Raw genomic sequence first — 113872 nt, forward strand, 5'->3', positions numbered from 1 at the left:
CGGCGGAGGCCGTGCTGTCGAGGGCCGCGGGCGGCTCCTCCAGCGTGGTCTCCTCCGCGACCGTCACCGTCGGCCGCGGCCCGGAGCTCCGCCGCAACGCGGCAAGCCCACACCCGGCGCCGGATGCGCCACAGCAGCCGGCAGCCGACCGGGCCTCGGTTTCACAGGCGGCGTTCGGTTCGGTGGTCACCGGCGGGCCTTCTCCAGCAGGTCGCGGAGGACGGTCAGACCCTGGCAGACCTCGGTGAAGCTGGTGCTCAGCGGCGCCGGGCCGATGCGCAGCCCGTCCGGGCGGCGGTAGTCCGGGATGACGCCGCTGTCCCAGAGCGGCTCCAGGAACTCCTGGAAACCGTCCCGCCGCAGCGTCACGTGGCCGCCCCGCCGGGCCGCCTCGCGGGGACCGGCGACCTCGACCCCGTACGGCGCCAGCCACTCGTCCGCGATATCCAGCACCAGGTCGGTGAGCAGCAGCGACTTGGCGCGGACCGCCTCGATGCCGGCGTCGGCGAGCATGTCCAGGTTGGCGTGCAGGGGAACCATCGCCAGGATCGGCGGGGTGCCGCTGAGCAGCGCCCGGATCCCGGCCGCCGGCTCGTAGCCGGGTCCCATCTCGAACGCCGCCCGGTGCCCCATCCAGCCCTGGATCGGCTGCCGCAGCTCGCCCTGCAGCTCGTGCCGCAGGTAGGCGAAGGCGGGCGCGCCCGGCCCGCCGTTGAGGTACTTGTAGGTGCACCCGACGGCGAGGTCGACACCCCACTCGTCCAGGGCGATCGGCACCGAGCCGGCCGAATGGCACAGATCCCACAGGGTCAGCGCCCCGGCGGCGTGCGCGACCCGGTTGATCCCGGCGACGTCGGCCAGCCAGCCGGAGCGGTACGCGACGTGGCTGAACAGCACCAGCGCGGTGTCGTCGCCGACCACCCCGGCGACCTGCTCGGCGGTGATGCCGGCGGCCGGGTCGGTCTCGATCCACTCCAGGCGCAGGCCGCGTTCGGCGGCGACGCCCTCCAGGACGTACCGGTCGGTGGGGAAGTTGTCGGTGTCCAGCACGACGGTGCGGCGGCCGGGCCGGGCGTCGACCGCGGCCCGGGCCAGCTTGTACAGCAGCACCGTGGTCGAGTCGCCGATCACCGTCTGGCCGGCGGACGCGCCGAGCGCCACCGCGCCGAGCCGGTCACCGAGGGTGAGCGGCCAGTCCAGCCAGCTCTCGTCCCAGCCGCGGATCAGCCGGCCGCCCCACTGCTTGCGGATGAACTCGCCGACCAGCTCGGCGGTGGCTTCGAGGGGCCGGCCGAGCGAGTTGCCGTCGAGGTAGGAGAGCAGTTCGCCGGCGGGCGGGGTGATGAACCGCGACCGGTGCCCGGCGAGCGGATCAGCCGCGTCCAGGGCGGCGGCGCGGTCGAGCGGGCCGACGGTCAACGGGGCACTCCGATCTCGGTACGGACGGCGTACAGCTCGGGGAAGAATGTCAGATCGAGAGCGGCCTTCAGGAAGCCCACCCCGCTGGATCCGCCGGTGCCCCGTTTGAAGCCGATCGTCCGTTCCACCGTCTTGAGGTGCCGGAACCGCCACAGCTGGAAGTTCTCCTCCAGGTCGACGAGCTCCTCACAGGCCTCGTAGACGTCCCAGTTCTGATCGGCGTTCTCGTAGATGTGCTGGAAGACCGGGACCAGCTCGGGGTGGTACTCGTACGCCTCGGTGACGTCGCGTCGCAGGATCTCGTCCGGCACCTGGTGGCCGCGCCGGGCCAGGAAGTGCAGGAACTCGTCGTACACGCTGGGTGTGGCGAGCGCGTCGGCGAGCATCTCCCGCGCTTCCGGCTGGTCGTCGAAGATCTTCAGCATCTCGCGGTGCTTGTTGCCGAGCCGGAACTCGATCGCCCGGTACTGGTACGACTGGAAACCCGACGAGGTGCCGAGGAACGAGCGGAACTCCGCGTACTCCGACGGGGTGAGGGTCGCCAGCACCGACCACTGCTCGGTCAGGGTGCGCTGGATGTGCTTGACCCGGGCCAGCCCCTTGAGCGCGGGCCGCAGCTCGTCCTTGGCCAGGTGCTGCTGGACCGCACGCAACTCGTGCACGATCAGTTTCAGCCACAGCTCGGACGTCTGATGCTGCACGATGAACAACAGCTCGTCGTGGTGCTCCGGCACGCTGACCGGATGCTGAGCTCCGAGGATCTGCTCCAGGTGCAGGTACTCACCGTACGAGAGATTGACCTTGAAGTCCCTGACGATGCCGTCCTCGAGCGGCCGCTGTGCCGACATGACGATCCACCTCCTGCCTCAAGGAGATCACAGCGGCCCCCAGTAGACCCATCGGCCGTCGTGCCGGACGAACCGGCTCCGCTCCGCCATCACACCGGGCTGACCGCCATCGATGTAGTGTGCCCGGAACTCGACGGTCCCCTCCGCGTCGAAGACGCCACCGCCGCCGTGGTCCAGCACCTCCAGGCGCGTCCAGCGCAGCCCGGGGTCGGGCGCCACGGCCCGCGGCCGCGTCTCCGGATGCCAGGTCCGGAGCACATACTCCCTGTTGTCCAGCGCGTAGGCGCTGAAACGCGAACGCATCAGGGATTCCGGATCGGCTGCGGCCGCGCCCTGGTGCAGGCTTCCACAACATTGCTGGTACGGGCCACGACCGCACGGGCACACCGCAGCGGCGGGCCGGGGCCGGGGAGATCTACGAGCCATGCCCGCCAGTCTCCCGCACCACCTCCGGCCGCCCACGAGTCGCCCGCGATCCCCCGCAGCCCGCGAGCCGCCCGCGGTCCGCGGCCGTCGCCGATCAGCCGGCCTGTTGCTCGACCACGATTCCGCTGATCACTTTCTGACAGCGGTCGAGTTCCTCGATCAGTCCCTGCATCTCTTCGATGGCGGAGACCGCGTTCTGGGTGTCCGCCCGGATCCCACCGACCTGGGTCCCGATCTCGCTGGTCGCCGTGGCCGTCTCGTTGGCCAGGTCCTTGACCTCGCTGGCCACCACCGCGAAGCCCCGGCCCGCCTCACCGGCCCGGGCCGCCTCGATCGTCGCGTTCAGCGCGAGCAGGTTGGTCTGCTTGGCGATGGTCGCGATCAGCTGCACGACTTTGCCGATCTCGGTGCTGCTCGCCTCGAGCCGCTGGATCACCTGCACGGCCGTCTCGGCCGCCCGCACCGCCGCGTCGGTGGCCGCGGCCATGTCGTTGCTGACGTTCGCCAGCCGGTGCACGGAGTCGCGCTGCCGGTCCTGCGCCGACCAGTCCTGCTGGCCCCCACCGGCCGACCAGTCCTGCTGGCCCCCGGCCGACCAGCCGTCGCTCTGATCCCAGTCGGACATGGTGATAGCGGCCCCTCTCTGCCCGTCGCCACACAACATCCCATCTCTCCCACCGGCCGCGCGGCGTTTTCCCCGATCCGGTCACCCCCACCCGGCCGGCTCTCACCGCTGTCTCACCGCGCCCGAGACAGCCCTCAGAACCAGCCCGGCCTGACCCCGACCAACCAACCGGCTGGCCCTCACCGCTGTCTCGGCGCGGTCGAGACGACAGTCAGAACCATCGGCGTAAGCCCGGCCACCCGGCTGGCCGGCAATGCTGTCTCAGCCGCGCTGAGACAGCAGTGAGAACCGACTGGATGGCCGCAAGATGCTGCAAGTGAGAGCAAGAAACGATTCGTTTTTTGCATGGGACTGACGTAGTATTGCGAAGTGACGAAACGACTAGCCGAGGTGGCGAAGAAGGCCGGCGTCAGCGAGGCGACGGTCAGCCGGGTGCTCAACGGGCGCACCGGCGTCTCCCAGGCCACCCGCACGTCGGTGCTGACCGCGCTGGACGTGCTGGGTTACGAGCGGCCCACCAAGTTGCGCGGCGAGCGGGCCCGGCTCGTCGGCCTGGTCCTGCCCGAGCTGCAGAACCCGATCTTTCCCGCTCTCGCCGAGGTGGTGACCGGCTCGCTGGCTCAGCGCGGGTTCACCCCGGCGCTGTGCGCCCGCACGATCGGTGGCGTCCCCGAGTCGGATTATGTGGAGATGCTGCTGGACCACCAGGTGTCCGGGGTGATCTTCGCGGGCGGGTCCTATGCGCTGGCCGACGCCTCGCACGAGCACTATCTGCGGCTGGTCGAGCGCGGCCTGCCGGTGGTGCTGGTCAACGCGGGTGTCGACGAGCTGGGGTTTCCGCGGGTGTCCACCGACGACGCGGTCGCCGTCGAGCAGGCGTACGGGCATCTCCGCTCCCTCGGTCACGAGCGGATCGGCATGGTGCTCGGCCCGGCGGGGCACATCCCGTCCCGCCGCAAGCTGAACGCGATGCTCTCGGTGGCCGGCTCGGCGACGGAGGCGGAGGCTCTGGTGGAGCGGTCCAGCTTCTCCATGGAGGGCGCCCGGGTGGCGGCGACCAAGCTGGTCGAGCGCGGCGTGACCGGCATCGTCTGCGCCAGCGACGTCCTCGCGCTGGGCGCGATCCGGGCGGCTCGGCGGCTGGGCCGGGCGGTGCCGGGTGACGTGTCGGTGGTCGGGTTCGACGATTCGGCGTTCATGACCTGCACGGATCCGCCGTTGACGACGGTGCGGCAGCCGATCGAGACGATGGGCCAGGCGGCGGTGGACCTGCTGGTGAGCCAGATCGACGAGGGCCGCGAGTTCTCCGACGAGCTGCTCTTCGAGCCGGAGCTGGTGGTCCGCGGGTCCACGGGGCCGGCACGGAAGGACTGATCCACGGTACGGCCCACAGGCCGCCGACCACGTGGTCGGCGGCCTTTCTCGTACCCGCAATCGGTCCTGCCGTGCACTGGTCGCGTTTTTGCAATGGAAAATCGAAACCTTGCGGACACATGCTCGCCTCGTTACAGTGACGCCACTCACTACGAGCGAGAAACACCCGTGGTGACCACAACGCGAATCAGCGATGGCCATGGATAGAACACCCGTTCCCGAAGGGATGGACAGATGTCCGTACCGCAGTACCGGAAGGTCGCGGCGCTGGCGCTCGTGGCCGGCCTGGGACTCAGCCTGACGGCATGCTCCACCAAGAGCGACGACGGCGGGACCGACGCCGCCGGCAAGGTCACCATCACGGTCGACTGCCAGCCGGTCGCCGCGCAGAAGGAGCTTCTGGACAACTGGAACGCGGATGTCGCCGAGTTCCAGAAGCAGAACCCCGACATCGTGATCAAGAGCATCAGCGTCGGCCAGCAGTGCAACAACCCGCCGGACTTCACCGCCCGGCTGGCCGGGGGCACCACCACCGACGTGTTCTACGGCTACATGACCGACCTCCAGCAGGTGCTGGACTCCGGTCAGGCGATGGACATCACCTCGTACGTCAGCAAGGACACCGTCGCCACCTGGGACAGCGTCGATCCGGCGCTGAAGGAGGTCTTCACCGACGGCGGCAAGCTCTACGGCGTACCGGTGAAGAACTACTCGATGGGCCTGGTCTACAACAAGACGCTCTTCCGGAAGGCCGGCCTGGACGTCGACAACCCGCCGAAGACGTGGCCCGAGGTCCGGGCGGCGGCCAAGAAGATCAGCGCCACCGACAAGAGCGTGGCCGGGTACGCGGAGTACAGCGCCGGCAACACCGGCGGCTGGCACTTCACCTCGCTGCTCTACTCACAGGGCGGCCGGGTGCTGTCCGAGGACGGCAAGAAGGCCGCGTTCAACACCGCCGAGGGCAAGCAGGTCCTGCAGAACCTCAAGGACATGCGGTACGGCGACGACAGCATGGGCAGCCGCCAGCTGCTGCAGTGGGGCGACCTGCTGACCAACGCCGCCGCCGGCAAGGTCGGCATGTTCATCGGCGCGCCGGACACCACCCAGGCGATCGTCAGCCAGTTCAAGGGCAGGTTCGAGGACTGGGCGGTCGCTCCGCTGCCGGGTCAGACCGACCTGGCCAAGACCACGCTCGGCGGCGGCGAGGGCTACTTCTTCAAGAAGGACCTTACCAAGGAGCAGGTGGAGGCCGGTCTGAAGTGGATCGCCTACCAGAAGCTCACGCCGGGCAAGGGCCAGTTCGACTACGTCCGGGCCAAGCCGCAGAACTACCCGGTCGGCCTGCCCCAGCCGCTGCTGTTCGCCCCGGGCAGCGAGGCGCAGAAGCAGGAGGTCGAGCTGCGCAAGGCCAATGCGAACGTGCCGATCGAGAACTTCCAGCTGTTCGAGGACAAGCAGTTGCCGATCGTCGGCGAGCCGCGCGACGCCCAGGCGATCTACGCGATCCTCGACTCGGCGATGTCCGGGGTGCTGACCGACCCGAACGCGAACATCGACACGCTCCTCAAGACCGCCGAGGAGAAGGTCGATCAGCTGCTGGCGGCCGGTAGCTGAGCATGGCCCTCCTCACCGCCCCCGCCCCGGCGCCGGTCGCCGAGGCGGGGGTCCTCAAGAAGCGCCGCAAGCTGCACGACGACCTGACCGGGCACGGGTTCCTGATCGGGGCGGTGATCTGTTTCGCCGTCTTCATGTGGTACCCGATGATCCGCGGGCTGGTGATGAGCTTCCAGCGCACCCGCCGTGGTGTCACCACCTGGGTGGGCTGGGACAACTACGTCCGGATCATCGACGACCCGAGCTTCTGGATCGCCTGGCGGAACACCTTCACCTTCACCGGGCTGGCCCTGGTCCTCGGGTTCGCGCTGCCGTTCGTCGTGGCGATCGTGCTCAACGAGTTCCGGCACGCGAAGGGTTACCTGCGGATCCTGGTCTACCTGCCGGTCATGCTGCCGCCCGCGTCGGCGCTCTACCTGTTCAAGTTCTACGCTTACGACCCGAGTGAGGCGGGCCTGTTCAACGCGCTGCTGACGGCGGTGGGCCTGCCGACGTCGGAGTGGATGCAGTCGCCGGCGATGACGATGCCGGCCATGGTGATCGCCTCGACCTGGATGAACATGGGCGGCGCGGTGCTGATCTACCTGGCCGCGCTGCAGAACATCCCGGGCGAGCTGTACGAGGCCGCCGAACTGGACGGCGCCGGCATCCTCAAGCGGATCTGGCACGTCACCGTCCCGCAGACCCGGCTGATCCTGGCCCTGCTCGCGATGATGCAGATCGTCGCGACCATGCAGTTGTTCATCGAGCCGCTGATCCTGGCCAACGGGGCCGGCACGCAGGACTCGGCCACCTCGGTCGCGTACCTCATCTACCAGCACGGCTTCTTCCAGAACGACCTGAACGGCGCCGCCGCCCTCGGCGTGATCATGCTGGTCGTGCTGGCCGCCTTCTCCGCGATCTATCTGCGGCTGAGCACCCGGGGGGACTCATGAGCCGGACCCTCGTCTCGTCCACCCAGCTCCGGCGGGGCCGCGTCCTCTACTGGGGCCTGCTGACCCTGGTCGTGGTGGTGTTCACCCTGGTCTTCCTCGGGCCGCTGTACTGGATGGTGACCGGGGCGCTGAAGTCCGGCCAGGAGATCGCGCAGACCCCGCCGACGCTGTTCCCGAAGGATCCGCAGTTCGGCAACTACGCCGACGCGTGGAACCAGCTGGACCTGGCGAAGCTGCTGTTCAACACGGTGTACTACGCGGCCGGCGCGGTGCTGTTCCAGCTGGTGCTGGACACCTCCGCGGCGTACGCGCTGTCGAAGCTGCGCCCGGCCTTCGGCAACGCGATCCTCGGCGCGATGCTGGCGACCCTGCTGATCCCGGCGATGGTGCTGATCGTCCCGCAGTACCAGACGGTGATCGACCTGCCGGTGCTGAACCTCAGCCTGATCGACTCGCCGTTCGCGATCTGGCTGCCGATGGTCGCCAACGCCTTCAACATCTTCCTGCTCAAGCGGTTCTTCGACTCGATCCCGGACGAGATCATGGCGGCCGCGTTCGTGGACGGGGCGTCACCGCTGCGGACCCTCTGGTCGATCATCCTGCCGATGTCGCGGCCGATCCTCGGCGTGGTGTCGATCTTCGCGGTGACCGCGGTGTGGAAGGACTTCCTCTGGCCGCTGCTGGTCATGCCGCATCCGGAGACCCGCACGATCAGCGTCGGCATCTACGCGTTCGCGGCGGGCACGCCGCAGAACGTGGTGGTCGCGGCCTCGGTGATCGCCGCACTCCCGACCGTGATCATCTTCCTGATCTTCCAGCGCAACATCATGTCCGGCCTGACCACAGGCAGCCTCAAGGGATGAAAGAGGTACCAGTGTCCACTCCTTGGTGGCGCGACGCGGTGATCTACCAGGTGTACCCGCGGAGCTTCGCGGACGGCGACGGGGACGGGGTCGGTGACCTCGCCGGGGTCCGCGCGCGCCTCGGCCATCTGCGCGATCTCGGTGTCGACGCGATCTGGATGAGCCCGTGGTACCCGTCGCCGATGGCCGACGCCGGTTACGACGTGTCCGACTTCCGCGACATCGACCCGGCCTTCGGCACCCTGGCCGAGGCGGAGGCGCTGATCGCCGAGGCGCACGAGGCGGGCATCCGGATCATCATCGACATCGTCCCCAACCACGTCTCCAGCGAGCACCCGTGGTTCCGAGCGGCATTGAAGGGTGGCAAGGAGCGGGACTACTTCTGGTTCCGTAAAAGCCAAAATATGCCTACAAAATGGATCGGGGAGTTCGGCGGTACGGCGTGGAGCCGGACCCCGGACGGCGAGGACTGGTACCTGCACCTGTTCACCCCGCAGCAGCCGGACCTGAACTGGGAGCACCCGGACGTGCGCGCGGAGTTCGAGAGCATCCTGCGGTTCTGGTTCGACCGGGGCGCCGACGGCATCCGGATCGACTCGGCGGCCCTGCTGTTCAAGGACCCGGCGCTGCCCGAGGTCACCGACGGCGCGCCGCACCCGTTCCACGACCTGGACGCGGTGCACGACGTGTACCGGTCGTGGCGGCGGATCGCCGACGAGTACGACGACCGGGCGCTGATCGGCGAGGTGTGGATGCCGGACGTCGAACGGTTCACCAACTATCTGCGCGCGGACGAACTGCACGCGGCGTTCAACTTCGACTTCCTCGGCTGCGCGTGGGACCCGTACCTCATGCGGTCCTGCATCGATCGCACCCTGGACGCGCACGCCCGCGTCGGCGCCCCGCCCACCTGGGTCCTGTCCAACCACGACGTGACCCGGCACGTCACCCGGTACGGCCGCACCGACACCACGTTCAGCTTCGAGAACAACCTCGACGGCGTCCCGGTGGATCTCGAGCTGGGCACCCGGCGGGCCCGGGCGGCCGCGCTGCTGACCCTGTCGCTGCCCGGCGCGGCCTACCTCTACCAGGGCGAGGAGCTGGGCCTCTGGGAGAACGAGAACATCCCGGAGGACCAGATCCAGGATCCGATGTACGCCCGTCGCGGCCACACCCGGGACGGATGCCGGGTGCCGCTGCCGTGGTCCGGCGACGCGCCGCCGTACGGCTTCACCGAGGGCCGGCCGTGGCTGCCGCAACCGGCCGAGTGGAAGGACCGGACCGTCCAGGCGCAGACCGGCGACCCCGGCTCGATGCTGGAGCTGTACCGCTCGGCGATCCGGCTGCGCACCTTCCGCGACCAGGGTTTCGCCTGGCTGCCCGGTGACGACCGGGTGCTCGCCTACACCCGCGGGCCGGAGTTCGCCTGCTACCTCAACCTCGCCGGCCGGCCCGTCAGGCTGCCGGACGGTTCCACCCCGATCCTGGCCAGCGGCCCTCTCGACGACGGATGTCTTCCCCCCGACACCGCCGTGTGGCTGCGAGCCAGGTGACTCGTCCAGGCGACGCGGCCTGGGTGCACCATCCCGTCCCGTAAGAAGAGAGGCGCTCCCATGTCTCGACTACGGGTGCTCGCGGTCACCGCGGGCATCATCGCCGCACTCCTCCACGCACCGGCCGCCGCCACCGCGGCCGGTCCCAACCTCGCTGCCGGGAAGTCCTTCACCGCCGGCGGCCACTCCCAGGTCTACACCGCCGGCAACGCCGGTGACGGCAACGCGAACAGCTATTGGGAGAGCGCGAACGGCGCCTTTCCGCAGTGGATCCAGGTCGACCTCGGCGCCACCACCGAGATCGACCGGGCGGTCCTGAAGCTGCCGCCGGCCGCCGCCTGGGCCACCCGCACCCAGACGGTGACAGTCCAGGGCAGCACGAACGGCACCTCGTTCACCACCCTGAAATCCTCCGCCGGTTACACCTTCGACCCGGCCTCGGCGAACACCGTCACCGTCGGCCTCACCGCTGTCAGCGTCCGCTTCGTCCGGCTGACGTTCACGGCGAACACCGGCTGGCCCGCCGCGCAGCTCTCCGAACTGGAGATCTACGGGCCGGGCGGCGAAGAACCGCCGCCGCCGACCGGGACGAACCTCGCGGCGAAGAAGCCGGCCGAGGCGTCCTCCACGGTGCACACCTTCGCGGCGGTCAACGCCAACGACGAGGACACCGCCACCTACTGGGAGGGCGGCGGGCTGCCGGCCGACCTGACCGTCAAGCTTGGCGCGAACGCGGCCCTGACCTCGGTGGTCGTCAAACTCAACCCGGCAGGCGCGTGGGGCGCCCGGACACAGACCTTCGCGGTCCTCGGCCGGGCACAGGACGGCTCCGGGTTCACCACGGTCGCGGCCGCCAAGGCGTACGCCTTCGATCCCGCCTCCGGCAACACCGTGACCATTCCGGTCTCGGCGACCCTCGCCGACCTGCGCCTCTCCTTCAGCGGCAACACCGGGGCGCCGAGCGGGCAGGTCGCGGAGGTGCAGGCGTTCGGCTCTCTCGCGCCCAACCCGGATCTGACCATCACCGGCACCGGCTTCTCCCCCGCAGCCCCGGTCGAGACGGACGCGATCACCGCGTCGGCCACGGTCCGCAACGCGGGCACGGCGCCGTCCGCCGCCACCAACGTCAACTTCTACCTGGGTACGGCCAGAGCAGGGACCGTGGCCGTCCCGTCGCTGGCGGCCGGTCAGTCACAGACGGTGTCGGCGAGCATCGGGGTAAAGGACTCCGGCAGCTACCAGTTGTCGGCGAGGGTCGACGAGGCCGGCACAGTCGTCGAGACCAACGAGGCGAACAACGCGTGGACCCACCCGTCCGCGCTCGTCGTCACCCCGGTGAGCAGCGCCGACCTGATCGCCTCCACTGTCACGTGGACGCCGGCCACCCCGGCGCCCGGCGCCGCGGTGTCGTTCGCCGTCACGCTGCGCAATCAGGGCTCGGCCGCCACGTCGTCCGGCGCGCACGGCGTGACGGTGACGATCCTCAGCGGCTCATCGGTGGTCCGCACCCTGACCGGGTCGTACACCGGCACCCTGGCCGCCGGCGCCTCGACAGTCCTCAACCTCGGTTCGTGGACCGCGGCGAACGGCCGCTACACGGTCCGGACGGTGGTCGCGCCGGACTCCGCGGAGCTGCCGGTCAAGCAGGCCAACAACACCAGCGAGAAGCCGTTCTTCGTGGGCCGCGGCGCGAACATGCCGTTCGACTTCTACGAGGCCGAGGACGGCCAGACCGGCGGCGGCGCGGCAGTCGTTGGGCCCAACCGCAAGGTCGGTGACCTGGCCGGGGAGGCGTCCGGCCGCAAGGCGGTCACCCTGAACCAGACCGGCGCGTACGTCCAGTGGACCAGCCGGGCGGCGACGAACACGGTGGTCGCGCGGTTCTCCATCCCGGACGGCACGACCAGCTCGGTGAACGTCTACGTCAACGGCACCCTCAACCGGAGCCTGCCGCTGACCTCGAAATACGCCTGGCTGTACGGCAACGAGGCGGCCCCGCAGAACTCCGGGACCAACCCGCGGCACATCTACGACGAAGCGAACATCATGCTGACCGGATCGTTCCCGGCGGGCAGCACGATCAAGCTCCAGAAGGACGCCGCCAACGCCGGGCCGATCGCGATCGACTTCATCAACCTGGAGCAGGTCACGGCCATCGCCAACCCGGACCCGGCCCGCTACGTGGTGCCGACCGGTTTCGATCAGCAGTCGGTGCAGAACGCCCTGGACACCGCCCGGCAGGACACCACCAAGGTCGGCGTCTACCTTCCGGCGGGCGACTACCAGACCTCCAACAAGTTCCAGGTGTACGGTCGGGCGCTCAAGGTCGTCGGCGCCGGACCGTGGTTCACCCGCTTCCACACGCCGTCCACCCAGACCGAGACGGACGCCGGCTTCCGGGCCGACGCCACCGCCAACGGATCGACGTTCGCGGACTTCGCGTTCTTCGGCAACTACACGATCCGCATCGACGGGCCCGGCAAGGTCTTCGACTTCGCCAACGTCAGCGGCATCACCATCGACAACATCTGGGCCGAGCACGTGGTCTGCCTGTACTGGGGCGCGAACACCGACAACATGGTGATCAGGAACGCGCGGATCCGGAACACCTTCGCCGACGGCGTGAACATGACCAACGGCTCGACCGGCAACCTGGTCGACAACAACGAGGCCCGGGCCACCGGCGACGACAGCTTCGCGCTGTTCTCGGCGATCGACGCGGGCGGCGCCGACGAGATCAACAACGTCTATTCCAACCTCACGTCGATCCTGACGTGGCGGGCCGCCGGCATCGCCGTCTACGGCGGGTACGCGAACACGTTCAAGAACATCTACATCGCCGACACCCTCGTGTACTCGGGCATCACGATCAGCTCACTGGACTTCGGGTACCCGATGAACGGGTTCGGGGCCGACCCGCCGACCGTCTTCGACAACATCTCGATCGTCCGGGCCGGCGGCCACTTCTGGGGCGACCAGGTGTTCCCGGCGATCTGGGTGTTCTCCGCGTCGAAGGTGTTCCAGGGCATCCGGGTCTCGAACGTGGACATCGTCGACCCGACGTACTCCGGGATCATGTTCCAGACCAACTACGTGGGCGGGCAGCCGCAGAACCCGATCAAGGACACGGTCTTCACCAACGTGTCGATCACCGGGGCGCAGCGCAGCGGTGACCAGTACGACGCCAAGTCCGGTTACGCGGTCTGGGCCAACCCGATGCCGGAGGCCGGCCAGGGTCCCGCGGTCGGCTCGGTGACCTTCAACAACCTGCAGCTCAGCGACAACTACCGGGACATCGAGAACCCGACCGGCACCTTCACCATCACCCGCAACTAGAGACCCACGGGGAGGAGCGTCGCCCGCGCAGCCGGCGCGGGCGACGTTCTTTAACATTCATCGGTGCATATCGAGTTCACCCACACCCGCACTCCTGAATACTTCCGGCGCCAGTTCGCCCGGGGCGCCGACATGATCGTCGGGCCGGTCCGGATGGTCGGCGTCATCGTCGCCTTCGCCGCGCTGTTCATCGCGCTCGCCGGGGAGTTCGCCCCGAAGGCCCTGTTCACCGGCGGCGCGCTGCTGGCGCTGGCGGCCGCGCTGTTCGGGTTCGCCTTCTGGCGATGGAAGCGTGCGGTGACCGTGCCGGAGAGCTGGCTCAACCCGCGGACCTGGGTGCTCACCACCACGAGCTTCACCTCGTCCACCGAGAACTCGTCCGCCGAGGTCGACTGGAGCGCGTTCGGGTCCGTGCAGGTGACCGAACAGGCCTACCTGCTCGTCACCAGACAGGCGAAGATCTACGACATCCCCCGCGAGCCGCTGACCGCCGAACAGGACGCCGAGCTCCGGGCGTTCCTGCACGACCTGGCGCCGGCCGCGGGATGAACATCCAGTTCAGTCGCGAGGAGCCGCTGCGCATGCCCGGCCACGAGGGCTCCCGGCGCCTGATGTGGTGGTGGAACGGCGCGATCGCGATCCCCCTGCTGATCGTCGGCGCCGGCGGGACCTTCCTCGCCTGGCGTTCCCACTCGCCCGGCGACGTCAAGGCGGCGGCCGTGCTCTTCCTCACCGTCGGCACGATCGCCCTCACCCGTGCGCTGTACGTGTACCGGCGGGTCCGGCGCCTCGTCGAACCGCAGCCGGAGCACTGGCTCGTCACCGACGAGACGATCGAGGTCCGCACCATGGAAGGACGCCGTACCTGGAAGTGGGCCGGGATCCGGTCGGCCACGGTGCGCCCGGACCGATATGTTCTCGCCGGCCCGCAGACGCTGGAACTGCCCCGCCCCGACGACGCCGCGGATCGTGCCGAACTGGACGAATTCCTCAGCCGGTTGACCCGTGCGGGGGATCAGCACGGTCGATCGAGTTGATCCGGCGGGATAGCCTCGCACTATGCAGCCCGATCCGCGCTGGCAGCGCCCACCCGTACCACCCGTCACGGGCTGGTGGTTCCTCGTGCCGCTGTTCACCTGCGGCTTCGCCACCCCGCTGATGGTGCTGATCGGCGGGTCGCGCCTGCGCTCCCGGTTCCACCAGATCTGCGCGGCCGGCTATCTCGCCCTGATCTTCGTGCTCTGCGGGCTCGCCAGCGTCCGCGACGACGGCGCCGAGACCGGTTTCCTCAGCGGGCTGTACGCGTTCAGCTACCTCACCCTGTGGATCGGCGGCACGGCGCACACCGCGGTCCTGCAGACCCAGGTCCGCAACGCCTTCTTCCGGTACGCCACCCAGCAGTACCCACCGGGCGCCGGCCCCGCGCCGCACCACCCCGGGCTGACCTACTACCCGCAGACCCCGCCGGCCTGGCACCAGTCGCTGCGGGTCGATCCGGCGCTGGCCGCGGCGCAGTGGCGGGCCGCCCGTCGCGAGGAGGCCCGCCAGCTGCAGTCCAGTCAGCCGGCTCTGGCGTCCGAACTGATGATCGGACGCCCCGACCTGCCCGGCCGTCAGTACGACGACGGTGGGCTGATCGACGTCAATCACGTGCCGGCCGACCTGATGATGCGTCACCTGTCGATCGAGCGGCCGCTCGCGGAGCAGATCGTCGCGGCCCGCGAGCTGCACAACGGTTTCACCGCCCCGGAGGAGCTGGTCGTCTTCTGCGACGGCCTCACCCCCAACAAGCTGGAGCTCTTCCGCGACCGCCTGATCTTCATCCCTCGTTAGCACTGCTACGGCGGTTGCCCGCCTCCGGTCCGCGGTGGTTCTCTCCCATCATGCTCCGGTACGGGCCACGCGACGTCCCGTGCCTCGCGGCGGCCACGGCGGGCCTTCCCGCACGACCGTCCCCGGCTGCGGGTCATGCACGCCCGTCCCGGTCACCCCGGTCCGCCGCCGGGCATCCGCCGTAGCGGTATCAGGCCGCCGGCTGGGCGGCGACCGGGCGGGGGTCGTGGAGTGGGTCGAGCTCGTACATGCGGGCCTCGGCCAGGTCGAAGTACATGCCGGCGAGGCGCAGACGGCCGGCGGACTCGGCGGCGCGGACCGTCGGGTAGGTCCGCAGGTTGGTGAGCTGCTGGAGGACGTTGTCGGCGCAGCAGCGTTCCTCGTCGGTGACGTCGCTGAACCGTACCGTGGAGAGATCCAGCCAGGCGCCGAGCGACGAGCCCGGACCGGCCGCGCCGTTCATCAGGGCCCGCACCGCGCCGCAGCCGGAGTGACCGCAGACGGTGATGGTGGTGACGCCGAGGATGTCCACGGCGTATTCGACGGCCGCGCCGACCGACGTGTCGCCGGAGCCGTGCGCCGGGACGATGTTGCCGATGTTGCGGACGCAGAACAGGTCGCCGGGACCGCTCGCGGTGATCAGGTTGGGCACCACGCGCGAGTCGGCGCAGGTGATGAAGAGCTGCTGCGGGCGCTGGCCGTCGCGGGCCAGGTCGGCCAGTTGGGGCCGGACCAGCGGGGCCACGTTGCGCTCGAACTCGGCGATGCCGACCGCCATGGCGTCCCTGCGCTGCTGGTCCATGTCCTGCCAGCGGGACCAGGAGCCGACCAGCCGCGGGGTGCGTTTGCCGCCGCCGAGCCGGCCCGAGGTGGCCTGGTGGAACCAGGAGTCGTGCACCTCCCGGATGGTCACCGAGCCGCCGGCCCGTTCGTACCCGGATCGCCAGTCCTTGATCGTCTCGAAGGCCCCGTGGTCCAGGTAGTCCAGGTGCAGCTCCAGGTCGACGGCCTGGCCGGGCGGCAGGGCGTGCAGCTCGCGGCTGAGCCGGGCCGACTCGACGAACGACAGGGTGCCGTTGATGGTGACCAGCCAGGAGCCGGGGGCGCGCTCGACCCGGCGGATGTCCGAGCGGGTGAGCCGCCAGAGGATCAGCGTGGCCGCGGTGATCATGCCGAGGGCGACGCCGGTGAGCAGGTCGGTGCAGACGACGCCGAGCGCGGTGATCAGATAGGTGGGCAGTTCCCGGTGCCGGGCGTAGGTGCGGATCTGGGCCAGGCTGACCAGCCGCAGCCCGACGACGATCAGCACGGCGGCCAGCACCGCCATCGGGATGGTCTCCAGCAGGTCGGCGAAGAGCAGCACGAACGCCGCGATCCACAGACCGTGCATGATCGCTGACGCCCGGGTACGCGCCCCGGCCGCCACGTTCGTCGAGCTGCGCACGATGACCCCGGTGACCGGCAGGCCGCCGAGCAGCCCGCAGGTGGTGTTGGCGACGCCCTGGGCGACCAGTTCCCGGTTGAGGTCGGCGCGGGGGCCGTCGTGCATCCGGTCCACGGCGACGGCGGAGAGAAGCGACTCCACGCTGGCGACGATGGCGATGGTCAGCACCGCCACGGTGATCTCGCGCAGCGGGGCGTCCGGCCAGGCCGGCCGGATCAGGCCGGCCAGCGGTTCGTCGGGCAGGCGGACCCGTTCCACGTCGGCGCCCATGGCGGTGGCCAGCGCGGTCATCGAGACGACGGCGACCAGGGCGGCCGGCAGCAGGGAGATCTTGACCAGGCGCGGCCAGATGATCAGGATCCCGACGGTCAGCGCCCCGAGCAGGGCGGCCGCGCCGTGGTGGGCGGCGATCTGACCGGGCAGGTCGATGAGGTTGTGCCAGGCCGAGCTCTGCGGGGCGCCGCCGAGCATCACGTGCACCTGGCTGAGCGCGATCACCAGGCCGATGCCGGCGAGCATGCCGTGCACGACGGCGGGTGACAGGGCGAGGGCGGCACGGCCCAGCCGGGACGCGCCGAGGACGATCTGGACCAGGCCGGCGACCGCGACGACGGCGGCCGTGCCGGCGAAGCCGAATTCGGCGACGGTCCCGGCGACGATCACGGTGAGCCCCGCCGCAGGCCCACTGACCTGCAGCGGGGCGCCGCCTAACGCGCCCGCGACGATGCCGCCGACGACTGCGGCGACCAATCCAGCGAGTAGGGGAGCCCCCGAGGCCGCGGCGATACCCAGCGACAACGGGATGGCGATCAGGAACACGACGATGGACGCCGGCAAGTCCCGGCGCAACAACTGCGTCAAGTCGGACATTTCGGCAATGTACCCAATGATGGTTAACGGGTCATTACGTAAACGCCCCTTACCGTCAAGACACAGCAAACTGCCGCCTGGCTGTCAGCCAGGCGGCAGGAGATGCAGGTCCGGCTGGTCGTCACGGCCGTCTCCGCGCGGAGACGGCCGTGACGACCAGCCGGGGTCGAACCTCAGCCCTTCCAGACCTCCTGGTTGGCCTCGTAGATCTCGCGCAGGATGGCCGGCACGTCGTAGGTGAGCTTCCAGTCCGGGTAGTGCTCCTCGAACCGGCCGGTGCCGCTGATCCACCACTGGTGGTCGCCCATCCGGTTCTGGTCGACGTACTCGGTGCGCGCCTCGAGACCGGTGATCTCCTCAGCGATCTTGAAGGCCTCGATGTGCGAGCAGTTGGAGAACCGGCCGCCACCCATGTTGTAGATCTCGGCCACCCGCGGCGCCTTGTGGAACGCCTCGAACGCGGTGATCAGGTCGTGCGAGTGGATGGCGTCGCGGACCATCTTGCCCTGGTAACCGAAGATCTTGTACGTCCGCTGCTCCATCACGCAGCGCATCACGTACGCCAGGAAGCCGTGCAGCTCAGCCGCCGAGTGACCCGGACCGGTCAGCGTGCCGCCCCGGAACACCGCGGTCGGCATGTCGAAGTACCGGCCGTACTCCTGGACCATGATGTCGGCCGCGACCTTCGAGGCGCCGAAGACCGAGTGCATGCTGTTGTCGATCGACATCGTCTCGTCGATGCCGCCGTACCACCGGTGGTCCTCGGGCAGCTCCCAGCGCGTCTCCAGCTCGACCAGCGGCAGCGAGTTCGGGGTGTCGCCGTACACCTTGTTGGTCGAGGTGAAGATGAACGGGGCGTCCTTGGCGTAGCGCCGGGCCGCCTCCAGCATGTTGATCGTGCCGACCGCGTTGACGTCGAAGTCGGTGAACGGCTCGCGGGCGGCCCAGTCGTGGCTCGGCTGCGCGGCGGCGTGGATGACCAGGCCGATGTTCGCGCCGAGGCCGCTGAAGAGCCTGTCGAGGCCGTCCCGGTCCCGGATGTCGATGCTGTGGTGGGTGTACCGGTCACCGACCTCCTTGGTCAGCCGCTGGAGGTTCCACTGGGTGGAGCCGTCGGCGCCGAAGAAGTAGCCGCGCATGTCGTTGTCGACCCCGACCACGTCCATGCCGAGAGCGGCGAAGTGCCGGACGGCCTCGGATCCGATGAGACCGGCGGACCCGGTGATTACCACGACGCTGCTCATTGCTGACCTCCGGAGGTGTCTGGCGTCACCGGGCGAGACTACCGGTGAGCTGGAACAGTCTGGCCGCCGGTCGCCGGGTGTCGTGATCGTCATGTTCGACGGTGGCACGAAATGGGCACGTCACTGATTCGCCACATCCGATGGGAAGGCTCCTGCGGATACAAGGCCATTGCCGACAGATTGCGAAGGCGGTCGCGATGACGGAGTCCCTGCAGGTTTCCAGCCCCCACACGTCCGGGCGGGCCGCATCGACGCTCGGCGTGGAGGAAGAGCTCCACGTCGTCGATCTCGGGACGCGGGAGCTCGTACCCCGGGCCCCGGAGATCCTGGACCGGCTGGACACCACCCACTTCTCCGCCGAGCTGCACCGCTCGGTCGTGGAGACCAACACCCCGGTGGCGGCCACCCTGGACGAGCTGCGCACCGGCATCACCGCCCGGCGCCGGGAGGCGATCGGCGTCGCCGAGGCGCTCGGGCTGGGCCTGGTCGCCGCGGGCACCGTTCCGCTCGTCGACCTGGACGCGCTGCCGGTGACGCCGACCTCGCGGTACCGGCGGATGCTGCACGAGTACCAGATGCTCGTCCGGGAGCAGCTGATCTGCGGCACCCAGGTGCACGTGGGGGTGCCCGACCCGGACGAGGCGGTGTCGGTCGCGCAGCGGGTCACGCCGGTGCTGCCGGTGCTGCTCGCCCTCTCCACCAGCTCGCCCTACTGGATGGGTGAGGACTCCGGGTACGCCAGCATCCGCTCGCTGGTCTGGTCGCGCTGGCCGACCGCCGGCGACAGCGGTCCGCTGCACTCGGCCGCCGAACACGAGGCGCTGGTCAGCGACCTGATCGCGTCCGGGACGATCAGCGACCCGAAGATGGTCTACTTCGACGTCCGGCCGTCCGCGCACGTGCCCACGGTGGAGCTGCGGGTCACCGACGCCAGCCCGGACGTGGAGACGGTGGTGCTGCTCGCCGGGGTCTTCCGGGCCCTGGTGCAGCGTGCCCAGGCCGAGCACCGGGCCGGGATCGCGCTGCCCGTGTCCCGGCCGCCCCTGCACCGGGCCGCGATGTGGCGGGCCGCCCGCTCCGGTCTGGAGGGTGATCTGCTGGACCTGCCCCGCTCGCCGGTCCCGGTGCCGGCCGCCGTCGCGGTCGAGCGGCTGGTCGCCGACCTGCGCCCGGAGCTGGAGGAGACCGGCGACTGGGACCAGGTGTTCGACCTGACCCTGCGGGCGCTGAGCCGGGGCAGTTCGGCGGCGCGGCAGCGGCGGGCGCTGGCCCGGCGCGGCCGTCTCTCCGACGTGGTGGACCTGCTGATCGCCGACACCCGCGGCGGGGTCACCGAGGCGGGCCCGGCCGGGACTCCGGCGCCGGCGCTTATCGAGGCGTACGCCGCCGACGGTGACGAGGCCTTCCCCAGCGGCCGGGTCGCCCCGGCGTACGCGGGGATCCTGCCGGTGCTCACCTCGCTGGGCGCGACCGGCCTGCGGCAGCGCGAGGACGCCCGCGACGACGAGCAGCGCGCCCGTGGCATCACGTTCAGCGTGGCCGGTGAGGCCGCCACCCGGCTGTTCCCGTTCGACCTGGTCCCCCGGATCGTCCCGGCCGCCGACTGGAAGCACCTGGAGCAGGGGCTCGTCCAGCGGGTCAAGGCGCTCGACGCCTTCCTCGGCGACGTCTACGGCGAACGGCAGGTGGTGGCCGACGGGATCGTGCCGGAGTGGGTCATCAACGGCTCTCCGGAGCTGCGGGCCAGCGGCGCGCTGATCAGCCGCCCGGCGGTCCGGACCCAGGTGGCCGGCGTCGACCTGGTCCGGGACGGCACCGGGAAGTGGTGTGTGCTGGAGGACAACCTGCGGGTGCCGTCCGGGATCGCGTACGCCATGCAGAACCGCCGCCTGACCTGGAGCGTCCTGCCCGAGGTGCCGCGCCCCGCCGCGCTGATCTCGGTGGAGAAGACGCCGCAGCTGCTCAAGCAGGCGCTGCTGGAGGCGGCCGGCCCGGCCGCCGGGGACGATCCGGCGCTGGTGGTGCTCAGCCAGGGCCCGGACGACTCGGCCTGGTTCGAGCACCGGATGCTGGCCGAGGCGATGGAGGTCCCGGTCGTCCGCAGCACCGAACTGTTCGTCGACGAGGGGCGGGTGTGGCGCCTGCGGGACGGCCACCGGCACCGGGTCGACGTGATCTATCTGCGGATGGGTGAGGACAGCCTGGTCCACTCGCCCGGCGCGGACGGCATGCCGCTGGGCCCGAGCCTGGTCTCGGCGCTGCACGCGGACACCGTGGTGCTGGCCAACGCGCTCGGCAACGGCGTCGCCGACGACAAGGCGGTGTACGCCTACGTCCCCCAGCTGATCGAGTACTACCTCGGCGAGAAACCGCTGCTCGCCGACGTCCCCACCTACCTGTGCGGGATCCCGGAGCAGCGGGCCGCGGTGCTGGGGCGCCTGGACGAGCTGGTCTGCAAGCCGGTCGACGGGTACGGCGGCGACCGGATCGTGATCGGCCCGCACGCGACCGCCGAGGACCTGGACGCGCTGCGCCGGCAGATCAAGGCGGCCCCGCACCGGTGGGTCGCGCAGGAGGTGGTGCAGCTCTCCACCCATCCGGTCTTCGACGGCCACCGGCTCGCGCCGCGGCACGTCGACCTGCGGGCGTTCGTCTTCACCGGCAAGGAGTCGGTGGTCGCGCCGGCCGCGCTGACCCGGGTCGCCCCGGCGGGCAGCATGATCGTCAATTCCTCCCGGGGCGGCGGCTCGAAGGACACCTGGTTGCTCGGATAGAAGGAGGATTTTATGTGCGGGATCGCCGGAGAGATCGTTCACGGCGACCGGCGGGCGGACCCCGAGGCGATCAGGCGGATGCTGCCGTGTCTCGAGTCCCGGGGCCCGGACGGCGAGGGGCTCTGGGACGGCGGGCGGATCACTTTCGGCCATCGCCGTCTGCGGATCATCGACCTGTCGGAGGCCGGCGCCCAGCCGATGACGGACGAGCGGCTGGGCCTGACCGTGGTCTTCAACGGCTGCATCTACAACTATCGGGAGCTGCGCGACGAGCTGAGCAAGGACGGCTACGAGTTCTTCTCGACCTCGGACACCGAGGTGATCCTCAAGGCGTACCACCGGTGGGGCGCCGACTGTGTCACCCGGTTCCTCGGGATGTTCGCCTTCGCGATCGCCGAGCACGCCAGCGGGACCGTCACGCTGGCCCGGGACCGGCTCGGGATCAAGCCGCTCTACCTGGCCGAGTCGCCGGGCCGGCTGCGGTTCGCCTCGACGCTGCCCGCCCTGCTCGCGGCGGGCGGGGTGGACACCACCATCGACAAGGTGGCGCTGCACCACTACATGACGTTCCACTCGGTGGTCCCGGCGCCCCGGACCATCCTGGCCGGGGTGCGCAAACTGCCACCCGCGACGGTACGGGTGATCAGAGCCGACGGGACGTCCACCGAGCGGGTGTACTGGGAGGCGTCGTTCACCCGCCCGGTGCTGGCCTCGGAGCAGGATTGGATCGAGGCCGTCCGGGACAAGCTCCGGCAGGCCGTGGAGCGGCGGATGGTCGCCGACGTGCCGGTCGGTGTGCTGCTCTCCGGCGGGCTGGACTCCAGTTTCATCGTGGCGCTGCTGGCCGAGCAGGGTCAGCGCGGGCTCACCACGTTCAGCATCGGGTTCGACTCGGGCGGCGGGGAGAGCGGGGACGAATTCGAGTACTCCGACCTCGTCGCCAAACAGTTCGGCACCGAGCACCATCAGATCAGGATCGGTCAGGAGCGGTTCCTGCCGGCGGTCGGGCGGACCGTCGCGGCGATGAGCGAGCCGATGGTGAGCCACGACTGCATCGCGTTCAATCTGCTCAGTGAAGATGTTGCGAAGCATGTCAAGGTGGTGCAATCTGGGCAGGGGGCGGACGAGATCTTCGCCGGTTACAGCTGGTATCCGCCCCTCGACGGGGTGCCCCGGGAGCAGGCCGTCGAGGCGTACGCGAAGGAGTTCTTCGACCGCCCGCACCGCGACCTGACCCGGCAGCTCAACCCGGAATGGCTGGCCGACCGGGACGTCAGCCGCGAGTTCGTGGAGGCCGGCTTCGGCCGGCCCGGCGCCACCACCGCGGTCGATGCCGCCCTGCGCCTCGACTCGCAGGTGATGCTCGTGGACGACCCGGTCAAACGGGTGGACAACATGACTATGGCGTGGGGGCTGGAGGCACGCGTACCGTTCCTGGATCACGAACTGGTGGAACTCGCGGCGGCCTGCCCGCCCGAGCTGAAACTGGCCCGTGACGGCAAGGGAGTGCTCAAGGACGCAGCCCGCGGGCTGGTCCCGGACGAGGTCATCGACCGGCCGAAAGGCTACTTCCCGGTGCCCGGCATCCGGCACCTGGAAGGACCGGTGCTGGACCTGGTCCGCGACGCGCTGCACGCGCCGGCCGCCCGGGACCGGGCGCTGTTCCGGCCGGAGTACGTCGAGGCGCTGCTCGCCGACCCGAACACCCCGCGCACCACGCTCGGGGCGAACCAGTTGTGGCAGCTCGCGCTGCTGGAGTTGTGGTTGCAGAACAGGGGGATCTAGCTCGATGGAAGGTCAGCTCCACCGGATCGACGTGACCGTGCTGCCGTCGGGCTGGACCCGGATCGAGTCGGTGATGGCCGGCAACTGGTCGCCGGCCCTGTCACCGGACGGGCGGCACATGGCGTACGTCTCCGACCGGAGCGGCTCGCCCGCGGTCTGGGTGCAGCCGGTCGGCAGTGAGCTGGCCTTCCAGGTCGACACCGGGCCCGAACCGGTGTCCGCGGTGCGATGGTCGTCCGGGGGCGGGTGGCTGGCCTGCCAGATCTCCCCCGGCGGCGCGCCCCGCCAGGAGGTGTGGCTGATCCGCCCGGACGGCACCGACCTGCACCAGGTCGCCGGGTTCGGCGCCGGCACCGCGGACAACATGCGCTGGCTGCCGGGCCGCCCGGTGCTGGCCCTCACCGAGAACCTGACCACCGCCGTGCTGATCGACGTGGTCGAGGGCAGGCGGACGGTGATCGCGGAGGGCGACCTCCTCACCCTGCTCGACGTGGATCCGGCGGGGCGCTTCGCGCTGCTGCGGTACGGGCCCCGCGGCGCCCGGGACATCGTGCTGCGCGACCTGTCCACCGGTGCGGAGAAGCCGGTGACCCGCGGCGAACGGGCCGTCTTCAGCCCGGGCGGCGGCTGCGTCTACGCCCTCAGCCTGGACGGCGAGTTCCCCGCCCTGCTGCGCATCGCCGGCGACGCCGTCGAAGTCCTCGCCGGTTTCCCCACCACGTCCCACTCCGACGTCCCGCCGTCGTCCCCCGCCCCGACTTCATCCCCGGCCGCGCCTTCCTCCGCCGTCCTGGCGGAAGCGACCGCGCCGGCCGGGCTGCCCGGCGAGGTGGAGGACTTCACGATCACCGCGGACGGGCGTACGGCCGCGGTGTTGTGGAACGTCAGAGGAGGCGAGTCCGAGGTCGCGCTGATCGGCCTGGACCACGACGCCGATCGCGCCCCGGCGCCGATCCCGGCCCTGCCCGGTCCGGTGGTCAGTGGGCTGACCTGGAGTTTCGACGGATCGGCACTGGGCTTCACCGCCGAAGGGCCGGGGCAGCCGCACGGTGTCTGGGTGTGGACGCGGGAGCCCGACGAGGTCCGGGCCGTCTCCGCCGAGCCGGCCGCGCCCGACGCGATCCGGCCCGTGCTCCTGAGCCTCCCGGCACATGACGGGCTGACGCTGACCGGATGGCTGTTCCGCCCGCGCACGCCCGGCCCCCATCCCACAGTGGTGTGGCTGCACGGCGGGCCGGAGGCGCAGGAACGGCCCGGGCACGGCCCGCTCTTCCAGACCCTCACCGACCGGGGCATCGCCGTCTTCGCCGCCAACGTGCGCGGCTCGTCCGGGTTCGGGCGGTCGTTCGTGAACGCGGACAACGGCGCGCTGCGGTACGGGGCGATCGAGGACGTCCGGACCTGCGTGGAGCACCTGCGCGGCAGTGGGATCGCCGGCCGGATCGGGGTGATGGGCCGGTCCTACGGCGGTTACCTCACCCTGGCGGCGCTGACCCGGTTCCCGGAGCTGTTCGACGTCGGCATCGACATCTGCGGCATGTCCGACTTCATGACCTTCTACCAGCACACCGAGCCGTGGATCGCCGCCGCCGCCGTCAGCAAGTACGGCCATCCGGTCCACGACGCCGACCTGCTGCACGACCTGTCGCCGATCAACCGGATCGGCGACCTGCGGGCCCCGCTGATGATCGTGCACGGCGCCAACGACAGCAACGTGCCGGTCATCGAGGCGGACCAGGTCGCTGCCGCCCTGACCGAACGTGGTCACCCGCACCGCTACCTGCTCTTCCCCGGTGAGGGGCACGAGCTGCTGCACCGCTCGTCGCGCGAGACGTTCCTGACCGAGGTCCTCGACTGGCTCCACACCCACCTGTGTGTCGAGCCCGGCCCGAACGCCGACCCCGAATCCACACGCTGAGGTGACCGCACGCCGAGGTGACCGCGGCATTCCAGGCCGCACCCTCGAAGCCGCCGGGCTCGGACCTCGCACTCCGGGCCGCGCGCTCGAAGCCGCACGCCCGGCCACGTGCTCGGGCCGCACGCTCGAAGCCGCACGCTGCGAGTCGCCCGCTCCGGGCGGCCCGCTCGGGCGGCAGTGAGCAGACGCACGTTGCCGCAGGCCCCGGTAAGGGAGAAGTCTGGAAGGGCACGTTACCGACGAGCGGAAGGCGTCTCATGGGCCTGCGTCCCTGGGCGGTGTGGGCCGCGGGACTGGCCGCCTACATCGTCGCCGTGCTGCATCGGACCTCCCTCGGGGTGGCCGGGCTCGACGCGCAGGAGCGGTTCGGGGTCGGCGCGAGCGCCCTCGCCGTCTTCGCGGTGCTGCAGCTGGTGGTGTACGCCGGCCTGCAGATCCCGGTCGGCCTCCTTCTTGACCGCTTCGGATCACTGCGACTGGTGGTCGTCGGCGCGCTGGTCATGGCGGCCGGGCAGACCGTGATGGCGTTCGCCGACGGGCTGAGCGGGGCCATCCTCGCCCGGGTGCTGGTCGGCGCGGGCGACGCGATGACGTTCATCAGCGTGCTCCGCCTGGTGCCGCACTGGTTCCCGTCTCGCCAGGTGCCGGTGCTGACCCAGCTCACCGGGATCTTCGGGCAGACCGGGCAGGTGCTGTCGGCGATCCCGCTCGCCGCGCTGCTGGCCGGCCCCGGGTGGAACCCGGCGTTCCTCAGCACCGCCGCCGCGGGGGTGTTCGTCGCGCTCGTCGCGCTCGCCACCTTGCGGGACACACCAGACCGCCGGATCAACAGCGGCACCACGATGAGCTGGCAGCAGCTCGGCACCGATCTGGGCAGCTCGTGGCGGCATCCGGGCACCCGGCTCGGCCTGTGGGCGCACTACACCACCGCGTTCACCGGGGCGGTGTTCGCACTGATGTGGGGGGTGCCGTTCCTGATCGCCGGGGAGGGCCTGAGCCGCGGCACGGCTGGTGCACTGCTGACCGTCTTCGTGGTGACCGGCATGGCGGCCGGGCCGATCCTGGGCCTGCTCACCCAGCGGCACCCGCGCCGCCGTTCCTGGCTGGTGCTCGGCATCGTCGCGATCATCATGGTCGCCTGGCTGATCGTGCTGGCCTGGCCGGGCCGGGCGCCGCTGCCGGTGCTGGTACTGCTGGTGGTGGCCCTGGGCCTGGGCGGCCCGGGCTCGATGATCGGTTTCGACTTCGCCCGCAGCTTCAACCCGCCGAGCCGCCTGGGCACCGCGACCGGTCTGGTGAACGTGGGCGGTTTCGTGGCCGCGCTGGTCACGATCGAGCTGATCGGCCTGATCCTGGACGCCCGGACCGGCGGCGGTAACGACTATCACATCGACGATTTCAAGGCGGCGATGTCGGTGCAGTTCCTGGTGGCAGCGGTGGGTGTGGCGGGCATTCTGCGCACCCGGCGCCTCGCCCGCCGCCGGGTCGAAGCCGAGGCGTCGGGTTTGGAGTCGGGCGTGGAGGTAAAGGCTTCCTGATTCACGCAGTCCAGCGCAGGGATGCAGGAGGACATGACTGTTCAGGCGGAGGGCCGTTTCTGGTCCGGCATCGACATTCCGAAGACCGTCGCCGGCACACTCGCCGCCGTCTCGGCGGCCGTGCTCGGCTCCTTCCTCGGGGTCGCCGGGACTCTGATCGGGGCCGCCCTGGCCAGCGCGATCAGCTCGATCGGCACCGAGATCTACCATCGTTCCATCGACCACGGCCGCAAGAAGCTCCAGTCCACGTTCACGGTCGCCCCGGCCGCGGCGGGCACCCCCGAGGTGCCGGCCGCCGAGGAGCCACCGTCCGGCGAGGCCCCGAGACGCATTCACTGGAAGCGGGTGGCACTGGTCGCCGGGGCGTTCTTCGCCCTCGGCATGGGCATTCTGACCACCGCCGAGATGTTCGCCGGCCGTTCCGCCGCCGACGTGACCAGCGGCCGGGACAGCGGCAGCCCCACCATCACGTTCCCGGTCGGCAGCGACGACCGCGACGACCGCAACCAGGACGAGCAGGAACGACAGCCCGCTCCGGCCACGTCCGCGGAGGCACCGGCCACCACGACGACGGAGCAGCCGGCCCCCACCGATCCGGCGACCACCGCTCCCACCGAGCCCGCCCCGGCCGATTCCGCCCCCACCGGCGCCACTCCCACGACCGGCGATCAGCCGGACACCGGAGGCGCTCAGCCGGAACCCACCGCTCCTGACGCGGGCACCGGCACCGGACAGGCGGGGAACGACGCGGGAACCGGCCCGGGACAGGCAGCGAACGACGCGGGCGGCGGCCCGGGACAGACAGGGGAAACAGGGGAATAGGACGGGTCCGCGTCCATCGCTTCGTTCGGCGCGCCGCATCCGCGGACCGCGCCGAACGAAGCGGTCCGCGGGTGGGGTCCGGTCACCGCTCGGCTGGTTGTCAGTGCTGTCTCAACGCAGCTGAGACAGCACTGACAACCAGCCGGACCGAACCGGAACCCCGAACCTAGGCGGAGGCGGGCTCGGAGAAGGGCAGCCGGACCAGGAAACGGGTGTCGCCGGGCTGGGACTCCACCTGGATGTCGCCGCCGTGGCTGTTGACCACGATCCGGTACGAGATGTCCAGGCCGAGCCCGGTCCCCTCGCCCACCGCCTTGGTGGTGAAGAACGGCTCGAAGATCCGCTTGCGGACCTCGGGTGTGATCCCCGGGCCGCTGTCGCCGATCGACACGATCAGGCGGTCGTCCACGGCGTAGGTGCGGACCGTCAGCGTCCCGGAACCCGCCATCGCCTGGACCGCGTTGTCGATCAGGTTGGTCCACACCTGGTTCAGTTGCGCCGGGTGGGCCGGGATCTCGGGCAGGTCCCGGTCGTAGTCCTTGACCACCCGTACCCCCTCGCCGATCTTGTGGGCGAGCATCACCAGGGTGCTGTCCAGACCCACGTGCACGTCGATCCACTGATGTGCGGACCGGTCCACGTGCGAGTACTGCTTGGCGGCGTGCACGAGTTTCGACACCCGGCCGGTGGCCTCCTCGATGTCGCTCATCAGCTGCTCGGTCTCCAGCGCGTACCCGATCCAGTGGATCGCCTGGTCCAGCAGCTCCGGCGAGTCGAGCCGGGACTCCAGGTCGGTGAGGCAGCCGGTGTCGATGCCGCCCTGGGCGAAGACCGGCGCGAGGTCCCAGGCCGCGGTGATCTCGCGGTCCTCCATCCAGTCGCCGAGCTGATCCTCCAGGTCGGCCGTCTGCAAAGCGGTCATGGCGGGGGCTTTGGCGGCCCGTTCGATCACCTCCTCCTGCAGTTCGAGGAGGGCGGTGAGCCGGTCCGGGGCGACCTTGCCGGCGGCGAGCTTGCCGAGTTTCATCCGCATCGCGCCGACCCGCTGGCGCAGCGCCCCGGTGGCCCGGGAGGCGGCCGCGGCCGGGTTGTTCAGCTCGTGCATCAGGCCGGCGGAGAGAGCGCCGAGAGCGGCGAGCCGCTGCCGTTCCCCGATCGCCGCCTGCGAGCTCTGTATCCCGAGGGCGAGACCTTCGAGCAGGTGGATCGCCATCGGGAACCAGTCACGCATCAGCCCGCCGAAGTCGTCGGCGGAGAGCACGAAGAACTCGCTGTCCGACAGCGCCCGCATCGACGCCTGGTAGGTGCGGGGGATCCCGTCGTCGCGCAGGTAGGCCTGGGTCGCGCCCATGTAGACGCCGCGCTGCTCGGTCCGGACCGTGGTCACCTCGTCCTGCCCGACCCGGCGGGTCAGCGTGATCGTGCCGGTGAGCAGCACGAAGAACGAGGTGGCCGGGTCGCCTTCGCGCAGGACCAGGCCACCGCCGGGCACCCGCATGGTGCAGCCGTGCTCGGCCAGCCACGCGAGCTGGTCGTCGGTGAGTTTCTCGAACAGGAACAGGGTGCGCAGCTCGGCAGGGGTGAGCCGGCCCGGTTCGCAGGGTTCGAGACGGATCTCGTCAGCGTCGGACATGGTTATCGGGCCTCCAGGTAGCGGTGGACCAGCGCGACGGCCATCGCACCCTCGCCGACGGCCGAGGCCACCCGTTTCACCGAGCTGGCCCGGACGTCACCGGCCGCGAAGATGCCGGGGACACTGCTCTCCAGATAGAACGGATCCCGGTCCCGATCCCATCCCCGGGGCCGTTCCCCGTTGACGAGCAGGTCGGTACCCGTACGGATGAAGCCCTTGTCGTCTCGCAGCAGGGTGTCGCCGACCCAGTCGGTCCGTGGTTCGGCGCCGATGAAGACGAACAGGTAGCCGCATTCGACGGTGGTCTTGTTCCCGGCCTTGTTGTCGCAGATGGTGATCGCCTGGAGGTGGCCGTCGCCCTGCGCCCCGATCACCTCGCACCGGGTCCGCACCTCGATGTTGGGCACCTGGGCGAGCTGCTGGATCAGGTAGTACGACATGGACGCCTCGAGCGAGTCGCCGCGGACCAGCAACGTGACCGTCCGGGCGTACCGGGAGAAGAACAGCGCCGCCTGCCCGGCCGAGTTCGCGCCGCCGACGATGTAGACGTCGGTGCCGGCGCAGGCCGGTCCCTCGGTCGACGCGGAGCCGTAGAAGACGCCGGAGCCGGTGAAGTCGGCGACCCCCTCCGCCAGCAGCGGGCGGTAGGAGACGCCGGTGGCCAGCACGATCGCATGCGCGGAGACCTCGCCGCCGTCGGCGAACGTGAGGGTGCGCGCCGACCCGTCGGCCCGCAGCCCGACCACCTCCCGGGTGCTGATCGTCTCGGCCGCGAACTTGTCGGCCTGCCGCCGTGCCCGGTCGGTGAGCTGCGCGCCGGAGATGCCGTCCGGGAAGCCGAGGTAGTTCTCGATCCGGGAGCTCTGCCCGGCCTGCCCACCGACCGCCTGCCGCTCGATCAGCAGCGTCTTGAGCCCTTCCGACCCGCCGTAGACGGCGGCGCCCAGCCCGGCCGGACCACCACCCACGATGATCAGGTCGTAGAAGTCGCGTCCCGGGTTGGTGGCGAGCCCGGCCGCCTCGGCGACCTGCTGCACGGTGGGCCGGGACAGCGCTTTGCCGTCGGCGGTGACCACCAGCGGCACCGCCTCGGGGCCGGCCTCGGCGGCCTCCAGCAGGCGGCGGCCCTCCGGCTCGTCGGCGCCGAAGTACCGGTACGGCACCAGGTTGCGGGCCAGGAAGTCACGGATCCGGAAGGACGGCTCGCTCCACCGGTGCCCGACCACCCGGATGTCCGGCAGCTCCTTGTCGCCGGTGGCCTGCCACGCGTCGAGCAGCGCGTCCAGCACCGGGTACAGCTTCTCCTCCGGCGGGTCCCACGGCTTGAGCAGGTAGTGGTCGACGTCGACCACGTTGATCGCCTGGATCGCGGCGTCGGTGTCGGCGTACGCGGTGAGCAGGGCCCGCCGCGCGTGCGGGAACAGGTCCATCGCCTGCTCCAGGAACTCGATGCCGTTCATGTGCGGCATCCGGTAGTCGGCGAGCATGACGGCGACCCGGCCGCCGCGCAGTTTCAGCTCGCGCAGCACCTCCAGGGCCTCGTCGCCGGAGGAGGCGCGCACCACCCGGTACCGGTCGGCGTAGCGGCGGCGTAGGTCACGCGCGATGGCGCGGGAGACGGACGGATCGTCGTCGACCGTGAGGATCGCGGCTTGGCCCATGTTCTGGTTCGTCCTCAGCTCTCGGGATGGCGTACGAGATGACGTTTGATGTACGGACAAGTCGCGACGACGGCGATACCCCGTGACCGGGCGTCGGCGAGGGCGGCGGCAGCGAGGCGCCCGGCCAACCCTCTCCCCGAGAACGCCTGGTCGACGTAGGTGTCCAGCAGGTCGATCTTCGCGTTGTCACGGGCGTAGGTGAGCGATCCGACGGCTTCCCCGCCGAGCAGCACCTCGTACCGCTGCTGCTCGAAGTTGTCGACGACCACGGCGTCGGCCGGGTCGTATGCCACCGCCTGAGCACTGCCCTCCACCCGCAACTTGCGCCGGGCCCGCTCATAGAAGGAAGTGCGGCCGAATCTGATCACCTGTGCCGCCGACGGGACCGGCCTGATCTCCAGCGCGTCACCAGGCGACGCGTGGCCCTCGATGATGCCGTCCACCTCGATCGCCAGGCGGCCGCTGGACGGCAGCACGTCCAGAGCCACCTCCTCGCTCGGGTCCAGCACCAGCGAGCGGTTGAACGACGAGTGGGCGGCGGCCGCGCTCACGATCAGAGCCTGCACGTTCGGCGAGACGATCGGGCCGCCGGCGGAGAAGCTGTACGCCGTCGAGCCGGTCGGCGTCGAGACGATCACCGCGTCGGCCGCGTAGTTGACGAAACCCCGGCCCTCGACCCGGATCCCGACCGCGGCCAGGCCGTGACCCGGAACCCGTACCAGAGCGATGTCGTTGAAAGCGGACACCTCGCGCCCGTCGGGCAGCACCGTCCGCACCGCCGTCCGCGACTCCACCGTGTAGCGATGATCGTCGATCGCGGACAGCGCCTCCCCGAGGCCGGCCAGGTCCACCTCGGCGAGGAACCCGAGCCGGCCCACGTTGACCCCGAGCACCGGGGTCTCCCGCCCCTCGGCCAGCCGCATCGTGCGCAGCATGGTCCCGTCGCCGCCGAGGCTGACCAGCAGCCCGGCCCGCTCGACCAGCTCCTCGGCGCCGACCGCCTCGGCCGTGCACCCGCCGATCCGGCTGACCTCCTCCGGAAGACCGAGAACGGTCACGCCGCGCTCGGACGCCCAACCGGTGATCGCCTCGATCGCGGCGCCGCAGTCCCGCCGCGGATGCAACACCAGCCCGACGACCTTGACCATGCCCATGCCCGCCAGCCTTCCATGCCGAAGCGGTGATCGGCGACCGGCAGGCACGTGGCGCCGCGCACGTCAGCCCGCGACGACCCGATTCGTGAACGCGGACAGGTTCGTCGACGCCCGCTCGATCCGCTCGTCCAGGCTGAGCGTCTCCTCCCGGCGGACCAGGCGCATCCTCGGATGCCGTTTCCCCCGCAGATAGAGCGAACAGGCCAGATCCGCGCACAGGTACTCACCGACGCTGTTGCCGTTACGCCCCGCCGCACCCGCCAGCGGAGCCACGAACAGCGCCACCCCCGACGACGCGTGATCGGTCAGGCAGACCCGGCACATGCTCGACCGCATCGCGCTCGCCCGCCGCGCCTCCGGCCGCCGCAGCACCACCCCGGTCAGCCCGTCCCCGGCCGGCACGACCAGCAGCGCCCGCAACGGCGCCCCCGGATCCGTCCACCCGAGAAAATCCAGGTCATCCCAGGGCACCGCGCCGTCGGAGAACCCCGGCGGCATCTTGATCCGGCTCGCCTCGCCCTTGCTGCAGTTGACGAAGGACCCGCGGATCTCCTTCTCATCGAGCGCTCGCATTCCGGCGAACCTACGCCCGCGGACCTCGCCGGTCATCCGCTTTTCCCCACACCCCTCCCAAGACCGCTTCTCCGGTACGCCGTGCGCCGCCCCGCCCCCCGTGACCCGTCCCGTGACCCCCGCGCGAGGTGAGCGCCACTGACGGACCGAAACGCGCCGCACGGGCGAAGCGGCCCCACCGCTCGCATGGCGACCCGCGCCACGGCTCGCCACGTTTCCGGGGCTGTCCACCGGGCGACGGCGGGCGCTGGCGGAAGCTGCGAACGTGGTGCCGTGACCGTCCCCATCAGCCCGGCCGGCGGTGAGTTCCCACGGGTCAGTGGCGGGTGGCCAGGGCGAGGAAGCGGGTGGGGGTGTCCTCGTAGCTGGTCAGGCGCCAGCCGGAGGAGGCCGCCAGCGGTCCCAGGCGCTCCTCGCTCAAGGGCTCGCCGGGGCGCAGGGTGCGGCCGTGGCGAGCGGCGAGCTGGGCGCGCCCGGTCGGCTGGAAGATCGCGAGGGTGCCGCCGGGGCGGGTGACACGGGCCAGTTCGGCGAGGCCGGCCTCCGGGTCGGGCAGGTGGTGGACCAGGCCCGCAGCGAAGATCACGTCGGCGGAGGCGTCGGCGACGGGGAGGCGTCGGGCGTCGGCCAGCAGCAGGGTGGCGCAGTCGTCGCGGCCGGCCCGGTGGGCGGCGGCGAGCATGCCGGGCGTGAAGTCCAGGCCGACGACCCGGCCGGTGGGGCCGGCGGCGGCGGCCAGGGCCGGCAGAGCGCGGCCGGTGCCGCAGCCCACGTCGAGGACGAGATGGCCGGGACGGACGCCGGCGAGCCGGACCGCCTCGGTGTAACGCGGCATGTCGTCACCGAACTTGGCGTCCCAGTCGGCGGCGCGGGCGGCGAAGAAGGCCCGGCTCTCCGAGAGGTACCAGCGGTCGACGTCGGCCAGGTCGGGATGCAGGCGACGGATCACCGGCCAGTCCGGGTCGCGATGGTCGATCACCACCTGGGCGCGGCGCTCGCCGTCCCCCTCGGCGAACCGGTGACGCGGGCCGCCGCGCAGGAAGACCAGGACACGGTCGGTGGCCGGTTCGAGGACGTTGAGCGCCGAGTCGAACATGCCGCCGCCGGGGCCGGTGAGGCCGAGGACCGCGTCGACCCGCCAGGCCCGGGCCGTGGCGGGGAAGGCGGCCGCGAGGTGGGAGGCGAACGTGGCCGCCGCTCCGGGGTCGCCGCCGTCGACGATCACGGTGAGCGGGGCACGCGGCGCCAGGACCTCGGCGAGTAGGGCGGTCACTTCGGTGATGCGTTCCGGCACGCCCTCAGCATGCCGGGGCAGCTGTGACGTACGCAACGCCAGTACGCCTGATATTCCTCCACTTTTGTCCCGATCATTCCCTGCCATTGTGCTGTCTCGAGCCTGCTCACCCACTCCACCTCGGCCCCGGGAGGCCCATTCCGACGCAACGGCGGACACCGGCCGGGACGGTTCTCCGGGCCGCCGCAGCAGCAGCGTGGCACAACAGGCGACAGAGGCGAGGCGGTTCTGCGCCGGCGTGGCCGCCAGGCGGAACAGGCGGGAAGGGCGGGACGGTTCTCCGCCGTCGTGGCCACGTGGGGAGGCGGGTGGGAACCGGGGTGCGGGACGGGTGGTCCAAGGCCGCATGAGGAGATTGATGACTCTGGTCACGGTGGGAGTCCTGGCGGTGGGCGGATGCGCCGGGACGGACAGGTCGGCCGGGAACGAGGTGGACGTGGCGCCGGGAGCCGGGGCGAGCCGGGGTGGTGGCACGGCAGAGGCGGACGGTGGCACGGCAGAGGCGGGCGGTGGCACGGCGGAGGCGGGCGGTGCGCCGGTGCGGGTGCGGGTGTTCGCGGACGAGTCGCTGCGTGCGGCGCTGACCGAGGTGGAGAAGGGGTACGAGGCGTTCAATCCGAACGTCGAGGTCGTCCTCACGTACGGCCGCGGGGGCGAGACGGCCCGGCGGATCGCGGACGGCGAGAAGGCGGACCTCCTGATCTCCGACGAACCGTCGGGGACGGCGGCCGTGAGCGGGAAGCCGGAGCGGATCGGGCGGCTCAGTGTGCTCGATCTGGATCCGGCCGGAGGCCCGGCCGACGAGTTCGCCACCTTCCTGCGCGAGGGAGAAGGGAAGCGAATCCTGATCGATTCCGGTCTGCTGCGCCCCTAGCCGGTGCGGCCGGCCCGTGCCGACCAGGATCGGCCGGTGGCCAGGTTGGTGGCGCCGCCGGCCCCGACGGCCGCGTGGACGGCTCTGGCCAGCGGTGCGCCCCACCGGGAACGCGGGCCGCCGTACGGCGCCGGTACGCCGGTGAGCGGGCAGAGGACGCAGACCGCGTCGGTGGCGGTGCCGGTGGCGGCCAGGCCGAGATCGCGCAGAGCCTGCACCTTCGCCTCGGTGGCGGTGGCGACCGCGTTGATCAGCGCGCCGGCACCGAGCCGCTGCGGCACCCAGATCACGATGTTGACCGTCCCCGGCCGGTGATCGAAGCCGGACTCGGCGGAGGCGGCCTGGATCGGGGCGCCGAGGCCGACCGTGGCGTAGACCTGGATGCCGTCGTCGTGTTCGGTGACCATGTCGGCCACGTCGACTCCGGTGAGCAGGCCGATTCCCGGCCCGGTCAGGCCCAGGCCGGCGGCGAGGGCGGCGAGGTGGGCGTCCGGGTCGGGGCGGGCGTAGGACATCGCGACCGACGCGTTGATCAGCCATTCGCGCGGCCCCGTGCCGCCGCCGTGCACCGCGCTGGAGGCGGCCAGCACGGGCGCGGGGAACCGCCAGAGCAGCAGCGGGACGTCGAGGCCGTCCTTCCGCCGATGAGTCAGTGACGGTTCCGCGAACATTGTCCGGATTCTAGTTCCATTCGTGGGCCAGGATCGCCCAGATCTCGGTGTCGTTGCGCTTGCCGTTCCACGGGTACGCCTCCCGCAGCAGCCCCTCCCGCTTCATCCCGAGGCGGCGGGCGACGTTGGAGCTGTCGACGTTGTCCGGGTTGCAGTGCCATTCGGCCCGGTGCAGGCCACGCGTCCGGAACGCCCAGTCGATCAGCACCCGCACGGCGCGGGTGACCAGCCCACGGCCGGTCGCGGCCGGCTCCAGCCAGACGCCGATCTCACAGTTGCCGACCTCGGCGTCGAACGCCACGAACATGGTTCCGCCGACGAGGGTGCCGTCCAGCCAGATGCCGTACAGCCGCTGGGCGTCCCGGGCGGTGCCGTCGGCGTAACGCTGCAGGGTGGCGGTCGCGCTGGCCAGGTCGTGGCTGCGGCTGGCCCACGGGATCCACGGGTCGACGGTCTCCCGGGCCCGGTCCATGTGTGCCAGGAACTCCTTGGCCTGCCACGGTTCGAGCGGGCGCAACTGGGCACTCTCGGTGAGGTCGATCGAGAACATCGGGGAAGCGTAACCGGCGCGCGAGCCCAGACGTGAGGCGCGAGGTGGTGGCGGCGGGGCGAGCGCAGGCCGGACGAATGCGGGGACCGGAGCCGAGCGGCGTCGCCTCGATCGGGTACCACAGAGTCACCACGTCCGCCCCTCTCAAAACGGGACAAGAGGGCCATGCTCCTACTTCTGTAAGGCATCCCACAGGGCCGATGACAGCATTGTGGATGATCGATAGCGTCCTCTGGGCAGACACGAGATGTGAGGGGACATCCACAGTGCGTCTTTCCCGAATGATCACCGGTGCCGTCCTGGCCGGCATCGCGGCCGTGACGGCCGTCGGCACGCCGGCTTCGGCGGCCCCGGCCACCGGCAGCCTCGCCGGCAAGGTCGTCGACACCACCGGAGCCGCCCTCGACGGCGCCCCGGTCCACATCTACACGGAGGGCGGCTTCTGGGATCCGGTGGCCTCGGTCACCACCGATGCCACCGGCCGGTTCCTGGCGCCGGGACTGGCGGCCGGCAGTTACGAGATTCAGATCGGCCTGGCCGGCGGCTGGAGCGTCTGGGCACCGGGCGACACCGAGGTTCGCGAGGAGTCCACCAAGTATCAGGTCGTCTCCCGCCGGACCACCCGCGTCGCCAGCACCGTCCCCGCACCCGGAAAGATCACCGGCAAGGTGACCACGCCGGCCGGTGAGCCGGCGGCCGGCGTCTACATCGGCATCCAGGCCATCGACACTGGGGCCGGCGTGGAAGCCTTCACCGCCGCTGACGGCTCCTACACCGCCCGCGTCGATCCGAGCCATTCGTACGTCGTCTACTTCAGCAACGGCGAGGTGAGCCAGTACTCGCCGGGTGCCCCCGACCTCTCCAGCGCCGCCCGCTACCAGGTGGCGCCCGGGCAGACCCTCCAGGTGGACGAGCAGTTGTTGCCGGCCCCGGTTCCGGTCGGCTGACCTGCTTCCACCGCCCCGGACGGCCCGTGCCGTCCGGGGCATCCCGGCCGCTGGATCACGGCAGCGTTCGCCGACCCGGCGCCTCTGACATGTAGGCACAGGACGGCGATCCCCACCACTCCCAGCCGGTGAGGGGGGTGCGAGCATCCGTGCACACGACGGCGGAGGACGAGCCTAGAGGCCAAAGGCCGTACCTGATGCCGGGTGGAGGCAGCACCATAGAGACATGAACGACGACGAGGTCAAGCGCGCACTGGTCCAGGCGGCGGACGCGGCCCGGTTCGCACCGTCGATCCACAACACCCAGCCGTGGCGCTGGGTCGTCCGCGGGGACCGGCTGGAACTGCACGGGGTGGCCGAGCGCCAGCTGCGCGAGCAGGACCCGGACGGCCGGATGCTGCTGCTGAGCTGCGGGACGGCGCTGCATCACGCCCGGGTGGCGCTGGACGCCGAGGGCTGGCGGCACGAGGTGGAGCGGCCGGCGGGTGAGCCGCTGGCGGTCGTCCGTGCGGCCGAGCGGGTTCCGGCCCGGCCGGAGGCGACCCGGCACTTCCAGATGCTGCAGGTCCGGCGGACCGACCGGCGGACGGTGACCGACGAGCGGGTTCCCGAGGACACGCTGCGCCATCTGGTGAAGGTGACCGAGGAGGCCGGGGCACGGCTGCACGTGCTCGGCCGGGACCAGGTGCTCGAGCTGGCGGTGGCGGTGGGTCAGGCGCAGCACGCCGAGGCCGGCGACGAGCGGATCACGGCGGAGACCGCGACCTGGGTCGGTGGCGACCGGGCCGAAGGCACCGGGATCCCGGCGTCCGCGCTGCCCGAGGAGGTGCCGCTGACCACCGTCGCCGAGCGGGACTTCCCGTCGCGGGGAACGCTCGCGGCCGGCGAGGGGCACGACGAGGCGGCGACGTACGCGGTGCTCTACGGCGAGGGTGACGAGGCCGCGGACTGGCTGCGCGGCGGCGAGGCGCTGAGCGCGCTGTGGCTGGCCGCGACCGAGCAGGCGGTGAACCTGCTGCCGCTGAGCGGCCCGGTGGAGATCCCGTTCACCCGGCAGGCGCTGCGCCGGATGCTCGGCGGCGTCGGCTTCCCGTTCCTGCCGGTGCGCCTGGGCACGCTCGACCCGGCCCAGTCGGCGCCGCCGAAGACGCCCCGCCTCCCGGCGGGGCAGGTCATCGACGTGCTCTAGCCAGGTCAGTGCGGGTCGCCTTCCGGGCCGAAGGCGGCCAGGAAACGGTCCCGGAAGGTGTCCATCCGCCAGACCGGGGCGGCCGGGTCCGGCTTGAGGCCGTCGGTCCAGCCCCAGGACGCGACCCGGTCGAGGATCTTCGGGTCCTTGGCGACGATCGTGATCGGCACGTCGCGGCTGGCGTTCGTGCCGACGATCACCGACGACGCCTGGTGGTCGCCGAGGAAGACCATCACGGTGTCGTCGTTGCCGTACCTCTCCAGGTGGCCGAGCAGGCTGTCGAGGGAGTAGGCGACGGACTTGGCGTACTCCTGCCGGACCCGGGCGTCGTCCTTCCACACCTCCTTGGTGGACGGGACGGACGCGGCCATCGGGCCGTAGACGCTGCCGTCGCCGAGGGTGTCCCAGTCGAGCATGGTCGGGGTCGGCGCCCACGGGGCGTGGCTGGAGACCAGGGTGATCTCGGAGAGCAGCGGGCCGCGGTTCGCCTTGCCGTACTCCCGCTTCTGGAACTCGGACATCACGTACTGGTCGGGCATCGGGGACCAGCCGAACTTGGGGCCCCGGTAGGCGAGGGCGTGTGAGTCGTAGATCTGGTCGTACCCGTAGAAGTCGCCTTCCGGCCAGGCGAAGACCACCCCGGGCTCGACCCCGACCGTACGATGCCCGGCTTTCTTGAAGGCCTTGGTGAGGGTGAGCCGATCGGTGGCGACCAGGCTGCGGTAACGCTGCTCGTTGTCGATCCAGAGCCCGGACATGAAGGTGGAGTGCGCCAGCCAGCTCCCGCTGGTGATGGTGGGTGAGGTCAGGTAGCCGCTGCGGGCCGCGTAACCCTGCGCCGCCAGCCGGGTCCGGTGGGTGGCGAGGCTGTCCAGGATCGCGCCGTTGAACTCCGGGTTCTCGATCGAGGTGCGCCCGTAGCTCTCGATGAACGAGATGGTCACGTCCTTGTCGCGCAGCGCGGTCAGCAACTGGGTGCCGGGCTGCTCCCGGTAGGCGTCGACCTGGACCTCGGCGGCGAACCGTTTCCGGTCGGCCAGGTCGTTGGGGATGGCGAGGGCGGTCTGCGCGGCCAGGTCGGCGGCGGCGTGCGAGGCGACCGGCAGCCCGGCGATCAGTTGTACGCCCAGCGCGGCGAGCGCCGTCCAGGCCGCGCCGGCCGCGCCGAGGCCACGCCAGGACCGGACCCGGTTCGCCCGCAGGACGGCGGAGAGCCGGACCACCGCACCGGTCATCCCGGCCACCAGCGCGACGGTGAGGAGCCCGGCGACGGCGGTCAGCCCGATGGTCGCGGGTCTCCCGATCGAGTCGGTCAGGAAGTTGAACCCGTCGTCGATCAGGATCCAGTCGAGAACCGGGTTGAACGGCCGGGCCAGCACGGCGAAGAACCCGATGTCGATCATCTTGATCACGGTGAGCAGGCCGAGCAGCACGCCCAGTCCGACGACGAGCGGTCGCCGGAACCGGCCGAGGCGCCCCCGTTCCGGTAGCAGGAGCAGGATCGCCCCGGCGATCAGCGCCTCGACCGGAACTCGCAGGAGCGCGGTGAAGACGGAGTTGCCGGGCGGCAGCCGGGTGATCTGGTCCGGGACGGTCAGGGCCAGAAAGACGATCAGCGCGGCGAATCCCGTGGTCACGTGCCTGAGGACCCGGCGGTACGACTTCGTTTGGCTCACATTCCCTTCATACGCCACTTCGCCGGATCCGGTTCGAGCGCCATAACCCGTTTGTATGAGTGAGCACTCGCTCATTACAGTGGCGGCCATGGAATCCCGACGCAGACGCGTCCCCGCGATGGCACCGGAGGAGCGCCGGGCCGCCCTCATCGACGCGACCATCCCGCTGCTGCACGAACACGGGCTGGAGGTCAGCACCCGGCAGATCGCCAGCGCCGCCGGGGTCGCCGAGGGCACGATCTTCGGCGTCTTCGAGAGCAAGAGCCAGCTCGTCACCTGCTCGATCGTCAAGGCGCTCGACCCGCAGCCGACCCTGGACGGGCTGGCCGCGATCGACCGCACGCTCCCCCTGCGGATCCGGGTCACCCTGGCCGCCGAGCTGGCGTACGCCCGGTTCGCCGAAAACGCCCACCTGCTCACCGCCGCGCGCCGGCTGATCCTGCTCGGTGAGAAGGATCCCGAGACCAGAGCCCGGATGGCGGCCGGCCGGGAGGCCCTGGAGTCGGCGGTGGCCGACGTGTTCGCCCCCGACGAGGCCCGGTTGCGGGTTCCGCCGTGGCGTGCGGCCCGGCTGCTCCTGGCCTTCTGCGGCGCCAACACCTTCGGGCCCTACGCGGACGACACGTTCGATGCCGCCGACCTGGCGACACTGCTGCTCGACGGCATTCTCAACGGCCTGCCGGAGATCGACGTCGTGGCCGTCGCGCTCGACGAACTGACAAACAACGAACGGGGGGATCAGTCACCATGCTGATCAAACTGCTTCGCGTCCATCTGCGGCCGTACCGGACAGAGATCTCCCTCGTGGTGCTCTTCCAGTTCCTGCAGACGATCGCGACGCTCTATCTGCCGGCGCTCAACGCCGACATCATCGACAAGGGCGTGGTCCCCGGCGACACCGGCTATGTGCTGCGGGTCGGCGCCGGGATGCTCGGCATCACCGTGCTCCAGATCGCCGCGCAGGGCGTGGCGGTGTACTTCGGCGCCCGCACGGCGATGGCCGTCGGCCGCGACCTGCGATCCTCGATCTTCGACCGGGTGCAGACGTTCTCCGCGCGCGAGGTGGGCCAGTTCGGCGCCCCGTCGCTGATCACCCGGACCACCAACGACGTCCAGCAGATCCAGATGCTGGTGCTGCTCACCTTCACGCTGATGGTGTCGGCACCGATCATGTGCGTCGGCGGCATCGTGCTGGCGCTGCGCGAGGACGTGCCGCTCTCCGGCCTGCTGCTGGCGATCATCCCGATCCTGGTCACCGTGATCGGCCTGATCATCATGCGGATGCGGCCGCTGTTCCGGACCATGCAGGTGCGGATCGACCGGGTCAACCAGGTGATGCGCGAGCAGATCACCGGCATCCGGGTGATCCGGGCGTTCGTCCGCGACGACCACGAGCGGGAGCGGTACGGCGTCGCCAACGACGAGCTGACCGACGTGTCGCTGCGGGTCGGCCGGATCATGGCGCTGATGTTCCCGACCGTGCTGCTGATCGTGAACATCTCCAGTGTCGCCGTGCTCTGGTTCGGCGGTCACCGGATCGACTCCGGCGGCATGCAGATCGGCGCGCTCACCGCGTTCGTCAGCTATCTGATGCAGATCCTCTTCTCGATCATGATGGCGACTTTCATGTTCATGATGGTCCCGCGCGCCGAGGTCTGTGCCGAGCGGATCGAGGAGATCCTGGGCACCTCGTCCAGCGTGACGCCGCCGAAGGCGCCGGTCACGACGCTGCCGCTGCGCGGCGAGCTGGAGCTGCAGGACGTCGGGTTCCACTATCCGGGGGCCGAGGCCGGCGTGCTTTCGGGGGTACGGCTGACCGCCCGCCCCGGGGAGGTCACCGCGATCATCGGCAGCACCGGCAGCGGCAAGACCACCCTGCTCAACCTGGTCCCCCGGCTGTTCGACGCCACCGAGGGCCGGGTGCTGGTCGACGGCGTGGACGTCCGGGAGATCGACCTGGACCTGCTGTCGAAGGTGATCGGCCTGGTTCCGCAGAAGCCGTACCTGTTCACCGGCACGATCGCCTCCAACCTGCGGTACGGCAACCCCGACGCCACCGACGAGCAGCTCTGGGAGGCCCTGGAGATCGCCCAGGCCCGCGAGTTCGTCGAGTCGATGGAGGACCGGCTGGACGCGCCGATCGCCCAGGGCGGCACTAACGTCTCCGGCGGCCAGCGGCAGCGGCTCGCGATCGCCCGCACCCTGGTGCACCGGCCCGAGATCTACCTGTTCGACGACTCGTTCTCGGCGCTCGACTACGCCACCGACGCGGCGCTGCGGGCGGCGCTGACCGAGCACATCGCGGACGCCACCGTGGTGATCGTGGCGCAGCGGGTCAGCACCATCCGGGACGCCGACCGGATCATCGTGCTCGACGACGGCCGGGTCGTCGGGACCGGCGCCCACGACGAGCTGATGGAGACCAGCTCCACGTACCGCGAGATCGTCCTGTCCCAGCTCACCGTGGAAGAGGCGGCTACCCGATGACTGCACCTGCTTCTCAGCGACGCGGGCCGGTTCCCGGTGGACCGCCCGCTGCCCGGATGATGATGGCGGGTGGGCCGCCGGAGAAACTCGAGGACTTCAAGGGGTCCACGAAACGGCTGCTCGGGCTGCTCAAGCCACAGCGGGTCTTCGTGGCCGGGGCGCTGGGGTTCGGCGCCGTCAGCGTCTTCCTGTCGGTGTACGGCCCCTACCTGCTCGGCAAGGCCACCGACGTGATCTTCGCCGGGGTGATCAGCCGGCTGCCGGACGCCGGCGCGGGCGACAAGTTCGCCGGTGTGGACGTGGTGCCCGGCCAGGGCATCGACTTCGACAGGCTGATGCGGATCCTCGGCTGGGTCGCGCTGATCTACGTGTTCGCCTGGATCTTCGGCGTCCTGCAGGGCCGGCTCACCACCCGGGCCGTCCAGGCCGCCGTCTTCGACCTGCGGCAGCAGGTGGAGGACAAACTGGGCCGGCTGCCCCTGTCGTACTTCGACAAGCAGGCCCGCGGTGAGGTGCTGAGCCGGGCCACCAACGACACCGACAACATCGCGCAGACCCTGCAGCAGACGTTCGCCCAGCTGGTCACGTCGCTGTTGATGATCGTGGGCGTACTCGGGATGATGTTCTGGATCTCGCCGTTGCTGGCGCTGATCGCGCTCGTCTCGGTGCCGGTGTCGATCTGGCTCACCACCGTGATCGGCAAGCGGTCGCAGGGCCAGTTCGTCGCCCAGTGGAAGACCACCGGGCAGCTCAACGGCCACATCGAGGAGATGTTCACCGGGCACACCCTGGTCAAGGTCTTCGGGCGGCAGAACGAGGCGGCCGCGGTCTTCCAGGAGCACAACGACAAACTGTTCGCCTCCAGCTTCCGCGCCCAGTTCATCTCCGGGCTGATCCAGCCGGCCATGATGTTCATCAGCAACCTGAACTACGTGCTGGTGGCGGTCGTCGGTGGCCTGCGGGTGGCGTCCGGGACGCTGTCGCTCGGTGAGGTGCAGGCGTTCATCCAGTACTCGCGCCAGTTCAGCCAGCCGCTCACCCAGGTCGCCAGCATGGCCAACCTGGTCCAGTCCGGGGTGGCCTCGGCCGAGCGGGTGTTCGCCCTGCTCGACGCCGACGAACAGTCCCCCGAACCGGTTCCCGCCGAGCTCGGCGACGTGCGCGGCCGGATCGCGTTCGAGAACGTGTCGTTCCGCTACCTGCCGGACAAGCCGCTGATCGAGAACCTCTCGCTGGCCGTCGAACCCGGTCAGACCGTGGCGATCGTCGGCCCCACCGGCGCCGGCAAGACCACGCTGGTCAACCTGCTGATGCGGTTCTACGAGGTGACCGGCGGGCGGATCACCCTGGACGGGGTCGACATCGCCACCATGCCGCGGGAACAACTCCGCGAACAGATCGGGATGGTCCTCCAGGACACCTGGCTGTTCGGTGGCAGCATCGCCGACAACATCGGGTACGGCGCGCCCACCGCGACCCCCTCATCGGAGTCGATCCGGGCGGCCGCCGAGGCGGCCCACGTCGACGGGTTCGTGCGGATGCTGCCCGAGGGATACGACACGAAGATCGACGAGGAGGGGTCGAACGTCAGCACCGGCCAGAAACAGCTGGTCACGATCGCGCGGGCGTTCCTCGCCGAACCCAGCATCCTGATCCTGGACGAGGCGACCAGCTCGGTCGACACGCGTACCGAGGTGCTGATCCAGCAGGCGATGGCGACCCTGCGGAGCGGGCGCACCAGTTTCGTGATCGCCCACCGGCTGTCCACGATCCGCGACGCCGACGTCATCCTGGTGATGGAGAACGGCACGATCGTCGAACAGGGCACCCACGACTCCCTGCTCGCGGCCGGTGGGGCGTACGCCCGCCTCTACTCCGCCCAGTTCGCCCAGGCCGTCGTCGAGGTCGACTGACCGGGTCTCCGACGCGGAACGGGGGCGGCCTTCCGGCCGCCCCCGTCTCGCGTTCTTACCCGCTTACTTGATCGTCACGGACTTGCCCGCGGTGGTGGCCGCGTTGATGCCGGACGTGCCGGAGACCGTGGCCCGGACGGTGACCTTGGTCTTCGACTTGATGCTGACGGTCTTGGTGAAGTTCGTCGCCGTCGTCGTGCCGGTGGTCAGGTTCACGTACTTGCCACCGGAGAGACGCTGGATGGTGACCTTCTGGCCGGCGGCCTTCGGGTTACCGGTGACCACGATCTTCAGCTTGCCCTTCGACGGCGAGCTGATCGACAACACCGGGTTCTGGGTCAGCTTGACCGTACGGACCGCGGAGTACAGCTCGTTGGCTCGCACCGCGAACGCGTGGCCGGTCGTGATCGACCGCGTCACCCGGAAGTTGCCGCTGGCGTCCGACTTCACCGAGGTGAGGGACTTCAGGCTGCCCAGGGTGCTCGCCGGCAGCGGCGCGCCCCACAGCTCGACCGTGGTGTTCGGCGAGGTCTTACCGGTGATCGTGGCAGTGCCCGCGCCCCGGCTCGGACCGCTCACCGCGATGGTCGGCGTGGCCGGCTTCGGGTCACCCGGGTCGGTCGGCGTGGTCGGCGTACCACCGGCGTTCGCCTTGATGGTGACGGTGGCGTCACCGTTGATCACCGAAGCGCCCAGCGGACCGGGAGCTCCGAGCCGCAGCGAGAAGTACTCGTCGCCTTCAGCGTGCCCGTCGTTGATCAGCGGAACCTTGATGGTCCACTTCTTGACGTTCGCGGGAACCTCGGTGTTGCCCTTCGTGTACTTGAAGTCCTCGCCCGCCTTGGCGGTGCCGTCCGACGTCCAGAACGGGATCGTGACCGGCTGCGAGCTGGAGTCGGCTTCACCGGTGAAGTCCAGGTTGACCGGAACCTCGGCGACGCCGGCCTTCTCGTCCACCACGATGTCCGCGATGGAGACCGCCGGCGGCAGGTCCAGCGGGTCGTCGGCGACCTTCACGGTCGTGGACGACGTGGCGAAACCGGTGAGGATCGACGAGATCTCGTTGGCGGTGATCGAGATGGACTCGTTCGGCTCGTCGATGGTGTCGTTCAGGATCTCGATGAGCTGCGCCGGGTAACCGTTACCGCCGGCACTCGCCGCGAACTTGCCACCACTCGCGGTGAGCAGACCCGACTCGCCCCGGCGTACCTCGATGTCGAGGGCTGCCAGGGTGTCCGGCACCTTGAAGTCCACGCCCGGGGTCGCCGGCTCTGACGCGCCGCCACCCACGGTGAGGCCGAGGTGGTAGGTGTACTCGGAGACGCCGACGACGGTGCCGGTCACCGGGAGCGTGCCACCCTCGGTGACGGTGCCCAACTGGTAGGTGAGCTTCGGCTGGGCGTCGTCGTTGCCGACCGTCACCCGTGAGACCTTCACGGTGGTGTCCGGCGAGTCCTCCACATTGTTGGCCGAAGCCGTGGCCGTGGTCATGGCGAACGTGACGTTGAAGGTCTGGTCCTTCTCGAAGACCTCGTCGCCGTTGATCGGGACGTCGAGGTACCCGACCGTCTCGCCCGCCTTGACCGTCACGACCTTGTTGATCGGCTGGGTGTAGTCGTTGTCACCCGCACCGACGCCCGTGTCGTCGACCGCGCTCGCATCCGCGAACGTGGCGTCGAAGGCGACGTCGGCGGCTGCCGGACCGGTGAGCCGGACCGGAATCCGGGCCAGGGTCGTGCCGGTGTTGCCCTCCTGGACCTTCGCGTCCTCGGTGGTCCAGAACGGCGCCGCGTCGTCGTCCGTGATGGTGAACTCCTGGTCGCCCAGAGAAGCCGCATCCACCACACCACTCGGGCTGGTCACCCGCAGAACGAACTTCTCGGTCGGCTCGGCCTGACGGTCCCCGATGACGGTGACCGGGATGGTCACCTCCTTCGTGGCGTCCTTCGGCACCGTGACGGTTCCGGCCTTGCCCTCGTAGTCGCTGCCGGCCTTGGCCGTGCCGTCGACGAAGGTGTAGTTCAGCACCGCGTCAGCCGGCGAGTTCGTGTCGAACTTGACGTAGATCTTCTTCTCGACCGGACCGGTGCTGCCCTCGGCCCAGGTGTGAGCCGTATTGTCGGCGGGGCCGGTGGCGGTGCCGTAGTAGACCGTCTTGCCCGATCCGGCGTCGGTGATGGTCCCGTTCGCGTAGTCCTTGCCGAGCGATGCGGTCGGGCTGCTCGGAAGGCTGATCGTGGCCCGGACGCCTTCGGGGCCTTCGAAGTCCGGCCCGTCGTCGTACGTCGTCGTCAGCACCATCAGGTTGCTCGACGGGGCGTACGACGGAATGGTCGTAGGCGCACCTGCCGTCCAGAGGATGTCCTCCTTCGTGTCGCTGGAGGACAGGACCTTCGCCGCGGTCGTCCCGGCGATCGCCTCGCCGGCGACGGCGACCTCGACACCGACACCCTTCTCCGAAGGATTGGTGAGCGTCAGCGGGAAGGAGAGGTAGGTGCCCTCGACCGCCGGCTCGGCGTTGGCGATGCTGACTTCCGGCAGCTTGTCGTCGTCCCGGATGCCGATCTTGACCTTGTCCTGGCCGCTGATCACGTTGCCGCCGAGGGCGGCGCTGGTCACACCACCGGCGAGGGTGATGCGGGCGGTGTCCTCGTTGACGCTGAAGTTCTGGACGTCCGTCTCGTCGGCGTTGTCGTCCCAGAGCGTCACCGTCGTCGTTCCGGTGGTGCTGTTCGCCGGGATGGTGATGACGGCGTCGGCAGGCAGGGCCGTGTAGTCCCGGTTCGCCTCGCCTTCCGGCGTCGCCATGTCGGTCTTGAAGTCGGTGCTGCCGGTGACAGCGGCCGTCTTGACCGGCACGATGACGTCACGGGTCTGCGGGAAGGTCTGCTTGGCGGTGATCGTCACCGTCTTCTGGACGCCGCCGGTCGCCGTCTCGTCGACAGTCGTCGCGCCGGACAACGTGATGAGGTTGTTCGAGTCGGTCGCGAGGATCGTGCCGGTGCCGCTCTTCGTCAATCCGCCGGCGTCGGTCGCCGTCAGCGCGAGGGCCTCGGTCGCATCGGCGTCCTTCCTGGTGGTGACCGTCAGCGTCGCCTTGTACGACCCGCCCGCCGCCACAGCCGGGAACGAGATCTCGCGGGCGCTGACGCTGATGTAGTCGTTCGAAGCGGTCAGGTCCGCGCCACCGGTCGCGTCCGCGTCCCCACTGGCCGCGGTCAGGCCGGTGCTGAAGCTGAAGATGCCCGACGTGGAGCCGGTGTAGGTCAGGGTGAAGCTCAGCCTGCCGCCACCCCAGTTGGTGGCGTTCGAGATCGTCAGATCGTCGATGTTGCCGGTCGGTGTGGCGTGCGCGGGGGAACCCACCATGACCGCCGGGACCAGGCCGATGACTGAGGCGGCGACGGTGGCCAGGGTCGTCCGGATTCGTGTCCGTCCCCAGAGCGTGAACGGCACCCGCTCTCGCGGCGCCGCTTGGATTGGTCGATGACGCATTCTCTTCCTGTCTCCTTCGGCGGCTGGGCTGCCTCCAGCGGGGAGGCCCCTGGCTTTGCGTCCCCGTCTCGCGACGGGTTTGCCTGTTCGGGTACCGCACCTAGGGCGGTTCGGGGTGCCGGTTCGACCGGCCCTCAGCAGCGCAGACACCGGGTGCGAAGTTCCGCTTCAGGTGGCGCTAACTGCAATCTAACCGGCGTATCGGACCGTTCGCGGCGGAACGCGTTTTTCGGTAGAAAGACCTTCACATAGCCGGGTATCGGCCCGGTCGGGTGGCTCTGACCGGCCGCGATCAGCACCCTGACCAGCGGCGTACTGTACTCGCGGGTCGTACCCCCAGGGTTGGGGAACGGGGAAAGGGCGGCCCGATCGGACCGCCCTTCGCACCGCCACGCCCCTTATTTCACTTTCACCGTCCGGGACGCCGAGGTTCCGGCGAGAATGCCGAGCGACGGCGTAGCGGTGATCACCGCCCGGAAGACCGCGGTGCCGCCGGAGGTGAGGCCGCGGACGGTGGTGGCGAACCGGCCCCTCGGGCCGAGCCGACCGTCGTCGACCTCCCGCCACTCGCCGCGGATCCGCCGCTGCACCCGCACCGTCTGGCCGCCCTCGTCCGGATCCCCGGCCACGGTGAGCGTGACCTGGCCGCGCGCGTTCGAGACCGCGGTCAGGGACGGTTCCTGCCTGATCCGCACCACGCGCACCGGCGAGCTCAGACCGGCGGCACGGGTCTGGAACCGCACTCCGATGCCGATGGTGGGCTGGAACGTGTAGGCACCGTCGTCGTCGGCGACAGTCGTGCCGATCACCTTGAACGTGCCACCGGCGACCCCACCGGCGCTGAGCAGCTCCACCTTGGCGCCGGCCGCCGCGACACCGCTGAGCACCACCCGCCCGGAGCCGGCCTGGGTGGCAGGGGCGGTCAGGGTGGGCGCCGTCGCCTTGTCGTCGTCGGTGATGGTGACCGTGCCGGGCCCGCCGGTCACCGGCACCCCCGCGGGAGCGGCGGCGCCGAGGCGGACGGTGAAGCTCTGGGCCTTCTCGTCGCGGGTGTCGTCGATCAGCGGCACCCGGACGGTGGCGGAACCCGCGAGCGGGTCGATCGTGACGGCGCCACCCGACTTGCGATAGTCGCGGCCCGCCTCGGCCGTACCGTCCACGGTCTGCCACGGCACCGTGACGACCCGCTCGGTGGAGGCGGCGCCACCCCGGAAGTCCAGGGTGACCGGCAGCTCCGCCGCGTCGTCGTCCTCGCTGACCGCGGCATCGCCGATCGACACGGTGGGTGGCCGGTCGGCCGGGTCGTCGGTGATCCGGAATCGGATGACGCCGCCGGCGACGGTGAGTTCGGCGATCTCGTCGTCCTCGTCGATGCTGTCGTCGGCGAACCGGATGGTGCCGAGGGTGGTCGTGCTGCCGCTCGGCGTGCCGGCCGGAATGACGAGACCGTCGCCGAGGTCGTAGTCGGCGGGTTCGGCGCCGTCGTCGGCCAAGACACGTACGGCGGGCCCGCGTTCGACGACGAGCCGGCGCCTCTCCCCGCGCTTGACCCGGACGACGGGCCGGGTACGCGCCGTGGTGGCCGTCGCCTCGCCGTCACCGATCACGTAGTCCCGCTGCGGGGTGCCGGTGACCGTGCCTCTCACCTCGAGACTGCCGCCTTCGGCGACGGTGGCCGTGGTCTGCGCGAACGTGACGGTGGGTTCCGGATCGTCGTCGGTGATGGTCACCGCGGCCTGCTGCGAGGAGCCGCCCGCGGAGGACACCGTCACCACGGCGGTCTCGTCACCCTCGTACACCTCGTCCTGCCGGATCGGCACGGTGATCAGCGCGCTCGACCGGCCCTCGGGTATCCGTACCGTGGTCGCGGGTTCGCCGTAATCCCTGGACGGGGTGGCGGTCCCGGACCCGATCGCGACGTCGAGGTCGATGTCGACGGGCGCGGGCTCGCTCAGGCTGACCTCGACGGCGGCGGAGCCGGACGCCTCCCCTGCCGTGACCGCGCCGGTCACCGCGAACGCCGGCACGGCCTTGTCGTCGTCGGTGATGACGATCCGGCCCTCGGCTTGATTGATCCCCACGCCGTCCGGGCTGGGCCCGAACACGCGCACCGTGACGCTTCCCTCAGGTTCGGCGCGCTTGTCGTCGACGATCGGCACCCGGATCACACTGTTCGTCTGGCCGGGCCCGAACTCGACGATGCCCGTCCTCGGCTCCGCCACGTCCTCGCTGCCGCCGAGCACCTCGTAGCCGGCCGAGACCCGTTGTTCGGTGCTCGTCGTATCGCCGCCGAGGAACTCCAGGGTGACGGGCACCTCGGCGAAACCCTGGTTCTCGGCGGCCGTCACCGAACCCACCGAGACGGCGGGTGGCGAGTCCAGCGGATCGTCGCGGATCTCGTAGCGGGCTTCGGCAGGCGGGGCGGCAGGGTGCTCCAGGACGGCCTCGATGCTCTCGCTCGCCTCGTCGACGGTGTCGCCGGCCAGCTTGATCGAGTGCAGGGTGACGGGGCCGGTGCCGCCGCCGGGCACGGTGACCTTCACGTCGCCGCCGGTGAAGTCGGTCGCTTCGGCGGGGTCGGCGCCGCTCGTGTCACCGCTGAGGCGCAGCAGGTAGCCGATCGGGTCCTCGGCGATCCCGGCCGGGGTGGCGATCACGTCGACGGTGCCGCCCTCGGTGCCGGACGCACCGGTGTTCAGGGTGAGCGCCGGCGGGGCGTCGTCGTTCTCGAGCCTCAGCTCGGCTCCCGCCGGGTCACCGATGACGTTCGGGTCGCCGTCGCGCGGGGAGACCATGATCATCGCGGTCTCGGTGTCCTCCCAGACCGCATCGCCGTTGATGGTCACGTCGAACGTCTTGGTCTTCTCGCCCTCCTCGAAAGTCACCGACGAGGGCACGCTGTAGTCGGCGCCGGCAATCCCGCCCTCGGTCTGAACCGCGGTCTGATCCGCACCGGTGACGTCCAGAACGATCGGGCCGGGTGCGGGGTGGCTCAACTCCACGGTGAAGGGCGCCGTCTCGGTGGTGTTCCCTTCGTCCTCCACGTCGGGGTTGATGCCGTCGGGGAACTCCCGGGCGACCGAGGCGATGCTCGGGGCGCCGTCGTCGTCGACGATCCGGAACCGGTGGTCGCCGAGTCCGGTGGCCTCCACCCCGGTCAGGCCGGACAGCCGGATCGTGAAGGACTCACCGGCGCCCTCGTCCGAGGTGTCACCGTGAATCGGCACCATGAACTGCTGATAGGTGCCCGGGGGGAAGACGAGCGTGCCCGACACCGTGTCGAGGTCCACGTCGTCGGTGGTGTCGTGGAGTACCTGATAGTTCAGGCGTACCTCCTCGTCGACGTCGACGTTGAGGAGCACGGCGAAGTACTGCTCGGTGACGCCGCTGTCACCCTCGGCGATCACTCCCTGCGTTCCCACGGCGATGGTCGCGTCGAGGACCGAGCCGGTGGCGGCGGGCGTCTCCGACCGGACCGCACCGCCGGCATCGGTGACTCTCAGGTCGAGGGTCTCGGGCTCGGTCTCCTGTTCGGTGTCCCGGATGGTCGGGACCTCGACGTGCTTCACCGTCTCGCCGGGGCCGAAGACGACGTCCTCGGTCACCGCGGTGTAGTCGCCGTCGGCGGTCGTGGCCGTACCGTCGGCTGTGGCGACACGCACCGTGATGGGCTTGTCGCTGGCACCACTCAGCGTGACCGGGAACCGGAGCGTCTTACCTTCGGCGACCACCTTCGCGGCAGGTGTCCGCACCGAGACCTTCGGCGCGACCGGCGGGGCATCGCGGATCGTGACGGTCGTTTCGGCCGTGGACGTCTCCGGCCCTTCCCCGGAGTAGGTGACCTTGAATGACTCGGGGGTCTCGATCGCGGCGTCGGGCGTGGTGGGGATGGTGATCCGCCCTGAGGCCTCCCCGGCCCGGATCATCAGGTACCCGGAGGTGTCGCCGTAGTCGGCAGTGCTCGCCGAGCCGGCCTTGACGGTGTACTCGGAATAGATGTGCCTCTCGGTCGACGTCGCCGTGTTCCCGGGGATCGCCTTGAAGTCCAGATCAACCGGAATCGACGTCACCTCGCCTTCGGTGACCGAGACCTCGGCAGGGATCATCAGCTTCGGCAGCCGTTCACTCTCGGAGTCGCTGGACCCGACATAGGCGGTTCCGGTGCCCGCGATACCGCCGTCGATGACGACCTTGAGTGTCTCGTCCGCCTCGTCGATGCCGTCCACCACGAAGCCCAGCTGCGGCATGGTGATGTTCGTGTCGCCCGGCTTGATGGTGCCGCTGAGGGCCCTCTCCCCGAACCTGCCGAGGATGATGTCCTGAGGGCCGGCCGCGTCGTTGTCGGCGGCCTCGATCCCCTGCACGGTCGCGGTCCAGGGAATCGGGTCGTCGGCGACGCCGGTCACGGTGAAGACGGGTCCCAGTGGCGCGCCCTCGGACGTATCGGCTCCGCCGTACATGTCGATGGTCGGCGGAGTGTCGTCGTCGGCGATGGCGAAGGTGTGTTCACGGTCGCCCTGGATCGTGTCGCTCAGGCCGGTGAGCGTCATCGTGAACGTCTCGTCCGCGCCCTCGTAGACCTCGTCGCCACGGATCTCCACCGGGACCTGCACCAGCGTCTGGCCGGCCTCGATCGTGACCGGTGTGGTGGGCACCGCGTCGAAGTCCTCGCCGTCGGTGGCGGTGCCGGCGGCGAAGGCGTAACCGAAGGTCAGGTCGGTTTCCAGCGGGGCGCTCAGCGTGATGTCGAAGGTCTGGGCGCCGGTGCCCGTACCACCGTCTCCCTCCTGGATCGTCCCGCCCAGCGGGGTCACCGTGAGGACCGGGTCGCCGGACCGGGCGGCCGCCGGCGACATCGGCACGGCAACGGGCATCGCGAGGGCCATCGCCATCGACACCACCGCGTGCAGACGGCCCGGAGCCCACAGCCGGAACGGGACCTGCTCGCCGTCACGCATGGGCATCACTTCACCTTGACCGTGCGGGCCGCCGAGGCGCCGGCGAGGATGCCGAGCGACGGCGTCGCGGTGATCACCGCCCGGAAGACCGCGGTGCCGCCGGAGGTGAGGCCGCGGACGGTGGTGGCGAACCGGCCCCTCGGGCCGAGCCGGCCGTCGTCGACCTCCCGCCATTCGCCGCGGATCCGCCGCTGCACCCGGACGGTCTGGCCGCCCTCGTCGGGATCGCCGACGACGGTGACGGTCGCCTGGCCCCGCGCGCCGGACACGACGGTCACGACGGGTTCCTGGCGGATCTGCACGGCGCGGACCGGGGAGCTGAGGCCGGCGGCACGGGTCTGGAACCGTACTCCGATGCCGATGTTGGGTTCGAAGGAGTAGGCGCCGTCGTCGTCGGCGACGGTGGAGCCGATCACCTTGAACGTGCCACCGGAGGCGCCGCCGGCACTGAGCAGTTCGACCTTCGCCCCAGCAGCCGCCACGCCCTGGAGGATGGGCCGTCCCGCGCCGACGATGATGGCCGGGGCGGTCAGGGTCGGCGCCTTGGGTTTGTCGTCGTCGGTGATGGTGACGGTGCCCGGCCCACCCGTGACGGTCACGCCCGCCGGTGCGGGGGTGCCGAGCCGGACGGTGAACGCCTGATCCTTCTCGTCGCGGGCGTCGTCGAGCAGCGGCACCCGGATGGTGGCGGATCCGGCGAGCGGGTCGATGGTGACGGTTCCGCCGGCCCCGCGGTAGTCCTCGCCGGCGTCGGCCGTGCCGTCGACGGTCTGCCAGGGCACCGTGACGGTCCGTTCGGTGGAGGTGGCGTCGCCCCGGAAGCCCAGGGTCACCGGCACCTCGGCCGCCGTGTCGTCCTCGCCGGCGGACACGTCGCCGACCGAGACCGTCGGCGGCTGGTCCGCCGGGTCGTCGGTGATCGTGAAGGTGAGGACGCTGCCGCCGAAGGAGATCGTGGCCGTCTCGTCGTCCTCGTCGATGCCGTCGCCCCGGAACCGGATCGTGCCGAGGGAGAGCCGGCTGCCGCTGGGGGTGCCGGCCGGGATGACGAAACCGTCGCCGAGGTCGTAGTCGGCCGGTTCGGCGTCCTCCCCGGCCAGCGTCCGGACGATCGGCTTGCGCTCGACGACGAGCTTGCGCTTCTCCCCCTTCTTGATCTTGACGACGGCCTGGGTACGCACGCCGGGAGCCGCCGCGGCGGCGGTGGTCGACCCGCCGATCTCGACGTCCCGCTGCGCCGTCCCGTGCACCGTGCCGACCACCTCGAAACTGCCGCCCTCGGCGACCGTGGCGGCGGTCTCGGCGAGCGTGATCGACGGTTTCGGGTCGTCGTCGGTGATGGTGAGGGTGCTCCGCTGGGACGATCCGGCGGCGTCGAGTCCCCCGGCGGCGAGGGCGGCGGTGAGCACGGCGGTCTCGTCGCCCTCGTACACCTCGTCCGGCCGGATCGGGACGGTGATCTGCGCGCTGACCGCGCCCGCCGGGATCCGTACGGTGGCAGGCGGGTTCTCGAAGTCGGTCTCGCCCGCGGCGGCCCCGGCCGGGGTGGCGGTGCCGGGTTCCACGGCGACGTCGAGGTCCATGTCGCCGGGCGCCGGTTCGCTGAGCCGGATCTCGAAGGTGGCGGAGCCGCCCGCCTCACCGGCGGTGACGTCGCCGCTGACGGTGAACTCCGGCCGCGGCGCGTTCGCGTCGTCGTCGTCGATGACGACCCCGGCCAGGCCGCCGCTGAGCCCGGCTCCCTCCGGCGCGGCCGAGAGCAGCCGCACGTAGAACGTCTCCGGGTTCTCGGCGCGGCGGTCGTTCACGATCGGCACCCGGATCACGCCGTTGCGCTGCCCGGCCGGGACGATCAGGGTGTTCCCGTCGTACGGCGGCTCGAAGTCGGTGGTGTCGGCGGTCTCCCCGAAGGTGTCGAAGGTGACCGAGACCGGCTGTTCGGTGCTGGTCGCGCCGTTGCCACCGAGGAAGTCGAGGGTGACCGGCACCTCGGCGAGGCCCTGCGCCTCGGAGACGGTCGCCCCGCCGATCGAGACCGCGGGCGGCAGGTCCCGCGGATCGTCGGTGATCCGGTAGCGGGCCTCGACCGGGGATCCGGGCGTGGTGACCCTCTCCAGGACGGCCTTGATCGTCTCGCCGGCCTCGTCGACGGCGTCGTTGCGGAGCGCGATCGAGTGCAGGGTCACCGGGGCGGTGCTGCCGCCGGGCACGGTGACGTCGACGGTGCCGCCGGTGAAGTCGTCGATCTCCGCCGCGTCGGCGCCGTTCGCGGCGTCGCCACCGAGCCGCAGCAGGTAGCCGATCGGGTCCTCGGCGACCCCGGACGGGGTGGCGATCACGTCGACCGTGCCGCCCTCGGCCCCGGACGCGGCATCGTTGAGGGTCAGGGTGGGCACCGGGTCGTCGTCGGTGACGGCCAGGGCGGCCGTTCGCGGGTCGCCGGCGGCGGCGGTCTCCCCCGGTGCGACGGCGACCGTGATCTCCGCGGTCTCGTTCTCCTCGTAGACGTCGTCGTCGAGGATCGGCACGCTGACCGTGCCGGTCTGCTGGCCCTTCAGGATCCGCAGGGTGCCGTTCGGCGTGGTGAAGTCGTCGCCGCCCGGCACTCCGGCGCCGCGGCGGGCGGTGCCGTCGGCAGCGGTGACGGTGAGGTCGACGTCCTCGACGGCCGGCGCGTCGAGCCGGACGGCGAACTCGGCCGCGCCGGGCTGCCCCTCGGCCGCGGTCACGTCCGGGGTCACCGTGAAGGTGTGCGCAGGTCCCGCCTCGTCGATGGTCACGGTGGTCGAGGAACCGGCGCCGGAGGCGGCGTTGAGGGCGTTGCCGACGGTCACGGTGAAGGTCTCGCCCGCGTCCGCGACCAGGTCCGGCGGGATCGGCACGGTGATGGTCCGGGTCGTCTGGCCCGGCGGGAACGTCACCTGCCCCGGGGTGGCGTCGTAGTCGTCACCGGCGGTGGCCGAGCCCGGGGTGAAGGTGTAGTCGGCGGTGATGGTCTTCTCGGTCGCATCGGCCGTGGTGCCGAGGGGTTCCTCGAAGTCGAGGCCGACCGGGATCGTCACGGTCCCGTTCTCGGTGGCCGTCACCGACGCCGGGGTGTGGATGCCGGGCGGGAGATGCGTGCTGAAGTCCTGGATGACGCCGAAACCGGTCGCGGTCTCCGAGCCCTCCAGCGTCACACCGATCTTGACGGTCTCGTCGAACTCGTCGGCGGTGCCCTGGTCCAGGCCGATCGTGCCCAGGTCGAGGGTACGGGTCCCGGGCGCGAGGTCACCGTAGGTGATCAGGTTGGTGGCGTCGAAGTCCTCGGGCTCGGCGGGGTCGCTGGAGCCGTCGGAGCCGCCGGTCGCGGTCGCCCGCCAGACGATGGGCGCCTGTGCGTCGCCGGTGACGGTGGCCGTGACGGCGACGCCGAGCGACCCTTCGGGCTTCGTGAAGCCGTTCACCGTGATCGTCGGCGGGTCGTCGTCGTTGACCAGGGTCAGCGTGCCGGACTGCGCTCCGCCGGCCACGTTCGGGTCGCCCTCCCGCGGGGTGACGACGATCGATGCGGTCTCGTCGCCTTCCAGGACCGTGTCGCCGTCGACCGTCACGTCGAACGTCTTCGAGGTCTCGTTCTCGCTGAACGTCACGGTCGCCGGAGTGGTGTAGTCGCCGGCGCCGACACCACCGGCGGGCTGGACCGCGGTCCCGCCGGCCCCGGTGACGTCCAGCACCGTGGTGCCGAGGGCCGGGTTGCTCAGCTTCACCGTGTACGTGGCCGTGCCCGCGCCGTCGCCCTCGGGCTGCGAGACGCTGCTGACCGAGACGATGCTCGGCGCGCCGTCGTCGTCGATCAGGGTGAAGGGGTGTTCGCCGAGACCGGACGCCTGCAGTCCGGTGAGGTTCGACAGCCTGATCTTGAAGACCTCGCCGGCGCCCTCGTCGTCGGCGTCGCCGTAGACCGGCACGATGATCTGCTGCTTCGTGGCGTTCGGCGCGAAGGTGAGCGTGCCGGACGTCGCGTCGATGTCCACGCCGCCGCTGGTGGTGGTGTCGTCGAGGATCTCGTAGTCGAGTGTCACCTCGGCGTCCACGGCGACGTTGAGGGTCACGTCGAAGAGCTGCTCGCGGCCGCCGGAGTTCCCTTCGACGATCTCACCGACCGGGGTCAGCGTGACGGCCCCGTCGACGATCTTGCCGGTGCCGGTCGCCGTGCCCGCGACCGCGTCACCCGCGTCGGTCAGTTCCAGGGTGACGGTCTCCGGATCGCTCTCCGCCGTGCCGTCGGCCGTGGTGGCCACCTCGACGGTCGCGGTGGTGACGCCGGGCGCGAAGGTCACCTCCTTGCCGGTCACCGCCGTGTAGTCGTCGCCGGCCACCGCCGTGCCGCCGGTCGTGCCGACCCGTACGCTGACCGGCGCGTCGCTCGGTGCTCCGAGGGTCACCGGGAACTTCAGAACACCGCCCTCCGGTACGGCCACCGCGTCGCCGAGATTCACCGTCGGCGCCGCGACGTCGTCGTCGGCGATGACGAAGGGGTGCTCGCGGTCACCGAGGACGGTGTCGCTCAGACTGGTGAGAACGATGGTGAACGTCTCGTCCGGGTCCTCGTGGACGTCGTCACCACGGATCTTCACGGCGATCCGCGCCGACGTCTGCCCCGCCGCGATCGTGACCGGCATGGCGGACACCTCGTCGATGTCCTCATCGGCGGTGGCGGTGCCCGCGACGACCCTGTACTCGAAGTTCAGGTCGGCGCCGAGCGGCTTGTTCAGGGTGAGGTCGAAGTACTCGGTCGAGACGTCCGGTGAGTCGCCCTCGCCGACGGCGCCGTCCGAGGTCACGGTGAGCACCGGATCGAGGATCCGGCCCTCGGAGCGCTCGTTGCCCAGAGACACGCCCCCCGGGTCGAGGATCTTCAGGTGGACCGTCTCGCCCTCGCCCTCCGTCAGCGAGTCCGCCTGCGTCGCCACCTTCACGACAGCGGTCGACTCTCCCGCCGCGAAGTCCACCTGCCGCACGATCGCCTCGTAGTCGGGGCCGGCGTTGGCGGTGGCGTCCGAGGTGGCGACCGTGACCGTGACCGGGTCCGGCGCCGGTTCGGAGAGGGTGACCGGGAACTCGAGCTCGTCGCTCTCGGCGACGGGTGCCGCGTCCCCGACGCTCACGGTGGGGATGGACTCGGCGATCGTCACGGTGGCCGTGTCGTCGCCGATCGTGGCGTTCACCGGGTTCGACAGGGTGACGGTGAAGTTCTCGCTGCCTTCCTCGTCCTGGTCGGCGGCCGTCGGCACCATCGCCCAGAAGACGTCGTCGGTCGGGAGGGTTCCGCTGGTCGCCGTGAAGTCGGTGCCCTGCTCGGCCGTACCCGAAGAGGTCCGGAAGTCGACCTTGACCTCTCTCTCGGAGGTGGTGGCGGTGTTGCCGTCGTGGTTGAAGTGCCACACCGGTGACACCTTGGCCGTCCCGCCCTCCAGCACCCTGGCGTCCATCGCCCTGAGCTCGGGCGGCAGATGGTTCGGGTCGTCGTGGATGACGCCGAACTCGCTGACCTCGTCGACGCCCGCCGCCTTGACCGAGAACTTGACGTGTTCGTCGTATTCGTCGGCGCTGCCGAGCGGCACGTCCAGAGAGCCGAGATCGATCTTGGTGGCGTCGGACGGAAGGCCTCCGGCGAGTTCCAGTCCGGTCTTGTCGATGTCGTCGCCGAAGATCGGATAGCGCTCGTCGGTCAGGTCGGGACCGACCTCGGCGGTCCAGGGCAGGGGCCCCTCGAAGGCGCCGGAGACACTGAACGAGACGGGGACGTCCTCGGCGCCCTCGTTCGCCTCGAACCCGTCGAAGGTGATCACCGGCTGGGGATCGTCGTCGACGACGGTGATCGTCACGGACTCGCTCGCATCGGCGATGTGGGGCTCCTGCCCGCCCGACATGACGAGCTTGATCTCCTCCGTCCGCTCGAAGACCTCGTCGTCCTTGATCATCACGTCGATGGTGCCGGTGTCCGAGCCGGCCGGGATGGTGAGCGAGCCGGCGACCTCGAAGTCGTCCTGGCCGAGCGGGACCTGGCCGTCCTCGAAGAGCACGGCGGCCTTGGCGGTGCCGCCGGCGACGTCGTCCACCGTCACGACGCCGTCGTACGCGAGCCTGCCGGTCAGTTTGACCGTGACGGTCACCGTCTCGTCGTCGTCCTCGGTCACCGGCCCGCCGACGGTCACCGACTCGATCTCCGGGAGGGGCTCGTCCTCCGGGAACGGGAAGGACGTCGTGCCCAGACCCCTGATCCCGATGCCGTCGCCGGTGAAGTGGGCGAGAGTGACGTCGATCTTCCGGTCCGCCCTCTCGTAAAGGTCGTCGCCGGCGATGTCGATGGTGACGCGCTTCGTCGTCACCCCCGCCGGGAACGCCAGCAACGTCTCGTCGGCGCCGCCGCTGGTGGAACTGTGGGCTGCGATCGCGTAGGTGACCGACGTGTCGCGCTGGAAGGCGACGTTGAGGTTGATGTCGAAGGACTCCGTGGTGGGCCCGTCGGTCTCGGTGATCTCGTCGACCGGCTCCACCGAGATCACCGCGTCGATGATCTTCCCGGTCGCGGTGTCCGGGCCCGGCGTCGCGGCGCCGAAGTCGACGATCTTCAGCTCGACCGTCTCGGCCGTGTCCGCGTCGGTGCCCTCGTCCTCGTTGTCGGGACGGGTGGACACCTCGACGTACTGGGTGAGCTCGCCGTCCGGCTCGAACGTCAGTGGCTGGTTGTACAACGCGTTGATGTCGCCGGCCGCGGCCGATCCGGCATCCGTCGTGGACAACAGGAGCGTCAGCGACGCGTCGGGCGCCTCGGCGAGGGTCACCGGGAAGCGGAGCGCCTCCCCCTCGGCGGCCGGCACGGGTGTGCCGATGCTCGCCGTCGGAGACGGCGCCGCGGGTACGGCGTACGCGACCCCCGGCGTGAGACCGACCGCCGCGACCACCGCGAGCGACACGAAGGCGTGGAGCCGGCCTGGCGCCCACAGCCGGAACGGAACTTCCTGATCAACGCGCATGGTGACGACTCCTCCGGCGAAACGCCAGCGGTGGGAGGGGTACCGGCGCGCATCGGCCGTTACTACGGATGGGCGCACCGCACCCGTAATCTAACCGCCTGAAAAGTCGTTATTGAGAGGAATTCGGCTTTACAGGAGGCCGTGCCGCATGGCCGTGGTAACCGCCGCCGTCCGGTCCGCCACGTCCAGCTTGTTGAAGACCCGCAGCAGGTGCGTCTTGACCGTGGCCTCGCTGATGAACAACCGCTTGCCGATCTCCGCGTTCGTCATCCCGCCGGACACCAGGCGGAGCACCTCGGTCTCCCGCGCCGACAGGGCCGGCGGGGCCGGGCTGCGCACCTGCCGCACCAGCGTCGACGCGACGCTCGGCGCGAGCACCGTCTCGCCCCGGGCGGCGGCCCGGACCGCATCGGCCAGTTCGGCGGGCGAGGCGTCCTTGAGCAGGTAACCGGAGGCGCCGGCCTCGATCGCGCGCAGGATGTCCCGGTCCGATTCGTACGTGGTCAGGACCATCACCCGCACGCCCGGGGCGGACGCCAGGATCCGGCCGGTGGCCTCCACCCCGTCGCCACCGGGCATCCGCAGGTCCATCAGCACGATGTCGGGCCGCTCGGCGACGGCCACGGCGACCCCCTCCACACCCGAGGACGCCTCGCCGATCACGGTCAGGTCGGGTTCGGCGTCGAGCATGCCGCGCAGCCCCATCCGTACCACCGGGTGATCGTCGACGAGCAGGATGCGGATCACGCGGGGATCTCCATTTCGATCATGGTGCCGGTCGAGGGGTCGCTGCGCACGGTCAGGACGCCGTCGACCTGCTCGGCACGGGACCGCATGCCGGCCAGACCGTAACCGTCGGCGGCGGCCGGATCGAACCCGCGCCCGTCGTCCCGCACGAGCAGCCGCACCGAGTCCGGCGTGTAGGCGAGCAGCACCGCCGCCTCGTTCGCCCCGGCGTGCCGCCGCACGTTGGTGAGCGCCTCCTGGGCGGCCCGCAGCAGCACCACCTCCACCCGGGTCGGCAGCTCACGGACGTCACCGGTGATCCGGACCGGGGCGGGCACGCCGGTCTCCTGGGTGAATCGGGAGGCGTGCCGGCGTACCGCCTCCGGAAGGGTCGCGGAATCCAGGGCCGCCGGGGAGAGAGCCGCGATCAGGGCCCGGGATTCCGCCAGATTCTCCCGTGCGGTACGCACGGCGAGCGCCAGCCGCTCGTCGCGCAACTCCGGGTCGGACGCCTGGACCAGCGTGATGATGCTGGTGAAGCCCTGGGCGAGAGTGTCGTGGATCTCGCCGGCCAGCCGGGTCCGCTCGGCCAGCATCCCGGCCTCGTGCGAGAGCCGCTCCACCTCGGCGCGGTTGGCCTCCAGCTCGGCGATGAGCTGGGCCCGCTGTTCGCTCTGCGCGGCCATCCTGGTGATCCAGACGCCGATGCAGACGCCGCTGGCCGTGGAGATCGCCGCGATCACCACGTCGATCATGATGCCCTCGACGCCGTAGCGGAGTTCGGCGGCGATCGGGATCAGGTTGACGACGAACACCAGGGCGACCGCCCGGCGCAGCGGCACCAGCATGAAGAACAACGGGATGATCATGAACATCATCCAGGTGGCCAGGGGCACCGCGACGACCGCCACGGCGAACAGCGCCAGGAAGCCCAGGCTCGCCGCCATCGACGGCGAGCCCTGTTCGTCACGCTGGACCAGAGGGCGGGCGACGGCGGCGTACAGCGCGGCGATGGCGGCGATGGCGGCGGCCGCGACCGCCCGCGTACCGGCCGGATAGCCGTCCACCAGGAAGACCACGGTCGCGATCGCCACCGCGACCACCAGGAAGTACAGGTCCCACAGCCGGATCGACGGCGACGGGGTCTCCACCGGTCTCACTTGTCTCGGGCGGTCCACCGGAACGTCACCAGGCACAGCACTGATCCGATCACACACCACGCGCCGAGCACCATGGCGACCGTGCCGAGCGCCCAGCTGCCGCCGATCTCCTGCACCTTCGCCTCGTCGGGCAGGAAGACGTAGCGGAAGCCCTGCGCCATCCAGCGGACCGGGAAGATCGACGCGACCTTCTCCAGCCAGTCCGGGAGCTGGCTCATCGGGTGGATGAACACACCGGACACGAACTGCAGCGCGACCACCGGCACGTTCAGGATGGCGCCGGCGTTGCGGGCGTTCTTGACCAGGCCGCTCACCGCGATGCCGAGCATCGAGCAGCCGATCACCGAGAGCAGGAAGATCCAGGCGAACGTCAGCCAGTGCTGCGCGTCGCCCGGCAGCGGCATGTCGAAGACCAGGACACCCACGCCGATCAGCACCGCGGCCTCGGCGATGCTCAGGGCCAGGACCAGAAGACCTTTCCCGACGAGGTACGCGGCCGCGGGCATCGGCGTACCCCGCAGGCGCTTGAGCGTCCCGTCCTCCCGGTCCATCGCCAGACCGGACCCCATCGTCACGAACGCCGTGTTCAGGATGCCGTAGGCGATCATGCTGGCCGTGAAGACCCGGCTGACCGACACCCCGGCCTCGGTCGACGTGCTGCCGAAGATCGTCCCGAACAGCAGCAGGAGCAGCGCCGGGAAGAAGAACGTGAAGATCACCGCGGTCCGGTCCCGCAGGAACTGCAGCAGCTCCACGTGACCACGGCTCAGGCTGACGGCGATCATCGGGAGGCTCCGATCAGGCTCAGGTAGGTGTCTTCGAGGGTGGGCCGGGTGATCGTCAGGGTGCTCAGGTCGGCGCCGTCGTGCACCAGCCGCCGGATCAGGTCGGTCGGGTCGGTGACCTGCTCGGTGCGGGCCGTCCCGTTCTCGACCCAGCTGACCCGGGCCTCGGCCCCGGACCGCCCGCCCAGCGTGGCCGGGGTGCCTTCGGCGACGATCCGGCCGGCCGCGACCACCGCGAGCCGGTCGGCCAGGGCCTCCGCCTCGTCCAGGTAGTGGGTGGTCAGCACGATCGTGGTGCCGTCGGCGGCCAGGGTGCGGATCAGATCCCAGAACTGCCGGCGCGCCTCCGGGTCGAACCCGGTGGTCGGCTCGTCGAGGAAGAGCAGCTCGGGCCGGCCGATGATGCCGAGGGCCACGTCGACGCGGCGGCGCTGGCCCCCGGAGAGGGTACGGATCTTGCTGTTCCGTTTCTCGCTCAGCCCGACCCGCTCGATCACCTCGCCCGCCTTGTGCGGGTCGGGGTAGAAGCCGGCGACGTGGCCGACCATCTCCGACACGGTGAGGTCGGCGGCGTCTGCCGCGTCCTGGAGCACGATCCCGATCCGGGCCCGCCACGCCGACCCGGCCCGCCCCGGGTCCTCGCCGAGCACCCGCACGTCACCGGCGGTCCGGCGGCGGTGTCCTTCCAGGATCTCCACGGTGGTGGTCTTGCCGGCGCCGTTCGGGCCGAGCAGGGAGAAGATCTCGCCGCGGGCGACGACGAGGTCGATGCCCGCGACCGCGTCCCGCCCGCCGTACGTCTTACGAAGTCCGGTTACCTCGATGGCTTCCATGCCTCTGATCGTGCCGTCCTCCGAGGTGGAGAGGGACGACCGCGCGACTGTCACCGGTTGTCCACCGATCGGTGGACCCGAGCCCGGCGGGTGTCTTCCGGGCGGCGGCCGGACCGCACCCGCCGGTCCGGCGCCGGGTCACTCCCAGCGGAACTTGCGGGCGGCCAGGGCCGGCCAGACGATCGCCCACGCGGCCAGGGCCAGCCAGACCCCGACCGGCACCGGGCCACCGTGCATCAGGGTCTCCCGCAGCGCCTCGGCGTGCGCGGCCAGCGGCAGCAGGAACCAGCCGGCGACGCCCAGGTCGGGCGCGCCGAACATGATCCCGCCGACCGACAGCATCACCACGTAGATCAGGGTGGCCGCGCCGGTGGTGGTCTCCGGCTTGAGGACGCTGGCCAGCAGCAGCGCCAGACCGCTGTAACCGGCGATGGCCAGCACGGTCACCCCCAGCGCGGGCAGCACCGCGCCGGCCTCCGGCCGCCAGCCGACGGCCAGTCCGACCAGCGCCAGCACCAGGATCTGCACCACGATCTGGACGGCGATCGCGGCGGTCTTGGCGAGCAGCAGGCCGGGCCGGGTCAGCGGCGAGGCGCCGAGCCTCTTCAGTACGCCGTAACTGCGCTCGTAGCCCGTGGTGATGGCCTGCCCGGTGAACGCGGTCGACATGACGGTCAGCGCCAGGACGCCGGGAACCACGTACCCGAGACGGTCCCCGGTCGGCAGGTTGGTCACGTCGAAGAGGCCGGCGCCGAGCAGGACCAGCAGCGGCACGCCCATCGCGAGCACCACCGCCTCACCCCGGCGGGCCGTCAGCAGCAGCTCCATCCGGATCTGGCTGGACAGGATCGCGCGCATCGGGGCCCGTCCCGGCGCGGGGGCGAAGGTGCTCACTGGGCGGCTCCCACCGGGGTCGGCGTGGTCAGGGACAGGTAGACGTCCTCGAGGGTGCGGCGTCGGGTGTTCACCGCTGTCACGTCGGCGCCGGCGCTCGCGAACCAGGCCAGCACCTCGGCCAGCCCGGCGGTGTCCAGGGCGCCGGAGATCGCGTACTGCCCGGGGGTGGTCTCGGCGGCCGTCCAGCGGGCGCCCAGGCCGGTCAGGTCCAGGCCCGGGCCGGCGCGCAGCTCGAGCACCTCGATCGCGGCGGCGGAGGTCAGCTCGGCCGGTGTGCCGGTCGCCGCGACCCGCCCGGCCCGCAGGATCACCACGTCGTCGGCGAGCCGCTCGGCCTCGTCCAGCAGATGGGTGGTGAGCAGGACCGACACGCCGTCGGCGCGGAGCTCCTCGATCAGCTGCCAGGTGGTGTGCCGGGCCTCGGTGTCCATGCCGGCGGTCGGCTCGTCCAGGAAGACCAGCTCGGGCCGGCCGACCAGGGCCACCGCGAGGCTGAGCCGCTGCTGCTCGCCACCGGAGAGCCGGCGGAACCGGGTCCGCTCGAACTTCCGCAGGCCGAGCCGGTCCAGCAGCATGTCGGTGTCGAGCGGGTTCGCCGCGAACGAGGCGAACAGCCGCAGGATCTCCCCGGCCGTGGCCCACGGGTAGACGCCGCCGGCCTGCAACATGATGCCGAGCCGCGGCATCAGCGCGTCGTGGTCGCCGACCGGGTCCAGCCCCAGCACCCGGGCCTCGCCGCCGTCCGGCCGGCGGAAACCCTCGCACACCTGCAGCAGGCTGGTCTTGCCGGCGCCGTTGTGCCCGAGCAGGGCGAGCACCCGCCCGCGTGGCAGGCACAGGGACACCCCGCCGACGGCCGTCGTGTCGCCGTAGCGCACCACGACGTCTCTGACCTCGACCGCGGCCGCGTCGCCACCAACCATGAGTCCCGCCATTCGCAGATCCGTCCGCCACCGCCACCATACGGTGGCCGCCGGAAAGCCCGGCCCGGCGGTGCGCGCCGATGGCCTGTCTCACCCCACGGTGCCCCGGCTCCGGCCGGTGCGCCTCATCCCTGAGGCCGTAGCCTCTCCTCCCATGGGCGTGGTGCAGATCTACACCGACGGGGCGTGCGCCCCCAACCCCGGTCCCGGCGGGTGGGGTGCGGTGCTGCGCTGGGGACGGGCGGAGAAGGATCTCTGCGGCGGCGAGGCCGACCCGACCACGAACAACCGGATGGAGCTGATGGCCCCGATCCGGGCCCTCGAGACGCTGAACCGGGCGCCGCTGACGGTGGAGATCTACACCGACAGCGTGTACGTGCGCAACGGCATCACCCAGTACCTGAAGAACTGGAAGAAGAACGGCTGGATGACCGCGGCCCGGCAGCCGGTGAAGAACGTGGACCTGTGGAAACGGCTCGACGAGGCGGTCCGGAGGCACGACGTGACCTGGCACTGGGTGAAGGGGCACGCCGGCCATCCGGAGAACGAGCGGGCCGACCGCCTCGCCACCCGGGGGCTGCGCGAGGCGGTCGAAGCCGCCAGGAGGTCGTAGCCCGTTCAGGAGGTCGTAGCCCGTTCAGGAGCGCGGGCGCGGCACCCGGGCGCGGGCCATCCGGTCCGCCGTCAGCAGCCGCGTCGCCGCCTCGACCAGTTCGTCGGGCACCGCGTGCCGTCCCGCGGACGGGGCGAGCGCCTCCCGGCCGGCCGCCCGGGCCGCCATGCCGAACACGTCGCGGGTCGCCGCGTCGTAGCCCTCCCGGTACGCCGCCTCCCGCTCCGGCCCGCTCTCGCGGCGCTGGTGCAGCCGCCCCGCCGCATATCCGGAACAGGCCATCAGGGCGGCGGCCAGAATGACGAGAAGGATGGTGTCGCCCGGTGCGTTCATGCCTCAATGGTGACGAGCTGGATAGACAATCAGCTATGGACCGTTCGACGTACCCCCGAAGAATTAACTCGAAGGCTCAACTCACTCTCAGTAATCATCCGGTTCACCCGCCCGTGTGACCTCGCCGCTCAGGCGGGTGTGACACTAACGGTTAGTCACATTCGAGCTTTAGTGAATGGGGAAGACCATGCGCAGCACACGACGCGCCCTGACGGCCGTCGTCAGCGCCGCCGCGCTCCTGGTGGCGTCCGCCTGCGGGTCCGGCGACGATGACGAGTCCCGGGCCACGACGGTCGAGGTCTTCACCTGGTGGGCCGAGGGCGGCGAGAAGGCCGGGCTGGACGCCCTGGTCGCCCGGTTCGCCGCCGACTGCGCGGGACAGACGTTCGAGAACGGCGTGGTCGCCGGCGGCGCCGGGATCAACGCCAAGCAGGTGCTCGACGCCCGCCTGCGACAGAACGACCCCCCGGACACGTTCCAGGTGCACGCCGGGGCGGAACTGCTCGACCGGATCGACGCCGGCCAGGTCGCCGATCTCACCGCCGCGTTCGACTCCTGGGGCCTGCGGGAGGCGCTGCCGGACGGACTGGTCGAGGGCCTGACCGTGAACGGCAAGATCTACTCGGTGCCGGCCGGGGTGCATCGGGCCAACGTCGTCTGGACCAACGACCAGGTGCTGTCCGACGCCGGCATCCTGCTGCCGCCGAAGAGCCTCGCCGAGTTCGTCGGCAACCTGAAGAGGCTGCGCGCGGCGGGCGTCGAGTCACCGCTGGCCCTCGGGCGGGACTGGACCCAGCTCATGCTGCTGGAGGCGGTGCTGCTCAGCGAACTCGGCCCGCAGCGGTTCACCGGGCTGTTCACCGGCACGACCCCGTGGACCGGCACGGTCGTCACGAAGGCGATCAAGGACTACGGCACCATCCTGGAATACAGCAACGCCGACCGGGACTCCCTCGACTGGCCGCAGGCGCAGCGGCTGCTCATCGACGGCAAGGCCGGTTATCAGCTGATGGGTGACTGGGCGGCCGCCGAGCTCACCGCGAACAGCTTCGCCGGGTACGACACGTTCGTCTTCCCCGGCAACGGGACGGCCTTCCAGTGGCTGGCCGACTCGTTCACGCTGACCACCGGCGCGGCCAACCCGGACGGCGCGACGTGCTGGCTGCGGACGGTCGCCTCGGCGCCGGGACAGCAGGCGTTCAACGCGCGGAAGGGCTCGATCCCGGCCCGTACCGACGCACCCACCGAGGGCTTCACCGACTACCAGATCGCGACGGCGGCGGACTGGAAGTCGGGTCTGCCGGTGCCGTCCTGCGCGCACGGCTCGGCCTGCTCGCAGCCCTGGCAGAACGCTGCCAACGCCGCGCTCGGCGCCTTCTCCACCTCCGGCGACGCGGGCGTCCTGCAGAGCGCCCTGGCCGCCGCCGCCAAGCAGTTCATCCGCCGGCAGTAGAAAGGCCCGGCTGGTCGTCAGTGCCAGCGGCGCTGAGCCGGCCCTGACAACCAGCCGGATCGAACCGGAACCGGCAAGATGGGTGCATGGGTGAGGAACGTGACGGCGTACCGCTGACCAATCTGGATCAGGAGCTGTTCCCCTCCGCCGGGGCGACCAAGCGCGACCTGGTCGACTACCTCGACGCGATGAGCGGCCGTCTCCTGCCGGTGCTGCGCGACCGGCCGCTCTCGGTCATCCGGGTGCTCCGCGGCCAGGACCGGTTCATGCAGAAGAACCTGCCGAAGTACACGCCGGACTGGGTGCCCCGGGTGACGGTCTGGGCGGACTCCTCGCACCGCGAGGTGACCTACGCTCTGGCCGGCGACCGGCGCACCCTGTTCTGGCTGGGCAACCAGCGGGCCGTGGAGTACCACCCGGCGCTGACGACCGCCGGTTCACCGCATCCCACCCACCTGATCATGGATCTGGACCCGCCGGAGGACGGCGGGTTCGACCTGGCCGTGGCCGGGGCCCGGCTGGTCCGGCAGGCGCTCGCCGACGCCGGGATGTCCGGGGCGGTGAAGACCAGCGGCGCCAAGGGCGTTCACGTCTTCGTGCCGCTCACCGGGGATCCCGCCCCGGAGGACGTGGCCGCCGCCCAGCGCGCCGTCGCCGCCCGCGCCGAACGGATCGACCCGGCGCTCGCCACCACCGCGTTCATCCGCGAGGACCGGCACGGCAAGGTGTTCCTCGACGCGACCCGAGCCGGTGGGGCGACAGTGGTGGCCACGTACAGCCCCCGCGCCCGGCCGGGGACGCCCGTCTCGTTCCCGGTCGCGTGGTCCGACCTCGACCGGGTGACCCCCGCCGACTTCACCCTGCACACCGCGCCCGGCCTGCTCGGCGACCGGGATCCGTGGGCGGACGGGATGCCCGCCCCGCAGACCCTCGACGCCGGCCTGATCGCCGAGGGCCACACCATCCCGGTCGCCCGGGTCCAGGCCATGCACGAGGGCAAGCGCCGGGCCCGCGCACGACGGGAGGCCGAAGGGGAGAAGAGCTAGGGCCCAGGGTGTACAGCGAATGGTGTAGTCCCGTAACCGGGAGGCGTCGATGCGGGTGACAGCGGCGGGACGACGCGCCGGCCCACCCGGCGACCCTAGCGTCCCCGGCATGACGAAGAACCTGACCCGCGCCGCCGCCGCGCTCACCCTCGCCGGGGTGCCGACCGGCCTCGCCATCACCGAGGGAGACACCCAGGCCGCGCTGACCGGCTCCCTCGCGGTCACCCTGGCCGGGCTGGTCCTGGCCGTCCGCCGTTGGCCGCTGGCCGTCTTCCTGCTCACCTTCGCGATCGTCGCCGCCTGGCGCGTCGCCGGTCTGATCCAGGCCGGCTGGATCTGGCCGGCCTCCGCCGCCCTGGCCGGGCTGGTGCTGGCCGGCCGGCTGCGGACCGCGATCGTCGCCGCGGCACTCACCCTGCTCTGGGGCCTGAACTGGGACACGTTCGTCTACCGGCACGAGTCGCCCGACTGGGTGTTCGCCCACCTCGGCGGGGAGGCGCTGTGGATCGGCGCGGTGCTGGCGGCCGCGACGGCGTACCGCAACACGGTGCGCTGGCGGGCCGAGGTCGCCCACCGGATCGCCGCCGACGAGCAGCAGCGCGCCCTGGAAGCCGGCCGCAGGCGGGCCGAGGAGCGGGTGGAGATCGCCCGGGACCTGCACGACGTCGTCTCGCACACGCTCGCCGTCGTCGGCGTGCACCTGAACGTGGCGATCGACGCCTTCGACGCCGAACCGGACGAGGCGAAGGCCGCGCTGAAATTCGCCCAGGAGGTCCGCGGCCGGGCCATGACCGATCTGAAAGCGCTGGTCGGGGTGCTGCGCGAGGGTGAACTGCCGGCGATGGAGAGCCTGGAGCGGCTGCTCGGCCAGGTCCGCGAAGCCGGTCTGGCGGTGTCGTTCAACGAGATCGGCGATCCGGTCCGGCTGCCGGCGCCGGTGGCCGCCGCGGTGTACCGGGTGGTGCAGGAGTCGCTGACCAACACGGTCCGCCACGCCGGCGCGACCCGGGTCGCGGTCACCGTGCGGTACGCGCCGGCCGACGTGCTCGTCGACGTGCAGGACGACGGCTCCGGGGCGGCCGGCATCGTCGAGGGGCACGGCATCTCGGGCATGCGGGAACGGGTGGCGGCGCTCGGCGGCGCGCTCACGGCCGGTCCGGGCCGGAGCGGCTTCACGGTACGGGCGACCATCCCCCTGACGGAGGCGGCATGACCATCTCGGTGCTCCTCGCCGACGACCAGCACCTCGTCCGCGCCGGGTTCCGCAGCCTGCTGCGGCGCGGACGGGACCTGACCGTCGTCGGCGAGGCGTCCACCGGCGACGAGGCGGTACGCGCCGCCCGTACCCTCGAACCCGATGTGATCCTGATGGACATCCGCATGCCCGGCATGGACGGGATCACCGCGACCAGGGAGATCCTGGGTTTCCTGGACACGAAGGTGATCATCCTGACCACGTTCGAGACCGACGAGTACGTGTTCTCCGCGCTCGCCGCCGGGGCCAGCGGCTTCCTCACCAAGGAGATCGACCCGGACGGCCTGCGCGCCGCCGTGCGGGTGGTGGCCGCCGGTGACGCGCTGCTCTCCCCCAGCGTCACCCGCCGGGTCGTGGGCCAGTTCGCGCACCGCCCGGTCGCGGCCGCCGCGGCGCCCGGCGGCGACCGGCTGGCCGTGCTGACCGACCGCGAGCGGGAGGTGGTGCGGCTGGTCGCCACCGGCCTCTCCAACGACGACATCGCGGCCGCGCTGGTGATCAGCCCGCTGACCGCGAAGACGCACGTCACCCGGGCGATCGCCAAGCTGGGGGTCCGCGACCGGGTGCAGCTGGTGATCGTCGCCTACCAGGACGGCCTGGTCGGTAACTGAACCTCAGGATCTTCTCAGGACCTCCCCGCCCGGCCCGATCTCCCGGTTGACCACCACGAGGTGGCGGGATCGGAAAGAGGTGGGGCGGATGTCTGTCGACAGCCGGAGCCCGCGTGCGGCCGGGTCGTGGGCGCGCCTCTGCGTCCTGCTCGGAGCCGTTTTCGCCGTCGTCGCCGGGTTGGTGGCCGCCGGACCGGGAGGCCCGGAGACGAGCCGGGCGATCGGGGCCTGGGCGCTGCTCGCCGGCGCCGGCGCCGCCACGGCCGCGTGCCTGTGGCGGTCCCGCGGGTTCACCGGCCGGGCCCGCTGGGGCTGGGCGGTGCTCGGCGCCGGCCTGCTGGTCTGGGGCCTGGGCCAGTTCGCCTGGTTCACCCAGTGGCCGCTCCCGGGCGGTGTCCCGAACCTGAACCCGCTGCTCACCGGCCCGTCGGTGCTCGGCCTGCTGGTGCTGATCCCGGCCGGCCTGCTGATCCTGCCGAGCGCCTCACAGCCGCTCGTGAACCGGCTGCGCAGCATCCTCGACGGCCTGCTGATCGCCGCGTCGCTGGTCCTGGTCGCCTGGGTGTTCGTGCTGGACCGACACCTGGAGAACGGCACGCACGGCACCGCCTTCTACGTCAACCTGGTCTTCCCGCTCGCCGACATCGTGCTCGCCACCATGGTCGGGTACATGCTGCCGCAGCAGCGCCGCCGCCACGGGCGCGTCTCCGACCTGACGTTCGTGGGCGCCGGCATGGTCGCGTTCGCGGTCGGCGACGTCGGGCACGTCTACCTGGAGCTGATCCACGCCCAGCACGGCGCCCCGCTCGTGCACCTGGCCTCGCTCGCCGGGTACGTCCTGATCACCATGGGCGCGATCCGGCCCCGCGACGGCGCGGCCGAGCCGCTCGACCTGCCGCCCGGCGTCTGGAACACCGCGGTCATGGTCCCCTACGTGGCGGTGCTGGCCGCGCTGGGCTCCAGCGTGATGTTCCACGTGCAGACCGGGCACAGCCACCCGTTCGTTGCGTACACCCGCTCGTTCCTGATCCTGTTGATCGTCGGCCGGCAGCTGCTCACCCAGCTGGAGAACCGGGCGCTGACCCGCACCCTGGAGAGCCGGGTCGCCGAGCGCACCGCCGAGCTCAACGCCCGCGAGCAGTGGTTCCACGCGCTGATCCGGCACAGTTCGGACGTGGTCACGGTGATCGGCTCGGACGGCCTGATCCGCTACCAGAGCGAGTCGATGCAGCGGGTGTTCGGCTACCCGCCGGAGGTGTTCCTCGGCCGCCGCTACACCGACCTGGTCGACGACGAGGTGGCGCTGCGGCTCGCCCAGGCGATCCGGCAGGTCGCGGCCCGGCCGTTCGCCAGCACCACTCTGGAACTCGTGCACACCCACCGCGACGGCCGGAAACGACCGTCCGAGGTGATCGTCACGAACCTGGTGGACGACCCGCACGTCGCCGGTTTCGTGCTGAACACCCGGGACATCAGCGAACGCAAGGAACTGCAGGACCAGCTGATCCACGAGGCGTACCACGACGCGCTCACCCAGCTCGGCAACCGTGCCCTGTTCCGGGACCGGACCGCCGCCGCCCTGCGCCGCACCGGCGACGTCACGGTGCTGCACCTGGACCTGGACGGCTTCAAGCGGGTCAACGACAGCCTCGGCCACCTGGCCGGCGACCAGCTGCTGGTCCAGGTCGCCGACCGGATCACGGCATGCGTGCGGGACAGCGACGTGGTCGCCCGGTTCGGCGCCGACGAGTTCGCGATCCTCGCTCTCGCCGATGACGCGGAAGCCATCGCCCGCCGCATCCTCGACGACCTGGAGACCCCGGTCGAGGCCGGCTCGCGACTCATCCATGTTCGGGCCAGCATCGGCGTCGCGTCGGCGGCCCTGCTCACCGAGGCCGACGGCGAACAGGAGACCGACCGCGCCGACCAGCTGATGCGCAACGCCGACCTGGCCATGCACCAGGCCAAGGCCACCGGTGGCGGGGGCTTCGCCGAGTACCGCCCGCGGATGCGCGAGGGCCTCGTCGAACGCCTGGAACTGGAGAACGACCTGCGCGGCGCCCTGGAGCGCGGCGAGCTGCGACTGCACTACCAGCCCACCATCGACCTGGAGACCAGCCAGGTGGTCGGCTTCGAGGCGCTGGCCCGCTGGCCGCACCCGACCCGCGGCATGATCAACCCGCTGGACTTCATCCCGATCGCCGAGGCGACCGGCCTGATCGTGCCGCTCGGCCGCTGGGTGCTGCACGAGGCCTGCCGGCAGGCGGTCGAATGGTCGGCGGCGGCGGGCGGCCGCCCACTGAAGATGTCGGTGAACGTGTCGGTCCGCCAGTTCGACCGCGCCGACCTCGCCGAGACGGTGGCGGCGGTGCTCGCCGAGACCGGCATGCCCGCCGACCGGCTCTGCCTGGAGATGACCGAGAGCGTCCTGATGACCGACACCGAGGCCAACCTGGAGCAGCTGCTGCGCCTCAAGGCGCTCGGCCTCACCCTGGCCATCGACGACTTCGGCACCGGGTACTCGTCGCTGGCGTACCTGCGCCGCTTCCCGGTGGACACCCTCAAGATCGACCGTTCGTTCGTGGAACGCCTCGGCGTCATCGCGGACGACACCGCCCTCACCGACACCATCGTCCGCCTCGGCAAGTCCCTGGGCATGGCGACCGTGGCCGAGGGAATCGAGGAGTTCGGGCAGCTCGCCGCCCTGCGGGAGATGGGGTGCGGGTTCGCTCAGGGGTACTACTTCTCGCGTCCGGTTCCGCCGGCCGAGGCGGGGCGTCTCTTCCTCGAAGGGGCGGGTAGTCCGGTGTTCTCGTAGCCGCCCTCTTGCGGTGGGCGGTTTCGGGCGGGCGGTGGCCACTCCGGGCGGTCAGGCTTGATCCCTCCGTGGCCACCGCCCGCCCGAAACCTTTCGGGGACAGGGTTGCGGTCGGTCCGCCGGTTGCGGTCCGTTCGGGGTGCGATCGCTGCGGACCCGGCTTCGGTACGGGTGAGCACGCGCGCACCGGCCCGGAGGTGAACGGGCCGACCCGTGTGTGGGAGGTGGGCGGGCGAGCGGCTTGGGGGGGGCGGCACACGTGCTCTGTGCGTGGTCGAGTCCCGTCCGCAGGGCGGCACACGTGCTCGGGACCGTGGTCGAGTCTTGTTCGCGGGGCGGCACACGTGCTCGGGACCGTGGTCGAGTCTTGTTCGCGGGGCGGCGGACGTGCTCTGGTCGGTGGTCGAGTCTTGTTCGCGGGGCGGCGGACGTGCTCTGGTCGGTGGTCGAGTCGCGTGCGCGGGGGTGTCGCCGACGTAGGGTCGCGGTATGGGTGCGCTTGAGGATGCCTGGGAGCTCAGCCGGGCGGAGACCGGGCTGGCGATCGTCTCGACGGTGCGGGCCGATCGGAGTGTGCAGTCGACGCTGGTCAACACGGGGCTGATCGAGGGGCCGGCGGGTGGTGGGCCGGTGCTGGCGTTCGTCACCTACGGGGCGGTGAAGCTGCGGAATCTGCGGGAGCGGCCGTCGGTGGCGGTGGCGTTCCGCAGTGGCTGGCGATACGCGACGGTCGAAGGGGTGGCGGAGCTCGCGGGGCCCGATGATCCGCGGCCGTGGCTGGACGCGGAGCGGTTGCGGCTGTTGTTGCGCGAGATCTTCAGCGCGGCGGGTGGCACCCACGACGACTGGGCGGAGTACGACCGCACGATGGCCGGGCAGCGGCGGACGGCGGTGCTGATCAGGCCGACCCGGATCTACTCGAGCGGCTGACCGGCGGGCCCTCGGTACGGCGTACCGGAAGAGGGTGGCGAGGGCGCGCGGCGACCGTGCGCGGGCGGCGGTCTAGGTTGCGGGCATGCTGATCAGTTTCGGATTGCCGGTGTCCGGGGCCTGGGCCCGGGCGGAGACGCTGACCGCGATCGCGCGGCAGGCGGAGGATCTCGGGTATCACGGTCTGTGGGGATTCCAGCGGCTGTTGCTCGGGCGGGGGCAGGACCTCGCGTCGCCCTATCACAGCGTCCTGGATCCGGTGGTGGCGCTGAGCTGGGCGGCGGCGGTGACGTCGCGGATCCGGCTCGGGGTGTCGGTGATCAACCTGCCGTACGTGTCACCGGCGTACCTGGCGAAGCAGGTGAGCAGCCTCGACATGCTGTCCGGCGGGCGGTTCGACCTGGGGCTGGGTACGGGCTGGTCGGAGCCGGAGTTCGTGGCGACCGGATCGGATCCGCATCCGCGCGGGGCGCGCACCGAGGAGTACCTGGCGGTGCTGAAGGCGCTGTTCAGCGGGGACGAGGTGTCCTTCGCCGGGCGGTTCTACCAGGTGCCGCCGAGCCGGATGGCGCCGAAGCCGGCGCAGGTGGGCGGGCCGCCGGTGCTGCTGGGCGGGACCGCCGACGTGGCGCTGCGGCGGGCCGGGCGGATCGCGGCGGGATGGGTGAGCAGCAGCCGGACGAGCCTGGCGGAGTTCGAGCGGGGGGCGCGGATCGTGCGGGAGGCGGCTGAAGGCGCCGGACGGGATCCCGCTACGCTACGTATTGTTGTGCGGGGCGTCGTCCTGGCCGGGCGGCGCGACGAATCCGTTCCGCTGTCCGGGGACTGGGAGCAGATCCGCGCGGGGGCGGAGCGGTACGCTGAGGCCGGCGCCACCGAGCTGTTCTACGAGCCCAACTGGGACCCGCGGATCGGCGGTCCGGAGGCGGATCCCCGTGCGGCCGAGGAGCTCGGCGCGGAGATCCTCGCGGGTCTCGCGCCCCGGCTCTGATCCCTCCGCCGAGGATCACCGGCGGAACGTGATCGTCAACGGTTCGCAGTGTCGTTGATCGACGCGCTGTGGCGTGACCGTTCCGGACCGCGATGATCGCCGGAGTCGACGGGCCGTCAATGGCGCGTCTCGATGGCCGGAATGGTTACGCAATTGACACTGCGGCCGCCGGATGCGCGTACCCGGACGGGCCGGAGTGGGTGCGCGCGAAGCACATCGATATACGGTCAAGACGGTCACGGACCGTAAATTTTGCGGTGATCCGGCGCACACGCCGGAGAACCCACGGCACGGACGACCCTGAAGGAAATGATCTTGAAACGGCGAAGAAACGGCCCCGCGAGGGCCGCGGATCGTCATCTTGATGACTCTGCGCAACCACACGATTGCCCTCTGGTCCTTCATATCCGACAAAACGACCATAATGATCCGCCATTTGGTCCGGATTCAGCCGGATATCTAGGTTTTCGAGAGGTACTTCCCTAGGTGATGGTATGACCTAATCCATATGGTCGTGCCCGGCTCTAGTTATTCATTCGAGACGTCAACTCATTTCCTACGGCCGGTTTCCCGGCTACGTTTGCCAACCGCAGCATCCGAATACCTCTCACGCACGGCGCATGTGAGGTGTGTCGTCCATGGAGGTGAACCACAAGCGTGGAACCGTTGATCGATGACCCCGCGCTGACCGGGAAGCCGCTTTCCGCCGAACCCGGAACGGTCACCAAGAAGTCGAGCAGCACCCAGGGCAAGTCCCTGACCCAGATCGCGATGGCGCGGCTCCGCAAGGACAAGACCGCGATGGTCTGCCTCTCCATCGTCGTCTTCTTCGTCCTGATCGCGGTCTTCGCGCCGCTGCTGGCCAAGCTCGAGGGCCAGGACCCGACGACCTATCACATGGATCTGGTCGACGACTACGGGTTCCCGACGATCGGCCCGAACTCGGAGCACTGGTTCGGCGTCGAGCCCCGGCTGGGCCGCGACAACTTCGCCCGCTGGGTCTACGGTGCCCGCCCGTCACTGATCGTGGCCGCCTCCGCCACCGTCATCTCCACCCTCATCGGCGTCGTGGTCGGCCTGGTCGCCGGCTTCGCCCGGGGCTGGGTCGACCGGATGCTCTCCTGGGTCATCGACTTCACTCTGAGCCTGCCGAGCCTGCTCTTCGCGATCGCGGTTCCCGCCGTCGCCGTCTCGGTCATCTACGGCGCCCAGGAGGGTGTCTCGGCCGAGCAGACCTCGGACGTCAGGTTCTACTCGCTCATCTTCGTGCTGTCCTTCGTCGGCTGGGCCAACCTCGCACGTCTGATCCGCGGCGAGGTGCTGTCGCTGCGGGAACGCGAGTTCATCCAGGCCGCCAGGGTGCTCGGCGTGCCGACCCACAAGATCCTCTTCAAGGAACTGCTGCCCAACCTGGTCGCGCCGATCGTGGTCGCCTCCTCGCTGGCGCTCCCGACCTACATCGTCACCGAGGCCGGCCTGACCGTCCTGGGCGTCGGCCTGAGCGAGCCGACGCCGTCGTGGGGTCTGACGATCTCCGCCGCTACGAGCTACTACCGAGAGGATCCGCTGTACCTGTGGATCCCCGTCCTCGGTATCACGATCCTGGTGATCTCGCTGAGCCTGCTCGGAGACGCCATCCGTGACGCGTTCGATCCGCGCACCCGGCGGTGAGGACCCTGCAGTACAAGTTGAGAAGAGGAGAAATGGCGAGACGAGCCAGATTGGTCGTGGCAGCCGCGGCCGCTGTGACCTTGGGTATCGCGGGCTGTGGCAGCCCGTCGAGCAACTCGGACAAGTCGAAGGCCGAAGGCGGCAAGATCGAGACCGCCACCCAGACCATCGACGCGGCCGCCAAGGGCCCGGCCGAGGAGATCCCCGGGGCGAAGAAGGGCGGCACGGTCACCGTCTACCAGCTGTCCACGGTCACCACGATCGACCCGACCGACACGTACTACGTCGACGCGAACGAGATCGGCAAGCTGCTCTACCGCACGCCGACCACGTACGACATCCGTAACGGCCAGCCGGTCCTCGTGCCCGACCTGACCGACCTGGGCACGGCCTCCGCCGACGGCCTGACCTGGACGTTCAAGCTCCAGCCGAACATCAAGTACCACGACGGCACCCCGATCAAGGTCGAGGACCTGGCGTACGCGATCAAGCGGTCCTTCGCCCACGACGTGTACTCCAACGGCCCGACGTACCAGATGTCGTACTTCAAGGACGGCGACAAGTACAAGGGCCCGTACGCGGACAAGGGCCCCTACTCGGGCGTGGAGACCCAGGGCACCGACACCCTGATCATCCACCTCAAGCAGCCGTTCTCGGACCTGCCGTTCTACATGACCTTCCCGATGTTCACGCCGATCCCCGAGGCGAAGGACACCAAGCAGGAGTACCAGCTCAAGCCGATGGCGACCGGGCCCTACCAGGTCGAGTCGTACAGCGTGGGCAGCGAGCTCAAGCTGGTCAAGAACACCAACTGGGACCCGAACACCGACCCGGTGCGCCACCAGTACCTGGACAGCGTCGTGTTCAAGTGGGGCCAGGAGGACGTCAAGACCCAGCAGCAGGTGCTGAACAGCAACGGCGAGGACGCCAACGCGATCAACACCTTCAACATCGACGCCACCCTGGTTCCGCAGCTCACCGGCAAGGAGAGCCAGCTCCTCCAGGGCGCCAGCCCCTGCACCCGGGCCTGGAGCATCGACACCCGCAAGGTTCCGCTGGAGGTCCGTAAGGCCCTCGCCGTGGCGTGGCCGTACGACGGTGTCTGGAAGGCCAACGGCTACAACCCGTACACCGCCGAGCGCGCCAGCACCATCATGCCGCCGAGCGTCCCGGGCTACACCAAGTACACCCCCGCCGAGGGTCTGAGCGGCGAGGGCGCCGGTGACCCGGCCAAGGCGAAGCAGATGCTCGAGGCCGCCGGCAAGTCCGGTTTCGAGATCAGCTGGTACTTCGACAACCAGAAGACCGTTCCGCAGCAGGTCGCCAACACCATCGCGACCGCTCTGAACGCGGCCGGCTTCAAGGCCAAGCCGATCGGCATCCCGAGCGCGGACCTGCGGAAGAAGGGCGGCGACTACGACGCGCCGGTCAACTTCGGTCAGACCCCGCGTGGCTGGTGCTCCGACTGGCCGACCGGCAACAGCTGGTTCCCGGTGCTGTTCCGCAGCCAGAGCGTCGAAGAGGGCCAGAGCTGGGGCATGCTCCAGGACAAGGCGCTCGACGAGGAGATCAACGCTCTCACCAAGCTGCCGAGCTCCGAGTCCACCGCCAAGTGGGGTGCGCTCGACAAGAAGATCATGGACATGTACGTCGCGATCCCGATGACGTACGAGAAGACCGCTGTGGTCTTCGGCAAGAACGTCGGCATGATCCAGAACGACCCGACCATGGGCTTCCCGTTCCTGCCCGACCTGCACCTGAAGAGCTGATCCTTCGGTGACACCTCGATGGTCCGGCCCGTCCTCGGGCCGGGCCATCGGCCCGAAATGCCTACGTTCGATCGATCCGCAACAGTAAGACGAGGAGTTTGCGGTGCTGTTGTACTTCCTGCGACGCGCGGCGAGTGCGATCTCGGTAATCTTCGCCACGCTGGTCGCCAGCTACGCGCTCTTCCTCCTGGCGCCGACCGACCCGGTCGGCACCATCTGCGGGCCGAAGTGCACCCCCGACCGGGCCGCTGACATCAGCGCGGCCCTGCACCTGGAGGACCCGGCGCTCCAGCAGATCGGGGTCTACCTCAAAGGCATCGTCGCCGGGCGGGAGTACGAGATCGGCGGCACGGTGCGCGAGTGCGACGCGCCCTGCCTCGGTTACTCCTTCGCCCTGGGCCGGCCGGTCACCGAGCTGATCGCCGACGCCCTGCCGGTCACCCTCTCCATCGTGCTCGGCGGCGCGGTGGTCTACTTCTCCGTCGGCGTGCTCGTCGGCACCCTGGCGGCCCGGCATCGCGGGACGACGCTGGACCGGGTCGCGGTCGGCTCCAGCCTGACCATCAACTCGGTGCCCTACTTCATCGTGGTCCTGCTCGTGGCCCTCTACGCGACGAACGTGGTGCTACCCGCGGCGCAGTACACATCCCTGCTGGAGAATCCCCTGGCCTGGGCATCCGGCCTACTCGCCGCGTGGATCACGCTCGGCCTGACCAACGCCGCGTCCTACACCCGGTACTCCCGGGCCTCGATGATCGAGTCGCTGGGCCAGGACTACGTCCGGACGGCCCGTTCCAAGGGCATCAGTGAGCGCCGCGTGGTGTACCGCCACGGCGTGCGCGCCGGGCTCACCCCCGTGGTCACGATCGTCGGTCTCGACATCGCGTACCAGCTGACCAACACCCTGTTCACCGAGAGCATCTTCGGCCTGCCGGGCCTCGGCCGGCTGACCCTGAACGCCTTCAACACCTACGACCTGCCGGTGCTGCTCGGCAGCGTGCTGGTCGGCTCGACCGTCCTGGTCACGATGAACCTGATCATCGACATCCTCTACACGTTCCTCGACCCACGGGTCCGGCTCGCGTGACCGCGCCCGGCTCCCGCGTCACGCAAGGCGGCGACATGGATCAGACCACTCAGGAAGCGCAGACCGATTTCCGGGGCCGGCGCCCACGCGTCCCCGGCGAGGAGGCGTACCTCGAGGTCACCGACCTCCAGGTCCGGTTCCCCACCGCGGACGGCGTCGTGCAGGCGGTCGACGGTCTGACGTACTCGCTGCCGCTGGGCCGTACGCTCGCGATCGTCGGCGAGTCCGGCTCCGGCAAGAGCGTCTCCAGCATGGCCGTGATGGGACTGCACGACCGGAAGAGCACGTTCATGTCCGGCTCCATCAAGATCGGTGGTCGCGAGATCATCGGGATGTCGGAGCAGGAGCTGAACACGGTCCGCGGCGTCGAGGCCGCGATGATCTTCCAGGACCCGCAGTCCTCGATGCACCCGTACTTCACCGTCGGTGACCAGATCATGGAGTCGTACCGGCAGCACAACAAGGTCTCCAAGAAGGCCGCCAAGACGCGCGCCGTCGAGATGCTCGACCGGGTCGGCATCCCGAACCCGCAGCGCCGGGTCGACCAGTACCCGCACGAGTTCTCCGGCGGCATGCGCCAGCGCGCGATGATCGCGATGGCGCTGGTCAACGACCCGAAACTGCTCATCGCCGACGAGCCCACCACGGCCCTCGACGTGACCGTGCAGGCGCAGATCCTGGACCTGATCGCGGACCTGCAGCGTGACTTCGGCTCGGCGGTCGTCTTCATCACCCACGACCTCGGCGTGGTGGCCGAGATCGCCGACGACATCCTGGTGATGTACGCCGGCAACGCCGTCGAGCACGGCCCGGTCGAGAAGATCCTGGGCACCCCGCTGCACCCGTACGCCTGGGGCCTGCTGGAGAGCATCCCGGCGGTCTCCGGCACGCCCGGGCCGCTGCACCCCATCCCGGGTGCGCCGCCGAGCCTGCTGGCCATGCCGAGCGGCTGCGCCTTCCACCCGCGCTGCGAGTTCCGCGAGCGGGTGCCCGGCGACATGTGCCGCACGCTGCGCCCGGAGCTGATCGCCCGGACCGCGGACACCGGCCGCGCCTCGCGCTGCCACCTCAAGGACCCCGACCGGGTGTTCGAGACCGAAGTCCTTCCCCGGCTGCCGTAAGGAACCACGACGATGACCCCTTCCGTCAAGGGCGTGCGAAAGGTCGAGGGCGCCCCGCTGCTCGAACTCGACGACGTCAAGATGCACTTCTCGATCAAGGGCGACGGCCTGCTGTCCCGCGGCGCCAAGAAGGTCCAGGCGGTGGACGGGGTGAGCTTCACCCTGAAGGAGGGCGAGACGCTGGGCCTGGTCGGCGAGTCCGGCTGCGGCAAGTCGACCACCGCCCGGCTGATCACCCGCCTCCTCGAACCGACCGGCGGGCAGATCAGGTTCCAGGGCGTGGACATCGCCCACATGAAGGAACGGCAGCTGCGGCCGTACCGTCGGGAGATCCAGCTGATCTTCCAGGACCCGTACTCGTCGCTGAACCCGCGGCACACCGTCGGCACCATCATCGGCACCGCGCTGCGTACCCACGACATGGTGCCCAAGACCGGTGAGCTGAAGCGGGTCCAGGAGCTCCTGGAGATGGTCGGCCTCAACCCGGAGCACTACAACCGGTACCCGCACGAGTTCTCCGGCGGTCAGCGGCAGCGCATCGGCATCGCCCGCGCGCTCGCCGCCCGGCCCAAGGTGATCGTCGCCGACGAGCCGGTGTCCGCCCTCGACGTGTCGATCCAGGCCCAGGTGATGAACCTGCTGGAGAACCTGCGGTCGGAGCTGGGCATCGCGTTCGTCTTCATCGCCCACGACCTCGGCGTGGTCCGGCACTTCTGTGACCGGGTCGCGGTGATGTACCTCGGCCGGGTCGTCGAGGAGGGTGGCCGGGACGCGCTCTACCAGCAGCCGCATCACCCGTACACCCAGGCTCTCCTCTCCGCCGTGCCGGACATCGGCGTGGTGCGCGGCGTGCCGCCGAAGACCCGGATCCGGCTGCAGGGCGACGTGCCCAGCCCGGTCGACCCGCCGTCGGGCTGCCGCTTCCGCACCCGGTGCTGGAAGGCGCAGGACATCTGCGCCACCCAGGACCCGGCGCTGTTCGACACCGCGCCGACCCTGCACACCGCCTGCCACTTCGCGGAGCCCCCGGCCGAGTCGATCGTGGCCGCCGTCAACTGATCTACCCTGTCCGGGTGGACCACGGATCTCCGACCGTCTATCGCACCAGATCGTGGCAGAACCGCCGCCGAGTGCTCACCGCGCTCGGCGGCGCCGCTCTTCTGCTGCTGGGTTACCTTCTCGGGCGCTGGCAGGACACCCCGGCCGCCCAGGCGCCGCCGGTACTGGTCACCGCGCCGGCCTCGGCTCCGGCGCCGGCCTCCGCCACACCGGAGACGACCACGGCGAGCCCGCAACCCGCACCCACCGAGTACGCCGTGCTCCAGGCCGAGGCGGCGACCGAGCTGGCCGGGGTCGGCATCGAGGACACGTCCGACGAGGGTGGCGGCAAGAACATCGGCTGGATCAACCGGGACGACTTCCTGCGGTTCGACGACGTCGACTTCGGCGCCGTACCGGCGACCCGTGCCGCGATCCGGGTGTCCTCCGGCTCCGGAGCGTCCAGCCGGTTGCAGATCCGGCTGGACAGCCGCGACAGTGCGCCGGTCGGTGAGATCTCGGTCGGCAACAGCGGCGGCTGGCAGTCCTGGGGCACCACCAACGCGGTGCTGAAGCCGGTGACCGGGGTGCACACCGTCTACCTCACGTTCAGCTCGTCGGACGGCACCGAGCTGATGAACATCAACTGGCTGCGGTTCGGCCACTGAGCTCTCCTCCCCGGCTGGTTGTCAGGACTGTCTCAGCGGCGCTGAGACAGTCCTGACAACCAGCCGGGGGTGCGGTGTGGTGGGCCATGCCGCAGTCCGGGAAAGCCCACCATCACCACGCGGGGCTCGGAACCGTCAGGCGCTGAGCTCGATCCGGCGGGCGGTGCGCTCGAGGATCGGGATGCTCAGGGTGAGGACGCCGTTGTCGTACCGGGCCTCCAGGCGGTCGGTGTCGAGCCGCTCGGAGAGGCGGACCTGCCGGGCGACGGCGCCCATCGGGCGCTCGGCGATCACCATCCGGCGGGTCTCGGCGGTGGCGCGCCGGCGCTCGGCCCGGACGGTCAGCACCTTGCCGTCGATCGTGATGTCGATCGACGCCGGGTCGACGCCGGGCAGGTCGATGTCGATGTAGAAGGTCTCGTCCTCCCGGTAGGCGTCGAGACGGGCGCCGGAGTCGCGGGCCGAGGTCTCGAAGACCCGGGCGGTGAGACGCTCCAGATCGCGCACGGTCGGGGTGGTGAGCAACATGGGTGGCTCCTCGAATACTTGAGCGTGGGTGACTCAAGTCAGGAAACCGGAAGACGACCAGCAGGATTCCCGCTCCGGATGTGACCGCCACCGCTCGAACAGATGTACTAAAATGGCGCCGTGATCCTGCACGCGGACCTGGACTCGTTCTACGCGTCGGTCGAGCAGCGCGACGATCCCGCGCTGCGCGGCCGGCCGGTCCTGGTCGGCGGCGGGGTGGTGCTCGCCGCCTCCTACGAGGCGAAGGCATGCGGGGTGCGGACCCCGATGAGTCTCTCCCGGGCCCGCGCGCTGTGCCCGCAGGCCGTCGTGGTCCCGCCCCGGATGCATGCCTACACGGCGGCCAGCCGGGCCGTCTTCGACGTCTTCCACGACATCACACCGATCGTCGAGCCGCTCTCCATCGACGAGGCGTTCCTCGACGTCGAGGGTCTCCGCCGGATCAGCGGCACCCCGGAGCGGATCGCCCGGCGGCTGCGCGCCGAGGTACGCTCCCGGACCGGGCTGCCGATCACCGTCGGGGTGGCGCCCACCAAGTTCCTGGCCAAGGTGGCGAGCGGCGCCGGCAAGCCGGACGGGCTGCTGATCGTGCCGCCCGGCGGCGAGCTGGAGTTCCTGCACCCCCTGCCGGTGGAGAGACTGTGGGGCGTCGGCCCGGTCACCGCCGCCAAGCTGCGCGAGCAGCGGATCCACACCGTCGGGCACGTCGCCCGGGTCGGTGAGGCCGCGCTGATCGCCCTGCTCGGCGGCAACGCGGGCCGGCATCTGCACGCGCTCGCGCACAACCACGACCCGCGCCGGGTCCAGACCGGCCGGCGGCGCGGGTCGATCGGGGCGCAGTGCGCGCTCGGCCGCTCCGCCGACCGGAGCCCGGAGGAGGTCGAGGCGGTGCTCGGCGCCCTGGTCGACCGGGTCACCAACCGGATGCGCCGGGCCCACCGGGCCGGGCGCACGGTCACGGTGCGGTTGCGGTTCGCCGACTTCAGCCGGGCCACCCGGTCCCGCAGCCTGCTCACACCGACACTGCAGACCGGCGCGGTGCTGCGCCTCGCCACCGAGCTGCTACGAGAGACCTGGCCGCTGATCTCGGTGCGCGGCCTGACCCTGATCGGCGTCGCGGTCAGCAACCTCGACGGCGAGGGGGCGGTGCAGCTGGAGCTGCCGCTCGAGGAGCCGCGCGCCGACGGGCTGGACGCCGCCGTCGACCGGGTGCGTGACCGGTTCGGCTCGGGCGCGCTGCGCCGGGCCGCGATGATCGGCCGGGAGCTGCACCCGTCCGTCCCGCTCCTGCCCGACTGAGGCAGACCGCTCGCGCGCGCCGCACCGCGATGATCGGCCGGGAGCCGCACCCGTCCCGCCTACCCGATGCTCGGGCGCGCCGCGACGGCCGTCGAGGAACATCGGAACGGGAACCGGCGCTAGTGATGATCTTGGAGAGCGGCACTCCAGTGCGAGGGCTAGGAGCGACTACTCGAGCCGGTCGAGTGGACGGCCCTGGATTCTGGCTGCCGACTCGGGATCGATTGCCTCGAGGACGTGGGCTGGCCGGGGCCGCACGATCGTCGGAAGGTCGCCGGCGGCCCGCTGCGCGTGCTCAGTGTGGGCTTGCTCGATCGCGTCCGGGTAGGCCTGGGCTTTCTCGTACGCGACGAGTGCCCGGTAGATGCGGTGAGTTCGGCGGCGTCGCGGCCGCCACCCCGCCCGCCCTTACCGGGCTGCTCGCGGGAGTACGCGCCAGCATCGGCGCCTACGTCAGCGGCCTCGACGAGAACCAGCAGGCAGTGCTGCAGGGTTACTGGCAGGCTGCTGCGACCGGATACGCCGACGCGCTGGCCGATCTGGCCACCCGGCGGCACTGACGAGGCGAGAAGGCATACTCACCCTGGCCGGAGCCGATGCGCTACGCGGTGAGAACCACTCGTGGTGGCAGCCGGTTGACCAGCATTGCTTTGCTTCGGGGCTGGAAGCTCCCACCAGGCCAGAAAAAGCCGGTCCCCGGCCCGACCGGCCGGACGACCTTTCCGGGGTGTGCTCGCGTCTGGCGGACCACCAGACCGTGCCGTGGCCTCACCCAGCGGCGTAGACCTCGAACGTGATACCGAACCGCTCGCCGAACGCGTGCAGAGCGGCCGGTTCACCGAAGACGTACCGCCCAGGCAGGGGCTCACCGTCGATGTCGATCAAAGCCCACCGCTTCGGTACGGCCGATGCAGTGAACGCGTCCATGTTCTCGAAGAAGGGCATCTGGTCGAGGTAGTCGCCGCCGCGGTGCTCGACCGTCCACTCGACCAGCTCGCCGTTGAGACGGAACCGCAGCACGTCGTAACCCTTCGCCGACTCGACGATTTCGACGTCGGCGACCGTGACCAGGCCGTCGGTGCACGCGGTCAGTTCCTCGAACGCCCCCTCGTAGCCGGAGACCAGGTCGTCGACGTCGTCACTGTGCACCTCGAAGCCGACCTGCAGGTCGATCAGCACACCGACCGCCACCTCGGCCTCCTTGGCACCGCCGCCGTACTCCGACAGCGGACGATCCGACCAGGCCGACAGGACCGCGGCTTTCTCGGCGCTCACCAGCCGCAGGGCGATCGCGCTGTCGACGACATCGCGCACGGTAGGTTCGGTGGTCACGGCACCTCCGGATCGGGCCCGTAAGACGATCACCGCACCCTACAACCGCAGGCCGCACGCGGCTGTCCCGCCGAACGGCGCATCCTGCGGCTCGACGCCCTCGTCGGCGATGGGGAAACGACCTCACGGAAATATCCGCACTGGCCGGCCTGTTGTCAGAGAGATACCCCCCGGGGGTATTTCGGATGGACCGCCGATCGGACAAGAGGACGCAGCCATGTCACGTACCGCACCGACGACCGCTCCAGAGGCCGAGGGACGGGCCGGTGGCCGCCTCGGCCTGGCCCTGCTCGTGATCGCGACGGCGCAGCTGATGATGGTGCTGGACGACACCGTCGCCAACGTGGCGCTACCGAGCATCCAGGCGCAGTTCGACATGTCGGAGTCGGCGCTGCCGTGGGTGATCAACGCCTATGTGCTGGCGTTCGGCGGTCTGCTGCTGTTCGGCGGCCGGGTCGGCGACCTCTACGGCCGCCTGCGGGTGCTGCGCCTCGGCCTGATCGTCTTCACCGCCGCGTCGCTGGCCGGCGGGCTCGCGCCCACCGGCGAGCTGCTGATCGCCGCCCGCGGCATCCAGGGCATCGGCGCGGCGCTGGTCGCCCCGAACGCGCTCGCCCTGATCGCCACCACGTTCCCGGCGGGCACCCCACGCAACAAGGCGATGGCCGTCTACGGCGCCATGTCCGCCCTCGGCATCACCGGCGGCGTCCTGCTCGGCGGGCTGCTGACCGGTGCACTGAGCTGGCGGTGGGTCCTACTGATCAACATCCCGATCGGCATCGCCGTACTCGCGGGCACCCGCATCCTCGTCGCCGGCGAGCGGCACACCGGCCGCCTCGACACCCTCGGCGCCGTCACCGGCACCGCCGGGTTCACCGCCCTGGCCTACGGCTTCACCCGCGCCGGCGAGCACGGCTGGACCGACCCGATCACACTGACCGCCTTCGCCGCCGCCGTCGCGGCCCTGGTGCTGTTCGTGGTGCGGCAGGCGCGCGGCCGCAACCCGCTGCTGCCGCTGCGGCTGCCGGCCGACCGCAACCGCTCCGGCGCCTACCTCACCGTGCTGTTCATCGGCGCCGGCCTGATGGGCACCTTCTACCTCGCCACCCTGTTCATGCAGCAGGTCCTGCAGTTCGGCCCGCTGCAGGCCGGGGCCGCCGCGCTGCCGTTCGGCGTCGGTATCATCCTGGCCTCCGGCGTGGCGTCCAAGCTCGTCGAGAAGCTGCCACCGCGGGCGATCACCGTCACCGGCCTGCTGATCGCGGCCGCCGGCATGTTCTGGCTGTCCGCCCTGGACGCGAACGCCGGCTACTGGACCGACCTGATGGCGCCGCTGTTCCTCACCTCCGCCGGCCTGGGCCTGGCGTTCGTGCCGATGACTCTCACCGTCGTGCACGACGTCGACCCGCGGGAGACCGGCGTGGCCTCCGCGCTGATGAACACCGCCCAGCAGATCGGCGCGGCCATCGGCCTGGCCCTCCTGACCACCATCTCCGCCACGGCCGCCGCCACCCGGCTGCCCGACGCCGCCACCGCGCTGCGCACCGGACTCGCCGACGGCAACGCAGACCTGGTCGCCCACGCGGAGCAGGCCCTGAGCCACGGCTACACCACCGCCTACCTCGCCGCCGCCGTCCTGCCGGTCGCCGCCGCCGTGCTCGTGGCCGTCACCGTCACCACCCGCACCCAGCAGAGATCCCCGGCCGCAGCCGACACCCACGCCGGGTGAACACCCCTTGTCGAATCACGACCGGGTAGGCGACGGACAGGCTCTCGACCAGGCCGAACAGCTACCCGCCGTGCTCGCACGAGAAGCGCGACGCTCGAACCCTCAGACCAAGATCACCGCTGGCGCCGGCTGCCGTTCCCATGTTCCTCGAGCGCCGCGACGGTCGGCCGGGAGCCGTACCCGTCCGTCCCGCTCCTGCCGGGCTGAGGCAGACTGCTCGGTGTGCGGAAGATCTATGTAGTCGGTATCGGCGCGGGCGACCCGGACCATCTCACCCTGCAGGCGGCCAAGGCGATCGGCCGGACCAACGTGTTCTTCCTGCTGGACAAGGGCGAGGCCAAGGCGAGCCTGGTCGAGCTGCGGGAACGGCTGATCAAGCATTACGGGCACCCGCACAAGCGGATCGTCGAGGGCCGCGACCCCGACCGGGATCGCACCCCCGCCGACTACACCGGCACGGTCGCCGACTGGCGGCACCGCCGCTCCCTGGTGCTGGAGGAGCTGATCACCGAGCACCTCGGGGACGCCGAGATCGGCTCGATCCTGGTGTGGGGTGACCCGTCGCTCTACGACTCGACCATCGCCATCCTGGAGGAGATCCTGGAGCGCGGGGCCGTCGACTTCGAGTTCGAGGTCGTCCCCGGGATCAGCAGCGTCTCCGCGCTCGCCGCCAAGCATCGGGTCGGGCTCAACCGGGTGGGGCAGCCGTTCCAGATCACCACCGGGCGGCGGCTCGCCGAAGGCTGGCCCGAGGGTGTCGACGACGTGGTGGTGATGCTCGACGCCCAGCACGCCTTCACGAAGCATCCGGAGGCGGACATCTACTGGGGCGCCTACGTCAGCACACCGGACGAGCTGCTCGCCTGCGGGCCGGTCGCCGAGGTGGCCGACGAGATCGTGGCGACCCGGACCGAGGCGCGGGAACGCCACGGCTGGATCATGGACACGTACCTGCTCCGCCGCAACCGCTGAAAGTCAGCGCGCCCGGAACACCCAGGCTGAAGGTCTCACATGTCGTTGAACGGGGCGGCGTAGGTGAACTCCCCGCGCAGCGACGGATGGTGAGCGGTGAGCGGGCGGGCCTGGAAGTGCGGGGCCCACTGCGGCACCGGCGGCTCGATGCCGTGCTCGGCGGCGAGCCGGAACCCGAACCGCTGGTAGTACGCCGGGTCGCCGAGCAGCACCACCAGCGGCTCGTCCAGGGCGTCGGCGGCGCCGAGCACCGCGTGCATCAGCGCCGCGCCGATCCCGCGTTTCTGATGATCCGGCCGCACGCTGAGCGGGCCCAGCCCGAGAGCCGGCGCCCGGCCGACGTGACCGCGGGTGCACACCACGTGCCCGGTCACCTCACCGGCGTCCACGGCGACCAGCGAGAGGGCCGGCAGCCAGCCCGGATCCGCGCGCAGGGCGTCCACCAGCCCGGCCTCGGCCGGGCGGCCGAACGCGGCCAGGGTCACCGCGCGGATGCCCGCCACGTCCTCCGCCGTCTCCCGCCTGACGATCATCAGCTGTCCTCCAGGTCGCCCTCGGTCTCCAGGTAGAGCTGCCGCAGCGCGTCCAGGGTCTCCGGGTCGGGCTGCTCCCACAGGTTACGGTCGGCGGCTTCGAGGAGACGCTCGGCGATGCCGTGCAGCGCCCACGGGTTCGACTGGCGCATGAACTTCTGGTTCTCGTCGTCGAGCACGTAACTCGCGGCGAGCTGCTCGTACATCCAGTCGGTGACGACACCGGCCGTCGCGTCGTACCCGAAGAGGTAGTCGACGGTGGCGGCCAGCTCGAAGGCGCCCTTGTAGCCGTGCCGCCGCATCGCGGCGATCCAGCGCGGGTTCACCACCCGGGCCCGGAAGATGCGTGCGGTCTCCTCGGTCAGGCTGCGGGTCCGCGCCTGGTCCGGGTTGGTGGAGTCGCCGATGTACGCCGCCGGCGCGCGACCGGTCAGCGCACGCACCGTCGCGATCATGCCGCCGTGGTACTGGAAGTAGTCGTCGGAGTCGGCGATGTCGTGTTCGCGGGTGTCGATGTTCTTCGCGGCCACGTCGATCCGCCGGTACGCGTTCTCCATGTCCTCCCGGGCCGGCACGCCGTCCAGATCCCGGCCGTACGCGAATCCGCCCCACACCGCGTACACCTCGGCCAGGTCGGCGTCGTCCCGCCAGTTCCGGCTGTCGATCAGCGGCAGGATGCCGGCCCCGTACGCCCCCGGCCGGGACCCGAAGATCCGCGTGGTCGCCCGCCGCCAGTCCCCGTGCGCGCCCTGGTCGCGCAGCGCGTGCTCGCGCACGTGGTTGTCCGGCTCGTCCAGCTCCGCGACCATCCGGAAGGCGTCGTCGAGCATCGCCACCACGTGCGGGAACGCGTCCCGGAAGAACCCGGAGATGCGGACCGTCACGTCGATGCGCGGCCGGCCCAGTTCCGCCGCCGGGATCGGCTCCAGCCCGGTGACCCGCCGCGACGCCGGATCCCAGATCGGCCGCACGCCGATCAGCGCCAGGATCTCGGCGATGTCGTCGCCGGCGGTCCGCATCGCGCTGGTGCCCCAGGCGGAGAGGCCGACCGATTTCGGCCAGTCGCCGTAGTCGGCCCGGTAGCGGTCGAGCAGCGAGTCGGCCATCGCCTGGCCGGTCTCCCAGGCGAGCTGGCTGGGGATGGCCTTGGGGTCGACGGAGTAGAAGTTGCGGCCGGTCGGCAGCACGTTGATCAGGCCGCGCAGGGGGGAGCCGCTGGGCCCGGCCGGAACGTAACCGCCGTCGAGCGCGTGCAGCACGTTGGTCAGTTCGTCGGTGGTCTTCGCGAGGCGGGGCACGACCTCGGTCGCGGCGAAGGAGAGGACACGCCGCACCTCCTCGTTGTCCGAGATGCCGGACACGTCCTCCGGCCAGCCCGCCTCCTCCATCGCGGTGACCAGCGCGCGCGCCTCGGCCTCCACCGCGTCGGTCGCGGCGGTCGACGCGTCCTCGGGCAGGCCCAGCGCCTCCCGCAGACCGGGCAGCGCGGCCACCTTCCCCGCCCACATCTGCCGCGCCCGCAGCATCGCGAGCACCAGGTTGATCCGGGCCTCCCCGGTCGGGGCCGCGCCGAGCACGTGCAGACCGTCACGGATCTGCACGTCCTTGACCTCACACAGCCATCCGTCGATGTGCATGATGAAGTCGTCGAACTCTTCGTCGTCCGGCCGGTTCTGCCGGCCCAGGTCGTGGTCCATCTTGGCGGCCTGGATCAGGGTCCAGATCTGCGCCCGGATCGCCGGCAGCTTCGCCGGGTCCAGCGCCGCGATGTTGGCGTGCTCGTCGAGCAGCTGCTCCAGGCGGGCGATGTCGCCGTACGACTCGGCCCGGGCCATCGGCGGGATCAGATGATCGACCAGGGTGGCGTGCGCCCGCCGTTTCGCCTGGGTGCCCTCACCCGGGTCGTTGACCAGGAACGGGTAGATCAGCGGCAGGTCGCCGAGGGCCGCGTCGGTGCCGTCCGAGGCGGACATGCCCACGTTCTTGCCGGGCAGCCACTCCAGGTTGCCGTGCTTGCCGACGTGCACCACCGCGTGCGCGCCGAACTCGTCGGCCACCCAGCGGTAGGCGGCCAGGTAGTGGTGGCTCGGCGGCAGGTCGGGATCGTGGTAGATGGCCACCGGGTTGGCGCCGAACCCGCGCGGCGGCTGCACCATCACCACGATGTTCTCGTCCCGCAGTGCCGCCAGCACGATGTCGTCGCCGTCGGTGTAGAGCTCGCCGGGCGGAGCGCCCCAGTGCCGCTCGACGCGCTCCCGGAAGTCCTCCGGCAGCGTGTCGAACCACTTCTCATACCGAGATGCCGGAATTCGTACCGGATTTCCGGACAGCTGCTCTTCAGTCAGCCAATCCGGGTCCTGCCCACCGGCAGCGATCAACGTGTGGATGAGCCCGTCACCGTCGTACTGATCGAAATTTCCGATCTTGTAGCCTTTTTCGCGAAGCGCGGCGAGCAGCGCGACCGTCGACGCCGGTGTGTCCAGACCGACCGCGTTCCCGATGCGCGCATGCTTCGTCGGGTAGGCCGACAGCATCAGCACGATCTTCCGCTCCCCGGGCGGGACGTGCCGCAACCGGGCATGCGCGACAGCGATCCCGGCGACCCGGGCAGCCCGCTCGGGGTCCGCCACATAGACCGACAGCCCGTCCGGGTCGATCTCCTTGAACGAGAACGGCACCGTGATGATCCGCCCGTCGAACTCGGGGATCGCCACCTGCGTCGCCGCGTCGAGGGGGGTCAGGCCGTCGTCGCTGGCCTCCCACGCCGCGCGTGAGCTGGTCAGGCACAGCCCCTGCAGGATCGGCACGTCCAGGTCGGCGAGCACCCCGACGTCCCACGCCTCGTCGTCGCCGCCCGCGGACGCCGTGGCCGGTCTGGTGCCGCCGGCCGCCAGCACCGTCACCACCAGGGCGTCCGCCGTGCGCAGCTCGGCCAGCAGCTCCGGCGTGGCGGTCCGCAGCGACGCCGTGTAGATCGGCAGCGGCCGCGCGCCCTTCGCCTCGATCGCCTGGCAGAGCGCCTCGACGAACGCGGTGTTCCCGGCCATGTGGTGGGCGCGGTAGTAGAGCACCGCCACGGTCGCCGGGCCCGTTCCGTCGCTCGCCGTACGCGGCAGGATCCCCCACTGCGGAGCCTCCACGGGCGGGGCGAACCCGTTGCCGGTCAGCAGCACCGTGTCGGAGAGGAAGTCGTGCAGCGACGCCAGGTTCTCCGCGCCGCCCTGCGCCAGGTAGGTGTGCGCATCCGCGGCCACGCCCGCCGGAACGGTGGAGAGCTTCATCAACTCCGCGTCCGGCGCCTGCTCACCGCCCAGCACCACCACCGGCACACTGCCCGCGAGCAGCGTGTCCAGGCCCTCCTCCCAGGCCCGGCGCCCACCGAGGATGCGCACCACGACGAGATCGACGCCGTCGAGGAGATCCGGAAGATCGGCGGCGCCGGTCCGCGCCGGGTTGGCCAGGCGCCAGGCCGAACCGCTGGCCCGGGCACTGAGCAGGTCGGTGTCGGATGTCGACAGCAGCAGGAACACGCGCGCACTCCCCTCGGGGTCCGCGCCCCGGGTAGTCGGATGTCACAGCGACCGGAGTTCCTGACTCCCAGGGATCATCCCTGGTCACAGTGGCGGGACCGCGCCGGTTTCACACCGGCTTCCTCCGCGGCGTCGCCGCTCGTGGACCCATAACCTTTCCGAACCCCGTATCCGCCGTCAAGGCGGGACGCCCGCTGTGACGCTCCCGACCCGAAGGTGAGTTCCTGTCGGGGGGTCGCCGTAGTATCCGGGCCATGTCTCCCCGCCGATCCTCCGACACGGACGCCTGCCCCGGCGCGCTGCGGCTGCACGCCGCGGCCGACGGCATGCTGGCCCGGGTTCGGCTGCCCGGTGGGATGTCGTCCGGGGCCCAGCTGCGCGCGCTGCGCGAGCTCGCCGAGGAGTTCGGCGACGGCCGTCTGGAGTTGACCTCCCGGGCCAATCTCCAGATCAGAGGCTTGCAACCGGCCGACGCCCCAGCTTTGGCGGCCCGCTTGCGCGACGCCGGTCTGCTGCCTTCCCCGACCCACGACAATGTACGGAACATCGCCGCCCCGCCCCTCCTCGGACCGTCGCTCCGCGCTCTGGTGACCGAGCTGGACCTCGCCATCCGGAACGACCCGGACCTGCCCCGTCTCCCCGGCAAGTTCCTCTTCGCGATCGGGCACGTCCCGCTCGCCGCCGACCTGGCCGCTGTCCCCACCCCCGCGGGACCGTTCGCGATCAGGTTCGCCGGGCACGACACCGGGGTGCGGGCGGAGTCCGGGCGGGTGGCGCCGGTGCTGATCGCGGCCGCGCACGCGTTCCTGGCGGAGCGGGAGGCGCAACGGGGTGACGGGCCCGCGGCGTGGCGGCTGCGGGAGCTCGCCGACGGGCCGGCCCGCGTCTCGGCACGGCTGGTGGCGGCGCTCGGGTGCGTGACCGTTCCGGTGGAGACGGCGGTTCCGGCCGGCGCGCCGGAGCCGGCTGACCTGATCGGCCCGCTGCCGCAGGACGACGGGCTCACCGCGGTCGCCGCGCTGGTGCCGTTGGGCAGGCTCGACGGCGTACAGGTGAGGGTCCTGGAACAAGCCGACCACCTCGTGGTGACGCCCTGGCGCGGGGTGGTCGTGCCTGATCTCCCGCCGGAGGCGGCCGGAGCGTGGACGGCTCGCCTGGCCGCCATCGATCTCGCCGTGGAGCCCGGCTCACCGTGGACCGGCGTGACCGCCTGCGCCGGCCGCCCCGGCTGCGCGAAATCCCTGGCCGACGTGCGTGCCGACGCCGCCGCCGCGGCCCGCTTCGTCGACGGTCTCCCGGTTCACTGGGCCGGCTGCGCCCGCGCCTGCGGCAGCCCCACCGGCCGCCACGTCCGCGCCGAGGCCACCCCCGACGGCTACCTGATCACCCGCTTCCCCGCCACCGGCAGCGATCCCGCCCGGCTCGTCCCCGCTCCCGCCCGGCCGTCCACGCGGACCGTCCAGCCGCCCGCGCAGGCCGCCCGGCCGTCCGGAGAGCCGGACCGGGATGCGCCGGCGCGGACGCCCTCGCGAGCCGGCGCGATCGAGGAACCGGGTGACGCCGCCGTCCCTCGACAGGTCGACGGCGACGACGTGGACAGCGGCGCCGGGGTGGCGGAGGCGTCGACGTGGAATCCGCGGGCGCACAGGATCGGCGGAGGCGGGTCCGGCGCGGCCGGACCGGGGACGCACGTGCTGGCGGACGTGGTGGCAGTGGCGAGGAGGCCCTGAGCATATGGAGTACGTGCGCGACGGCGCGGAGATCTACCGGCGGTCGTTCGCCACGATCCGGGCCGAGGCGGACCTGTCGGGGCTGCCGGAGGATGTGTCCCGGGTGGTGGTCCGGATGATCCACGCCTGCGGGATGGTGGATCTGGTGGAGGATGTCCGGTTCAGTCCGGGAGTGGTCACCGCGGCACGCAAGGCGCTGCTCGGCGGGGCGCCGATCCTCTGCGACGCGGAGATGGTCGCGTCCGGGGTGACGCGGACCCGGCTGCCCGCGGCCAACGACGTGATCTGCACCTTGCGGGATCCGGCGGTTCCGGCGCTGGCGGCGGAGATCGGCAACACTCGCAGCGCGGCCGCTCTGGATCTGTGGGGTGACCGGCTCGGTGGTTCGGTGGTGGCGATCGGCAACGCGCCGACGGCCCTGTTCCGACTGCTGGAGATGGTCCAGGCCGGTGCGCCGAAACCGGCCGCGGTGCTCGGGATCCCGGTCGGGTTCATCGGCGCAGCCGAATCCAAGGAGGCCCTGGCGGAGTCCGGCCTGGAATACCTGATCGTGCGCGGCCGCCGGGGCGGCAGCGCCATCACAGCGGCCGCGGTGAACGCGCTCGCCTCGGAAGCGGAATAGGCCGGAACGGAAAAAGGCATGACGAACGACGTACCCAGCACCGACACCACGGCCGTCCGGCCACCGGGCACACCCGGGAACACCGGCCCGGCCACCGCGCACGGCGGCGAACCCGGCGCGCTCCCGGACGCCGCGCCGGTCGCCGGAGCGGACGGCGAGCCGGGTGCCGGAGCAGACGGCGAGCCGGGTGCCGGAGCAGACGGCGAGCCGGGTGCCGGAGCAGACGGCGAGCCGGGTGCGGGCCGGCGGGCCGGGCGGTTGTTCGGGGTCGGGCTGGGGCCCGGCGATCCGGAGCTGGTGACGGTCAAGGCGGCCCGGCTCATCGGGGCGGCTGACGTGGTCGCGTACCACTCGGCGCGGCACGGACGCAGCAACGCGCGGGCGATCGCGGCCGGATATCTGCGCCCCGGGCAGATCGAGGAGGCGCTGGTCTACCCCGTGACGACCGAGACCACCGATCATCCGGGCGGGTATCAGGGCGCGATCGACGAGTTCTACACCGAGTCGGCGGAACGGCTCGCGGCGCATCTCGACGCCGGGCGGGACGTGGTGGTGCTCGCCGAGGGCGACCCGTTCTTCTACGGCTCCTACATGCACATGCACAAACGGCTCGCCGACCGATACGAGGCGACCGTGGTCCCCGGCGTCACCTCGGTCAGCGCGGCGTCGGCCGTCCTCGGGCGGCCGCTGATGGAGCGTGACGAGGTCCTGACCGTCCTTCCCGGAACCCTGGAGCCCGAAGACCTGGCCGCACGCCTGGCAGCCACCGACTCGGCGGCCGTCATGAAGCTGGGCCGCACCTTCGAGGGCGTGAAGGAGGCGCTCGAGGAGGCGGGCCGGCTCGACGATGCCTGGTACGTCGAACGGGCCACCACCGACCGGGAACGCTCCGGTCCGCTGCGTGACGTCGACCCGGCGACGGTGCCGTACTTCTCCCTCGCCCTGCTCCCCAGCCCGGCCGCCACGGCCTTCTCCGCCGCCCGCACGAACCGCATCGCAACCGGCACGCCCTTCGCCGGCCCCCTCGCGACAGCCGGGAACGACTCGGTCCCCGCCGACGGGAACGACTCGCTCCCGGGAGCGGGGAACGGCTCGGCCGCGGTAGCGGGAGACGGCTCGATTCCGGCGGCACGGAACGGCTCGGCCGAAACGACGGCCTCGCCCGCGGCGACGACTTCCACCGAAGCCACGGCATCAGCGGGGACGACACCATCCGCGGGGGCTGTTGGCTCCGCCGAGACGATGGCCTTGGCAGGGGCATCGGACTCCGCCGAGACGATGGGCTCGGCTGGGGCGATTGGCTCCGCTGGAGCGGTCGGCTCGGTTGGGGCTGTCGGCTCGGCTGGGACGTGGGTAACGGCTGACAGCGGGCTGATCAACCTGGAGGGCGCGGGCTCTGCGGCGCCGGCCGGGCTCGCGGGCGACGAGCGGCGGAAGACCGGTGGGGTGACCGTTGTCGGGCTCGGGCCGGGCGCGCGGCACTGGGTGACCCCCGAGGCGCAGGAGGCGCTGGCCGCCGCGGACGACCTGATCGGTTACGGGCCCTATGTCGACCGGGTGCCGCCCAACCCGCGGCAGCGCCGGCACCCGTCCGACAACCGGGTGGAGGCGGAGCGGGCCGCGTTCGCGCTGGACCTGGCCAAACGGGGCCGCCGCGTGGTGGTGGTGTCGTCCGGTGATCCGGGGGTCTTCGCGATGGCGGCGGCGGTGCTGGAGACGGCGGAGGACCCGCAGTGGCGTGACGTGCCGGTCCGGATCGTCCCGGGGCTGACGGCGGCGCAGGCGGTGGCGAGCCGGGCGGGTGCGCCGCTCGGGCACGACTTCTGCATCCTGTCGCTGTCCGACCGGCTCAAGCCGTGGTCGGTCATCGAGTCCCGGCTGGCGGCGGCGGCCTCCGCCGACCTGGTGATCGCCGTCTACAACCCGGCGTCGAAGACCCGCCGCGAACAGCTGGTCCGTGCGCTGGAGGTGTTGCGGGCCCATCGCGGCCCGAGCACCCCGGTGGTGGTCGGGCGGGATGTCGGCGGCCCGGCCGAGAGCGTGCGGATCACCACCCTGGCCGCCCTCGACCCGGCCACCGTGGACATGCGCTGCCTGCTGATCATCGGCTCGTCCCAGACCCGGGCGGTCACCCGCGGCGACGGCACCACCGCCGTCTTCACGCCACGCCACTACCCCGGCTGACACTCCGGCGCGGCGACGAGTCGCGTTCCGGGCACAAGGCGCGGCCGCACTGTGTTGCCCGGCCACAGCCCATGGCCAGGGCACAGCCCATGGCGCGAAAAGGGCCGGACGCGGCACGGCGCGAGGGACTGTCCGCACAGCGGCGGATCTTGCCCGGCTGGTTCTCACTGTCGTCTCCGGCCGGTTGAGACGGCAGTGAGAACCAGCCGGGGCTTTCGGCCGGTCGCCAGGGCTGTCTTACCGGCGGTCCGGGGCGGGCGGGGATGCGAGGCGCGGGGCGGGGGTGGCCTGGGAGTGACAGCGATCGGCTGGATGGGGCGTACTGAAAGGCATGTCCGGGGGTTGCTCCTCGGAGGCAACCACACTGCATCGATGCGGCACTGACCGTTGCCGGGAAGCAACCGATGGGAGGGGTCCGAACACCTGAACCGATGTGAAGGGCTGACCTCCGTGAGTACTGCTCGCACCTGCGCGGCGATCCTGGCCTCTTCGCTCGTGCTCGCTCTCGCCGCTCCGGCTTCGGCAGCGGCGACGACGACAACGGCGGCGGCCGGGTCCGCCGCCTCCCCCACCGCCACGATCCAGCCGATGAACGGCTTCCCGCCGATCGCCGTGCCGGCCGCGGCGACGGCGACCCTGCAGTCGCGTCTCGCGGCCGTGCAGGCTGCCAAGACCATCAACTACTACCCGTCGAACGCCGGCTGGTCGGCGATGTGGACCGGGTTCGACGCGGCCCGGCTGGACGCGGATATGGCCAAGGCGGCGGCGCTCGGCGCGGACAACGTACGGATGATCGTCTTCCCGCAGGCTTTCGGTTTTCCGACGCCGAAGCCGGAGTACGCCGAGCGTTTCCGTAAGTTCGTCAGCACCGCCGACGCGCACGGCCTGACCGTCAAGGTGACGTTGTTCGACTGGTGGGCCGGGTACGCCGACACCGCGGGCAGCGCGGCCTGGGCCCGGGCGGTGCTGGAGCCGTACGCGACCGACCCGCGGATCCTGTCGGTGGAGCTGAAGAACGAGTTCCAGTCGTCCGACCCGGCCGCGGTGGCCTGGGTGCGGGAGCTGATCCCGGCGGTCCGTGCGGCTCTGCCGGAGATGCCGTTGACCCTGTCGGTGGACGGGCAGAGCGGCGCGGCCGGTCTGGCCCGGATCAAGGAGTCGCTGGCCGACCGCCCGCTCGACTACTACGACTTCCACTTCTACGGGAACTCGGAGCGGGCGCTCGCCGAGATCCACCAGGCGCAGGCCGCGGTCGCCCCGGCTCCGCTGGTGATCGGTGAGACCGGGTTGAGCACGTCGGCCGGCAGTGAGGGCGACCAGGCGGCGTACCTGGCCCGGGTGTTCCGGGCGGCCGGTGAGGCCGGGGTACGTTCGGTGGCGCCGTGGACGCTCTACGACTTCGCGGCGGGCGCCATCCCGGCGAACTCGGCGGTGTCGAAGGCTCCGGCGCAGTACCGGTTCGGCCTGTTCAAGGCGGACGGGACGGCGAAGGCGTCGGCGTCGGTGGTACGGACCGCGTGGACCGGCGAGACCTTGGCCGAGGAGGTTCTGGACCTGGGTTTCGAGGCGAGCCGGGCCAGTTCGCCGTGGCGGGCGTACCGGCCGGAGCTCGGCGTGGCGATGCGTTCGCGCGACGCCCGGACCGGGACGTTCGCGGCGCGGTTCACCGGCACCGGGCGCGGTGAGACCGCCATGCCGTCGATCCGTACCTCGCCGGTGACGCCGGTCCGCGGCGGCCAGACCTGGCACGCCGCGGCGTGGGCCCGCGGGACCGCCGTGACCGGGGTGAACGAGGTGTCGCTGAGCTGGTTCGACATCAACGACCGCTGGCTGGGGCAGCACACGTCGGTGCGGGTGGCCGAGGGGACCAGCGGATGGACGCGGCTGACCGTGGACGCGGTCGCCCCGGCCGGGGCGACCAGCGTCCAGCTTCACCTGAAGTCGGGTGACAACACCGGGACGGTCTGGTTCGACGACGTGTCGCTGTCGGTGGAGCGGCCCTGAGGGAACCCGATCCGGTGCAGGAGGCGGGCGTAGGCGTCGACCGTCCGCTCCCAGGACGACGGGTCGGCGTGCCGCCGTCCGGCCAGGCCGGCGGCACGCACGATGCCCTCCCGCAGTTCGCCGGGTTCGCCGGCCGGCACGAAGACGGTGCCGCTGTACTGTTCGGCGGCCTCGACCAGGCCGCCGACGGCGGTGACGACGACGGGCAGGCCGTGGCTCATCGCGATGTGCAGCGGCCCGCTCGCCGAACTGCGGCGGTACGGCAGGACCACCACGTCGGCCCGCGCGAAGAACTCGTTGACCTCGGCGTCGGCGACGTACCGGTTGACGAACTCGATCCGGTCCCGCACCGGCGAGCCGGCGATCATCCCGCCCGGCAGGGTCCAGCCCTCCCAGGTCTCCCCGACGACGGTCAGGTGGTACTGCGGTCCGAGGTCGGCGAACGCGGCGATCAGATCCTCGAGACCCTTGTACGGCCGGATCGTCCCGAAGAACAGCAGCCGGCAGACGTCGTCGCCCGGCTCGCGCACCGGCCGGTCCGGCAGATGGTGGTCGAACGGCCCGTGCAGGGCCACCTCGGCCGGGACCTCGCCCAGCCCGTACGCCTCGTCGAGCGCCGCCCGGTCGAACCGGGAGTGCACCACCACCCCGTCGGTACGGTTCAGCAGCGGCCGGATGCACCTGCGCACATATCGTGCCGCCCACTGGTGCCGGGCCTCCCCGGTGTCCTGGACCTCGTGGAACTCGACGATCACCCGGATCCCGAGCCGCCGGGCGGCGAGCGCCAGCAGCAGGTACGAGTGCAGCACCGCCCCGGTCCACCACTGCAGCACCAGCACGTCCGGCCGGAACCGGCGCAGGAACCGCACGGCCCGGAACAGGCTGGGCACCGCCCACCAGTCGACGCCGTCGAAGACCCGTACCCCCTCGGTGTAGGTCAGGTCGGACAGACGGTGGCCGACCCGCTCCCGCCCGGGGTAGAGCCGGGCCGGCAGCAGCCGGCGCATCAGGATCGTGCCGACCGGGAACCGTTCGGCGAGCGCGTTGCTGAGCCGGCAGGTGTAATAGCTGATCCCGGACAGGAAGTGCCAGCCGGATCCGACGACCAGGATCCGGGGGAACTCAGCGGGCGGCGGCGATGCAGGCACGGTAGACCTCCTCGATCTGGGGGACGACGCGGGCCGCGGTGAAGTCGAGGCCACGCTGCTGACCGTTGGCGCGCAGACCCGCGGCAAGGTCACGGTCGGTGAGCACGCGCAGCATCGCGGCGTGCAGGGCGCCCGCGTCGCCGGGCGGCACGAGCAGGCCGTCGACGCCGTCCTCGCCGACCACGTCCAGCAGGCCGCCGGAGGCGGACGCGATCAACGGAGCGCCGGCCAGCATGGCTTCCACCGCGACCTGGCCCATGCCTTCGAGCAGGGACGGGACCACCCCGGCGGCGGCGTGCCGCCAGGCGGACATCACCTGCGGATGCGGCACATCGGTACGCACGGTCACGCCCTCCGGGATCGGCGGGGTGTCGTGACGCTGGGTGCCGATGCAGACCAGGTCGGGCACGGTGTCGGGGCCGGGCCAGTCGGCGCGCAGCTTCTCGTACGCGTCGAACAGCACGTCGATCCCCTTGTGCGGGCCGAGCTGCCCGACGAACAGCAGGTACGGCCGGTCCGGCAGCCAGGACGGCCGCGGGGTGGCCCGGGCCAGCTCGTCGAGGCCGTCCGGCACCAGGCTGGAGATCACCCGTACCGGCAGCTCCCCCGGCAGCCGGGCCAGATTCAACGCCGACGCCACCGAGCGGGAGATCGCGGTGAGGCAGTCGATGCCACGGTGCCGCTGCGCCCGCAGACCGGCGGTGAGCAGGGCGGACTTCGGCGTCCCGTACTGTTCGGAGGCGCACGGCACGCACCGCCCCAGACTCGGGCCGTCGTCACAGCGCCGCCCCTGGCGAGCGAACGTCTTGCGCACACAGGTCAGCCCGAAATCGTGGGCGGTGTGCACGTGCGGCAGCCCGAGCGGCCCGGAGTGCAGCGGCAGATAGCTGTACATCAGCCAGTCGTGGCTGTGCACCAGGTCGAACGTGTTCGCCCGCAGCACGGCGGCGATCGCGGCGGTGGCCAGCGGATCGGCCATCGTCGGATGGAACGGCTTGCGCGGATCCCGGTTCATCCCCGGGAGCAGGGTGTTCGCGACGCTGCGGACGCGGATCACCCGTACCCCGTTGATCACTTCGTCGTCCGGCGACGCCGGTGTCGCCAGGGTGAGAACGGTGATCTCGTGCCCCCGGCGCACCATCATCTCGCCGCTGGTGGCGATGCTGCGCTCCAGGCCGCCGATCACCGGCGCGTAGAGATTGGACAGATGCAGGACCCTCATGCGTCCCTCCCGGCAGGCCGCTCGCTCACGGTTCGCTTCCCCGATTCCTGTGGTACGTCCCTCGCGCGCGCCATTCCCCGCGCCTCACCTCTGCCTCGGCCGGTCGTGGCTGCTGTCGCGACCTCACCTCTGCCTCGGCCGGTCGTGGCTGCTGCCTCGACCTCGCCGGGACAGTCCGGAGAGCCGGCCGGAACCGGCCGCCCGTCCGCCACCACACCCACACCCCGACCGGCCGCCACGGCTGCCTCAGAACCGCCGCGACAACCCTCAGAACCAGCCGGAACCGGCCGCCCGTCCGCCACCACACCCACACCTCGACCGGCCGCCACGGCTGCCTCAGAACCGCCGAGACAGCCCTCAGGACCAGCCGGATGTCTGCGGCGGGTGGCCACGAACACGGCGACGAGCAGGGCGGCGGCGGTCTGGCCGGTCAGCCAGGCGACGCCCGCGCCGGTCACTCCGGAACCGGGCAGCAACATCCAGGCCAGCGCCAGGCAGGTACCGGCGCGGACCAGGTTGAGCCGGCGGCACCGGCGGAACCGGCCCTGCGAACGCCAGTGCGCCACAGCCAGGTTCACCACCGCGTCCGGGAGGGCGGCGAGCACCAGGATCTGGAGCAGAGGCCCGGCCGCCACGGCGTAGCCCGGGCTGAACAGGGCCAGGATCCGGTCACCGGCGAACAGCAGCACGGCCGTGGGCGCGCCGACGACGGCCAGCACCACGGCGGCGGCGCGGGCGACGCTGACGGCGGCGGCGTTGGTGCGCTCGGCATAGAGCGCCGACGCCACCGCCGGCGAGACCATGAACAGCATCGACGCGGTCATCCACGCCAGGTAGAAGTGGGCGTTCGCGTCGGCGCCGAGCCGGGCGGTGACCAGCACCGGCAGCAGCGCGGCCGGCCCGGCCTGGGTCAGATTGATCAGGTGATGCCCGGTGACCGCCGCCCCGAGGTGCGGCAGTTCCGCCCGGAGCCCGGCCACCCAGCCCCGCATCCGGGAACCGGCTCCCTCGCCGGCGTGCCGAAGGTGACCGGAGGGCGCGGGGCGCCGGTGGCCGGAGGTCATGGGCCGAAGGTCACCCGAAGGCGTGCGCCGGAGGCCGCCGGAAGGCGCGGGCCGGAGGGGGCCGGAAGGCGTGCTCCGAAGGTCGCCGGAAGGCTCGGGCCGGAGGTGGCGGACGGCGGTGGCGATGGTGATCAGGCTGATCAGGAGGGTGGGGAGGACGTAGGAGAGCAGAACGGCCCCGGCACCGTGGAGACCGGCGGCCAGGACCGTGAACAGGGTGATGATCTTGCCGAGGGCCACCGCGAGGTTGCGGATCAGCATGCCGCGACCGGCGCGGTGGGCGACGTAGAGGTTGTCCAGCAGGGTGGTCAGCGTGACCGCGACCGCCGCGGCCGTCAGCGCCGGCGGGCCGCCGGAACCGGTCAGGAAGGCGAAGTTGCCGGAGAACAGCGGTACGGCCAGGGCGGCGGCGGTCGCGGTGGCCGTGGTGGTGACCGAGGCGAGCAGCAGGCCGGAACCGACGATCCGGGACCAGGTGGCGGTGTCGCTGCCGGGCAGCCGCTGGATGAACATGTGCCCGGCGCCCAGGTTCGCGATCATGCTGACCGCGGTGGCCGCGGAGATCACGGCGGTCGCGGTTCCGATCCGTTCCGGAGGTACGGCCCTCGCCGCCAGCATCCAGTAGAGGTAACCGAGGCCGCCGTTGGTCACCGTGGTCGCCATGATCAGCAGACTGTTGCGGGCCAGCGAGTCCCGGGAGAGCCGCCGGACGGCCCCGATCAGCACGCCGCCCTCCGCACACCCGCCGCAGGAGCAGGACGGGCGATCGAGCCCGCTGCCCCGGCCGGGACGGCGCCGGCGATGCGGCCCGGCACAGCGGGCGGGACGGTCACGGCGGCGCCGCGAGGGCGAGCGATCGAACCCGCCGCCCCGGCCGGGACGGCGCCGGCGATGCGGCCCGGCACAGCGGGCGGGACGGTCAGGGCGGCGCCGCGGGCGTAGAAACCGGTGCTGGTGGCGCCGATGCTGATGTCGACGGCGTGGAGGCAGCCGTCGGCGGGCAGGGCGGGGACGTAGACGCCGACCGAGCGGACGGTCTCGGCGGTGACGGTCAGCGGCTTGGTGGTGACCACCCGGCCGCCGACACGCAACCGCAGAGCCGCGGTGACGTCGTCGAGGCCGGCGCTGGCGACCCGGACCGGGACGACCAGGCCGCTGCGCGGGACGGTGACCGGGCGGTCGATGTCGGCGGCCCAGCCGTTGAGGGCGACGCTCAGGTAACCGGGTTCGGCGGGACTCGGCATGGTCAGGTAGGCGCGTACCGCCACCGTTCCGACGGCCACCGCCAGGACGACGGGGACCGCCACGGCCACCGTCGTCCGGACGTATCCGGGCTCCGGTGCGGCGGATTCGGCGTACCGGGAAGGGGGATCGTCGGTGGTGGGCGGGTGGCCGTACCCCGAAGCGGGGTTCTCGTCGGTGGCGGACGGACCGGTGGCTGACGGGCCGGAGTCGGGCCGGTCGGTGGCGGACGGGCCGCCGTCGGGCTGGTCGGTGGGGGAACCGGAACCGTTGCGCTGGGCCGGGAGGCTCGCCGGAGTGGGCGCGCGGCGCGCGGCGAGGCGTTCCCGGACGACGGCGGCCGTGCCGAGCAGTGTCGTCAGCACCGCGCAGGCGACGACCAGCGGGACCGGCCGCACCGGCTGGCCCGCCGCGTGCAGCAGCACCGCCAGCAGGGGCAGCGTGACCAGCCCGGCGGACGCGGCGAGCCCGGCCCGGAGGGTGAGGAGCGGCGAACCGGGGGACGGTGAGCCGGTGGAGGGCGGGGACGGGGAGGTCAGGGCACGGGTCCAGAGGACGCCGATGGCCAGGAGGGCGGTCAGGCAGAGGGGGACGGCGAGCCAGGGACGCCCCGCGGCCGGGAGGAGGGCGCCGAGGCAGAGGTACGCGAGTAGCAGTAGCCGGTACGTCATCGCGCCCCCATGTGGACGGTCTGGCCGAGGCTGTCGAAGTCGAAGCGGTAGATCGCGATGTGCGGCCCGTCATAGACCTTGATCAGCCAGGGCAGGGTGTCGAACTTGGTCAACTGGGCGCTGGTGAAGCCGGGTTCGCCGGTGTGCGGGATCGGCTCGTTGTTCTCGAAATAGATCTTGATCTCGGGGACCTGTTCGGCCATCCGGCGGTCCACCACGAGGTACTGGAAACGCCAGTCGCGAAGCTGGGCCAGCAGCGCGGCGGGCATCGGCTCGCCGGGGTCGGCCAGGTAGAGGTGATAGGCGGGGAAGCTCTCCGAGCCGGTTGCCGGCTCCTGTTCCCCGTAGGACCCGAAGATCAGCCCGGAGTACCGGTCGGCGACCAGCCGGGCTCCCCGGCCGTGCGTCTCGCGCAGCCACTCCGACGCGGCCAGGACCTCGGGGGTGGCGGCCCGGGTGTCCGAGCCGAAGACCGGCGGGCCGGGGAACCGGTAGGACGGGTTCATCCCGGCGGCCGTGTTGCCGACCATGACCAGACCGCATCCGGCGAGCAGAAGCGCACCGGAACCGCTGATCGGGCGGCGCGCGCGGTCCAGTAGTGCGATGATCAACGGAGCGACGGCCACGGCGATGCCGAGGTAGCTGAACGCCCAGGACCGGCGTGCGCCCTCCGCCCCGGACGGGGTGAGGATGAGCAGCGTCGCCGGGAAGTACAGGGCGCCGATCAGCAGCATCGCGGCGGAGACCGCCTTGGCGAACGGTTCGGTGGAGCCGCGGCGCTGCCACCACAGGATCGCGGCGCCGGCCGCCGCGAGGGCGGCGCAGCACGGCGCGGCGAACGCGGCGTACTGCTCCCACCAGGGGGCGACCGACTGGCTGAACAGGGTCCGGCCGCCGGAGCCGCCGCCGGCCAGGCCGCTGAACTGGCCGAGGGCCCGCCCCAGGTACGGCTCGAGGTACTTGCCGGTCCGCGGGGAGACGGCGGCCATCCACAGGGCGACCGACAGGCCGGACACCGCGGTCAGCGCCCAGGCGGTCCGGGCCGGGACCTTGACGATCGTGCAGGTGATCGCGACCAGGCCGAGCATGCCGGTGAGCCAGATCGCGGTCAGGTGGTGGGTCGCCACGATGGCCACGGTGAGCAGCACGAACAGCCACGACCAGCCGACCCGGCCGCCCTTGATCGCGCGGAGCGCGGCGACCAGCGCCCACACCAGCAGGCCGATGGCGAGGGACTCGTAGCCGAGTTGGGTGTCGAAGTAGAGGTACGAGCTGTTCAGGCTGTAGACGACGGCGGCCGCGGCGGCGACCCGGGCGTCCGGCCAGATCTGCCCGGCCAGCGCGGCCACCCCGAGGGTGAGCAGCACGTGCGCGCAGACCAGCACGAACACGGCGGCGTGCCAGACGGTGACGCCGGTGAGGGTGGCCAGCGAGGCGACGCAGGCGTGCAGGCCGGGGTAGTCGCCGATGACCCGGACGATCGGGTTCTGCTGGAAGAGCACGCCGTCGAGGAGGATGTCGTTGGCCTGGCCCCAGTGGGCGTACTCGTCGTGGTAGAGCGGCCCGGCCGGGTTGCGCAGCAGTTTCGGCAGGTAGGTGAAGCAGGCGTAGCCGATCAGGACGGCGAGCCGCAGCCGGGCGCTCGATCCGCGCCGGACCGCCCACCAGACCGCGGGCAGGCTGAAGACGAGCATGCCCGCCCAGAACCAGGTGAAGGCGCCGTCCTGTCCCCATTCGGCGCGCCGGTAGGCGATGACCAGGGCGGCGGCGCCGGCCCCGGCGGCGATCGTGAGACTGGCCGCGGCCGCGGCCGGGGCGAACCGGGCACGGATGACCGGCCCGGATTCGCGTCCGTCCCGCCGCCCGACTGTGTGACTGGCCGTAGCAGCGATCATCGAGCGACGGCCCCCACCGGGGTCGTACGATGGGCCACCGCGGCGTAGATGTTGCGGGTCGCGCCGACGACGTCGTCCCAGGTCGGCAGGATCGCCGGCCGGGTGCGCCCGGCCGCGGCGGCGGCTTCGAGCGCGGCCGCGAGCGCCGTCTCGTCCTCCGGGTCGGCGAACCGTAGCCACGCGCTGTCCCCGGCGAGCCCGGCGACCTCCCGGTGGGCCGGGATCGGGGTGGCGACGGTGGGCAGCCCGGCGGCCAGGGCGTCGGCGACGGACATGCCGAAGGCCTCGTGCGCGGAGGCGGAGACGGCAGCCGACGCCTGCGCGACACAGGACTCGAAGGCGGCGTCGTCGAGACGGCCGTGGAAGACCACCCGCCCGGCCAGCCCGAGGCCGGCGGCGAGCTGGCGCAGCCGGTCGGCGGACGGGCCGGTGCCGACCACGTCGAGGCGGTGTTCGGGCCCGAGCCGGGTCATCGCCCGGATCACCCGGTCGACACGTTTGTACTGTTCGAGCCGCCCGACGCAGAGGATCCGGCGGGTCTTCCCGGTGGCCGGGCGGCGGGTCGCCGCCGGGCGCGGGTCGGTGCCGTTGGGGATCACCACGGCCCGGCTGCCGACCTCCGGGAAGTCACGGAGCACCAGTTCCCGCTCGGCCGAGGTGACGCAGACGACGGCGGAGGCGCGGTTCATGACGGCGCGGCCGAGCGGCCGGTAGAGCGGGTGCAGCGCGGCCCGGAACCGGGTGTGGCCGGTCCCGTGGTAGTGCGGCGTGAACACCAGCGGCGACCGGTTGCCCAGGGCGGCGCAGAGTGCGGCGAGGGCGTGGTAGCTGTGGGCGTGCAGGACGTCGTACTCGCCGGCGTGGGCACGCAGCCAGCGCCAGAGCGGCACGGACAGCCGGTAGTTGCCGGCCGGGACGGTGAGCGGGAACCGGCGTACCACCACGCCGTCGATGTTCTCCACCGACTGGACGCTGTGCTGGGTGATCACCTCGACGTCGTCGCCGGCGGCGACGAGCCCGGCGCACAGGCGTTTGACGTGGGTCTCCACCCCGCCGATGTCGGGGTGGTAGGCGTTCGAGACGACACCGATCCTCATCGCGCGGCACGCTCCGCGACACGGGCGGTTCGGGTCCGGCGCGGCCATTCGCGGGCGATGGTGCGCAGCACCCGCATCCCGTCGGTGAACGCGTTGAGGTTGCTGACCCCGTGGATCCGGTTGTGCTCGAAGCTCGGCACCTCGGTGATCTTCAGTTCGGCCCGGGCGGCGCGCAGGTTGAGCAGGGTCTCGATCTCGAACCCGTCGCCCCACAGCCGGCCGTCCGTGTTGTCCGGCGCCGGGGACGTGCTGTCCAGGTCGAACACGTCGAGGCAGTGCGCCCAGAAGGCGTTGTACCCGTAGCAGAGGTCGCTGTACCGGGTCCGGAACATCACGTTGACCAGCATGCTGAGGCACTTGTTGCCGGCCCGCCGCAGCCGGGTGATGTCGGCGCTGCCGCCGGTCGCCTGGAAGCGGGAGCCCTTGGCGAAGTCGGCGCCCTCGCGCAGCGCTTCGACGAAACGCGGGATCTCCATCGGGTCGGTCGACCCGTCGGCGTCGATCATCACGATGATGTCACCGGTCGCCTCGGCGAACCCGCAGGCCAGGGCGTTGCCTTTGCCCTTGCGGTTCTGCCGGACAACGCGGATGTCGGGCCGCAGCCGCCGGGCCACCGCGACGGTGTCGTCGGTGGACCCGCCGTCGACCAGGACGATCTCGTCGACCTGCGGGAGCCGGGCGAAGACGTGCGGAAGGTTCTTGGCCTCGTTCAGGGCCGGGACGATGACGCTGATCCGGGGCTCCGGGTCGGCGTTCCCCTCCGGGGCCTCGGTGATGTCCGGAACACCGGGGATGTTGATGTCGATGACGACGCCGGTCTCGCCGGGGAGCACACGGTCGACCGTGGGCATATGTTTCTCCGATCGGGCAGGGTGGAGTCGGCCCGGGCCGGGCCGGAGTTCGGGAAGCGGGAGGGGGTCAGGCGGCGCCGGTCAGGACTGCGCCGGGCCGAGGGTCCACTGGTAGACGTCCTGCCGTGCGGTCAGGTCGCCGGTGGCGCCGGTGAAGCCGACCCAGGCGCGGTCGATGCCGGCCCGGTCGGCCAGTTCGACCTCGTGGTCCAGCACGAGCTGCTCTTTCGCGCCCTCGGTGGTGGGGCGCACGTACACCCGCAGCCGGGTGGCGTCGGCGTCGTAGTGGACCCGGGCACGGAACGGCTCGTCCTTCAGCGGGATCCCCGTCCGCCCGACCACCGCCGGGTGATCCGGGTCGCCACCGAGCACGACCGCGAGATGGTTGTCGTCGGGGTCCTTCGGGTTCCGGTACGTGTCGAACTCGATCGCCACGCTGTCGTGGATGCCCTTGTACCCCATGCCGCCGCCCCAGCCGCCGAGCGCGCGCGGGCCCTCGCCCTGCACCACGAAGGCGATGCCGTCGGCGCCGCTCCTCCCGTCGCGGATGTGGGCGGTGAACTTCGTCTGGAAGGAGTTGTTGACGTCCACCGCCACGGTGCTCCAGGCCGATCCGACCTGCTTGTAGCCGCCGTCGGTGAGCCGGATGACCCGCTCGTCGTCGCCCGCGCGCCACATCAGTGAGGCGGTTCCGTTCAGGGCGAGCGGCGGTTTGTACGACGGTTCGGCGCTGGCCGCTCCGGCGGCTCCCGAGTTCACCGCGGCCACTATCGAGAGCAGGGCGGAGGCCCAGACACCGCCCCGCGCGGCCCGGGACGTACGAGAAAAGCGCACGACATGCTCCATTTCAACGGATTTGCCCGACTAAGACCTGGCCTAAGCTAGGACAGTCCGCGAAGCCGTGTGAGCGAGTCGCGCTATTTACCCCCGAGGGATGGTGATCCCACGCGGGTCGTCACCGATCGTAGGCACAGCAGGGCCAGTCCACGTCGGAAAATCGGTAAAATCGGGTATATCCCGGCCGAACCGGTTACCGAACGATGCGGGAATGCGCCGAGTGGTCCCGGTCGAAGAGCGGCTCCGCCGCCACCGAGGCGGCCAGCCGGCGGCCACCGAAACCGATCTCCACCTGCGTGCCGGGCGCGGCCAGAACCGCGGGCAGCCACGCGTACGCGATCGGGGCGCCGACGGTCCAGCCGTACGCCGCCTCGGCCACATGACCCACCACGAAACCGCCGGCGTACACCGGCTCCCGTCCGGCCGGCGCCTCCCCGCCCCCGGCGAGCAGCAGGCAGGCCAGCCGGCGATCCGGATCGGCCCGGTCCTCGGCCTCCGGATCGACCCGCCATCCGGACTCCAGCCGCAGGCTCTCGAAGGCGACGTGACCGGCAGCGATCAGCCCGAACTCCCGGCCCGCCGCCCACAGCGTGTCCCAGAGCCGTGTGCCGTACCCCGCCTCGGTGTAGATCTCCCAGCCCGGCTCCCCCACGGCCGGCACCCGCAGCGCCGTCACCGGAACCATGCCCAGGCAGCCCTCCCAGGCGTCCGGCTGCCCCGCGGACCGCCGGCCGGTCAGCGACGCGACCAGCTCACGGGCCACCGGCCCCCAGACACCGAGGCCACAGGTGCCCGCACTGACGTCGCGCACCGTGACCCCCGGCGGGGCGTGCCGGCGCAGCCGGTCCAGGTCGAGCGGGCCGCCGACGGCCAGGATCCGGTGCTCGGCGGGACGTGCGACGGTCATCGCACCGGACTCGATCACCGACCCCACCGGCGGGCCGTCCACCGGACCGGTCAGCTCGATCCGGGTGGCCGCGGTCAGGTCGAAGAGAGCCACCTTGCGGCGGGTCGCCCGCGCCTCGGTCTCGGCGACCGGGAAGCCGTGCCGGGCGTCGCCGGCGGGCGGATCGGTGCCGTACCAGAGCGGCCGTTCCCATCCGCCCGCCTCGCCGAAGACCGCGCCGAGTTCGACCTGACGCGCGTGGAACGGACTGACGAGAAGGTCCCGCACCGGCCGGGAGAGGCTTTCGCGGAGGTACGCCGGAGCGCGCTGCCCCGCGGTGAAACGGTGCAGATCGCACTCGCGCAGATCGATCCCGGGCCGCCCGTCGACGATCCACTCGGTGAGCGCCTTCGCCGCGCCCGCCGAGTGCGCCACCTCGACGGCGGTGGCGGTCCACAGTCCCCGTGGCTCGTACGCCTCGCCCAGCAGCGGAAATCCGTCCGCCGTGACCGCCAGCACCCCACCGGAGGCGTCGTCGAGGGCGGTGCCGCGCAGCGCCGGAATCAGCTCGGTCGCCGCCGTCCAGGACTGCTTGAACCGCTCCGGCACGAACGGCAGCATCGCCGGATGCCCGTCCCCCGGCAGCTCGTCGAGACCGGCCGGAATCGGGTCGCCGCGGTAGGAGCCCACACCGAACCGGTCGCCGTGCGCCCGGAAGTGCAGGTCCCGGTCGGGGTGGCGGAGGATCGGCAGACCGTCGGAGGCGCCGGCCGGGGTGGTCCGCACCTGCTGACGGATCACCGGCAGGACCGGAACGCCGGGCATCTCGGCAGCCCAGAAGCCCGTGCAGGCGATCACGACGTCGGCCGGCAGGGTCTCGTCGTCGGCGGTCAGCACACCGGTGACCCGGCCGTTTTCCGATAAGATATTGCTGACCCGCTTATTTCCGATAAACCGTGCGCCGCGTGATCCGGCGCGTTCCGCCTGCGTCTGCGCCGCCCGCACCGCCGGGATCAGGCCGTCTCCCGGGACGTGCAGGCCGCCGAGCACCACGGATCTGTCGAGCAATGGGAACAGGGCCGCGCAGGCGTCCGGCTCGACCACCGCCGAGCCGACGCCCCAGGACTGCCCGAGACCGAAGCGCCGGTGCAACTCGGTGAGCCGCTCCGGGGTGGTCGCCACCTCCAGGCTGCCGACCGCCTCGAAACAGCCGAGCCGGGCGTACTTCTCCACGGTGTACCGGGCCAGCCGGGTCATGGTCCGCGACGGGTCGGTCCGGAACACCAGGCCCGGGGTGTGCGAGCTGGACCCGCCCGTGACGAAGAGCGGGCCCTGGTCCAGCACGGTGACACCGGTCCAGCCGCGGCCGGTCAGCTCGTCGGCCAGAGCACATCCGACGATCCCCGCACCGATGATCACCACGGCGGGCCCGGTCACCGCCTCAGCCCGTCCGGCTCCCGGCCGGCTGGGCCGGCCACCGCAGCCGGGGCCATCTCGGCACGGACCGCAGCCGGGCCCCCCGCCGGGCGCCGAAGCGCCGGGTCACCAGCCGGGTCTTGAGCGCACGCGAGCACAACGGCCGCCGGACCGTCACGTCGCCTTCGATCGTGTCCAGTTCGAGCCACCCCTTCACTCCAGGTTCCGTCTCGCGGGGCCCGCGGGGGCGAGGCGAGATCCCGGCGGTGCCCGGCGTCAGCCGCGGAAAGGTCGCATACCGGTGTGGTACGTGGCCGCTCCGCGGATGCCGTCCGGCGCCACCCGGGCCACGCCGCAGCCCCTCGGGACCCGCGAGGCAGAACCTGAACCGCCACCGCGAACTGTGGACAAGGATCATCACGAGGACCGTCCCGGTCAATGGTCCGAGTCGTCTTTTACACCTGTGCAACAAGCCCGGCATACTGCCCCTGTGGATCATCCGTTCCTCGACGCTCCGCGACCGCTCGCCTTCGCTCACCGTGGCGGCGCCGCCACCGGGGACGAGAACACCGCCGGCGCGTTCGGGCGGGCCGCCGGAATGGGCTACCGGTACATCGAGACCGACGTGCACGCCACCGCCGACCGGGTTCCGGTGGTCATCCACGACGCGGACCTGGACCGGGTCGCCGGGCAGCGCGCCCGGGTCGCCGACCTGACCTGGGCCGACCTGTCCACCGTCCGGGTCGGCGGGGCGTCCGTGGTGCCCCGCCTCGACGAGGTGCTGGACGCCTGGCCGGAGATCCGCTTCAACGTCGACGTCAAGTCCGACGAGGTGGTCGAGCCGGCCGTCGCCTCGGTCCGGCACACCGGCGCCGAGGACCGGGTGCTGCTCGCCTCGTTCAGCGACACCCGCCTCACCCGGGCCCGCGCCCTCGGCGGCACGCGGATCGCCACCTCCCTCGGGATGGGCTCGGTCGCCCGGCTCCGGATAGCCTCCACCGCGGGCCTGCCGCTGCGACTGCCGCCATCGGCCGCCGCCGCCCAGATCCCGGTCCGGCACGGCCGCGTCACCGTGCTCACCCAGCGTTTCCTCGCCTATCTGCACCGGCTCGGATTGGCGGTGCACGTGTGGACGATCGACGATCCGATAGAAATGGAACGCCTTATCGACATGGGCGTGGACGGCATCATGACCGACCGTATCGAGGTACTGCGCGACGTCTATGCGGCGCGGGGGCTCTGGCCAGCCTAGGGTGGTGCGCGTTCACCGGGTCATCGGCTACTCTCCCAGCTCAAGGCGTTTTCGGCCGAGAACGAGTGAACTCGGGACATCATCCGTTCGGCTGATGTCGGGGGTTCGAGGTCCGTCCCATAAATTTCCTTTAAGTTGGCCGTAAGAATTCCCTAATTCACCGCGCGGAATTGCTTTCTGTGAGACCTGCTCCTAACGTTCGGGCGTCGGCGCCCGCTCCGGCGCCGAGTGACCGGAATTCAGGGGAAAAGAAGGTCTCGTCATGCGAAGCTCGGGTCAACGACGCACCCGGCTGCTAGCCGCCGGCGCAGTGCTCACCGCGATCGGTGGGGTCATCGGCTTCACCCAGTTCGCCTCCGCCGCGGACACCCCCGGCGAGCAGCAGGGACAGAGCGGCAAGGGCAAGGTGGTCGGCAACAACCTGACCATCCTCACCGACACCTGCGTGGACAGCGAACTGGAACCGCACGACGGCTTCCAGCGCGGCGAACGCTGCGTCTCCACCGAGTTCGGCGAGGTCGGCGCGGCCGCGAACAACCCCACCCTGCTCATCACCGAGGCGCCGCGCGACGTGACCGTGGGCCAGCCGTTCACCCTGCGGGTCAGCACCCGCAACCTCATCCGGGACCGTTTCCTCGCGGCCGGACAGGGCGGGTACTACGTGGAGAGCAGCGTGCTGCGCAACGGTCTGGTGCGCGGCCACTTCCACACCGCCTGCCGGATCCTCGACGGCACCCGCTCGGCGCCCGAGCCCGCGCCGGTGCCGGCGTTCTTCGTCGCCACCGAGGACAGCCGCGGCGGCGCCGATCCGGACACGGTGACCATCCAGGTGCCGGGGCTGCCGCAGGCGGGGACGGCACAGTGCTCGTCGTGGGCCGGTGACGGCTCGCACCGCATCCCGATGATGGAGCGGGCGAACCAGACGCCCGCGCTCGACTCCGTCCGCATCACGGTCCGCGCCGCCGGCAACGACGGCGAGGGCGGCAACGGGAACGAGGGCGGCGGCAACAACGGCGGCGGCAACGGCGGGAACAACGGCGGCGGCAACAACGGCGGCGGCGAGGGCGGGAACAACGGCGGCGAGGGCGACAACGGCGGGAACAACGGGGGCGAGGGCGACGACGGCGGGAACGGCAACGGTGGTGCGCAGCCCACCACGCCCGCCACGGCCGCGCCGACCGCGACCGGCAAGCCGTCGACGACCAAGCCGGCCGGGAAACCGGGCAACGCCACCGCGACCGCCACGCCGAACCGGACGACGGTGACCGCGACGCCGCGTACCAACCGCACCACCACGCCCACCGATGACGAGCAGGCCGGCGCGGCCGGCAACGACGGCGGCACGAAGGCCACCACGGCGCCCGCGCCGGCGCCCACCCGGACACCCGCGAAGGTGGAGTCGACCACCGGCACCGGCACCGGCGGATCCACGGGCGGCGACGACGCCCCGAAGACCACGACGACGAAGAAGGCGACGACCGCGCCGGAGTTCGACGAACCGGATCCGGGCGCGACCGAGACCGGCGGCCCGGCCCTGGCCGAGGACTACGGCGACGGCACGCCCGACGACCCGGCGAGCACCTCGGACAACCTGGCCGAGCCGCCCGCCGAGCAGGGCAGGCCGATCAACCTGATCAGCAACAACCTGGTCTGGGTCGGTGGCGGCGCGGTGCTGCTCCTGGTCGGCCTGGTGATCGCCGCGTTCCTGCGGGCCCGGCCCCGGAACAACTGGCGATAACCAGCGGCAATCGGCGGAAAGTGGGCAGGACTCCGCACCGGTGC

General features: G+C 71.2%; 80 protein-coding genes, 1 pseudogene and 2 riboswitches. Of the genes and pseudogenes, 44 read left to right on the plus strand and 37 right to left on the minus strand.

Features of this window, described 5'->3' with window-relative positions; all coding sequences use genetic code 11:
• Positions 1 to 186: 186 nt before the first annotated feature.
• From Aut01nite_RS09635 to Aut01nite_RS44240, 4 genes are all read right to left on the minus strand, one after another.
• Positions 187 to 1419, minus strand: a complete 1233-nt coding sequence (locus Aut01nite_RS09635; RefSeq protein WP_043523014.1) for a kynureninase — start codon at positions 1417 to 1419, stop codon at positions 187 to 189.
• Positions 1416 to 2267 carry a tryptophan 2,3-dioxygenase gene (gene kynA, locus Aut01nite_RS09640; RefSeq protein ID WP_043523015.1) on the minus strand — a complete coding sequence of 284 codons (852 nt, stop codon included), beginning with the start codon at positions 2265 to 2267 and terminating at the stop codon, positions 1416 to 1418. The genes Aut01nite_RS09635 and kynA overlap by 4 nt, the downstream gene beginning before the upstream one ends.
• A 27-nt stretch (positions 2268 to 2294) precedes the next feature.
• Entirely contained in the window at positions 2295 to 2654 is a 360-nt protein-coding gene (locus tag Aut01nite_RS09645) for a YchJ family protein (RefSeq protein WP_373871461.1), read from the minus strand.
• A 133-nt stretch (positions 2655 to 2787) separates the two neighbouring features.
• Positions 2788 to 3318 (minus strand): methyl-accepting chemotaxis protein, encoded by a 531-nt coding sequence (locus Aut01nite_RS44240; protein WP_043523018.1) that lies wholly within the window; start codon positions 3316 to 3318, stop codon positions 2788 to 2790.
• Positions 3319 to 3687: 369 nt separating this feature from the next.
• Between Aut01nite_RS44240 and Aut01nite_RS09655 the strand changes: the two genes are divergently transcribed.
• From Aut01nite_RS09655 to Aut01nite_RS09695, 9 genes are all read left to right on the plus strand, one after another.
• Positions 3688 to 4692, plus strand: a complete 1005-nt coding sequence (locus tag Aut01nite_RS09655; protein WP_043523019.1) for a LacI family DNA-binding transcriptional regulator — start codon at positions 3688 to 3690, stop codon at positions 4690 to 4692.
• 234 nt (positions 4693 to 4926) lie between these two features.
• Positions 4927 to 6306, plus strand: coding sequence for an ABC transporter substrate-binding protein (locus Aut01nite_RS09660; protein WP_043523020.1), 1380 nt, complete (start codon positions 4927 to 4929; stop codon positions 6304 to 6306).
• Positions 6307 to 6308: 2 nt separating this feature from the next.
• Positions 6309 to 7241 (plus strand): carbohydrate ABC transporter permease, encoded by a 933-nt coding sequence (locus Aut01nite_RS09665; protein ID WP_043523022.1) that lies wholly within the window; start codon positions 6309 to 6311, stop codon positions 7239 to 7241.
• Entirely contained in the window at positions 7238 to 8104 is an 867-nt protein-coding gene (locus Aut01nite_RS09670; RefSeq protein ID WP_043523024.1) for a carbohydrate ABC transporter permease, read from the plus strand. The genes Aut01nite_RS09665 and Aut01nite_RS09670 overlap by 4 nt, the downstream gene beginning before the upstream one ends.
• Positions 8101 to 9657, plus strand: coding sequence for a glycoside hydrolase family 13 protein (locus tag Aut01nite_RS09675; RefSeq protein ID WP_043523025.1), 1557 nt, complete (start codon positions 8101 to 8103; stop codon positions 9655 to 9657). The genes Aut01nite_RS09670 and Aut01nite_RS09675 overlap by 4 nt, the downstream gene beginning before the upstream one ends.
• A gap of 60 nt (positions 9658 to 9717) precedes the next feature.
• The gene (locus tag Aut01nite_RS09680) at positions 9718 to 12993 is read left to right on the plus strand and encodes a galactose-binding domain-containing protein (protein ID WP_204037486.1); all 3276 of its coding nucleotides are present in this window, start codon (positions 9718 to 9720) and stop codon (positions 12991 to 12993) included.
• Between the two features lie 63 nt (positions 12994 to 13056).
• Complete coding sequence (locus Aut01nite_RS09685) at positions 13057 to 13542, plus strand: YcxB family protein (RefSeq protein ID WP_043523027.1); 486 nt, start codon at positions 13057 to 13059, stop codon at positions 13540 to 13542.
• A 32-nt stretch (positions 13543 to 13574) separates the two neighbouring features.
• On the plus strand, positions 13575 to 14030 hold the full coding sequence (locus tag Aut01nite_RS09690) for a hypothetical protein (protein ID WP_152628509.1): 456 nt from the start codon (positions 13575 to 13577) through the stop codon (positions 14028 to 14030).
• Between the two features lie 22 nt (positions 14031 to 14052).
• Positions 14053 to 14826: a ComEA family DNA-binding protein gene (locus tag Aut01nite_RS09695; protein WP_052163272.1), complete on the plus strand. Its 774-nt coding sequence runs from the start codon at positions 14053 to 14055 to the stop codon at positions 14824 to 14826.
• A gap of 190 nt (positions 14827 to 15016) precedes the next feature.
• Here the strand turns inward: Aut01nite_RS09695 and Aut01nite_RS09700 are convergent, their stop codons facing one another.
• Together Aut01nite_RS09700 and Aut01nite_RS09705 are read right to left on the minus strand one after the other, a co-directional pair.
• A complete protein-coding gene (locus Aut01nite_RS09700) occupies positions 15017 to 17140 on the minus strand; it encodes a SulP family inorganic anion transporter (protein WP_052163273.1) in 2124 nt (707 codons plus the stop codon).
• Positions 17141 to 17313: 173 nt separating this feature from the next.
• Positions 17314 to 18384: an NAD-dependent epimerase/dehydratase family protein gene (locus tag Aut01nite_RS09705; RefSeq protein ID WP_043523030.1), complete on the minus strand. Its 1071-nt coding sequence runs from the start codon at positions 18382 to 18384 to the stop codon at positions 17314 to 17316.
• Between the two features lie 197 nt (positions 18385 to 18581).
• Here Aut01nite_RS09705 and Aut01nite_RS09710 point away from each other — a divergent pair, with 197 nt between their 5' ends.
• The 5 genes from Aut01nite_RS09710 (at position 18582) to Aut01nite_RS09730 (ending at position 27221) form a co-directional block, all read left to right on the plus strand.
• Positions 18582 to 21158, plus strand: coding sequence for a carboxylate--amine ligase/circularly permuted type 2 ATP-grasp protein (locus Aut01nite_RS09710; protein ID WP_052163274.1), 2577 nt, complete (start codon positions 18582 to 18584; stop codon positions 21156 to 21158).
• Positions 21159 to 21170: 12 nt separating this feature from the next.
• Positions 21171 to 22943, plus strand: coding sequence for an N-acetylglutaminylglutamine amidotransferase (locus Aut01nite_RS09715; protein ID WP_043523032.1), 1773 nt, complete (start codon positions 21171 to 21173; stop codon positions 22941 to 22943).
• A 4-nt stretch (positions 22944 to 22947) separates the two neighbouring features.
• Positions 22948 to 24861 (plus strand): S9 family peptidase, encoded by a 1914-nt coding sequence (locus Aut01nite_RS09720; RefSeq protein WP_052163275.1) that lies wholly within the window; start codon positions 22948 to 22950, stop codon positions 24859 to 24861.
• Between the two features lie 257 nt (positions 24862 to 25118).
• Positions 25119 to 26399, plus strand: a complete 1281-nt coding sequence (locus Aut01nite_RS09725; RefSeq protein WP_043523033.1) for an MFS transporter — start codon at positions 25119 to 25121, stop codon at positions 26397 to 26399.
• Between the two features lie 33 nt (positions 26400 to 26432).
• A complete protein-coding gene (locus tag Aut01nite_RS09730; protein WP_152628510.1) occupies positions 26433 to 27221 on the plus strand; it encodes a hypothetical protein in 789 nt (262 codons plus the stop codon).
• 166 nt (positions 27222 to 27387) lie between these two features.
• Here Aut01nite_RS09730 and Aut01nite_RS09735 read toward each other — a convergent pair whose 3' ends face one another.
• The 5 genes from Aut01nite_RS09735 to Aut01nite_RS09755 form a co-directional block, all read right to left on the minus strand.
• Positions 27388 to 28854: an ATP-binding protein gene (locus tag Aut01nite_RS09735; protein WP_043523035.1), complete on the minus strand. Its 1467-nt coding sequence runs from the start codon at positions 28852 to 28854 to the stop codon at positions 27388 to 27390.
• Between the two features lie 2 nt (positions 28855 to 28856).
• On the minus strand, positions 28857 to 30515 hold the full coding sequence (locus Aut01nite_RS09740; protein ID WP_043523036.1) for an NAD(P)/FAD-dependent oxidoreductase: 1659 nt from the start codon (positions 30513 to 30515) through the stop codon (positions 28857 to 28859).
• A 14-nt stretch (positions 30516 to 30529) separates the two neighbouring features.
• Positions 30530 to 31669, minus strand: a complete 1140-nt coding sequence (locus Aut01nite_RS09745; protein WP_043523037.1) for an NAD(+)/NADH kinase — start codon at positions 31667 to 31669, stop codon at positions 30530 to 30532.
• A 63-nt stretch (positions 31670 to 31732) separates the two neighbouring features.
• Complete coding sequence (locus Aut01nite_RS09750) at positions 31733 to 32242, minus strand: FBP domain-containing protein (protein WP_043523038.1); 510 nt, start codon at positions 32240 to 32242, stop codon at positions 31733 to 31735.
• 316 nt (positions 32243 to 32558) lie between these two features.
• A complete protein-coding gene (locus Aut01nite_RS09755) occupies positions 32559 to 33536 on the minus strand; it encodes a class I SAM-dependent methyltransferase (protein ID WP_063958713.1) in 978 nt (325 codons plus the stop codon).
• Between the two features lie 358 nt (positions 33537 to 33894).
• On the opposite strand from Aut01nite_RS09755, the gene Aut01nite_RS09760 reads away from it, so the two are divergent.
• Positions 33895 to 34410, plus strand: coding sequence for a substrate-binding domain-containing protein (locus Aut01nite_RS09760; protein WP_161790583.1), 516 nt, complete (start codon positions 33895 to 33897; stop codon positions 34408 to 34410).
• On the opposite strand, the gene Aut01nite_RS09765 is transcribed toward Aut01nite_RS09760, so the two are convergent.
• Both Aut01nite_RS09765 and Aut01nite_RS09770 read right to left on the minus strand, forming a co-directional pair.
• A complete protein-coding gene (locus Aut01nite_RS09765) occupies positions 34407 to 35081 on the minus strand; it encodes an adenosylcobinamide amidohydrolase (RefSeq protein WP_043523040.1) in 675 nt (224 codons plus the stop codon). The two genes, Aut01nite_RS09760 and Aut01nite_RS09765, sit on opposite strands and share 4 nt — an antisense overlap.
• A 10-nt stretch (positions 35082 to 35091) precedes the next feature.
• A complete protein-coding gene (locus tag Aut01nite_RS09770; protein ID WP_043523041.1) occupies positions 35092 to 35631 on the minus strand; it encodes a GNAT family N-acetyltransferase in 540 nt (179 codons plus the stop codon).
• 281 nt (positions 35632 to 35912) lie between these two features.
• Here Aut01nite_RS09770 and Aut01nite_RS09775 point away from each other — a divergent pair, with 281 nt between their 5' ends.
• Both Aut01nite_RS09775 and Aut01nite_RS09780 read left to right on the plus strand, forming a co-directional pair.
• Positions 35913 to 36578, plus strand: coding sequence for a carboxypeptidase-like regulatory domain-containing protein (locus tag Aut01nite_RS09775; RefSeq protein ID WP_043523042.1), 666 nt, complete (start codon positions 35913 to 35915; stop codon positions 36576 to 36578).
• Positions 36579 to 36804: 226 nt separating this feature from the next.
• Positions 36805 to 37767, plus strand: a complete 963-nt coding sequence (locus tag Aut01nite_RS09780) for an Acg family FMN-binding oxidoreductase (protein ID WP_043523044.1) — start codon at positions 36805 to 36807, stop codon at positions 37765 to 37767.
• 5 nt (positions 37768 to 37772) lie between these two features.
• On the opposite strand, the gene Aut01nite_RS09785 is transcribed toward Aut01nite_RS09780, so the two are convergent.
• Positions 37773 to 39443, minus strand: coding sequence for a sulfatase-like hydrolase/transferase (locus tag Aut01nite_RS09785; RefSeq protein ID WP_043523045.1), 1671 nt, complete (start codon positions 39441 to 39443; stop codon positions 37773 to 37775).
• 88 nt (positions 39444 to 39531) lie between these two features.
• Between Aut01nite_RS09785 and Aut01nite_RS09790 the strand changes: the two genes are divergently transcribed.
• Genes Aut01nite_RS09790 through Aut01nite_RS09800 form a run of 3 tightly spaced genes read left to right on the plus strand, consistent with a single transcriptional unit; the run spans position 39532 to position 43843 of the window.
• Positions 39532 to 40197, plus strand: a complete 666-nt coding sequence (locus Aut01nite_RS09790) for a TetR/AcrR family transcriptional regulator (protein WP_083998532.1) — start codon at positions 39532 to 39534, stop codon at positions 40195 to 40197.
• Entirely contained in the window at positions 40191 to 41930 is a 1740-nt protein-coding gene (locus tag Aut01nite_RS09795) for an ABC transporter ATP-binding protein (protein ID WP_043523046.1), read from the plus strand. Before Aut01nite_RS09790 ends, Aut01nite_RS09795 begins: the two co-directional genes overlap by 7 nt.
• Positions 41931 to 41989: 59 nt before the next feature.
• A complete protein-coding gene (locus Aut01nite_RS09800) occupies positions 41990 to 43843 on the plus strand; it encodes an ABC transporter ATP-binding protein (protein ID WP_412768206.1) in 1854 nt (617 codons plus the stop codon).
• 63 nt (positions 43844 to 43906) lie between these two features.
• On the opposite strand, the gene Aut01nite_RS09805 is transcribed toward Aut01nite_RS09800, so the two are convergent.
• From Aut01nite_RS09805 to Aut01nite_RS09845, 9 genes are all read right to left on the minus strand, one after another.
• Positions 43907 to 47338 (minus strand): Calx-beta domain-containing protein, encoded by a 3432-nt coding sequence (locus Aut01nite_RS09805; protein WP_204037488.1) that lies wholly within the window; start codon positions 47336 to 47338, stop codon positions 43907 to 43909.
• A 15-nt stretch (positions 47339 to 47353) separates the two neighbouring features.
• Positions 47354 to 47432: riboswitch (cyclic di-GMP riboswitch) on the minus strand.
• Positions 47433 to 47736: 304 nt separating this feature from the next.
• Positions 47737 to 52302, minus strand: a complete 4566-nt coding sequence (locus tag Aut01nite_RS09810) for a Calx-beta domain-containing protein (RefSeq protein ID WP_204037490.1) — start codon at positions 52300 to 52302, stop codon at positions 47737 to 47739.
• Positions 52302 to 59318 (minus strand): Calx-beta domain-containing protein, encoded by a 7017-nt coding sequence (locus tag Aut01nite_RS09815; protein WP_043523056.1) that lies wholly within the window; start codon positions 59316 to 59318, stop codon positions 52302 to 52304. Before Aut01nite_RS09815 ends, Aut01nite_RS09810 begins: the two co-directional genes overlap by 1 nt.
• Positions 59319 to 59447: 129 nt before the next feature.
• Positions 59448 to 60065 carry a response regulator gene (locus tag Aut01nite_RS09820; protein WP_043523057.1) on the minus strand — a complete coding sequence of 206 codons (618 nt, stop codon included), beginning with the start codon at positions 60063 to 60065 and terminating at the stop codon, positions 59448 to 59450.
• On the minus strand, positions 60062 to 61195 hold the full coding sequence (locus Aut01nite_RS09825) for a sensor histidine kinase (RefSeq protein ID WP_043523058.1): 1134 nt from the start codon (positions 61193 to 61195) through the stop codon (positions 60062 to 60064). The genes Aut01nite_RS09820 and Aut01nite_RS09825 overlap by 4 nt, the downstream gene beginning before the upstream one ends.
• A gap of 5 nt (positions 61196 to 61200) precedes the next feature.
• On the minus strand, positions 61201 to 61989 hold the full coding sequence (locus Aut01nite_RS09830) for an ABC transporter permease (RefSeq protein WP_043523059.1): 789 nt from the start codon (positions 61987 to 61989) through the stop codon (positions 61201 to 61203).
• The gene (locus Aut01nite_RS09835) at positions 61986 to 62822 is read right to left on the minus strand and encodes an ABC transporter ATP-binding protein (RefSeq protein WP_152628513.1); all 837 of its coding nucleotides are present in this window, start codon (positions 62820 to 62822) and stop codon (positions 61986 to 61988) included. The genes Aut01nite_RS09830 and Aut01nite_RS09835 overlap by 4 nt, the downstream gene beginning before the upstream one ends.
• A 138-nt stretch (positions 62823 to 62960) precedes the next feature.
• Positions 62961 to 63716, minus strand: coding sequence for an ABC transporter permease (locus tag Aut01nite_RS09840; RefSeq protein WP_043523060.1), 756 nt, complete (start codon positions 63714 to 63716; stop codon positions 62961 to 62963).
• A complete protein-coding gene (locus Aut01nite_RS09845) occupies positions 63713 to 64654 on the minus strand; it encodes an ABC transporter ATP-binding protein (protein ID WP_236642552.1) in 942 nt (313 codons plus the stop codon). The genes Aut01nite_RS09840 and Aut01nite_RS09845 overlap by 4 nt, the downstream gene beginning before the upstream one ends.
• A gap of 142 nt (positions 64655 to 64796) precedes the next feature.
• On the opposite strand from Aut01nite_RS09845, the gene rnhA reads away from it, so the two are divergent.
• Positions 64797 to 65255: a ribonuclease HI gene (gene rnhA / locus Aut01nite_RS09850; RefSeq protein WP_043523062.1), complete on the plus strand. Its 459-nt coding sequence runs from the start codon at positions 64797 to 64799 to the stop codon at positions 65253 to 65255.
• Between the two features lie 24 nt (positions 65256 to 65279).
• On the opposite strand, the gene Aut01nite_RS09855 is transcribed toward rnhA, so the two are convergent.
• Positions 65280 to 65588 (minus strand): hypothetical protein, encoded by a 309-nt coding sequence (locus Aut01nite_RS09855; protein WP_043523063.1) that lies wholly within the window; start codon positions 65586 to 65588, stop codon positions 65280 to 65282.
• 187 nt (positions 65589 to 65775) lie between these two features.
• On the opposite strand from Aut01nite_RS09855, the gene Aut01nite_RS09860 reads away from it, so the two are divergent.
• From Aut01nite_RS09860 to Aut01nite_RS09920, 13 genes are all read left to right on the plus strand, one after another.
• Positions 65776 to 67041 (plus strand): ABC transporter substrate-binding protein, encoded by a 1266-nt coding sequence (locus Aut01nite_RS09860; protein WP_043523129.1) that lies wholly within the window; start codon positions 65776 to 65778, stop codon positions 67039 to 67041.
• 86 nt (positions 67042 to 67127) lie between these two features.
• Positions 67128 to 68087, plus strand: coding sequence for a DNA polymerase domain-containing protein (locus Aut01nite_RS09865; protein ID WP_043523064.1), 960 nt, complete (start codon positions 67128 to 67130; stop codon positions 68085 to 68087).
• A 109-nt stretch (positions 68088 to 68196) separates the two neighbouring features.
• Positions 68197 to 69300, plus strand: a complete 1104-nt coding sequence (locus Aut01nite_RS09870; RefSeq protein WP_043523065.1) for a sensor histidine kinase — start codon at positions 68197 to 68199, stop codon at positions 69298 to 69300.
• Positions 69297 to 69953 (plus strand): response regulator transcription factor, encoded by a 657-nt coding sequence (locus Aut01nite_RS09875; RefSeq protein WP_043523066.1) that lies wholly within the window; start codon positions 69297 to 69299, stop codon positions 69951 to 69953. Before Aut01nite_RS09870 ends, Aut01nite_RS09875 begins: the two co-directional genes overlap by 4 nt.
• Before the next feature lie 88 nt (positions 69954 to 70041).
• Positions 70042 to 72771 (plus strand): putative bifunctional diguanylate cyclase/phosphodiesterase, encoded by a 2730-nt coding sequence (locus tag Aut01nite_RS09880; RefSeq protein ID WP_043523067.1) that lies wholly within the window; start codon positions 70042 to 70044, stop codon positions 72769 to 72771.
• 489 nt (positions 72772 to 73260) lie between these two features.
• On the plus strand, positions 73261 to 73701 hold the full coding sequence (locus tag Aut01nite_RS09885) for a TIGR03618 family F420-dependent PPOX class oxidoreductase (RefSeq protein ID WP_043523069.1): 441 nt from the start codon (positions 73261 to 73263) through the stop codon (positions 73699 to 73701).
• Between the two features lie 85 nt (positions 73702 to 73786).
• Entirely contained in the window at positions 73787 to 74692 is a 906-nt protein-coding gene (locus Aut01nite_RS09890) for an LLM class flavin-dependent oxidoreductase (RefSeq protein ID WP_043523070.1), read from the plus strand.
• A gap of 657 nt (positions 74693 to 75349) precedes the next feature.
• Complete coding sequence (locus tag Aut01nite_RS09895) at positions 75350 to 76363, plus strand: ABC transporter permease (RefSeq protein WP_052163277.1); 1014 nt, start codon at positions 75350 to 75352, stop codon at positions 76361 to 76363.
• A gap of 74 nt (positions 76364 to 76437) precedes the next feature.
• Positions 76438 to 78132 (plus strand): ABC transporter substrate-binding protein, encoded by a 1695-nt coding sequence (locus tag Aut01nite_RS09900; RefSeq protein ID WP_201775433.1) that lies wholly within the window; start codon positions 76438 to 76440, stop codon positions 78130 to 78132.
• A 103-nt stretch (positions 78133 to 78235) separates the two neighbouring features.
• Positions 78236 to 79219, plus strand: coding sequence for an ABC transporter permease (locus Aut01nite_RS09905; protein WP_043523072.1), 984 nt, complete (start codon positions 78236 to 78238; stop codon positions 79217 to 79219).
• A 35-nt stretch (positions 79220 to 79254) separates the two neighbouring features.
• The gene (locus Aut01nite_RS09910; protein WP_043523133.1) at positions 79255 to 80340 is read left to right on the plus strand and encodes an ABC transporter ATP-binding protein; all 1086 of its coding nucleotides are present in this window, start codon (positions 79255 to 79257) and stop codon (positions 80338 to 80340) included.
• A 12-nt stretch (positions 80341 to 80352) separates the two neighbouring features.
• Positions 80353 to 81399 carry an ABC transporter ATP-binding protein gene (locus tag Aut01nite_RS09915; protein ID WP_043523073.1) on the plus strand — a complete coding sequence of 349 codons (1047 nt, stop codon included), beginning with the start codon at positions 80353 to 80355 and terminating at the stop codon, positions 81397 to 81399.
• A 14-nt stretch (positions 81400 to 81413) separates the two neighbouring features.
• Complete coding sequence (locus tag Aut01nite_RS09920) at positions 81414 to 82046, plus strand: carbohydrate-binding protein (RefSeq protein WP_043523074.1); 633 nt, start codon at positions 81414 to 81416, stop codon at positions 82044 to 82046.
• A 135-nt stretch (positions 82047 to 82181) separates the two neighbouring features.
• On the opposite strand, the gene Aut01nite_RS09925 is transcribed toward Aut01nite_RS09920, so the two are convergent.
• Complete coding sequence (locus Aut01nite_RS09925) at positions 82182 to 82574, minus strand: Hsp20/alpha crystallin family protein (protein ID WP_043523075.1); 393 nt, start codon at positions 82572 to 82574, stop codon at positions 82182 to 82184.
• A gap of 120 nt (positions 82575 to 82694) precedes the next feature.
• Between Aut01nite_RS09925 and dinB the strand changes: the two genes are divergently transcribed.
• Positions 82695 to 83873 (plus strand): DNA polymerase IV, encoded by a 1179-nt coding sequence (gene dinB, locus Aut01nite_RS09930; protein ID WP_043523076.1) that lies wholly within the window; start codon positions 82695 to 82697, stop codon positions 83871 to 83873.
• A 353-nt stretch (positions 83874 to 84226) separates the two neighbouring features.
• The gene (locus Aut01nite_RS09935) at positions 84227 to 84433 is read left to right on the plus strand and encodes a hypothetical protein (RefSeq protein WP_043523077.1); all 207 of its coding nucleotides are present in this window, start codon (positions 84227 to 84229) and stop codon (positions 84431 to 84433) included.
• Between the two features lie 208 nt (positions 84434 to 84641).
• Here Aut01nite_RS09935 and Aut01nite_RS09940 read toward each other — a convergent pair whose 3' ends face one another.
• On the minus strand, positions 84642 to 85205 hold the full coding sequence (locus Aut01nite_RS09940; protein WP_043523078.1) for a hypothetical protein: 564 nt from the start codon (positions 85203 to 85205) through the stop codon (positions 84642 to 84644).
• A 217-nt stretch (positions 85206 to 85422) separates the two neighbouring features.
• Here Aut01nite_RS09940 and Aut01nite_RS09945 point away from each other — a divergent pair, with 217 nt between their 5' ends.
• Together Aut01nite_RS09945 and cobF are read left to right on the plus strand one after the other, a co-directional pair.
• The gene (locus Aut01nite_RS09945; protein ID WP_043523079.1) at positions 85423 to 86934 is read left to right on the plus strand and encodes an MFS transporter; all 1512 of its coding nucleotides are present in this window, start codon (positions 85423 to 85425) and stop codon (positions 86932 to 86934) included.
• Between the two features lie 222 nt (positions 86935 to 87156).
• Entirely contained in the window at positions 87157 to 87906 is a 750-nt protein-coding gene (gene cobF, locus Aut01nite_RS09950) for a precorrin-6A synthase (deacetylating) (protein ID WP_043523080.1), read from the plus strand.
• A 35-nt stretch (positions 87907 to 87941) separates the two neighbouring features.
• Here cobF and Aut01nite_RS09955 read toward each other — a convergent pair whose 3' ends face one another.
• On the minus strand, positions 87942 to 88439 hold the full coding sequence (locus tag Aut01nite_RS09955; RefSeq protein WP_043523081.1) for a GNAT family N-acetyltransferase: 498 nt from the start codon (positions 88437 to 88439) through the stop codon (positions 87942 to 87944).
• Positions 88439 to 91969: a cobaltochelatase subunit CobN gene (cobN, locus tag Aut01nite_RS09960; protein WP_043523083.1), complete on the minus strand. Its 3531-nt coding sequence runs from the start codon at positions 91967 to 91969 to the stop codon at positions 88439 to 88441. Before cobN ends, Aut01nite_RS09955 begins: the two co-directional genes overlap by 1 nt.
• 52 nt (positions 91970 to 92021) lie before the next feature.
• A riboswitch (adenosylcobalamin (AdoCbl) riboswitch) is annotated at positions 92022 to 92096 on the minus strand.
• A gap of 127 nt (positions 92097 to 92223) precedes the next feature.
• On the opposite strand from cobN, the gene Aut01nite_RS09965 reads away from it, so the two are divergent.
• From Aut01nite_RS09965 to Aut01nite_RS09980, 4 genes are all read left to right on the plus strand, one after another.
• Positions 92224 to 93699, plus strand: coding sequence for a ferredoxin-like domain-containing protein (locus Aut01nite_RS09965; protein WP_063958715.1), 1476 nt, complete (start codon positions 92224 to 92226; stop codon positions 93697 to 93699).
• 4 nt (positions 93700 to 93703) lie between these two features.
• The gene (locus tag Aut01nite_RS09970; protein ID WP_043523085.1) at positions 93704 to 94321 is read left to right on the plus strand and encodes a precorrin-8X methylmutase; all 618 of its coding nucleotides are present in this window, start codon (positions 93704 to 93706) and stop codon (positions 94319 to 94321) included.
• 18 nt (positions 94322 to 94339) lie between these two features.
• Entirely contained in the window at positions 94340 to 96505 is a 2166-nt protein-coding gene (locus tag Aut01nite_RS09975; protein WP_239124598.1) for a precorrin-2 C(20)-methyltransferase, read from the plus strand.
• Positions 96506 to 96955: 450 nt separating this feature from the next.
• The gene (locus tag Aut01nite_RS09980; RefSeq protein WP_043523086.1) at positions 96956 to 98509 is read left to right on the plus strand and encodes a cellulase family glycosylhydrolase; all 1554 of its coding nucleotides are present in this window, start codon (positions 96956 to 96958) and stop codon (positions 98507 to 98509) included.
• Here the strand turns inward: Aut01nite_RS09980 and Aut01nite_RS09985 are convergent.
• From Aut01nite_RS09985 to Aut01nite_RS10030, 9 genes are all read right to left on the minus strand, one after another.
• Positions 98437 to 99657 (minus strand): glycosyltransferase, encoded by a 1221-nt coding sequence (locus Aut01nite_RS09985; protein WP_052163278.1) that lies wholly within the window; start codon positions 99655 to 99657, stop codon positions 98437 to 98439. The genes Aut01nite_RS09980 and Aut01nite_RS09985 overlap by 73 nt on opposite strands.
• Positions 99632 to 100879 carry a glycosyltransferase family 4 protein gene (locus Aut01nite_RS09990; protein ID WP_204037492.1) on the minus strand — a complete coding sequence of 416 codons (1248 nt, stop codon included), beginning with the start codon at positions 100877 to 100879 and terminating at the stop codon, positions 99632 to 99634. The genes Aut01nite_RS09985 and Aut01nite_RS09990 overlap by 26 nt, the downstream gene beginning before the upstream one ends.
• Complete coding sequence (locus Aut01nite_RS43350; protein ID WP_236643065.1) at positions 100876 to 102669, minus strand: lipopolysaccharide biosynthesis protein; 1794 nt, start codon at positions 102667 to 102669, stop codon at positions 100876 to 100878. The genes Aut01nite_RS09990 and Aut01nite_RS43350 overlap by 4 nt, the downstream gene beginning before the upstream one ends.
• Positions 102663 to 103856 (minus strand): hypothetical protein, encoded by a 1194-nt coding sequence (locus tag Aut01nite_RS10005; RefSeq protein ID WP_204037494.1) that lies wholly within the window; start codon positions 103854 to 103856, stop codon positions 102663 to 102665. The genes Aut01nite_RS43350 and Aut01nite_RS10005 overlap by 7 nt, the downstream gene beginning before the upstream one ends.
• A complete protein-coding gene (locus Aut01nite_RS10010) occupies positions 103853 to 105751 on the minus strand; it encodes a helix-turn-helix domain-containing protein (RefSeq protein WP_043530625.1) in 1899 nt (632 codons plus the stop codon). Before Aut01nite_RS10010 ends, Aut01nite_RS10005 begins: the two co-directional genes overlap by 4 nt.
• Positions 105748 to 106848 (minus strand): glycosyltransferase family 4 protein, encoded by a 1101-nt coding sequence (locus Aut01nite_RS10015; RefSeq protein WP_043530636.1) that lies wholly within the window; start codon positions 106846 to 106848, stop codon positions 105748 to 105750. The genes Aut01nite_RS10010 and Aut01nite_RS10015 overlap by 4 nt, the downstream gene beginning before the upstream one ends.
• Positions 106845 to 107699 (minus strand): glycosyltransferase family 2 protein, encoded by an 855-nt coding sequence (locus Aut01nite_RS10020; protein WP_043530627.1) that lies wholly within the window; start codon positions 107697 to 107699, stop codon positions 106845 to 106847. Before Aut01nite_RS10020 ends, Aut01nite_RS10015 begins: the two co-directional genes overlap by 4 nt.
• 81 nt (positions 107700 to 107780) lie before the next feature.
• Positions 107781 to 108533 carry an L-type lectin-domain containing protein gene (locus tag Aut01nite_RS10025; protein ID WP_043530638.1) on the minus strand — a complete coding sequence of 251 codons (753 nt, stop codon included), beginning with the start codon at positions 108531 to 108533 and terminating at the stop codon, positions 107781 to 107783.
• 196 nt (positions 108534 to 108729) lie between these two features.
• Positions 108730 to 110859 carry an FAD-dependent oxidoreductase gene (locus Aut01nite_RS10030; protein ID WP_043530629.1) on the minus strand — a complete coding sequence of 710 codons (2130 nt, stop codon included), beginning with the start codon at positions 110857 to 110859 and terminating at the stop codon, positions 108730 to 108732.
• Between the two features lie 469 nt (positions 110860 to 111328).
• Here Aut01nite_RS10030 and Aut01nite_RS10035 point away from each other — a divergent pair, with 469 nt between their 5' ends.
• Together Aut01nite_RS10035 and Aut01nite_RS43355 are read left to right on the plus strand one after the other, a co-directional pair.
• Positions 111329 to 112090, plus strand: a complete 762-nt coding sequence (locus tag Aut01nite_RS10035) for a glycerophosphodiester phosphodiesterase family protein (RefSeq protein ID WP_043530633.1) — start codon at positions 111329 to 111331, stop codon at positions 112088 to 112090.
• 418 nt (positions 112091 to 112508) lie between these two features.
• A pseudogene (locus Aut01nite_RS43355) lies at positions 112509 to 113048 on the plus strand (Pecanex-like protein 1); the annotation flags it as partial.
• Positions 113049 to 113872: the final 824 nt, after the last annotated feature.

This window comes from Actinoplanes utahensis (genome assembly GCF_016862455.1).
Taxonomy (GTDB): domain Bacteria; phylum Actinomycetota; class Actinomycetes; order Mycobacteriales; family Micromonosporaceae; genus Actinoplanes; species Actinoplanes utahensis.

What these genes read in the sequence shown, in the direction of transcription:
- Aut01nite_RS09865 (WP_043523064.1), top strand. Translation starts at nt 67,128, where the DNA reads ATGGGTGAGGAACGTGACGGCGTACCGCTGACCAATCTGGATCAGGAG.
- Aut01nite_RS44240 (WP_043523018.1), bottom strand. Translation starts at nt 3,318, where the DNA reads ATGTCCGACTGGGATCAGAGCGACGGCTGGTCGGCCGGGGGCCAGCAG.
- Aut01nite_RS09885 (WP_043523069.1), top strand. Translation starts at nt 73,261, where the DNA reads ATGGGTGCGCTTGAGGATGCCTGGGAGCTCAGCCGGGCGGAGACCGGG.
- Aut01nite_RS09880 (WP_043523067.1), top strand. Translation starts at nt 70,042, where the DNA reads ATGTCTGTCGACAGCCGGAGCCCGCGTGCGGCCGGGTCGTGGGCGCGC.
- Aut01nite_RS09810 (WP_204037490.1), bottom strand. Translation starts at nt 52,302, where the DNA reads ATGCCCATGCGTGACGGCGAGCAGGTCCCGTTCCGGCTGTGGGCTCCG.
- Aut01nite_RS09690 (WP_152628509.1), top strand. Translation starts at nt 13,575, where the DNA reads ATGCCCGGCCACGAGGGCTCCCGGCGCCTGATGTGGTGGTGGAACGGC.
- Aut01nite_RS09725 (WP_043523033.1), top strand. Translation starts at nt 25,119, where the DNA reads ATGGGCCTGCGTCCCTGGGCGGTGTGGGCCGCGGGACTGGCCGCCTAC.
- Aut01nite_RS09705 (WP_043523030.1), bottom strand. Translation starts at nt 18,384, where the DNA reads ATGAGCAGCGTCGTGGTAATCACCGGGTCCGCCGGTCTCATCGGATCC.
- Aut01nite_RS09800 (WP_412768206.1), top strand. Translation starts at nt 41,990, where the DNA reads ATGATGGCGGGTGGGCCGCCGGAGAAACTCGAGGACTTCAAGGGGTCC.
- Aut01nite_RS09925 (WP_043523075.1), bottom strand. Translation starts at nt 82,574, where the DNA reads ATGTTGCTCACCACCCCGACCGTGCGCGATCTGGAGCGTCTCACCGCC.
- Aut01nite_RS09780 (WP_043523044.1), top strand. Translation starts at nt 36,805, where the DNA reads ATGAACGACGACGAGGTCAAGCGCGCACTGGTCCAGGCGGCGGACGCG.
- Aut01nite_RS09660 (WP_043523020.1), top strand. Translation starts at nt 4,927, where the DNA reads ATGTCCGTACCGCAGTACCGGAAGGTCGCGGCGCTGGCGCTCGTGGCC.
- Aut01nite_RS09830 (WP_043523059.1), bottom strand. Translation starts at nt 61,989, where the DNA reads ATGATCGCCGTCAGCCTGAGCCGTGGTCACGTGGAGCTGCTGCAGTTC.
- Aut01nite_RS09680 (WP_204037486.1), top strand. Translation starts at nt 9,718, where the DNA reads ATGTCTCGACTACGGGTGCTCGCGGTCACCGCGGGCATCATCGCCGCA.
- Aut01nite_RS09815 (WP_043523056.1), bottom strand. Translation starts at nt 59,318, where the DNA reads ATGCGCGTTGATCAGGAAGTTCCGTTCCGGCTGTGGGCGCCAGGCCGG.
- Aut01nite_RS09915 (WP_043523073.1), top strand. Translation starts at nt 80,353, where the DNA reads ATGACCCCTTCCGTCAAGGGCGTGCGAAAGGTCGAGGGCGCCCCGCTG.
- Aut01nite_RS09665 (WP_043523022.1), top strand. Translation starts at nt 6,309, where the DNA reads ATGGCCCTCCTCACCGCCCCCGCCCCGGCGCCGGTCGCCGAGGCGGGG.
- Aut01nite_RS09710 (WP_052163274.1), top strand. Translation starts at nt 18,582, where the DNA reads ATGACGGAGTCCCTGCAGGTTTCCAGCCCCCACACGTCCGGGCGGGCC.
- Aut01nite_RS09670 (WP_043523024.1), top strand. Translation starts at nt 7,238, where the DNA reads ATGAGCCGGACCCTCGTCTCGTCCACCCAGCTCCGGCGGGGCCGCGTC.
- Aut01nite_RS10005 (WP_204037494.1), bottom strand. Translation starts at nt 103,856, where the DNA reads ATGACGTACCGGCTACTGCTACTCGCGTACCTCTGCCTCGGCGCCCTC.
- Aut01nite_RS09715 (WP_043523032.1), top strand. Translation starts at nt 21,171, where the DNA reads ATGTGCGGGATCGCCGGAGAGATCGTTCACGGCGACCGGCGGGCGGAC.
- Aut01nite_RS09770 (WP_043523041.1), bottom strand. Translation starts at nt 35,631, where the DNA reads ATGTTCTCGATCGACCTCACCGAGAGTGCCCAGTTGCGCCCGCTCGAA.
- Aut01nite_RS09675 (WP_043523025.1), top strand. Translation starts at nt 8,101, where the DNA reads ATGAAAGAGGTACCAGTGTCCACTCCTTGGTGGCGCGACGCGGTGATC.
- Aut01nite_RS09835 (WP_152628513.1), bottom strand. Translation starts at nt 62,822, where the DNA reads ATGGAAGCCATCGAGGTAACCGGACTTCGTAAGACGTACGGCGGGCGG.
- Aut01nite_RS09720 (WP_052163275.1), top strand. Translation starts at nt 22,948, where the DNA reads ATGGAAGGTCAGCTCCACCGGATCGACGTGACCGTGCTGCCGTCGGGC.
- Aut01nite_RS09700 (WP_052163273.1), bottom strand. Translation starts at nt 17,140, where the DNA reads ATGTCCGACTTGACGCAGTTGTTGCGCCGGGACTTGCCGGCGTCCATC.
- Aut01nite_RS09775 (WP_043523042.1), top strand. Translation starts at nt 35,913, where the DNA reads ATGATCACCGGTGCCGTCCTGGCCGGCATCGCGGCCGTGACGGCCGTC.
- Aut01nite_RS09760 (WP_161790583.1), top strand. Translation starts at nt 33,895, where the DNA reads ATGACTCTGGTCACGGTGGGAGTCCTGGCGGTGGGCGGATGCGCCGGG.
- Aut01nite_RS09730 (WP_152628510.1), top strand. Translation starts at nt 26,433, where the DNA reads ATGACTGTTCAGGCGGAGGGCCGTTTCTGGTCCGGCATCGACATTCCG.
- kynA (WP_043523015.1), bottom strand. Translation starts at nt 2,267, where the DNA reads ATGTCGGCACAGCGGCCGCTCGAGGACGGCATCGTCAGGGACTTCAAG.
- Aut01nite_RS09970 (WP_043523085.1), top strand. Translation starts at nt 93,704, where the DNA reads ATGGAGTACGTGCGCGACGGCGCGGAGATCTACCGGCGGTCGTTCGCC.
- Aut01nite_RS09845 (WP_236642552.1), bottom strand. Translation starts at nt 64,654, where the DNA reads ATGGCGGGACTCATGGTTGGTGGCGACGCGGCCGCGGTCGAGGTCAGA.
- Aut01nite_RS09945 (WP_043523079.1), top strand. Translation starts at nt 85,423, where the DNA reads ATGTCACGTACCGCACCGACGACCGCTCCAGAGGCCGAGGGACGGGCC.
- Aut01nite_RS09805 (WP_204037488.1), bottom strand. Translation starts at nt 47,338, where the DNA reads ATGCGTCATCGACCAATCCAAGCGGCGCCGCGAGAGCGGGTGCCGTTC.
- Aut01nite_RS09745 (WP_043523037.1), bottom strand. Translation starts at nt 31,669, where the DNA reads ATGGGCATGGTCAAGGTCGTCGGGCTGGTGTTGCATCCGCGGCGGGAC.
- Aut01nite_RS09735 (WP_043523035.1), bottom strand. Translation starts at nt 28,854, where the DNA reads ATGTCCGACGCTGACGAGATCCGTCTCGAACCCTGCGAACCGGGCCGG.
- Aut01nite_RS09765 (WP_043523040.1), bottom strand. Translation starts at nt 35,081, where the DNA reads ATGTTCGCGGAACCGTCACTGACTCATCGGCGGAAGGACGGCCTCGAC.
- Aut01nite_RS09890 (WP_043523070.1), top strand. Translation starts at nt 73,787, where the DNA reads ATGCTGATCAGTTTCGGATTGCCGGTGTCCGGGGCCTGGGCCCGGGCG.
- Aut01nite_RS09860 (WP_043523129.1), top strand. Translation starts at nt 65,776, where the DNA reads ATGCGCAGCACACGACGCGCCCTGACGGCCGTCGTCAGCGCCGCCGCG.
- Aut01nite_RS09870 (WP_043523065.1), top strand. Translation starts at nt 68,197, where the DNA reads ATGACGAAGAACCTGACCCGCGCCGCCGCCGCGCTCACCCTCGCCGGG.
- Aut01nite_RS09790 (WP_083998532.1), top strand. Translation starts at nt 39,532, where the DNA reads ATGGAATCCCGACGCAGACGCGTCCCCGCGATGGCACCGGAGGAGCGC.
- Aut01nite_RS09855 (WP_043523063.1), bottom strand. Translation starts at nt 65,588, where the DNA reads ATGAACGCACCGGGCGACACCATCCTTCTCGTCATTCTGGCCGCCGCC.
- Aut01nite_RS09910 (WP_043523133.1), top strand. Translation starts at nt 79,255, where the DNA reads ATGGATCAGACCACTCAGGAAGCGCAGACCGATTTCCGGGGCCGGCGC.
- Aut01nite_RS09695 (WP_052163272.1), top strand. Translation starts at nt 14,053, where the DNA reads ATGCAGCCCGATCCGCGCTGGCAGCGCCCACCCGTACCACCCGTCACG.
- Aut01nite_RS09965 (WP_063958715.1), top strand. Translation starts at nt 92,224, where the DNA reads ATGTCTCCCCGCCGATCCTCCGACACGGACGCCTGCCCCGGCGCGCTG.
- Aut01nite_RS09990 (WP_204037492.1), bottom strand. Translation starts at nt 100,879, where the DNA reads ATGAGGGTCCTGCATCTGTCCAATCTCTACGCGCCGGTGATCGGCGGC.
- Aut01nite_RS09975 (WP_239124598.1), top strand. Translation starts at nt 94,340, where the DNA reads ATGACGAACGACGTACCCAGCACCGACACCACGGCCGTCCGGCCACCG.
- Aut01nite_RS10020 (WP_043530627.1), bottom strand. Translation starts at nt 107,699, where the DNA reads ATGCCCACGGTCGACCGTGTGCTCCCCGGCGAGACCGGCGTCGTCATC.
- Aut01nite_RS09750 (WP_043523038.1), bottom strand. Translation starts at nt 32,242, where the DNA reads ATGCGAGCGCTCGATGAGAAGGAGATCCGCGGGTCCTTCGTCAACTGC.
- Aut01nite_RS09740 (WP_043523036.1), bottom strand. Translation starts at nt 30,515, where the DNA reads ATGGGCCAAGCCGCGATCCTCACGGTCGACGACGATCCGTCCGTCTCC.
- Aut01nite_RS09795 (WP_043523046.1), top strand. Translation starts at nt 40,191, where the DNA reads ATGCTGATCAAACTGCTTCGCGTCCATCTGCGGCCGTACCGGACAGAG.
- Aut01nite_RS09875 (WP_043523066.1), top strand. Translation starts at nt 69,297, where the DNA reads ATGACCATCTCGGTGCTCCTCGCCGACGACCAGCACCTCGTCCGCGCC.
- Aut01nite_RS10015 (WP_043530636.1), bottom strand. Translation starts at nt 106,848, where the DNA reads ATGAGGATCGGTGTCGTCTCGAACGCCTACCACCCCGACATCGGCGGG.
- Aut01nite_RS09955 (WP_043523081.1), bottom strand. Translation starts at nt 88,439, where the DNA reads ATGATCGTCAGGCGGGAGACGGCGGAGGACGTGGCGGGCATCCGCGCG.
- Aut01nite_RS10010 (WP_043530625.1), bottom strand. Translation starts at nt 105,751, where the DNA reads ATGATCGCTGCTACGGCCAGTCACACAGTCGGGCGGCGGGACGGACGC.
- rnhA (WP_043523062.1), top strand. Translation starts at nt 64,797, where the DNA reads ATGGGCGTGGTGCAGATCTACACCGACGGGGCGTGCGCCCCCAACCCC.